This is a genomic window from Ruegeria sp. CDSC045 (assembly GCF_059610725.1).
The window spans coordinates 1-115343 of sequence record NZ_JBXWOE010000005.1; the positions used below are offsets into that span (position 1 = coordinate 1).

Sequence of the window (115343 nt, forward strand, 5' to 3'; positions counted from 1 at the left end):
CGTTCAACTCGAGAGCGCGGGCGAAGAACCTCGTCGCAGCGGCTTTGTTCCGGCGCTCGGACAACATGAAATCCAGGTCTTGCCGTGTTTGTCGATCGCTCGGTAAAGATAAACCCATTCGCCTTTTACTTTCACATAGGTTTCATCCATGCGCCACGAACGGTCTGCGGGACGCTTTCTATACCGCCCTGTTTCAGCAAGGGGACCTGCATATCGACTGACCCAACGGTTTAGCGTCGCATGATCCAGATCAACGCTACGTTCCGCCACGATTTCTTCCAGATCCCGGTATGAAACACCGTAGCGCAGGTAGAAGAAGACCGCGTGCAAGATGACGTCTTTCGGAAAATGCGCGCCCTTAAATGAGATCTTCACGGCCTGCTCCTGTCATGTTCCAGCACGCGCTACCAGAAATGCACTCGAACTGACAGGTGGGGGCGAAGTTTGCGGCAGAACCCACGTAAACGTTTGCCTCAGCGACATTAGCATTTACCCAAATTCCTCTAGCGAGCACCTCCAAAGGATCTTGAATCCATAATGATCATTTATTCCTCATTTTGATCATTACCTTGACAGTAGTAGAATTCGCCTCTGCGAACCAATCCAGTCAGCTCTTTGATTTTTTGACGACGAGACCGACCTATCCCGGTCTCGTCACAGGACTAACCCAGATGGTTGCCAATCTTGTCGATCAGTTTTTGAGCCTCATCAACTGAAATTTCCCGCCCGCGTATCCTGAGGCGGAGTTCCCCAGATGTCACTTCGGCCTGAATTGTGCCGCCTGTGGGAAGGACAACCGGTGTCAAGCGTTGCACCTGCTGCGGGCGCCCGCCGCGCGATTTAGCTTTTTCCGCGTCCGGCACGCCCTTGATCGCAGCTTCAAGCAGACCCCATTCGGACTTGGAATCCAACGGGCCGGCGCCAGCCAATGCCTGACGCAATCTGGTTTGTGCCCCGTCCCGCAATGCCGAAGCAAGCTTGAGCCCGGCCTTTTCTGACAACGACACGGGATGCTGCAGCAAATCCCCCAACGCTTCATGCACCATAGCAAAGCTACGGACCTTGGACCGTTTGGCTTTGGACGCAGCAGCAAAAAGCACATCGACAGCGGCCTCGGTTGAAGCAAAAACCCCCTGCCCTGCCGCCAGAACCGCGACGCGCCCGCGTTCATAAGGGCTGAGGTTCGAGCGCAGCTCATTCTCTTCCACCATCGAGACGTAAGCGCCCTGCCCTGTTCCAGCCTCACGGACAAATGCAGGAATCTCGATGAACCGAGCATCACTTTGGGACAGCCGCTTGAAGGCCTCCAGACGCCGATAGCCCGAGATCAGGCCAAAACTGTCACCGACCCGGCTCACCTCGATTGGCGTTCTCAAGCCGTGAACGCGCAGCGATTCCAACAGTTCCGCCATGGCTTCTTCGTCTTCAACCATCCGGTCACGGCGGATGAAATCCGGATCAATCTGATCCAGCGATATTTTTTCCGCAATCAAACCGGCAGTTTGTGCATCGCGCCATCGAGCTGCATCACCTTGGTCCTGGGCCAAAGCGACTCTGTCTGTCACGGACGCCATGCCACCCAAGGTAGCGGCCTCCGCTGCAACCTGAGCTATTGGAGGTGCGGACGAGCTTGCTTCAAACGGGCTGATCGACGGTTTCGCGGCGAAACCCGCTTCAAGCTGTTCGAGCTCTGTTGTGTCCGGTGCGGTCAGTCTTCTGCGTTTAGCCATCTGCCTCTCCTCCCATCTGAGCGTCGCGCCACCAGCAACCGATCAGAACCTCTTTGAATTCTGCGTAAGTCCGGTCAAACGTTTCCCGACCCCGAACATACGTATCCCGGTTAAAATCACGGTAGTCGGCTTCGTAGATCCCATTCACCTGCTCACCAGCCTGCCCGACCAAAGCAGTATAGTCCTGCCGGTAGGCATTCATGAAATCCCCGAAATAGGCCTGAATTACGTTCGCCATGTCTGTTTGCTGACTGGCATCAAACCGGGTGATGATTGCGCGTACAACATCCCATTCGAACTTGAGCTCAGGCAAGCCAGCTGCGCGTTGTGCCGTGTTTTCACCATCCTCGATACTGGCAAAGGTCGTATAGAGCATGTCAAAGAACCGACCCGTTGAATCAAACTCCAGAAACGAAGCTCCAAGCGGAACCAGAAGGATATCTGCTGCAGCCAGTGCATTGATCGTAAGGTACCCAAGTGCAGGAGGCGTATCGAGAAAGACGATGTCATAATCGTTGAGGATACCTTCATCCTCGAGGAAATTGGTCAGGCCGTCCCACAAAGGCCAACTTCTCAGCCCCATCCTCCACACTGGGATCTGGAACTCGGCCCAGTAAAGGTTCAACTGCGCACCTATCAGATCAATATTTGGCCAATGGGTGTTCTGAATTACATCGCCAGGGGTCGTTTTAAGCGCCTCTTGCAAGGTCTCATCCAATGGAATTTCAGGTTGACCTGCCGCATTGCGCACGCGGTTTTCCTCCTGCACCGCCCGAGCATAGTCCTTCGCGATCAAGGGGAACACAGTTTGCCATTCATCTGCGACGGACCCGCCAAGGATCGACGTCATGGATCCTTGGCTGTCGAGGTCGATGACCAGAACTTTGTATCCGTCCAAGGCGGCGGACATGGCCAGATGGGCGGCGGTCGAGGTTTTTCCAACACCGCCTTTGAAATTTGCAACGGAAACAACCTTAGCCGGAAGCCCTTCAGGCCGGTAGGGAAGATACTCCTTCGTGCTGACGCCTTCAGCCGCAAAATGCTGGCGCAAGGTCAGGACCTCTTCCAAAGTGAACCATTTTGAACCGGCTTCACCTTCGCCTTGAGGAAGATCAGGATGTGCTTTGAGGACACGGCGGAGATGCGCAGGTGCAACCGGAATTAGGTACTTAGTTATTTCCCAAATTGAAAACCTACGCAGCCGCTTTTCCCCATCAGGAGCATAACCTCGGCGAGCAAGATCCTCACGGCCTTTGGCGCAGAATGCCGCTGCTTTTGCGAATCGAGAGGTTCCTATAGGATCAGGTAACTTCCCGGCCGCTGTTGCGGGATCAAGATTCAAATATGGCGGTAGCGGAGGTTGGTTTGATTTGTTCACTGTCGTTGCCTCAGAAGATGTTCGCCTTAGCGGCGTATATTTAGGAATGTAGCGAACATTATCTTCTAAAGCTATCCTGCGATCGGAAGTTTTCCACAGTTTTTGCGCGCAAGGCTGGGTTTCGCCACGAAACTCTAGAAAAATGAGAGAGCACGCCAACAAAGAGTTTATTATTTATAGAGTCTTTAAGAGATTTAGATTAATAATATAGTAATTATAACAACAAGTTAGATCACCTTAAGGACCCATTTACAGTTCCTAGGGTATCCGATTCCGGGATCAAAGGTGCCCAGATACGGGACCAAGGGAACCATTCGACAGGAACAAGGGCACCGATTCGCAGGGACGTGGATCTTCGACGCTATTAGACACTTACAAAGCCGTTTCTAGTACGTTCGATCCTGTCTGAGTCGTTCCTATGACGGGTTCGCGATGATGGGTCTGGGGATAAGTTTCGGCATATCTGTTTAGGGTACCCGTTTTCGGGATGAGCCTGATCCTGTATTTGGGCACCTAATAGAAGTTGATTGATAGGTACCTTTCATGGCAGAAATGCAAAAAAGAGCAGTCAGGCAGAATCATGCCGGAAACACAAATAGACATGGATCACCTTTCCGGAGCCTTGCGAAGGGAAACGGTGAAAAAGAACGTCGCCGCGATTCACATCAGCGGTAAGTTGACATTGCTTCAGCGAAAGCTGTCGAATGTCCTGCTTCTCAATGCCTATGATGCGCTGACATCTGCACAGACCCATACCATCGATGCACGAACTCTGGCGATGATGGTCGGCTATAACTCGAACGATTTTGATACCTTGCGTGCAAGCCTGCGCGCCCTGGCCGAGACTGTCGCTGAATGGGACATGTTGGATGAGCAGGGGCGTCAGGAATGGGGTGTTTCCTCTCTGCTGAGTTTTGCCAAGCTCAAGAATGGTGTTTGTGAATATGCCTACTCACCGGCGCTGGCGCAGAAGCTGTATGATCCCAAAATCTATGCGCTGATCAACGTTCAGATTCAGCGCAACTTTAGTTCTGGGCACGGATTGGCACTCTATGAAAACTGCTATCGCTTTGTGCGCATCGGGTCGACAGGTTGGTGGGCCTTGGACGTTTTTCGAAAGCTCATGGGTGTAGATGGCAGCGACTATTATACCAGCTTTAAACATCTCAACGCTAAGATCATCAAGCCGGCGGTTGCCGAGGTGAACAAAAGCTCGGACATTCTGATCGAACCCGAGTTCCAAAAGAAAGGCCGGACGGTCACCGATATTCGCTTTCGGATTAAGGGAAACCCGCAAAAGGCGATGTTCGAAATTGATGACAGCGACGGTGCTCGGAATATGCAGGTGTACACGAAGCTACGTGATCAAGGGGTCTCGGACCGTTTGGCCCGACAGTGGATTTCCGAACATGGTGAAGACTACGTCGCGCAGAAACTTGATTACGTAAGGCAAAAGGGCGGAGTGAAATCCACATTGGGCTATCTGTCGGCCGCATTGCGCGATGACTATCAGCCACCTGAACCGGAACAGCCAGCGAAGCCCAGCCCCGAAGCACTGGAAGAAGCGCAGGCGAGGCAGGCCCAAGTGGCGGTTGAAGACAAAGCCTATGCCGAACGGGTAGCCGAGCGGGAGGAGCGAGCGCGGAAACTCTCGATCGTAGAAGAACTGGTTTCGCGGCGAAACCCGACACAGAGGGACGCAGATAAAAGACTGTTTCTTGCCGGTCTAGACAACGACCTGGACCGCGAGCATTTCCGAGCGCATGCGTGGCGCTCGGGGCTGAATGCAACCGCAATCTTCGAATTCTGGCAAGAGCTAGAGCCAGACGCTTTCGACTGATCGCGGTAAGGGCAGGGGGGGTGCACACCCTTTAGCAGATTATTGTTTTTTGAACGCAGATTTCAGTGCATCTGCAAGTGCTCCCTGCTGCGCATTATTGCCGTTTTTTGCGCGTTGTGATTCTTTTTGTTTTGTATGGCTTTGCCGCGTTTGGTCGCTGCTTTGAACGCGCTTTTGCCGGGTTTCAATGCCACCATCCTTGCGCATCGTCAGACCGATGCGTTTTCGCGGCGCATCCACCTCGACGACCTGTACCTTAACTACCTGGCCGGTTTTGACGACATCATGGGGATCTTTGACAAACCGATCTGCCAGTTGGCTGATATGCACCAACCCGTCCTGATGAACACCGATATCAACAAAAGCGCCGAATGCCGCGACATTGGTAACTGTGCCCTCCAGGGTCATTCCAGGTTTCAAATCGCTGATCTCTTCCACGCCATCAGTGAACGAGGCAGTTTTGAAATGTGGCCGGGGATCACGACCGGGTTTTTCAAGCTCGGAGAATATGTCCTGAACCGTGGGCAGGCCAAAACTGTCGTTAACAAACTGTTCGGCGCGCAGGCCTTTCAGGGCACCTTCATTCCCCAGGATTTGCCGAATATCCCGCCCACATGCGGCGACAACGCGTCGGGCCACGGAATAAGCCTCGGGGTGCACGGAAGACGCATCAAGGGGCTCGGCCCCATCGCGTATTCTCAAAAAGCCTGCGCATTGTTCGAACGCGCGGGGACCAAGGCGCGCCACCTTCAGCAACTCTGAACGAGATTGAAAGGCACCATTCATGTCGCGGTGCAACACGATGGATTCTGCCAGCCCCGGGCCCAACCCGGACACATGCGACAGCAATGGGGCAGAAGCAGTATTCAGATCAACGCCAACGGCGTTCACAACGTCTTCAATGACAGATGCCAATGATTGCGAAAGCTTATATTGATCCACATCGTGCTGATATTGCCCGACCCCGATGGATTTGGGTTCGATCTTGACCAGTTCCGCCAAGGGGTCCTGTAAACGACGGGCGATTGAAACTGCGCCCCTAAGGGAAACATCCAGGTCCGGGAATTCTCGGGCGGCCAGTTCGGATGCGGAATAGACCGATGCTCCGGCTTCCGAGACCACGACTTTGGTGGGAGGAGTGACGGTTTTGGGCAAATCTCCGAGCGTGTCGCCGACCAGCTTTTCGGTTTCGCGGCTGGCTGTTCCGTTGCCGATTGCAACAAGCTCAATGCCGTGCTGGGCGATCAGGCGCAGGATTGTGGCCTGCGCGCCTCGAAGGTCATTCTTGGGTTGGAATGGGTAAATAGTTTCAGTTGCAACCACTTTGCCAGTTGCATCGACAACCGCTGCTTTGACACCTGTTCGTATTCCAGGGTCCAGCCCCAAGGTTGGGCGGGCGCCAGCTGGCGCAGAGAAAAGTAAGTCTTTAAGATTGCGAGAGAAAACAGAAATCGCCTCGTCCTGGGCACGGCTGCGGAGGTCGGCCATCAGGTCAACCATCATCGTCAGCGAGAGCTTTACTCTCCAGGTCCAACCGGCCACCTTGCGTAACCAAGTATCGGCAGTTGAATCCGTGCGGGTTAGCAGATGTGATGCGACGATCGCTTCCGCCCGAGCAGCGCCGGTCTCGGGGTCCGGCGCGATGTCCAGTGTCACGATGCCCTCTTTTGAAGCGCGAAGCATCGCCAAAGCCCGATGAGACGGCGTTTTGGCCCACAGCTCGGAATGGTCGAAATAGTCACTGAATTTCGCGCCATCCTGTTGTTTGCCATCAATCACCTTCGAGGTCAGCAGCGCCTCGCGCTGCATGAAGCTGCGCAGTTCGCCTAACAGGGTGGCGTTTTCGGTTAGTCGTTCGGTGACAATGTCGCGGGCACCGTTCAGGGCATCCTTGCCGGTCGGAACGGCCTCGGACAGGTAGGATTGAGCAAGGGTATCGGGATCGACAGACCGGTCTGCAAGAATTGCGTCAGCCAGAGGTTCCAACCCGTTCTCGCGTGCGATCATTGCCTTGGTGCGCCGCTTGGGTTTGTAGGGCAGGTAGATGTCTTCCAGCTGTGCTTTGGTGTCAGCCAGCGCAATGGATTTTGCAAGTTCGTCTGTCAGCTTGCCTTGATCCTTGATCGAATTCAGGATGGTTGCGCGACGGGCGTCCAATTCGCGCAGATAGGTCAGGCGTTCTGACAGGGTGCGCAGTTGGGTATCGTCCAAACCGCCTGTCGCTTCTTTGCGGTAGCGCGCAACAAAGGGCACAGTCGCGCCTTCGTCCAACAATTTTACTGCGGCCCCTACCTGATCGGGTCGGGCGTTGATCTCGGTGGCGATGGTGCGGGCGATGCGGTCCAATGGGGCCTCCTGACAGTCGTTCGGAGAGACTTCTTAGCCAGCTGCTTTGCTGAGGGGAAGGGGGCTAAATCTGTTGGGCCAACTCTTGCAGATCGTCATAGAGGGTTTTGGCAATCTCAACATATCCGCGTTCCGTGTTACGGGCCCGGGCGGCAAACCGGCGTTGGGATGGCAGGCGCGCGCCCTGATCGGTGATGTCAGCGAACAGGCGTTCTGCCCTTGCATCGTTCGGGTCTATGCGGCCACCGCTGAAATGCCCCGGATCGAAGGCCAGAAGGATTTCACCATGATAGGGGGCGCCGCCTGAGTTGCCGGCAAACTCCATGCTCTCCAGACTGGTCAGGTCGTCGATCAACGGACCGGCCAAGAGTTCGATCATGATGGACAGGGCCGAACCCTTGTAGCTGCCGAAGGTCAACATCGCACCCTCCATCGCAGCCTGCGGATCGTTGGTTGGGTTGCCGTCCTTATCGATTGCTACGCCATCGGGTAGGGGCTTGCCTGCGCGGCGATAGAGTTCGATTTCGCCACGGGCAAAGGCGCTTGTTGCGAAGTCAAAGGTGAAGGGATCCTTGCCCTGTCGCGGCCAGCTGAATGCCAGCGGGTTGGTGCCCAACGAACCGCGGGTGCCGCCGGCAGGGGCAACCCAGGAATGGCTTGGTACCATCGCCATCGCCGCAAGGCCGGCAGCAGATAGCCGCTCCACTTCGGGCCAGAGGGCAGAGAAATGAAAACAGCGATTGATGGCCATGGCTGCAATACCATGGGTTCGGGTTTTCTCGATCAGAATTGGCAGTGCCTCATGAAATGCCAGCAGGGACATACCCCCGCGAGCATCGACCTGAACGATGGCGTTATCCGATTGGGTAATGGCTGGCGCGACATTTCCGTCAATCTTGCCTGCCTTCATGGTGTCATTGCACATGAACAGTCGGAACAGGCCGTGCGACTGGCAATCATCAATCTGACAGGTGACCAGCATATCCGCGATGGCCGCTGCATGGTCCGGCCCGTATCCGGATCCGGACAGGATGGTCAGGCTTAGGTTTCGTATCTCATCCAGTGTTAGCTTGACCGGTTCACTCATCTGCCATGTCTCCCATTGCGTTGGCAGAAGAAGGCATAGCTTGGTCTGGCTGGCAAGGAGAACCCTTGGCAATTTGCCATTCATTTATGGTTAATGCCGTATTGGATTGGTCTAATAATGCAATATGTGAATAAGTTAACAGAAGTTCCCAGACCTTTTGTACTCAATCAAAAGTTGTGGTGGCGGCTCAGCGACTCAAGTTGATTTTTCAGATCAGCAGAGGTCGCACTCTGCGTGGCGCCCTACAAAATTTTCAGAAGTTTTTTGGATGGGGAATTTTATGCATAGTCCTTATGATCGTGACCGAGTGATCTGCTTGGAGTTTACACCGCGCCTTTTGTCCGAATTTCGCAGCATAGTTGAAAGGTCTATGGGATACCGCGTGTCGAACGATGCAGAAAGCACAGGCATTTCTTACCATGAAAAAGCAATCGTTGTACGTCAGTGCCTGAAGCGTTTTGTGCCGGCCAATGCCCCAAAACCTGCCGGGTCGCATAAGCGCCAGCACAGTTTTGCACTGATCAACCTGGGTTTGTCGACGGCACGTGCCGAAGTATATTCGCAAGGATACAGCGACTATATTGCCTATCCATTTGTCACCAGCGAAATCCAGCACAGATTCAGTGCGGCGCAAGCATTGATGAAAGAGGATGTCTCTGCCGAGTACTTTTCAAAAGATACGTTGGTCAATGCTGCTTGTAATTTCCTTTCTACCGAGCCCGAATTTGCCGGCGGCATTGACGCCTTGGCGCAAGTGGTCGGGTCAAACCGGAACACCTTGTCCAAGCGGTTCAAGGAAGAGTTCGGTGTTGGCCCCATGGCTTGGTTTCGGCGCTACAGGTTGAACTATGCAGCGGCCCTGGTTCTTGAGGGGCAGCACAGCATTCAGGACATCGCCTTCAAGGTTGGCTACGAGGATGCGAATAACTTTTCGACCGCGTTCAAACGGGAATTCGACGTCTCGCCGTCGGAGTATCGGCGCTATCGCAATTCGATGAATTAAGCCTCACCCAAAACACGTCCTGGATGAGCATGCTCCTGCGCGCGCGAGGCTGGCCAAAATGTGCACCGGTTACCGCGGGCAGGGGTCTAACAGTGCAAAGATCAAAGGAAATGATGATTCCTGCAAAGATCGAATTACAGAGTTCTCAGCTAGCATTGATTCACGATTTCGTCGTTCTCGACAAGAACCGCTAATGGAAGGAATCTGAAATTGGTTACCGAAAATATTCAACTCAGATTGGTCAATCACTCGGATGATGCCAATAATTCATCGATCGTTATTTTCCAGCAAAACGTGGCCGAAGATTTCGGCGAACTCGCTATCGCGTGGAAAGTCATCAAAAACCTGGGGCGTCTGGATTATCACCCCTTCAAATACCCGCTGAAGTTTCAGGTTTCGGCCTCGGACAGCTATGGGAACTATACGCCGCAGATGACGGCCTATGACGGTCAGGCCTATGAAATGGTCAAAGACACCAGCGGGGATATCTTGCGCCTGGCCAAAACCCCGGCAACGTCGCCGAATGAGGTCGAGCTGCGCAACAATCTGACCATGGGATCGATCAACGCGAATATCTATCGCGAAGGCAAACTTCTGGCCGCCAAGACCAACCTTGCGCCGGGGCAGAAGGGCGTCTTTCAGTTCCACCCGACCATCTATATCGGCGTGGTGTCGCAGATCGAAGAGGGCCAGGTCATGGACTCGGCGATCATCAGTCAGATCAACACAGAGATCAATCTGTTCGGCATCCAAAGCGCTGATATCGTGATGTCGGGCGGCGGGCCTGGCAAAAACTCTACCCCCTTTGATTTCCAGCTGGCAAACATCAATGCGTAAACGCGCCCTGCGGCGGATTACTAGCCGCAGGATGCACACCGCTTGACGGAGCTATGGAAAGAGGAGGTGTGTCATGACCAAAACTGCCGACACAACAATCGCCCTAAAACGCAAACGGTCTAAGGGCGACGAAGACAGCGATCAGAAGGCTGCCGCTGATACCCCGACGCCGGTAAAGCCCGCGAATCCCAAAAAGCCGGATTCGAAACCCAAGGATGACGCGGACAAGAAAGACAGTTTGAAGCCCATCAAACAGGTTTGGCAATCTGGCGATTTCCATAAGACCGGGCGCAACAAGCCCCCCTATAACGGGCTTCAGATCTCGGTTCAGTACAAGGTGGACGATGCCGGGAAATTTGAGGACGTGGCCGTCACCTTCACGGATTTTACATATTCCAAGGACGGGGTCTCATCCGAAATTCAGGCTCTGGCGGTCAGTGATGGCTGGGTTGAGGTTCCCAAACCCGCCAAACCCAAGCCCAGCAAAGACGCCAAGGCGTCACCGTCCAAGGGCGATAAGGGTAAAACAGATTTCACAGTGGTCGGCCACGTCAAAATCAGTGGCGAGCCGGATGGAAAGTTCTTGAGGTTGCGTCTGAAATCCGGCCTGGAGCCGGGGTTTCAACAGCTTGGTTTTATCATGAGGCTGTCGCCGCCGCCGTCGAGTTCATAACACAGATTCGTCAGGGTGGCGCGATGACAACCCAACTCGTATTTGAGAACCGATCATTAAACCCCAATGTGCGCAGGGTTGGCCTGTTCTGGGACTGTTTGGATCACGACCAGCACATTAGGCCGTTAACCTGGCAGGTTGTTCTGCAATGCCCGTATCGCTGGTACCGAAGCTTTCAGATTGACCTGACCCTGTCGGTCAGGTTCGTCAACCGCGAGGGCAATATTTCACCCGATGTTCTGGTGGATCGCAAAGTTGTCTGTGGCGAGGCAACGATCGAACCCCGGCGCAAAGGCGACGGGATTGACCTGACCATCACGGTTCCAAAAGGGCATCGGTTGCACAAGGTGCAGGTCGTGCGCTGCGGCTTTCCCCTGACCGAAACCCGCCTGCCTTTGCAGGGAGAATGCGTGCTCCGGGCTCCGGACCGGCTGAACTTTGCGGCCGATATGACAACGCGGCAGGGTTTTCGGATCGACCGCCGGGAAATAGGTCCGGGTGTGGCCAGTTTTGATCTGCACCATGTCCAGGCGATGCGCGTCGCCATGTATGGCGGCACGCCGGGTCCGAAGTCCGATCCAATCAATTTTTTTGGTTACGACATTCAATATTCATGACGCCCCAAGCGGGCGAAACTTTGGAGGAGTGAATTGATGGCTTACAGACGTACATCCGGAATTCTGACCGACGGCGGTGCTGATCCCAAGCTTGAGGCGGACTATATTGTTGCCGCCGCCATCGTAGGTCATTCGATCGAACAGATACGCGCCAATGTCGATGTGCAGTTTTCAATGGAACCTTCTGACGAGATGCCCAGGCCCGACAAATGGTCCCGCGAATGGGATCAGCTTCAGCAAGCCGCCCAGAAAATCGGACAGCTGGCCGCTTTGGAAATCGACATGCAGGGCCATTCGGTCAGGGCAGGGACGGCCGTCGATCATAAAACCGGCGCTGTGATCGTTGGGGTTTATGGTTTGGCCGGGCATGAGCCTCCGACCGAGGGCGATATCCGCCACCCCGAACACCACCTCAGTGACAAGGGGCAGGTGCTATATGATGAGATCAAGCAAAGGGATCGCGATCCCGCTTATCAGTATATCGGGCTGGGGGCCTATACCGGGTTTGTCGATAACGGAAATGTCGAAGGCGACACCGATCCGGTCGGTCCGATGCCAAGCGCGCGGTTCCATATCCCTGATCTGGATGCGGGCGATCATGACGACAATATTTTCGAGGGATGGTATCCTCGGTGGTTGCCGCCCGAGGAATCTGCCCTGTGGAACCCGCGCGTTCGTCGCGATACCGATGACCATGACTGCGTTGGTTGGGGCATCATTGGCGGCGATCTGGCGCAGGATGCTCCGAAGGAAGAGGAACCCGATCACGGGGCGACAAACCGGTCGGACCAGATCACCAATATTATGCGCTTTGATCAGGGTATGAATTTCGTCGATGAAAGCGGGGACGAAGGCGTTAAGGGCTATACCCACGGTATGATCCAGGCGATCTACAAGGCCTATCATCTGGGCCCGCATTGCACGCCTTATGAAATTACGGTTGGTGACTGTACCACCAAGCTGGCCTCGTGTTTTGGCTGTACGATGTTCATGACCGCCAATGGCTATCCGCCCACCTCGACCCATCTGGGGCGCGCCGAAAGCTGGGTGCCACTTTACGAGCCCTACAAGCCGTCGATCTCACCTAAAACCGAGCGGATCGTGATCAACGACCTGAACGCCAGCTTTGCTGCCTATTGCGACAAGGTTCTGCGTACTGGGATGCGCGCGCTGAGCGTCGACAATATCGCGGGTGCCTATGACCACTGCCCGGCTGCGCTGGAGCATGTTCTGGGCGGGCATTATTCTGCGGATAACCGGGTTGCGGTCTCTCTGTTTCTGGATGCCCTGACTGTTCATGACCGCGAGCTGAGCCGCGTCCGTCGCGTATTGGGTTTGGACTAAGTCACCAACAGCCCGAATTAACATATCGGAGGAGAAGACACATGGCCTTTCAGGTTTATGCACTCGTACATACCCGCTCTGGTCGGTTTCTGATGTTTCGTCGACCTATCTTGACCTTTTTCCAGCGCGGAAATGGGGGTCAAATTTTCCCCGAAGGTCAGAAACTGCAGGGCGGCGGGCGCTATGCTCTGCCATATGCTCAGGTTGATCCTGAAATCGCGATTGAGCTTTGGGAGGATGATAATTTCATTGCCGAAGCCGGGCAGCAAATTCTGATTGATTGTTGCGGTGCGCTGATCGAGTTTCTTCCCCCAGAAGCGGCAGACAAGGGGCCTTTTTCAATCGAGGGTGAGCATGAGATATTGCTCGCCCCGGCGACCGAAGTCGTGACCCGTTTCGACGAAGATGGCACGCGATCCGCGGTTTATTTCGCCGAAGTGTCCGACGCGGATCTAGACCGCATTCGCGACTATATGGTTGAGGTGTTGGCCGAGGCTCGCGCGGCGATGTTGGCCGTGATTCAAGACAACCTGTATGAATACACCGAGATCGAGGCCTTCTTTCCGCATGCGCCTTTTGACAATATCCATACCGGTGTTGATGTCTGGCAACTCGACATCGAGCGTCTGGAAATCAGTGGCCTGAAATCCAGCAAGCTGACCAAGGGTTCACTGCAGGCGATCAGCGAGCTTGAGGTCGTGTTGGCGGTGGAAGACGCTTAACGGGCATGACCAGCCAGGACCCCAAACTCATTTGGATGGATGCGCCGTTCGAGGATCTGCGTAACCAGTTGGTGGCCAATTTCGAAACCCATCCCCATGGTGCCGATCCCCCGGAATTCGTGACCGTCCAGTTCTTTTTCACCAAGACACCGGGCAAGGCCGTGCGCGGCCCTGTTCTGAGGTACAAGGAGAGAACGCCGCTGAATGTGCTGTTCGAAACCGGTGAGCGGTTGACCGGTACCCTGACCTGGCAAAGCGGGTTGAGTACACCGTTGTCTCAGCAGGTCCTTGGGGCATTGGCTCTGCAAGAACCCGAGACCGGTCGTGTCTGGCGCTTTCAGGGTTTCATGTCTGAATTTGGCAAGCCAAGCCATATTCCATCGCCCGATTCCGGGGCAGGGGGTGGGGCCGATGATGGTGGGAACTCTGGCACCGGGCAAAACGGTTCAGGCGGACATGACGGGCATGACCCAGATCAGCCAAGCCACAATCACGCAGGAGATGGCAGTGATCCCTGCAGCGATGATCCAGATTCCGAAGGGCTGAGCCCGATCATCCAAGGGGCCAACCTGCACTGGGATGAGCTGTTCCCCTTCATCTATATGAAACACTGGCCGTCGATAGCGCCGGGCGCGCTGGATGCGGGTTTCATGGAGGTTCCGCAAAAGATCCTGGCGAACAGCGTGTTCCTGCAAAGCCTTGTTTCAAAATCCCGGGACAGGTCAGGGCAGGAGGCTTTGGCGGTTACTTACGTGGATCCAAGCTCGAACACCGACAAAACACCAGGTGGGGATAGTTCGCCCCATCCGGCATCGGATGCGGGGCAATCCGGCAAGGCTCAGCCTGCGGCTGAACCGAACAAACCCAAAGGGTACATCTCCTCGATTGAGACGCTTGGCCCGCCATTCAGTTCTTACCCTGAACTGTGGCCGGCTCTGCGAGAGCTGCCGGAATTTTCGCTGGCCCAGATCACAGATCTGATCAAGGCCCGTCTGGGCGGATGGGCCGCATTCAAGGTTCTGGCAAATGCACCGGATGCGCAAAAGGAACTGGCCCGCATCTGGGAAAGCATTATTGCGCTGAACCTTCTGGCTGGCTGGCAAAAAGACGAACTTGCAGTTCTGATTCAGGTGTTGACTACCCATCACGTTCTGACCCGCGCGCTGGCTGCAACCGAAGGAGGGCAGGCCAGTTTGATGACCGATCCAGTCACCGGGCAACAGATCAAAGCTTGGATGCATGCGACGCTGGTTTTGCCTGGCTCCATATTCGAGCCGAAAAAACCTGCGCCGGTTCCAGCAAAGGATACAGATCATCAGATCCCTTTGAAACTGACAAAGCCCGGCTGGGTGCGCGCCTATTCATACGGGCTTGCCCGTTCGATCCGGTATCAGCCGCTTGGGTATGAATTGGGCGACGTGCAGCGTATCGAAAATGTCCTGCGCGGTGAAATGCGCGAGACGCGAAACCGGAGGTTGCAGCGCCGCGAAAGCCATGAGGCACATTCCGATGTGACCACCAAAATTGCCCGGCGGGACGAGGATACCTCGGTTTCGGACCTGATCAATCAGGTGCAAAAGACGTTGGCCGACCATGTCTCGACCACGCATGTCAACTCTTACGACACCCAGTACGGAATGCCGACAGATGGCAATAAGATGAGTGTTACCGGGAATTGGTGGGTGCAAGAGCAGCCAGCCGGAGGCTTCGCGAAAAACGACCTGAAATTTGCTCGCGACATCGTCGAGAAAACGGTGCGAAACCTGTCACGCGAAATGCGCCATACGCGCGAGCTATCCGAAGTTGAAGAAACCGAATACTCGGATGTGACGCGCTTTGACAATCGGCGGAACGGCACGGATATCCGCGGCATCTATCGTTGGGTGAACAGAAGCTTTCGCTTGCGCACGAAAAGTCTGGGCGAGGTTTTGATTTTTGAGATCATGGTTCCCAGCCCGGGTGAGAATCTTGTCCGGCATATTCGCCGGTCCTGGCAGCTTGATCTGCGCCCACCGAAATCTCCAGGAGAGTTTGGGATAAGCGGGTTTCAGGATTTGACCGACGAGGCTGGCAAGACAGACGATGGCAAGGTCTTTTACCTTGATGCGTTTCAGGAATTCGGCGTGGAAGAGACCCGTATGGCCCCGCCATTCAAGCTTGTGGTCAGTCAAACGGTGCAAAGCCATACGCCAGTGGCCGAAGGCGCCGTTCTGATACCCAGAGGCTTTGAGCCCATCAACGCAACAGCAACGGTGATGAGTGTCGGAACCCCCGCAGAAACCTATGTCATCGTGGGGTCGGTCGCCCTGCAACCTCAGCAAGCGGGGGGCAAATCCGCCCCGCCCGGTTCAAACGGTCATGCGGACAAGTCACCGCAGCCACTGCGCCTGCCTGTCAGCCAAGCCTCGGGCGCGCAGGTGCTGAGCGCGCAGCTGGATAAAGGGTTCGGAACCGGAACCTCTCCGGCGGATGAAGGCCATCCGCTTGGGTTCACCATTCTGTGCAGCCTCAAGCAAACCGCGGCCACACAATCGTCCGAGCCCAACTCTCCGCCGGATATGCCGGTTCCGGATCCTGCACCAATGAATTTGCAATCCGAATTGACCGGTTTCTTTGCGGCAACTCTTGAAGTGACGTGCCAACGGTCGGCGCAGACTTATTCCGATTGGCAATTCGAAACCTATAGGCTGATCAAGGAAGCGTATGCGCGGCAGCTAGAGGGATACCGTCGCAAACTGGAACAACAGGTGGCTGCGATTGAGGCTCAGAACCCTGCGTTCCTGAACAAGGCGGTGACGACGGAAATCCTGTCCGCGGCTCAGGAGCAAATCTTGACCCTCAGCGGGTCCGAGAAGGATGCCGTGGCCCCGGATTATGCCAAGCCGCGTATCCGGCACTATCTGCAACAAACGGTCGGGTGGTCCGACATCGCCACATTTATGGATATCGAGGACGAAGTCAGCGATCTGACAGGCGACCCCGCGGATCTTGCCCTGCGCGAGACCGTACCCGACCTGCGGTTCCGGGATTTTCTGCGCGCTGACCGTGTGCGCATTCTGGCGCCGGTCGACAGAAAGCACGCGCGCAGTTTCCTGTATTTCCTGCGCACCGGTCGGATCTGGCCGGACGCTGACCATCTTGCCCCTTGCCTGCCCGAAGACGCCGAAATTGTGGCCCGGATTAAATCGGAGCATACACAAGACGATGAAGGCAATGCGCAATCCTGGACGGTTCAGGTGCCCACGCATATGTGCATGCTGAGTGCGGATAGTGATCTGCCAGGTCAGGCGGATTCAGAATGAGACCGCCAGGCTTTCCGACCCCGCCCCGACCAAATGCTCCTGGCGGACCGCTTGAGCCGCAACAAGGCTGGGGTCCGTCTCCGGGCCGGGTATTGGGGATGCCGGTTGGCGCGGTGATCGCTTTTTCCGGGGAGCTTCTGGGACAATCCAAAAAGCTGGCGGGCGGGACCACTGATCTGCAACATTATGGCTGGAAGGTTTGCGACGGCTCACCTCTGTTGATTTCCGCTTATCCGGAATTGTTTGCCGCCATCGGATATCTGTTTGGTAAAGGCAAGGACGGAGAGTTTCGACTGCCTGATTACCAGGGCTATTTTCTGCGCGGGGTCGACCCCGGCGGGAAAGTCGATAAGGATCAGGACCAGAGGTACCGAACCGACAAAAAGAACCAGAAATATACCGGGGTAGGGTCGCTGCAACTGTCTGCGCTCCAGCAACACCAACATGTGCTGGAACAAAGCGATAGCACGGTTTCAAACGGAGTGTTAGGCCCGGAACCGGTTATCGCCCCCACACCCCAATCCAATTCGGGCAACGTCGTTAAAGGGTCGGCCCTGACCAGCGAGACCGAGACCCGCGCAATCAACATCTCGGTCTATTGGCTGATCAAATGTCGGTTGGATGCGGTGTTATGACAGATAGAAAAGGCCGATCTGATGGCATGTAGGCTGGGCAAAATTGTAAGGTCGTTTCGCAAACCATCGGGTCAGATTCCCAAAGCGGCGCCAGATAAGGCGCAGGCAAAAGGGATAGATGTCAGTGATCATCAGCGGGATATCAACTGGCCGCAAGTCGCAGCCTCGGGTGTTTCTTTTGCGCTGATAAAGGCGACCGAAAGCGTCAGCATCAAGGATGCGTATTTTCAGCCAAATGTACTGGGCGCGAATGAGGTGGGTATCCTGTGCGGGGCCTACCACCTGCTTCACATCAGCCACCCGGCCAAGCCACAGGTCACGAATTTTGTCGATGCAGTGCAGGCTGTTCTTTCGAAAGGCCCGGTTGGAAAATCCGGCCTTCTGCACCTGCCATTTACACTCGATCTTGAAGGCGTCCCGACGGCACAGGGGGCCGCCTATCGAAGCCTCGCGCTGGAATGGCTTACCAGCGTTCAGAGAGCTTTCGGAACGGTTCCGATGGTATATGCCAATCTGAACACCTGGGAGACCGAGCTGACCTCGGGTTTCGGGAACTACCCGGTCTGGCTGGCAGAATACGCAGCCAGACCCGCACCCAATGCGCCGCAATGGGAGTTTTGGCAGCATTCTACGAACGAGCGAGTGTCCGGAATTGCCCCAGAGGTTGATTTGGACGTGTATCGCGGATCGGTTCAGCAACTGAAGGCGCAGTACGGGGTGCGAAGTCGAAACTTATAATTGTCACAGTTCGATTAACCAAAATGTTCAGTTGCTAGCTTGGGCAAACCCAAAAACGGTGGTGCAATTCCACAATGGATTTGTGTGATCCCGGTTGGTTAGGATTGTTTTTGACCTGTCGTATGCGTCGAACAAAATGGCCCATCTACCTTATGAATCACCAGTTCTGGCTCGGTTTGGGTGACGTTGCGTAAGTCCCGAAATCAACACAATTTGATCTTGGGCGTTCCACATTGCCACCTGAAAGAAGAGGTCACGTTCGAATGTGGTGGGTTAAATGTGAACAGGGGTAAGGTTAACTGCAATGAGAATGAATCGACGAGTCTTCGTTAACTGCGCATCAGTCGCGACAGTTGCGACATTATTGCCAGTGGGGGGAAATGCACTGGCAATGGCCGCAGGTCAGGTAGCACACCGTATACTGGCCGCGGATAAGCTGAGTTTCCTCACAGAGAAGGTCGCCAAAGCCGTTGTGCTTTTGAGCCTCGGTGCTGAGGTGGAAAAAGATCTTGCAGAGCTGCAACATGCTCATGATGAGTTCGACAACATCCTTTTGGGGTTCCGCGAAGGCAAAGGGTCTTCGGGTGTGGATCGCGAAAGGTTTGTATCCGTCAACAATGCTCTGAAAGAGGTAGAGACGCTTTGGGCGCCCTATCGTACAGCAGTTGAAGAAATCATCGCGGCCGGGTCGGTTGATGACGAACATCTTCATATGATTGTCGACAATGACGAGGTTCTGGAAAAGGCCTGTCACCATGTTGTTCGCAAGCTGGAAGAAGCTTACGGGGACGTGGACATTGATCTGGCGCTTGCGATTGCGCTGGACTTTGCGGGTCGCCAACGAATGCTGACGCAGAAAATCTGCAAAGAGATCGCTCTGGCTGCCACAGGCAAAGACACTGTTGAGCACCACGAGAAGTTCAAAAAGAACGCCAAGAAGTTTGGTAAGATCGTGGATGTGCTGATCGAAGGTGGTAGCAGTTCGATAACAATCGCCAAACCGCCAAGCAAAGCTGCGCGTGAAGCATTGACCGAAGTGCAGACGCATTGGGTCAAGTTGCAGCCCGTCGTCGAACAGCTGGACGGTGTTGATGTTCCGAATGTCGCAGATGTAACCCATTTCTGCGCCGAGATGGACGTTCTTGAAATCGAAGCCGAAAGGGCCGCGCTTCTGTACGAAGAGGCAATCAAGCTCGATTCCTGATCACCATCAGCGGCTTGGGCAACGCCTGGGCCTGAGTTCGGGGATATTTGCAATCCAAGGCATTGCAATCACCGAGAAACTGTAAATCGCGCGATTTGGCTCATTCACCTCTGCAACGCATATCCACAAACCGCAGTGCAGCCACATTCGCGTCTTTTGATGCACAAAAACATGCATCAAAAAAACACCAAATGAGTGCTAACTCGAGGAGTTAAGATGTTAAATTCGACATTCCAGCGGCTGTTCGCCGCCTCTGTAATCACAGGTTGTATCACCACAGGCTCACTCGCGCAAGAGGTGCGTCTGGTCGGAAAAGACAGCAATATCGATGTTATTGGCAATCTTTTGTCGTCGAAAGACGGGAAATATCTGGTCGAAACCGATATTGGCGAGTTTGTGATCAACCAGGATCTTGTGACCTGTGAGGGCGAAGCCTGTCCGACCGAACAGACATACGTCTATGATCTTGAGATTTCCGCACCGGACGAAATCGCCGAAGTTCTGGTTCCGATTATTGCCGAGGGCTATGCCGCGGTCGCGTTGGAAGCCGAAGCCCAGCTGTATGACGAAAACGGTGAACCGGTTGATACCGAGACTGTCGATGTGGGCGACCACAAGTTTGGCGAAGAACATGACTTTGCCTTGGTGCTGAACGATCTGGAAGGCGACGACGTTGCCACGTTCGGCATTCATACGGCGAATGGTGCGCGCTTGTTCGAGCGGATGGCCAAGAAAGACGCGTCGATCATCTTCTCGGAAACACCGGCCGGTAAAGCGGATCGTTCAATCGTATCCGAAGGCGGTGGTGGAAATCTGCGCGATTTCGATCAGGAACGCGTCATTGCCGTGGACGGATTTGCGATGATCGTGAACCCTTTGAACCAGATCCCTGATCTGAGCGTTAAGCAGGCGCGCGATATCATGTCCGGCGACATTACAAACTGGTCCGAGGTTGGCGGGTCCGATGCGCCCATTCACGTGTATTCCTTCGACCCTGACACCGAGGCTTATCACCACATTGAAAAGCTTCTGTTCAAAAAGTCGGACAAATCTCTGACAACTGAATCCAGTATCGTCCATGACAGAACCGAATTGACGACCGCGATCATGGAAGATGTCGCTGGCTTTGGTATCGTGAACTATGCGGCCAAGCGCTCGGCGCGCGCTGTTCCGCTGCGCACAACCTGCGGGATCATTCAGGACCCGAGCACCTTTAACCTCAAGACCGAAGAATACTATCTGCAGGAACGGGTTGTGGTCTACAACCGCGCGGATATCGACGGCTATGCGCGTGAATTGGTTGATTTTCTGGACACTGACGGGCTGGATGGACTGGTTGCAAAGGCTGGATATATCGACCTGTCGATCACAGCGGACAGTCAGGAGCGAGCTTCTGAACGGCTGGCGGCCGAGCTTGAAGAAGGTGAAAATGAATACGAGGCCGAACTGGTCGAGAGCCTTCTGAAAAACATGAATACCCATGATCGTCTTTCGACAACGTTCCGTTTTGCGCCCGGCTCTAAGCGTTTTGACAACAAGGCCGAGCGGGATTTGGCACGGATGATCAAATACCTGGGTGAGAGCAAACCAACCGAGGTCGTTATCGTTGGGTTTACAGATAACAAAGGCCCCTTTGACTCGAACCTGCTGATTTCGCAGGAGCGCGCCGAAGCCGCATTGGATCATCTGATCGAAGTGGCAACGGGTGGCGAGCTTGAAGGCATAACGCTGAAGGCATCCGGATACGGCGAGCTGGAACCCGTGGCCTGCAATGACAGCCCGCGTGGCCGCGCAATCAACCGCCGTGTTGAAGTGTGGATCAAAGAATAATCACATGATTGGAAGCCGCGGCCATTGTGCTGCGGCTTCCGCGTCACGCGTTAAAATTTATCCGGGGTTTTAGACGAGTATGATGAGTTTGTCCAAATACGCAGCTGCAGCAGGCTTTGTGGTCATTGCTTCTTTGGGGCACGCGCAGGATGTCACGCTGACCGCGAAAAACGGGTCCAGGTCGGTGACAGGTGAGCTGGTAGATATCCAGCCAGGGAAATTCATTGTCCGTTCCAATGTTGGTGTGCTTTCTCTGAACGCGTCTGAATTTCTTTGTCAGGGTTCAGGCTGCCCGAAAAGCCTGCCTTCGGATACCGACATGGTGGTTTCTGGCGCAGGAGGTTTGGCGGATATCCTCCTTCCTCTTGTCGTAGATGGGTTTGCCTCCGAGCGGGAACTGTTCTCGGACACCTTTGATCTGCAGGGTGTACCACTGGGAGAGCAGCACGGATTTGACACAGATGCCGGCAAGGTTTCGACGATCGAAGGACGAAAGGCCTTTGATATCCTGATCACCGATGACGCGGCTGAACCGGTTCACAATATCCTTGTCAAAGAAGCAACCGGGCAGGACTTGTTCGAGTCTCTCATTGCCGGTCAGAGCGATTTGATTATCAGCGAGGAGCCGGTTTCAGCTGAAATGTACCGAAAGGCCAGGAAGAGTGGTCTTGGCGATCTTACAGCTTTGCAGCAAGAGCATGTGCTGGCGGTTGATGGCTATACGGCTTCGGTCAATCCTGGAAATGGCACGAAGGCTCTGACGGTTGAGCAGATTTCGCAGATATTATCCGGTGAAATTACCAACTGGAAACAGCTCGGCGGCCCGGATCAAAATATCAACGTCTACTCGCTGCCCAAATCCTCTGGGGCGTTTCACCGAATTGAGGGTTTGATTCTGTCTCCATTTGGGCGTGAGTTGTCCCCCGGTGCCGAAATCGTAAATTCTGATCGCGCACTTTCCCGTGCAATCGAATCCGACCTGTATGGCTTTGGTGTCATGCGGTATTCTACGATCCGCGATGCGAGGGCGGTGCCTCTGCTCAGCGAATGTGGCATTGTCCATCTGCCAAACCAGTTTTCGATGAAAACCGAAGAATATGGGCTACAAAATCGGGTGACCGCCTATAACGGTCGCGATTCCGGAAGCTTTACCACAGCTTTGGTGTCCTTTTTGGATAGTCCTGAAATTGACGGGCTGGTTTCAAAGTCCGGGGTCACAAGCTTGTCTGTTGTCGAACAGGAAGAGGACGCAAAGTTCGAACAGCTGAAGGCGAGCATCGAAGCCATGGCGGTTTCGGCAAATTCGGCTGAGATACGGTCCTATGTTGCGGAAAAATTAGCGACCAGGCGCCTTTCAACGACGTTCCGTTTTGCGCCCAGCTCGTCCAGCCTGGACAACAAGGCGAAGCGGGATATCGCCCGAATTGCTGAATATATCCGGGATGTCGAACCCTATAAGATCGTTTTGGCCGGTTTTGCCGATGCCGGCGGCAGCTTTGGCAAAAACCGTCAGCTTTCGTTGGCGCGCGCCAAAAAGGTGCTCCAAGAGCTGAACAAAACCATCGAACCAAATGGCACTTTGGTCGAGGTGCGTGGTTACGGGGAAATGGCCCCGGTCGCGTGCAACACCAACTCGATTGGCCGTGCTAAAAACCGCCGTGTCGAAGTTTGGAGCGAACTAGAACGGCCCGATGCCGGAGTAACCGCATGGGGAGAGTAAAGCATCATCCCCAGGTTCCTGACACCACTTTTGTACAGATTTTGTGAGCAACAATAGGCCGGCACCGGAACCAGCTGACCAAGGTAGGGTAAATATTTCCAATGGTACAACCAGTCCACTCAAACGAACATTTCCCGGACGAACTCGCTCCGGGCACCCGGCTATTGGCCGGCCAATACACGATTATTCGATTTCTCAACAGCGGCGGTTTTGGCATCACCTACTTGGCCAAAGACAGCCTTGAGCGCACGGTCGTGATCAAAGAGTGCTTTCCCGAGGCAATCTGCAGACGGAGCCAAACGGCCGTTCGTCCCCGTTCACAGTCTCATACATCTTCCTATGAGGCACTTGTCAGGTCATTCGAAACAGAAGCGCGCAATCAGTCGAAGCTTGTGCATCCGAACATCGCGGGTGTGCACCAGGTGTTCCGGGACAACGAAACCGCCTATATGGCGATCGATTTCATCGAAGGCAAAGACCTTCTGGATACGATCGATGAGCGCGGCATCTTACCTCCGGAAGAAGTGAAAAACCTGCTGCGTACCACGCTCAAGGCGATTGGATTCATACACAGTAAGGGCATGCTTCACCGGGATATCTCGCCGGATAATATCTTAATCGACAAGGATGGCGAGCCCGTGGTGATCGACTTTGGTGCCGCGCGCGAAAGTGCAGCTAAATCCGACCGGGCCATGTCGATGTTGCGTGTCGTCAAAGAAGGGTATTCACCGCAGGAGTTCTATCTACAGGGCGGTGAGCAGGATCAATCCAGCGACCTTTATGCTTTGGCAGCTACGTTTTACCATGTCATCAAAGGGTCCGCTCCGCAGGATAGCCAAACCCGTCTTGCTGCCTTGGCCCAGAAGGGTACGGATTGTTACGATCCACTAGAAGGCGCCGTAGAAGGTTATCGCCCCGCTTTCCTCAGGGCGATAGACCGCGCTCTCAGCATCCCACCCGAAGACAGATTCAAGTCCGTGCAGGAATGGCAGGACGCGATGGAAGAAAAGATGCCGATCGAAGCAAAGCCCGTTTTGGAATCTGCTGTCGAATTCAACGATACGGTTTCAGTCAACAAGAAGCCATCGCGTGGTCGGTCAGGTCCCATTGCCCTGGTCGCGCTTATCGCCATCGGACTGGTCGGAGGCGCCGGATATTATTTCAGTCAGGGTGGAGAATCCGGGCAGGGTGAAACGATGGTCGCTGAAACCAATGCGCCAGTAGTCGCCGAACAGGCCAAAGAAACTGTGGTTGCGACGGCGGTCGAGGCCACGCCTGCCGCTGTCGAGCCCGTGGCGGAAGTTGAAACTCCGGCCCCGGCTTCGCCCGGCGTAAATTGGATCAGTTGGACCGGCCCCGCCGTTGATTTGCCTTTCACGACTGTCACAACAGCGCAGCCACAGGGCAGCTTTTCCATGGTCACCCTTGTGCGCTCTGATCTTGATCAAGCGGCAACGGAATGGCTGAAATCCGGAACAATCATTTATGTGGTAAATGGCAATCTGGTAGTGGATGACGCCTCAATTATTCGTGCGATCCAGTCCAGTCAGACCGCATCGGATAGCGGTCAAATATCTGTGGACTTGCGGATTAGAACCGACGCCGACAGTCCGGTTACCGAACAGACCTTAAACGTCCAGATCGGACATGTGGTCGAACTGGCCAATGGCACTCAGTTCATTACCGTCAGTCAGGGAAATGGGAAGTGGATCACCAAGGTTCTGCGCGCACCATCATCCGTCGTGCCTGTCCGCGTCGGCGACATTGTTGTGTCCGAAGCCACTTCGCAAATCGCGGTTGAAGGTGAAAACGACATAGCGCGCGTATTTGAGGAACTGACCAAAAATGGTGTGGAACTTGCGCAGCTGACAATTGCTCGAGATGGAGAATTGCAGGCTGTGGATCTGCCGCTCAATCCCTGATGCCTTCATGACCTGTGGTATCGGGTGGTGCCTGATCCGCCAGTAGCGGTCGCATTGGAGCTTTGATTGTCGCCTTTCATGTTTTGGTCCAGATCATTGAGAAGCCCCAGCACTGCAGGAAAGTACAGAATTTATTTGGAAGGGTTTTCTTCTTTCACTTTCGGAGAGATTTCTTATGCAGATTGGAAATGCCTTAAAACATCTGGCACGGGAACGTGCTGTCGAATTGTTTGACGTTGCGATAGCGATCAACCAGGGCGCACGTGACTATCAGGAAGATGCCATTCTGACCGAAATCCCGGCCGGATCCGATTTCGGAATTATTGTTCTGTCCGACGGTATGGGGGGGCACGCAGCAGGTGATGTTGCATCGAACCTCATCGTCCATGCGGTGATGAACTGCTGGAGATCCGCCGGCCTGAGCTGTGAGTCATCGAATGCTGAGGTCACAGATTTCCTTCAGCGCGCGACCCAAGAGGCAAATAGCCAAGTTCACCTTGCCAGCATCAAAGAGCACAAAACCAAAGGCATGGGGGCGACTTTGGTTGCGCTGGTCTGCATCCAAGATCGTGTGTTTTGGCTTTCGATTGGGGACTCGCCGCTCTATCTCTGGCGTGACCAAAAGCTGATGCAGCTGAATGAGGATCACTCGATGGCGCCTCAGATAGATATGATGGCGAAACTGGGAATGCTGGACCCCGAAGCCGCGCGCTGTCATCCCGACCGGAACACGCTTATATCTGTCGTTTATGGCGGGGATATTGCCAAATTGGATTGCCCCGCTGATCCGCTGATACTTTGTGCCGACGATATTCTGATCGTCGCCTCCGATGGCCTTCAATTTCTACGCAATGATGAAATTTTGGATGTTGTCACGCAAGATTGCGAAAAGCGCAGCGCTGCTATCGCGCAAAACCTGATGGGGGCTTTGACAAAGTTGAACCATCCTGATCAGGACAATGTGGTGTTTTCGGTGGTGAAGTTCGGCGCGCCGTAAGGCCCAGCAGCTTTGGCGATGAAGATGGGTCTGGGCAATTTTCGGGCGCTAAATCCGTGTTTGCGATGCACTTTGGCTGCCGACTATTCTCGGGACTATTTCATGTCCAGGCCTGAACCGAAACCACAACTCTGCCGCCGGGTTCATCGCTCACCTCAACGCCCAATGCCTCTCCGACGCTCACCAATCCAAGACCGGCTTCTGCTAGTGTGTTTGCGTGCAAAAAACAGTCCCTGCCGTCATTGAAAACATTGACGAACCCATAGTTCTTTTCCTGACTAAACCACTTGACCCTGGCCGGCAGAACCGAGGTCGAGGCTATCTGCCGGGAGGCATTGCCATTCTGCTTTGCCGCTGCGGGGGCGGCTTCTGACTGGATGCGCAGGATTTCGACAATTTGGAACCCCTTTGTCGCTTCGCGTGTCAGTGCCTCTACCGTGCATCCAGTGGCGATTGAGGTCTGGCCGAAATCGTGCAGCGCACTTTGATGCAGCAAAGCATCCTTGCCGGTCACAGAGCAGGTTAAAAAGCCATAGCCTTTTTTAGCCGAAAACCACTTCAATGTTCCTGTGATGTGCCCCAGTGAAACATCACCTAGTCTTGATCCGTCCATAACCGTTTACCATTAAGCGTCACAACCTTCGCCTGCAAACCTGATCAGTAAATGTGGTATTTATTAGTCATGTTTAAAAATATCTGCCTGACGCAAAGTCAAATTTGCAGTTGCTATTCCCGGGCGCCGAGCCGCGTGTGATCTGAGCGACCGGGTCAGAGCAAGCGTGCAGATATACCGCTCTAATTGGCTCAACCCGATTCCTCGCGGGTTTCGAATGAGTCTCTCGCTCCCGGGACACGCAAGGTCATAGAAACTTGCGGCGGTTTCTCTGAAAACCGCTGTGTATAGGTAATTGAGAACGACCCCATTGCTCGGGTTACAACGAAAGTCTCCGGCGTCGAGGTGGCGTGAGGGTCTGGATTTCTGAAGGTGTTGTGCAGAACTGGGCGTCACCTCGACGCAAGTAAGCCGATCACCTTCATAGTGGACATCACGGGTCTGAAAATGCGTAGCGGCGACGGTTGGCATGAAGAAAAGCACGGCATCAGGAAAGCCCGCAAAGCCTGGCGCAAGCTGCATATCGGGCTTGATCCGGAAACCGGCGATATCCCCGCAGCGGAGGTGGTCACGGAACATGTGGGCGAGAAACTGCGGCCAGATCTGCTCACCGATGTTGATGCCGATGTGAGCCGGTTTCTGGCGGGTTGTGCCTACGACGGCCATGGAGATCCGAGGACAGTAGCAACCCCTGCATCGAAATTCGCGAAGAAATTGAGCAACAGCAATGAAAACACACCGTAAAAAGCTGAAGACACCGCAAAACGGTTTGGTAGCAAAGCGTTGTGGCTACACGAAGAAGCATCGTAAGCTAAATTTTTTTTAAATATCGAGGAAAGCTGGTGTTTCTCAGTTTCCTGTTTGCAGCCGTACCAAGTTCTTTCACCGAACCGTTACGTGACAACTGATTTTTTCAGTACCAAAAATGTCATCATCCCCAGAGGTGGAAGGGTTCTTTGCTCCTCTACGGCAAGCGCATCCTCTTGCAGCACTGTTTCAATATCGAAATCAGAATGCCAGCCAATCGTATTTGCGACCGGAGCAATCGCGCGTTCCAAGGATGCGAGCAACCCCCGCTTTCGTTGGAAATGGTTGGTAATCACTACTTTTCCACCCGGTTTACAGACCCGCGCTATTTCCGCCATTACCCTTTCCGGTTCCGGTACGACGGATAGCACGTGCATTGCCGCGACCGTATCGAAATAGTTGTCGGGAAAATCAAGCGTGCGGGCATCCATTTGCCTCAGCTCGACAACATGGTCCAGCGATAGATCTTTTGCTTTGTCGCGCGCCTTTTGCAGCATGTCCTCACTGAAATCGATTCCGGTCACTTGCGTTTCGGGCCCGTAATGTTCCAGCGAAAGTCCGGTGCCGACGCCAACCTCCAGAACTTTGCCTGGACGTCTATTGATAAAATCAACCGCCTGCTGCCGCCCGACATTGGTAACTGCCCCAAACGTCTTGTCGTAGATGGGGGCCCAGCGAGCATAGGAAGTTTGAACGGCTTTGATGTCCATATCGAGTCCTTAACGGTTAGAAGGTATTCCCCTGTCGAGCCACGCCCAGGCGACCGTGCCCACATATCCGAAACAAAGCACAATCAACGTAGCCCAGGCGAAAGTCAGCAATGCGGCCCCCGCAACAGCGACACCGATGAGAAAAAACTTTGCGTTCTCGCGCGAGATTCGCGTCGTCTTGAATGACCAAGTCGGTATTTGGCTGATAAGCAGAAGACCTATGATCACCATATAAAGGCAAATCAATATACTGGGTAGCAAAGGGGCATCGGCGAAGGCGAAGGACAGATACATTGGCAACATGACAAGCAGCGCCCCTGCAGGGGCGGGTACTCCCTCGAAATAGGCCCCATCTTGATCGCAGGTTTCGGATTTGCCGCCCACATTGAACCGGGCAAGTCGCATGACGCAGCACACCGCAAAAAACAGAACCGCAATCCAAGCCGCACTGCGTATATCCTGCAAGGCCCAGAAATAAAGAACGAGCGGTGGGGCGACCCCGAAGTTCAAGAAATCTGCAAGTGAGTCTAGTTCGGCCCCCAGTTTGCTGTCACTGCTGAGAAGGCGCGCAATACGGCCATCCAGCCCATCCAGCACACAGGCGGCAATTATCAACTGGACAGCGAGCACGTAATTGCCCTGAACGCCAAATCTGATTGCTGACAGGCCCGCGCATATGGCCGTTATAGTCAACGCATTGGGCAACAAGTGGATCAGCGCAAACTCGGTCTCTTCCTGTTTGGATGGTTTTCCCACTGATCCAGTTACCTACTTTTCTTCAGGCGTGGGCAAACTGGCAAGGACGGTCTCGCCCGCAATCATCGTTTGCCCTACACGCACTTGTAGGACCACGCCGTCAGGAAGATAAACATCCAGCCGCGACCCGAAGCGGATCAATCCAAATCGTTCTCCAGTTTGCATAGCTGCGCCTGGCTTCACAAAGCAGACGATCCGTCTGGCCACTAGGCCGGCAATCTGGACAACAGCCAGATTCTGACCGTTTTTCATACGAATGCGCAGGCTGTTGCGCTCATTATCAGCACTGGCCTTGTCCAGGGATGCGTTGAAAAACTTGCCGGGGCGATATGCAACAGCGGTAATCTCACCTTCAATTGGCGTGCGGTTCACATGACAGTTGAAGACACTCATGAACACACTGACACGGGTGAGAGGCGTGTCAGGCATTCCAAGCTCGTTCGGCGGCACCGCCGCTTCGATCAGCGAAACCACCCCGTCCGCTGGGCTGACGATCAACCCTTCTCCTGTGGGTGGCACGCGTTCCGGGTCGCGAAAGAAATAGTAGCACCAGATCGTGAGGCCGACACCTATCCAGCCCAGAATGTTAGACAGGAGAAACAGACCGACCGTAACGGCGGCAAAGATCGCGACAAACCGAATACCTTCCGGGTGCATCGGTTTGATGAACGTATCGCGCATGCGCATTGCAATCTTTCCCCTAGGTCAACTGATTGAACTTCATAAGTGGATTGGTAGGGAAGGCAAGTGGGACTATTACGGTGGGCAACGATTGATGGCGGGGTGTTACAATTTGATGGGTTCTACTGACAGCTTTTTTGATGCCCAGGTATTGGGGGTTGGACCAGGCGCCAGATTTTCGCTGTGGCATTCCGCACCGTTATAGATCCCTGATCCATGCAAAAAGCTCCAAATGCTCCATATTGCGATCTCTTTAGCACTCCATTGCAGGCAGCTTTTGGTCAGAGCCACTGTCAACAACCTCAATACCTGATGGCAGGCGGCGCGCCGCCTGCCATCTATCTTCTGAAAGATTAAGTGTTCTTCTTGGCCATAGCGTTATAGATAACACCGCCAAGTATCGCACCGATGATCCAGGCATATCCTGACAGAATTTCCAGTGCTGGCACCCAAACAGTAGCGACCGAGAATACTGAAGCAAAACCAAAGGCAATTAGTGCCGAGTCATTCCAACCGTTACCATAATGGTAGGCACCGCCTTCCATGTTGTAGAGGTCGTCCACATTCAGCTCTTCCTTCCGAATCTTGTAGTAATCTGCGATCATGATCCCAAAGATCGGAGCCAGAGTCGCACCGAGCGTGTTCACGAACCCGGCAATGCCGATATTCGAGATAATGGCCGTCCAAAGACCGCCAATTACCAAGGCAAAGACTGAAGTGGCCAGACCTGCCTGACGGAAGCTGATCTTACCAGGGGCCAGGTTGGCTATGCCATTCACCGCCGGAATGAAGTTCGCGACCAGATTGATGCCAACGGTTGCAGCGAAGAAGGTAATCGCTGCGATGATGGCCAGCAGAACGCTGTCGGTCTTCTCGACGATCTCGGTCGGGTTGATGATTTCTTCACCAAAGACCACGGCGGCACCGCCAGTCGTCAAAAGCGCCAATGCCGAAAAAAGGATCATGTTCAGCGGCAAACCGGCAAGATTACCGGCCTTCATGGATGCCTTGTCGCGGGAATAGCGCGAAAAGTCCGAGAAGTTGATCATCACGGCTGAGAAATAGGCAACCATAGTTCCGAATATGGCGATGAAGCCTTTAACTTCAGATCCAAAGGTTCCTTCTGGGTTGGCGAAGATGGTCGCGGTTGCGCTCAGAAGCTGCCCGTCCGCGCGCTGCCATAGCACGATGACCAAGCCTATCATCACCGCATAGACGAATGGTCCGGCAAAGTTCAGGAATGTCTCGACCCAACCCATGCCGCGCCAGAAAATGACGATATGGAACACCCAAACGAGGAGAAAGGCAAGCCAGTCGATGCCCGTCAACCCTAACATCTCTGCACCACCGCTGATGCCTGTTATCGAACGGATCAACAATGAAAGGGCGGTCGAAGCGAAATAGACCTGAACGCCATACCAGAAGACAGCGACTGTGGCCCGCAATACTGCCGGTAGCTTGGATCCGGTTGTGCCCATACTGGCGCGCGCCAGAACCGGATAGGGGATACCGTATTTTTCTCCGGGCGCGCCGGATAGGTTCACCATCCACATAACGAACAGCCCCGCGAAGATGAGTGCCAGGAAAGCTGTCCAACCCCCAACGCCGTAGGATATAAAGAGTGACGCAACTAGCGAATAGCCAAACAGTGATTGAACATCGTTGGCCCAGATGTTGAAAATCGCAAACGCGCCCCAGGTTTTTTCATTGGGCGTGACCGGATTTAGCGTGTCACCTTCCGGATCTGTAGTACTTGCATTTTTTGCAGTTGTTTCTGCGGTTACCATAATGGTCCTCCCATTTTGCTTTCGGGGGGAAAGCCCCCAAGATTTGCGGCAATAGCCGCCCATCGATTCAAGGTTTGTGGCCTGAACCGTTTCCGTCGCATGGTTGCGACGTTCGTTCCCGTGTCGGCTTGTTGTCTGAGACAAATCAATCCAGTCCGATTGCATGTATTTGCAATCGGTTGCTCTGCCCGTAGGCATCAAACTGGTGGATGTCTCAGCCTATCAGCGCTTTGCAATTGCCCAGTAGAAAACACCTCCAAATCCTGCGCCAATCACCCATGCAAAGCCTGACAGCGTATTCAGCATGGGAACCCAGACTGTGAGTACCGAAAATGTAGCCGGAAGGATGAACGACACGATCGCGGCCATATTCCATCCGTTACTGTAGAAATAGGGGCCGTCGCGGGCCGCCGAAAAAAGCTGATCAACGTCCAGCTCACCGGATTTCACCAGATAAAAATCTGCGATGATGATCCCATAAACAGGTGCCAGAATGGCGCCTAATGTGTTCACAAACCCCAAGATACCGATCTGGCTGATCGTCGATACCCAAAGCCCGCCAATCACCAGCGCGTAGGCCGAGGTAATTATCCCGGCGACGCGGAAATTGATCCGACTGGGCATAAGATTCGCCAGATCGTATGCGGGTGGTATGAAGTTGGCGACGAGGTTGATGCCGACCGTGGCGGCCAGAAATGTCGCCGCCGCCAGGAGTGTTAGTGGCAAGGAATCGACCCTTGCAATTATAGCGGTCGGGTTGGTTAACGCCTCGCCCCAGATTGCGACAGTACCTGCCGTTACAATCAAAGCAATCAGGGAAAAGAAGGCGATATTGATCGGTAGACCGATCAGGTTACCCTTTCGCATTTCATCTTCTGACCGTACGAACCTGGAAAAATCGCCGAAATTGATCACCACGGCCGAAAAATAGGCGGTCATTGTGCCCACGACTGCAGTGAATGCGCCAAGTGAGTTGCCCTTGTAGTCGCCGGTTCCGCGGAAAATAGTGCCGACCTCCAGCCAGAGATCGTTGCCGACTTGGACCCAGATCATGATGGCCAGCGCCACCATCACCGCATACACAAATGGGCCAGCAAAATTGAGAAAACCGACAATCGGATCAATACCGTTCCAGAAAAGTGCAATCTGAAAGGCCCAGACAGCCAGAAAGGCACCCCACTCGATGACGCTGAGGCCCAGAAAGATTGCAGGGCCATTTTCCCCGATCAGTGCGACCATGGCCAAGGCAAGTGCAGTCGATGCAAAATATGTTTGTACACCGTACCAGAAGATAGCCACGACAGCCCGGATGAGGGCAGGGAAATTCGCCCCGCGAACGCCCATGCTGGCTCGTGCCATTACAGCAAATGGAATTCCATATTTGACACTGGGTTTGCCGATCAGGTTGACGAGCCCCATGACAATGAATCCCGCCAACACGATACCCGCAAACACCGCCCAGCCATTCAGCCCGTAAGTCAGGAACAGCGACGCCGCCAATGTATACCCAAACAGCGATTGAACATCGTTGGCCCAGACATTGAAGAGCTCAAACCAACCCCAATCGCGCTTCTCGATAGGAACGGGGGCCAGGTCCTCGTTGTAGAGGCTGGAATCCTTTGTAGCTTCTGTAAGAGAATGCTGCATTTCGTCCCGGTCATTCGCTGCGGCGATTGTCATTGCACAGATTCAGCGCTATTGTCGTGCAGAACTGCGTGCAATAAAACGGTCATAAATGCGTGCAAAAGTCAAGAACTACTGTGATCCAATCCTACGAGACTGATTTAAAATGGTAAAAATCGGATATGCGCGGGTATCATCGAAATGGTACCGAAGTGAGGTTCAACTCAGCGAGCTCAAGCGTCAGGGATGCGACCGCATATGGAGCGATACCGCGCAGGACGGGACCAACCGAGGCGAAACGCTGGAGGAATTTCTGGCGGATGTTTCGGCTGGTGACGTAATCGTCGTGTCTCGTCTGTCTGCGATTGCTGACTCGATCGCAGAGCTATTCAATCTGTTAGAACGGCTTCACGAAAAAGGAGCGGCATTTCGGTCAATGTCTGAACCCTGGATCAATACCGCAGACGGGCGCGCGAGTATGGTCTTGGAAGTACTAGGCGGAGTCATCGACTATGAGCTTGGGTTGGCTGACCTGGAAAGCCGTGCAGTGGAAGATCGGCCCAAATCCTTCGGCCTGAGTAAAGGACGACCGCAAAAACTGAGCGCAACGGAACGCGAAGAGGCGATTTCCCTGCTATCGATGGGCAAGACTGCGGCAGAGATCGGTCGTATGCTGGGTGTGAGCAGATCCACAATCTCTCGGCTCAAGACTGCGCAAGCCGAACCCGGGTAAGAGAAATTATGTGTAATTTGCGCCTCTGCGCTTTTTCAATGCGAATTCAAAGATACCTGACCCACAACCTTTGATCACGGTTACACCCAAGTTCTTCGACCATCTTTTTTGAACTCAAGTTGAACTCTCTCGCGAGGTCTGTGATTTGGGCGGACCGAAAACTATCAGTGTTTCGAGCGAGTCTGCCGTCGTCAAAGGCGATCAACTCATGGGACCTGCCGCCCCAACGGACGATCCCACCGCACAGCCGCTGACGTTCTGGATTGACTATTTCTGCCACGGGGTCGGCAAAGAAATCGCTCCATTTGAGGATACCGGTACTGACAGCTCGGGCAACCGCCTGTTCGATCGTCCGACTCTTGAGCTTGGTAGTGATGGAGGCAATCAGAACATTGATCGTTCTCGAAGCGTGCCGCGTTTTCCTGGCAATGACAGTCGGTTTCAAACCCGACGCGAACATCTTCAACACATCCAGTTCATCCGCAGACAGGGAATCCGATGGAAAGTTGAATACGGTTTCTAGGACATCGAGGGCAAGCAGATGCAGGACCTGCGCTTCCTGGCGTAGGGCAGGGAGCTTTTTCGCGATCAAGGCGCTCCACTCAGGGCGAGCCATATTGGACGTGACGGTAAACACGCCGCGCTCGCCAAAAGGGTTGATCACCGGAATGGAAAGACCGTTTTGTCCCACTCCAAACCTTCTGGCCGCTTGAAAAAGCGCTGCATAGTCGGCTTGGTCGTCGAACACTGCCCAGTCGATTGGTGCGATCATTTGGGCGCCGAAACGAATGAGGGGATCGGCCAGAACGAGATTGTTGTCGACGTAATACTTGACCCATTCCTCTGGAAATGTAGTGCATCCATGAACGACATTATGATGCTTGTCGATGTGGGCGTAGGAGGCGTTTTCAAATCCAAACTTTTGGCAAATTTCCTGAATAAGAGCTTCCCCAGATTCCCAGAGATCCAATTCAGAATTGCCAATATCTGCAATTTTCATAGATCGTCTTTCTGTCCTGCGTTGCCGTCGGGGCGGAGTAGCAACCTAAAATTGAACTAACTATTCGGGAATTCCCGTAGCCATCCGCACATTTGAATACGGGTCTGTTATGGGGACGGTAACAGAGCGGAAACCCGCTGATGAGACACATGAAATTGACTAGCTGGCAGCGCAAAACTCGTCACGGAAAAAACCGTTTTTGTGGTCTTGCGCGGTTCAGTTTCCATAGGTCGTGGGCATCTTGAGCGTGTGATCTAAGCCCATCCGGCGCCATGTATTTCATCTTGTCAGCACGCGGCCAGGAACGAAATTCAGCCTTCATTTCGTCGACATCTGCAGCAGGGCAGGGGAGCGCAAAAAGCGCCGCTAGGGCTATGTGTCAGATAGCGATAAAGCCGTGAGCGATCACCGCGCAGCAAAAAGGTTCCTGAGACGGAACGCAGATGGTGAGATCATGTCGATGGTGATCCGCGTGCGGCGCAAGATCGTAGATTGGCTTGAAATAGCTTCGCAACTTATCCGTGATCACGACACGGGGTTTGCCGAACTGCGAGATCAATCGCTCTAATAACGCCTGGCCGCCTTGGCGTTTCGCTGTGGTTGGACAAGAATATCAAGGGTATTCCCATTCGCATCCACTGCCCGCCAGAGTCGGCATTTCCAACCGTTGATCGGTAAACAACTTAGTGCAAATGCCATTTGTCGGTCGCCTTTGGCCGGTCCCGCTTGATGCAGTCGGCGAAATGACGGCCAAAGCGGTTAACCCTTTGCCGGGCTGACGATTACACTGCGCTCAGCAAGCAAATACTCGACAGTGGCCGTGCTGTGGGCGAAACGGTGATAAGCCCATACGGCTTAGGCGATGATCTCGCAGGGAAAGTGAAAGCCCTTCCGGCGCGGCATTGTCCGTGGCGTTTTCATGATGATCAGTTATCCCGGAGCAATCCCACGATCATCTTTGCAATGCCCTATGAAGCTGTAAACTATCAAATAATCTCTTGTGTTGCCCGATCTCGAGAGGCACGCGATACTGCAAAGCAAGACAGTTTCGAATGGTCGAAAATGTATAGACACCAGGCAGATAGATTGGTGAAACAGCATGCGACAAGATAAAGAGCTTACTTTTGCAACGGCCCTGGCTAGTCATTCCAGAGAACGGGGTTTCCAATCGGAAAAACATGCACATGAGTATTATCAGGCTTCGTTGCTGAGCGCAGTTATGCAGGGCGTTTACGACGGGACCGTTTCCATCGAACAGCTGCTGGAACATGGAAACTTCGGCCTGGGTACATTCAATGCGCTCGACGGAGAAATGATTGTGTTGGATGGCGTTGCCTATCGCCTCGACGGGGATGGCAATGCTTCGGTCGCAAGCGACAAGGCTCTGACACCTTATGCTGCCGTCATCAATTTCGAACCAGCGGTTTATCGATCTTTGGACAGAGAAACACAAAAGGATGCTCTTGAGGCCCAGCTTGATGCATTGGCGGAGGCAAAAAACCTGTTCTATGCCGTTCGATTTACCGGCGACATTAAACACATAAAGTACAGAAACGTTCTACGGCAGGAGAAACCATACAAACCTCTGCTGGAGGTCGTAAAAACGCAGGCTGAGTTTGAGCTGAACAACGTCGAGGGGACAATTCTGGGGTTTCGGTGCCCGGATTATGCCGTCGGGATCGGCGTCCCGGGTTACCACCTACACTTTATTTCCAGCGATCTGAGCAAAGGAGGACACGTCCTGGATTACACTCTGACCAACGGTCGAATAGAAATTGATCATACGTCTTCTCTGCATCTTGAACTTCCAGAAACCAGATCATTTTCAGACGCCAATCTGTCTGCAGGCGCTTCGGCAGACAACATCCTAAGTGCAGAGAGTAACAATACTTAAGTACTTCTATGCAAGATGGTTAAATGCAACCGTGCTCTAAGTTCGTTGCAATTGCCGTTTTATAATGCTGACTTTACTGGAGGTCGCGTGCAAACAGTGCGTGCCGATCCGAAAGGGTAACCTATGGTCGATTCCGGTCCTGTAAATTTACAGTATTTGACAAACCCACTCCTGAACAAAGGTACTGCCTTTTCTTTACACGAACGAGAAAAGCTTGGATTGCTAGGTCTTCTTCCGCCACACATCGAAACGCTCGAAGCCCAGGTAGATCGTGCCTATGCCGCCTTTGAGCGCGAAGAGACACCGCTGGACAAGCATGTCTATCTGCGTGGCCTGCAGGATGATAACGAGGTTCTGTTCTACGCTCTGTTGGTGCGGCATCTGACCGAGATGATGCCGATAATTTACACACCCGTTGTGGGTGACGCCTGCAAACAGTTCAGTGAAATCTATGATCACCCACGCGGATTTATCATTTCGTACCCAGAGCGTGACCGGATCGATGACATACTTGAGAACGCCATCCTGCCCTCTGTCGAAGCCATCGTCGTTACCGACGGAGAGCGGATTTTGGGTTTGGGTGATCAAGGCGCGGGCGGTATGGGAATTCCGATCGGAAAGCTCTCGCTTTATACCGCTGCAGGCGGGATAAGCCCGTCTGTAACGCTCCCGGTGGTATTGGACGTCGGCACCAACAATCAGGAACGGCTGGAAGATCCCCTTTATATCGGCTGGCGTCATGAGCGCATCACCGGGGATGACTATTTCGAGTTCGTCGATCTTTTTGTGCAGGCGGTAAGGCGCAAGTGGCCGGATGTGTTGCTGCAATTCGAGGATTTTGCACAGCAACATGCGGCACCCCTGCTTGCGCGGTATCGCGATCAGCTCTGTACATTCAATGATGATATCCAGGGCACGGCTGCGGTAACGGCAGGCACTTTGCTGGCTGCCTCAGATGTCACCGGCATTCCGCTAAAGGACGCTACCATCGCGTTTCTTGGAGCGGGATCAGCGGGAGTGGGTATCGCAGAACAATTAGTTCAACTCATGATCCGGCAAGGACTATCCGAAACCGAGGCGCGTGAGCGCGTCTACATGGTGGATCGGAATGGCCTGTTAACCGATGCGATGACAGATCTTCTGCCGTTCCAGAAGCAGGTTGTCCAACCCTTCAACAAAGTGAGGAACTGGTCCAATGGTGAAATTTCCCTGTTGGATGTGATTAATCAGGCTAGACCCAACATATTGGTTGGTGTCAGCGGTCAGGCAGGCTTGTTCTCTGAAGAAATCATTCGTGCAATGGCGGCTCAGACTGATCATCCTGTCGTGTTGCCGCTTTCGAACCCGACATCGCGAATTGAGGCCGCGCCCGCAGATATTATCGACTGGTCAGGTGGCCTTGCAATAGTCGCCACCGGAAGCCCGTTTGATCCCGTTGTCTACAACGGCAAGACGCACCATGTCGCGCAATGCAATAATTCCTACATTTTCCCGGGTATGGGCTTGGGTGTGCTGGCGGCAGGCGCGCGCCAAGTCACTGACGGAATGTTCATGGCCGCCGCCGAGGCCTTGGCTGCATTATCGCCTGCGAAGTCTGATCGCACCGCAAGCCTGCTGCCCGATGTGGAGGACATTCGCCAGGTCAGCAAGGCTATTGCATTTGCCGTTGGTCAACAGGCGCAATCGGACGGGGTTGCGCCTAAATCCTCAGAAAATGACCTGAAAGCGGCGATAGAGGCGAAGTTCTGGATCCCGCACTATGAGGCAATGGCCTGAAGCAGACCCGCGCTGGAGTGACCAGAGCGCTATTCTTCGCGCAGTCAGAACTCACCTAGTCTGTTGTAGTGAATGAGCGCAGTTCGGAACAGGACGGTTACGCCACCGCACGCCCGAGTGGTTTTTGCATCGCAGCACAAAGGGCACCCACCAGCAAAACGGCAGAGGCCACTACAAGGCTATCTCCAATTTCTCCGGTTATGTCTCCGATGACGCCGGCTCCGATCGGTCCAAGTGTTTGTGAGATAGCGAAAACAACTGTAAAAAAGCTTATGGTTGCACCCCAATCCTGCTGATCCAGATTCTGGCGGACAAAGCTGGTGACAGCAGTGGGCGGCATAAAGACCGACAGCCCAAACACGAGCGCCGACATGATCAATCCATATCCGTTTGGAACAAGGATCGGCAGGGCTGAACCACAAGCGACGCCGGCTAAGATCAACGCCAATGGCGTCCCAGAAGCGAAGCGGGCTAATATCCCACGCCAAACAAATGGCGACGCCATAATGCTGAATCCAAGGATCATCCACGTTGCCGTGGTCAACAGGACACTGGAATGCTGCTCCTTCATCCAGACAGCGATGAAAGTTACGTAGACTATGTAACCCAACCCAAACAGCGCGTATCCGCCGAGTTCGCCTAACATCCTGCGCACCGGAGGAATGGAAGGAAGCGCTGCGTCGTGCTCGGCTTTGTTTAGCTTTGTGGACGCCCAAACGGAAAATGGACAAATGATCAGAGCTGCAATCCCAACTCCGATCCACGCCCAGTCCCAGTATTGCGGCCCGAAAACGTCCAGCATAGCCGGAAGGGTTGCACCACATAAGGCGATACCAAACCCACCGCCGCCGCCAAAGTACAAGGCGATAGCCAGTGCATTCCTTCGTGCGCAGTTCTGGAACAGAGATGCCGCCAGAACGCCGCCTGATACAAAGGAAAGAGCGCCGAACAACCCGACCAATGTACGACAAGCGGTTTGAAATACGAGGTCCTCATTTAACCCGGTTATTAACAGACACAGTGCGGTCGCCACAGTGCCGCCAGCAAACAGCCGTGACGGCGAAATATGGCGGATCAGGAAAAGTGTTAGGATTGCACCCATTATGTAGCCAATCGAATTGGCGGTGTTTAGCCAACCAGATTGAGTGAGGTTCCAGCCGAGGCTACTTTTCATTGATGGTAGAATTAGGCCGTATGCAAAGCGGCCAAAGGCGTTGGATATGCTGACGCCAAGCGCAAGGCCCAGCAATATGAGCCAAGGGTTAGTAGTTTTTGCCGAAGTCATGAATTTTCTTCCAGGTTGAACAACACCGTGCCCCATTGTGGGTGGCTGTGCAATCTCAACAGATCCAAGTCAGCCCCGTGCGGCTTAACCTGAGAAACAGCAGATTGAATATTCTCAACAAGTTGCCGCGCTGCTTTCGTCTACGCTATGTGAGTTCAACTGAGCAGCGACCTGCCAGTTTGGATGTCCACGTGTTGAGCTTGCTTCAGAGGTCGCTCGACTGCGAGACGACATTCTGCTTCGTCGCAATCGTCTGTCGGCTTTTCAGTCGGCACCTCCGAGTCACCTGACTCCTGGTGAAACGCTGTACGTTTGTGGCATTTCGACGAGCATATGTGTGTCGTCGACGCCATTGCGGGCGAATATATCAACAATCTCTTACAAGAGCACGCCACCATGACCGGGAACCGCCCGAGAAACGCAAATCTTGCGAATGCTGCGATCGGTTGTCAACGTCCGCTTTTGGGAAGCTGCACTGCGGCGCTAACCAAGCTGACGAACGGCAGGTATGTGCCCGTCCGGGAATTCTGTTTGAGGTGGGGCGGGGGATAATGCTGCACCGGCTGTGACGGCCGCTCTGAGCCCAAAGTCACGAATGTTGCGCTCTGCGCGAGCGTCCGCTTTTCACAGGTTGTCCAAGAAGCATAACTACAGAAATACAAATCTTCCAACTGGCATCGCGATGTTGGATCGGCTACGGGACGGTTATGTGCGGATTCTCTTCCAAACTCTCTGTGGTGTATTGTGACTGCTTTGACAGTCGCACTCATAGCTGAGGGCTTTGCGCATCGGACAGCTCCCACGTCTACGACCCCGGAACTCACCGCCTATATCGCAGCAGGCGGGCAGTTGAGCGGCATCTGCGGAAATATAGATGGCGACAGCGCACCAGTGACCGTTGATTGCGAAGCTTGCCGCATCAGCAACACGTCCGTTCTGCTTCAAGACAGTTGTCCACGCTTCGTACAGACCACAGCAACGCGAACTTTCGAATTTATCGCCAAACGCGTTGCCGAGCGCAATGATCTCGATCCCGCGCGTTTGACCCGCGCCCTGCCTCACGCCTGATTTCATTACCTTTTATTGAAATCAAAGATGCCCGTATCCCGCTGGATGCGGCGCGATTGTGCTTGGAGGCCGCTAAATGACTATTACCGATACACCTGCGCAGTCCGGGGGCGGCGCAAACAAACTCTACTTCGCGGCATGGCGCTGGCATTTTTACGCTGGTCTTTATGTCATTCCAATCTGAGCAAATTGATTGTGACACATCCTACTGCTTGAGAATCAGGGTCTGATGGTTCCTGACCAACCCGCAGCCTTCATTGCACTGATCAGCTCTTGAACTGGCTGTGGGTCTACAAACACTCGAGCCTTCAGTGCTTCGAGAGGGAAGCTTGGCCAAGTGTCCGAAAATACTTTTGCAAGCCGCTGTGCCTCTGCTTGTTCTCCGTTCCTCCAGTGGGCTGCCATAAGGTAAGCTGCGGAAATTGGTCCGAACGGCCCTCCACGCGATATTGTTTCATCAAACGTCCTGATTGCGGCAGCATAGTCTCCCGTATGGAACTGAGCCGCACCCAATGCATTGTCAAATACAAGTCCCCCTCCTTGTGGGGCCAGGGCTCTATATCGCGCTGATTGAGACAAAACTCGTTCAAAATCAGATGTATAAAGGGAAATCAAGGCATCGAATTCAGCAACATGTGAATCATCGGGTGCCAAACCTACGGCCCGTTGGGATAATCGAACTGCGCTATCGTAATTGCCCACCCCAAATTCAAACCAGGCTCGCGCTGAAAGCGGCCATGCTGCATCCGGAGCCAATTCCAAAGCATAAGCACTATTCTTGTCGGCCGCGTGCAAAAACTCATCAGAACCTGGATCGCCAGATTTCATGATGGCGAACATGGTTTCGACCTGAGAAGCGCCAGCATACCCCCCGTAATAAAACGGATCTCGTTCAATTGCTGTTTGGAATATCAACAACGCAGGTTGAAGGCGTGCCAAATCTGTAACCGGAAAAATCAGATCCCGGCCAGCGTTGCTTAGGTTCATTGCTTCGACGCGGGCTGGCGACACGTCGTAGATCGCAGTTTTGCCAGTTATTGGAGCAACAGATTTCGAACCGCGGCCGATCAGAACACCGACTAGAATACCGGCTACTAGAAGTGAAAGCGAGATAACGACTGCGTAAGCCTGTCGCCTTCCGCGTAATGGTTGTCTGCTTCGATTGGAGCCCGGCAAAAACTCGGGTGCGTAACTTCCGACAGGCAATGAGATTACCAATTCGTCAGCGATCCCATTACTTTCATAATAAGCTTGGAGTTTTCGCCGAACACGTCCCGCATCCACGCGTACGACGCCTTCGCGTTTCAATAGCTCATCCGCGTCGTATCCATAAACATCCATCGCAATGGTTTTGGCGCGTATCTCGTTGGAACGACCTTCGAGCGATTCCATCACAACATAAGACAGAAAAGATCGCATGCGGGCGGACCCTTTGAATTCATCTGACTTCTGAACCCTATCCAACGCATCGCGCACCTGCTCGGCCGAGAACTGTTGAGTGTCATTCTGTTCCTGATCGTCCATGCTGACGGTCAAAGAACTATCCTTTCGCAATAAGGGTTTGTCGCCATGGTGCTACGGTAGCATGCGGCTTTATACGTTCAATACATATTCTGTTGGATGCATGCTTGGCAAACGAATGCCTGAAGGGCGCTGCCAATGACGGATGATGAGTTCTTTGAATCCCAATTTCCCGAAGCGGGTCGCCTGCTGCAGGACCTGCGGGCAAAAGACCAAGAGTTTGATCGAATTTGCCGCGACTACAAAGAGGTCTTCGCCGAACTGGCGGTGCCGCCAAGGTCGCAGTCTGTTCTTCAGATGCGCTATCTCGCCGATCTGGCAGAAAGCCTTTCGGACCTGCGCAGCAGTATTGACGGACGGTTGCAGGCGCATGGCCTTGATTCGGAATCGGTACGGAACAAAGATTTGGAGGTTTGACATGAGACTTAGATACATTTTGCCTGCGTTGTTGATTGGTGCCGGCTCCGCGCTTGCTCAGGAAACTCCGATTGTTCATGACGGCGAGTTCGAATTCCTTCGCGCGCAGTTTGGTGAGGCATGGGATGCGCAAGACGTTGAAGTCGACGCCAAGCTGACCGAAATTCGTGCGGCCAACGGCGGCAAGCCTCCTAATTTCCTCTACATCTTGATCGATGATGTAAGCTTTGGTCAGATGGGTGACCGCAAGATGAATTACGTCATGGGGATCGAGACACCCAGCATCAATCAGTTGGCTACCGAAGGCATGTCGCTGATGCGCATGTATACCGAACCCTCTTGTACTCCCACACGTACCGCCATGCTGACGGGGCGCCACCCAATACGCGCCGGTGTCGAAGAGGTCAAAGTGGCTTTGGTCGGTGAAGGTCTTCCGACCAGCGAAGTGACACTGCCGGAGATACTGAAACAAGTCGGCTACAATACGGCGCATGTTGGCAAATGGCACCAAGGTGACATTGAGCAATCGTACCCACACAATCAGGGATTCGACTGGGCCGCATTTCCACTACACCAGCAAGTGCAGCTGAGCCTCATGATCCCCGAGGCAATGAGGTCCAACGCCATGCTCGGCTACGTGCCCGAGGGGCAGAACAATCAGTTCCTGCTGGATGAGCGCTTCAAGCCATATGGTCTTGTCACCGGTGTCGAGGCCGAAGCCGGTGGGCCCGCCCTGGAAGTAGACATGTCAGCCGGTGAGGTTTGGACGCAGGCCAAATATGAAGAGATGAACGAACGATATCAACGGCAGGCGCTGGAGCAACTCGAACGTGTAGCCTCCGAGGATGCGCCATTCTTCTTGCAATACTGGCCGCTGTACCCGTTGAACTTCGTCTACCCGGATCAGGCAATTTCACGAAATGGCGGGTTTCATGCCGACAAGCTGCAACTGCTTGATGGATGGATTGGAGATCTCTTGGCCAAGCTTGAAGAAACCGGCACGGCAGACAACACAATTGTTGTTCTGATGGCAGATAATGGTCTGATGTATCACTATGAAGGCTCATCCGGCCTGAACCAACTAATCTATCGCGGAGGCAAAACTCAGCATCTTGAAGGCGGAGTAAGAACCGATGCGTTCATTCGCTGGCCCGGTGTGATCGAACCCAACACTGCAGCTGGCGACATCGTTCATGTTTCAGATATCTTCACCACAATGGCGCGAATTGCCGGAGCCACCGCCTTTATCCCAAGGGACCGTGTGATAGACGGCATTGACCAGACGGCGTTACTGTTGAACGGCGAGGGGAACGGTCGGCGTGACTATGTCTATGTCTACGAAGGCCCTGTCTTGCGCTCGGTCGTTAAACAAGAATTCAAGATGCACCTTCCTGCCCCTGGTCAACCCGGCGCGGCTGCTCCAACCTATAACATCTATCGGGACCCTCGTGAGGAACACCCGTTGGTTGGCTACTCGCTTTGGGCCGGTGCATCTTTTCAGGATATGATAAAGCGCCACCAGAAGATGATCGCCAAATATCCACATTCAGAGATCGGCAAAGGTACCCCCTATGAGGGCATCGAAAACCTGCGTCCGGAAACTGAACTGACCCGTGATGTATTCATGAGCTGGCAGTGACGTCGCAAATTTAAATAAATATCTGAATATAACGATGTTACAATTGGTTAACGCATCAAAGATCAAACACCGAAGCTCGGCTTCAAACCTGGGGGAGACGGAATGAAACTACAATGGCTTCTGGTTTTTTGTGCAGGCGTTACGGCACCACCTTTGCAAGCGCAGGAAGACCCAATTCAACACGATGCCGAATTCTATATTCTGCAGGCACAACATGCAGAACAATGGGCACAGGATGATACCGCTGTTGATGATGCTCTGGCCGCTTTTCGTGACGGTAACAATGGGCAGCCCCCAAACATAGTCAGCGTTCTGATCGACGATATGGGCTTCGGCGACATGGGCATCCCCGAGCTAAACGCTGTGCGAGGTTATGAAACGCCGAATATCAACGACTTTTCCGATCAGGCGATGCGAATGGTGCGCATGTATACTGAACCTTCGTGCACGCCGACCCGCGTGGCACAAATGACCGGGCGGTTGCCCGTACGCATGGGTATGGGCGACACAACGGTGGACATTGCCGGGTTTGGCTTACCGGAAAACGAGGTCACCTTGGCCGAAATTCTGAAACAGGCGGGTTATGCGACCAGCCATGTCGGCAAATGGCACATGGGCGATATCGCCGAAAGCTGGGCGATGAATCAGGGTTTTGACTATGCCCAGCACGCCATCCACCAACAGGGCCAGCTGACGATCTTCAATGATGATGCGATCAAAGAACAGGTCTCGGTCGCGATCCGTGACTATGACGACAAATATACGCTGGACGGCTGGTTCCGGCCGGACTCTGCCGCGATGATGACAGTCATCGAAGGGGAAACCGGCGGGCCCATCCGCGAAATTCGCATGGAAACCGGCGAACGCTGGAACGCTGCGAAGTACGATGAGATGAACCAGGGGTTTCAGGACAAGACGATGGAAGAATTGGATCGCCTAGCAAGTGGTGAAGACCCGTTTTTCTTACAATACTGGCCGATGATCCCGCTGGACAACACCCGTGCCGGGCGGTCGGGGCCAGAGAGCGTTAATGGTGGCCTGTATGTGGACAAAATGCAGTTGCTCGATCAGTGGTTGGGCGACTTGTTCGCGCGGCTGGAAGAGTTGGGCTTGACGGAAAACACTGTGGTTGTGGTCATGGGTGACAATGGCCATTTCACCAAATACGCGCCGCAATCCGGGTTCACCCCGCTGATCTATGCTGGCGGCAAAGGTGACACGACTGAAGGCGGTATACGAGTTGACGCCTTCATCCGCTGGCCCGGTATGATCGAGGCTGACGGGTTGCTTAACAGCATCATCCATGTCTCGGACCTCTATACCACTTTGTCGCGCTTTGCCGGAGCAGATCAGTATATTCCGCGGGATCGCCTTGTGGATGGGGTGGACCAGTCGGCCGCCTTGTTGTTCACCGATGAATCCAAATCTCGCCGCGATCACGTCATCGTCTATTCGGTGAACAAGCCCGAGGCGGTCGTGAAAGACCAGCTAAAGCTGAAACTGCCGGGACCAGGCGAAAGCGCCATTCTTGCAAAGTTCTTTGATCTCTATCGGGACACGCGCGAAGAATACTCGGTCTCGACCGAGGTTGGCGCCTGGGGAGGGCAGGAATTCGCTCGGATTCTGGGCCGCCACATGGCCCGCAAAGAGAAATTCCCCGATACCGCGCCCGCCTATGGCGTGCCCTATGAAGGGATCGAGAACATCCGCCCCGAAACCCAACAGGCAGTTGAGGCTTTCATGATCAAGCGCGCGTCACCACAGAAGTAAGCCTAATCCTTCGCAATAAACCTGTGAAGGACTGTGTTAATCAAGGTCGAGGGTCACAGCATGTTTGGTAGCATAATATTCGCACTGGGATTGATTGTGTCTCTCGGCATCGGGTTTGTCTATTTTCGCGATCTGGGCGACGTCTCTCAAATGCTGCTGAAGGTAAAGCGCGAGAATATGGTGCGCTTTATCCGCAATGAATATCGCCTGATCGGTATCGGACTTGGCGGGTTTGCAGCGGCAACACTTGCGCATTTCCTTTTGGGCGGTGGCCCTTTCTGGCTTTGGCTCATAGCGGCTGTGCTTACTCTTCTTCTTTATGGGTTTCCCTACGTTTGGGTGCATTTGGGTCTAAGGAACCAGCTCAATGACGCACAGTACTTTCCAATTGAAGAAGCCCGCAAATATGTCGGACCAACTGCGCCTGTCATAGTCATCGAAAACAACGGCCAAGCGCGCGCGCACCCGGATGCGCAGATTATGCGCCCTCATCTGGCCGGGAATGTAGATGGCTTGGGTGGCGAAGACGTGGTCATGACCTATTGCGCTATGGCCAATCTGGGTCAGGGTTACATTCCGCGAATAGAAGGACGACGGTTGAATCTCGAGGTTTTGGCCCAGCATGGCAATAACCTAATCCTGCGCGATAACGACACGGGCGAGCCGATCCAGCACATCTATGGTTTCCGCGAGGCGGACCGCGACCCTAACTCCGACGGTCCTGCCTGCCCCCTTCGACCCGAAGCGCAAATGGAGCCCTGGCCAACCTTTCGAATGACGTTCCGCGGGTTTCAGAAGGCCTATCCTGACGGTGAGGTATTTCTGAACAAGCCATCCCCGAACCCATTTTTGCGCCTGCTGGATATGATGACCGAGATCACGTTTGGCTGGGGCATCGGACGCCAGCATCAGGAAGACGCGCCCGTGATGGACAACATGGATCGTTCAGACGATCGGTTACCAAATAAAACCTACGTTTGGGGAATTACGATCGGTAAGGATGCGGTTTGCTGGACTGATGATTTCATCGTCGAGAACGAGTGGATCGTGAATGCCAATGTCGGCGGACGAGATGTCGTGGTCAGCTTGGATCCAAAGTATGAAAGCCTAGGCGTTTGGTACAACGACTTTGGTCAACCTGTGAGCCATTGCGATTTTTGGGGCCATTCAGATCAGGGTCAGCTAAAACGTGTCGAAACCCTGCGCGCAGGCGCATTCTGGCATGTCTGGTCCGAGTTTTTCCCGAACACAGATATTAATCGTGTCGGCAGCGGTTCGATGGCAACCGAAGGAGCTGTAGAATGAGGCCTAGGGCCAAACAACCACAAACCAAAGACCATTTATTCAAACTTGATTGTTTGACGGGAGGGACAGAATGATTTCGTCAATTTGGGTGAAAAGCTGCACTTGCGGAGTAGCTTTTTTTGCATCTGTGGCCACAGCGGCTTCGGCTCAACAATCCGATTGGTCATATGAGGCCACAATATACCTGTTCATGCCGGAAACAGAGACTACATTGGACACACCTTTGGGCACTCTGGACGGTACGCTCAGCTTTTCGGATGCGTTGGAAAACCTCGATTTTGCCTTTATGAGTGCGTTCTCGGCCACCAACGGACGTTGGCTGATACTTGCAGATTACAATTACACAGACTTATCGTTCAGCAACAGCGCTCCTGGACCTGTCGGCTCGGGTCTGGAGACATCATTTACCACACAATACCTGAGTGGCTATGTTGGCTACAGAGTGTATGAAGCGCCAACTATCACCGTTGACGTCGCCGGGGGTTTCCGGTGGTTCAGCACCGAAACGGAATTTACCCTTCTACCCGGCGCGGCACCGGGGCGCACAACAACGGCAGACGATAGCTGGACCGACCCTGTCATCGGCGCCAGAGCACGGGTACAGTTCTCGGACAAGTGGTCGGGCTCCGGTTTTGTCGACTACGGAGGCTTCCGCAGCGACAGTGAAACCTGGCAGATTCTGCTGACGGCAGATTACGCAATCAACGACAGGTGGCTGATCCGCGGTGGTTATCGCTATATCTCATTCGATCATGAAATCGACGGCAACGATTTTACATTTGATCAGTCGGGGCCTGTGCTAGGCGCGACTTATCGGTTCTAAAATTCTTTGTTGGCGAACCCGAGACAAGGTTGTGATGTTACGAACGTCGTTTGATTGGCGCGATTCAATTGTAAAAAGGTTTAGAGAATCAAATTCGCATGTGCCCTCAGATTTGTTTTCGTGCCTGGCCCCAGATCTTGACCCCCGGCATCGATAGCTGGCTGGAGTTTGTTGTAGCCATAGAAATCTAGCAATGAATGAGACAAGTCTGAGGTAGCGATTCCACTTTCGACTGCGGAGTGAGAATTCACCTAGGCTAGCTTTCGCAATCGCAGCGAATGCCTGAAATGCGGGTTGCTAACGCAATATTTCAAAGGGCTGATGGATGTCGGCTATGGGCCGTTCAAATCGATGGCTAGTGGTTCTTGAACCGAAATGCTGCGCTGCACCCAAGGTCTTGAAAGAGCCCAAAACGACCAATGCTGCAGAGCGCAGCAATGTCTGTTTTTGAACGTGCTCAAGTCCTAACGGACAAAAACCAGCGTCAGGACGAAGGGTTGCGCATTGGTTTATTGAACCAATCGCTTGGACAAAATCTGGACTGCCGCTTCAAACCTTTGCGGGTCCTGTGCCACTCGGGCTGCCAGTTGTGCGCCCTCGAGCAAAGGCAGTGTTGCGGCGGCTTCTGCTGCCGGATCGGCAACATGTAGGATCGTTCCATCGCCCTGACCCAGTGAAAATACCCTCGCAAGCCATTCGGTCATCATTGTGCGAAAACGGTTCATCTCGGCAATCGTGTCTGCTGATAGATTTTCTGTGCTGGTCGAAAAAGACACGCACAGGCACAAGCTTTGACCACCTTCAAGTGCGCCACGATACCGCTTGATCAAAGCGGCCAAGCGCGTCGCCCCTGTTGCATGGTCTTGATCAATCTCGCCACAGGCGGTTTCCAAATCTGAATAATACCGCTGCATCAGCGCGACGGCCAAAGCTGCCTTGCTGGCGAAATGATGGTGAATGCTGGCCTTTGTGATTCCGACGTCGGCGGCCAGGTCGGCATAGCTGAACCCATCAAAGCCACGCCTGCGCGCGGCCCGTTCAGCCGAATTGAGCAGAGTTGTCTTGGTGTCGGTCGCCATGTGTTATCCAAGATTTTGGGCGTTTAGGCTGTGTAGGACATTCTCTGCCGCTTCCAAAGCACCTTCGATATAGCCGCCGAAAACCGGGGCGACCTCTGTTCCTGCGAAATGCAGCTTTCCGTTCCACAGATTGCTCATCGCCTTCGGTAGACCGTATGTCGGATGGGCATATAGCGGTGCCTTATCCGCCTCAGTTGCAGTGTAGGGATCAATGGCCCAGTCTTTCAAGTAGAGCTTTTGGGGCTCGGCGGCTTCAGGCCCGAACAACCGTGTTAATTGAGCGTGCAGGTGCTGACGCAGCAGTTGTTCGTCCGCGCGACCTTGGAGCGGTACACCGATGAAGCCAAATAGCGCGTATGGTCCACCCTCAGGGGGGGATGCATCATGGATTTCGACCATCGGTCCTTTCCGGCTCATTGCATCACCGGACAGTCCTTGTTTGCGCCAGAATGGTTTGTCGTACACCGCAACAGCCTTGGCCTGACCTGCCATCCATGTCGCGATGCCTTTCATGGTTTGGGCGGCTTCGGCAGACAATGCGGGCGAAAATGCGATTTCGGCCGCAACACGTGGGGGCACAGCGAGGACAGCTTGATCCGCGTGGATCTGTTCGCCCTTTGCCGTTGTTGCAATGAATTGATCGCCGGACATGTCAAGTTTAACAACCGGCGCGTTTAGCTGTTTGCGATGATCCGGCAGGCAGTTGGCCAATGCGTCTGTCAGAGCAGCCAACCCTCCCCTTAGCCGCCATGTCACTTCTATTGATGAAAAACCCTGCCCGCGTTGCACGTTGCCATGTTCATCCTCAAAGGTCTGAGCGCCATCGGCGAATTGGTCGAACTTTGTCAGACCAAACCGATCAATCAGAGCTGCAATACGTGGCTGGCCCGGCCAGAACCAGGCAGGCCCCATGTCAAAGTAGCCTGCCTCCAGATGCTGCGTCATGATTCGCCCGCCAAACCGCGGGCGGGCCTCAATCAGCATATAGTCGCGCCCTTGCGCCTCAAGACGTTCGGCTAAGACAAGCCCTGACATCCCGCCGCCGACAATCAGCGTTTGCATGCGCTAGAACCCTTCGGATGCCGGGCGCAGATCTAGCTCGTGCGTCCATGTGGATTTGGGTTGGTGGGCGAGGCTACAGTAGGCCTCTGCGATGTCCTCGGGCTTCATCATCTTGCCCGGATCAAGGTTGTGCAGGTCCCGAGATCGCGCTGTATCAATGATACCGTCCAGAATCGCGTGGCAGACATGAACACCTGCTGGTTGATACTCCCGTGCAAGCGATTGCGTCAGGCCGCGCAAGGCGAATTTTGCGCTGGCAAAGGCCGAGAATCTTGTACCACCCCGCAAGGACGCTGTGGCGCCAGATACAATGAACGTACCACCGCCAGCGCGGACCATCGGTTGCAGTGTCGATTGGGCAAGCAAAATGGCAGACTGCACCATGGATCCCCACGTGCGTTGATAATCAGCAAGCCGGGTTTCTGCGAAAGGCGCGATGATCAGTTCGCTCGTGTTGTGGATCACAACCTTAGGCGGGCCATGTTCTGCAATAACCTGTGCCAGGATGCTGGGAACGGCACTCTCGTCCGTCAGGTCCATCTCAAAGAACTGGCCAATCACCGTTTCAGGTTGGGTGCGTCCCAAGCCAACGGCAGCAAAGCCATCTTTTGTGAAACGGGACAACAGGGACTGACCAAGGCCAGCCCCCGCGCCGGCCACAAGGACCAAAGGTTTTTCAACACTCATCAGACGGCAGGCGGTTTGGCGTGGGGCAAATGACCCGTCTTGATCCACAGCTTTGCCCCATCAGGGCCAGCCGTTGCAGACAGTTGATCGCCTTCCGGCAGTCGCAGCCATGCTCCTTTTTCAAGCGTACCGCTGCCTTCGGTGACGGAACCGGCAATCACCAGCATTTCGATCCCACCCACATCGGTATTTTCCAGTGTCGCGCCTGCATCAAGGTGGCTGTAGGTCACTGTTTCACGCGCATCACGGTGTAGTTCAGCCGTTGCGACACCATCCACAGGATCGGTCAGTTCTTCGGCCATGGTTTTGCGAAACTGATTGCGGTCGACCATGTCGAACTGCCACAGCTTTACAAAGATCGTGCAGCCCGGCTCTGACCCCGGCGTATGTGCAGTGGTGGGAGGATTGCGCACATATGTCCCTTCGGGGAAGTCGCCATGTTCGTCCTGAAATACACCATCAAGCACGATGAATTCTTCGCCACCTGTATGGGTGTGTTCCGAAAACTTGCTGCCCGGCGCATAGCGCACAATCGTCGTGGCACGGGCAACTTCGCCGCCGATGCGGTCCAGCATACGCCGATCCACACCGGGCATAGGCGAAGCGTTCCACTCAAGCTGTTCAGAGTGAACAACCACGCGTGTTTTAAAGTCTGCGTTCAGTTCCATGTTTTTCCTTTCGGCTTGAGTGGTATCGCGTCTTTAACCTGCGATGCTGGGCCGTGCCGAGACCTTTGCCCGCCATGCCGCCAGATTGGAGAGTGTTTCTGGAATGTCGACCTTGGCAAAGTCCGCAAAGGCAAGACCGGCAAACGCCGTGATATCAGCAACCGAAAACTCAGAACCTGCCAGATATTCATTGTCAGCCAGAACTTCATCCAAGTAAGCCATTGTCTGACCAGCAACTTGCTTTTGCTTGTTACCCCATTCAGCACATTGATAGGTCTCAAGGTCTGGACCAAGACCTGGTGTGGCATGGTGAAAGTAGGTTCCCACAGCATTCAGCAGACCATTTTCTGCACGCAGGTTCATCATCGAAATTTGCGCACGTTGTTTTGGTGTCTCTCCGGTCAGCGACGGGCCTTCGAAATGATTGTCGATATATTCTGTAATCGCATTGCACTGCGAAATATGTGTACCGTCCGCCAGCTCAAGGCAGGGCACAACGGCATCGGGGTTCTTGGCTTTGAAGGCCTCGGTGCGATGTTCGCCACCCATCACGTCAACCGGAACGAATTGGACCTGGTCTGTTGCGCCTTTTTCAGCAAGCGCAATGCGCACACGTGCGGGGTTTGGGAAACCCTCAGTATCATAGATTTTCATGTTGTCTCTCCTTGGGAACAAATACCAACCTACTAGTTGGTAGACATCTTGGACAAGATATACTTTGGTCGTTGCGATCACAAAGTTGTTACGATGATAAGTTCAGCAGCCTCTGGGTTTGATGCCAGCTTCCTTCGAGCGGTCATTTGTGTCGTCCTAAAGAATGACAATAAAGTCCCTCAATGTGTGAGTTCGAGCAGCGCCAAAGTTTGCACTTGCAGCGAATGACCGGAATGCGGGCTGCGACCGCAGAATGCCAGCAGGGTGCCGAATGTCTCTTATGGGCCGAACCAAGAGTTTTCTCGGTCTGCTAGAATGCCCCCTGAGACGCATACGAAAAACCTACGGTACCCGATATGCCACAGCTGATGAACCTGCATGAGCTCATTAAAGATCAGGACCTGGCACCCGACCTCATCGGGCATATTGATGGACTTTTGGTGTTAAAAAGCAAAACCAAGGAAATGGGCCGTGGACAACGCATAGCGATCCTTGACGATTTAATACACGATCAAATGGCGTGGGCAGCCGTGGTGAAAAAGAACGAAGATCGCCTCGACCTCATGGCCGAGGGTAATAACTTGCTGCGGTACATCGTTAGGGAAAATGCCACGGCCAGAATTGCCATTATCGAAGGCATGTGACAGCAGATCGGGCATTCAACGAGAGACCGGTGCATATAACACCCGAACCGCGATGTGCAGGAGCTTTCCGCTATTGCCTTGTTTCCAGGAAATCAAAACCGGACCCTAGTACAGCGTGCGGCGAAGGTTCCAAAGGAGCCCTTCCTACTTATTCGTTGGGGTTCGGAGATTGCTGAGTTCAACCTCACTTACCAGTGCTCTTTTGGCACCCAATCTTCGGTCTCGTTGTTCCAGAACCTGTTAGGATTGTCCTCGTCCATTCCCCGGATATGGAGCGTCCGCATGCACGGTTCTACGAAGATCACCGGCTCTTCGTAGGGGTGTGATGAATAGATGTTTCTTAGAACCTGCACGGTTTTGGCTTCGTTACTGTCCAGAAAGAATGACAGTTCCACACAGGGTACCTCGACAACCTTTGAGGTTGCCATATTGCGCCCACTCCCCAGGGATCTGAATTTTTGCATTCCCGGCGCGGTCTGATAGGTGACGCAATCGTAGTCGCCATATTTCAGAACGTCATCGACCAGAACCGCGTCAATGATCTTTTGCGCATGTGTATCTGGCACCTGGACAACGATCCGCAGACCGTTTTCGGGAACGAACCTGTCATTTTCGAGTTTGGGCAATGTCATGTTTATCTCCAGCAGCTTCTGCCGAAATAGCTCGTATTGGCGATGCTGTGGAAAATGAAGGTTCGTTATCGGCCGAACTGTCAATTGTCGTCCGAGCCGTCCAGAGTCTTTTTGCTCAGGCCAAACCAGCGTTCGAGCGCATCGAACCCGTCGTCGGAAATGGTAAGAGCGCGACTACCGGTCCTGCGCTCCAGCCAGTTCGCTGTCAGTGACTTCTGCATGATCGCTGTGGCCAGCGGGCCGGAAATGTGGTGCCGACGCTCTGTCCAGTCAAGGCAGAGTTTTGCCGGAGGTTTCCCCGATGAAACAGGTGGCGGCTCGATCCCGATATCATCGAGGAAATCCTGATAGTGAGGTCCGGATGTCAAAGCGTCATCTTTGAGATTCAGCACATTGAGGGCAACAAGGCGCTTCGTCATCAGGACGCCGAGCTTACCAGCGATATGATTGTAGCAACTGCGTGCGCGTTGTGTGTCTGTCGCGATCCGGCCGGGCCGAGACAGGTGGTCGGTCGGTGACAGGGTAGCCAATCCTTCCAGCACCTGGGCAACGTCAGCGCTTGCCACCCAGTGATAAACATGCCGACCGCTTCGCAAAGAAGCGGTCAGACCGGCAATTTCGAGTTGCTTCAAATGGGCACTCGCGGTCTGCGGGCTTATCTTGGCCGCACAAGCCAGCTCTTTGTTGGTGAATGCGCGCCCGTCCATCAGTTCGCACAGTATGCGGGATCGGCTGGGATCGGCGAGCGCGGCCCCGATTATATCCAGTCTCGGTTCGATTGCCATGCAAGACAGATTAAAGACAGAAAATGAATGCAGCCAGTAATAACTGTTCGATGGCGAACGAAATGAGCTTTAAAGCGGACGCTGATCATGTGTCTGTGTTTGTCCCGCTAGAGAGCCACTGGCATTAGTCCCACTGAATCGCCACTACTCAACCAGAGATCGCTTCACATAACACCGGTTCAGCGATGTTCGCAGTTTGTTAAAGCGCAGCGATTCAGCCGAAGATTGCGAAATCTGCCGCTCATGACGTGGGGCGTTGACAACCGCAATGCGAACAACGCTTACCTCAAGGCTAGGTTTCGGAAACTGAATGCCCAAAGCAACAACAATGTCTGGGCCTTGTACTTTACCAATCCGGAAAACGTGTGGTGAAATAATTTGGGATACGGACTGAAAACAGGCGCTTCAGCGCAGACCTAAAGGCAATGCCTGTGGTAACTTTTGCCGGGCTCCCATCTTTCGGAGAATAGCCGATCACTTTCTGCGTTTCGGTGATATCCCAACGCATGCCCGGGTTATTCGACATCAAGTTCAGTGCTGCAAAGGAAACGTCTTTTGCATCAATTGCGGCGCGCATGCCGCTTAGGAAATCCCGATCGCTCAACCACATTTCCTGGCCCCATCGGCCCATCGCCATATGCGTGCCGGGTTGGTTGTCGTGGGTCCATTGCGTCCAGCCAATACGCAGGCAAATGACAGACAGTCCGTGATGCTCGGCGAAGTAAGCCCCTGTCTGTTCACAGAACAGTTTTGACATTCCGTAGGCGTTCACCGGGCCAGGTGGTGTCTTACTGTTGAGCGCTTCATGCGTGAATCTTTTGTCGCCATGGATCCAATTGGAACTGGCAAGAACCACGCGACTGACACCCATGGCGACCGCATGGTGATAGAGTGTAAGGGTTGCATCCATATTGTGCTTGATCGCTGAGGGCCAAGTGGCGGCCGGCTCTCTGTCACCGGCAAGATGCACGACTACGTCCACGTCCTCGAGCAAGCTGATCCAACTGCTATCATCAGATAGATCCGCAGTGTGAATATTGGGATGATCGGCGGGTCGGATGTCGATGCCGGAAACCGTGTAGTCGAGATCACTTTCGAGCGTGTCGAACAGTTTGCGCCCAAGATGTCCACCAGCGCCTGTGATCAGGACATGCATAACAGGAATTCCTTGTTGCTTGTAAGACCCGCTGGCATTTGTGGCTGGTCCTCGTCCGTCAAGACGCGGAACATCTGCCTAAAACTCAGCGTTTCATTTGGGGCGAGGTTGTGCACGGGGGAGTGCCACTCTGCTTCACAGTAGGCGTAATCGCCTGAATTGAAGACCTCGAATGGATAGTGATGCGCAAATCGGTCACCTTGCCGAGGTTCCGGTACTGAGCACATCAACAAAGGTCCATCCGTTCCGCACTTTATCAGCGTCCGGCTGTTGGGGTTCGGAAGTCCGATCTTGAATTCCTGCAGTCTGCTACAATCCACGACAGTGCTTCTGCTGTGCGTTGCAACCATCTGTTCGGCAGAGCCGAAAACAGGATAAAACGCAGGATGATCCATTTCGGCGCCGATCTTGGTTGGGGTGTTAAGCATCATGACCGACCAAATGCCAGTCAAACGCGAGGAAGTTCCATGATTGGCAACGATATGTTCAATGTCCCAGCTGTTTTCAGAAGTCAGTGTGATGCGACGCGAAACAGATAAGTGAGATATGGGACAGACGGCGCTGGTCATGTCGATGCGAGTGCTGGTTCTAGAAGTGATCTGATAGGAGCCGCTGTCCAGCACGGGAAACGGAGCGCCGTTTTCCCAAGACGAGTCCGGGGCGATCCATGTCTTCTCGCCTCCCCAAAGTGGAAAGCCAAATTGTGGAGAGCGTGTAGGCAAATCGGCGAGCCGGGTGTCGTCGATCTCCACTCCGTCAAGATCTGGGTTTTGAAAGAGGAGTGAGCTCCCTTGAAAACTCACGTCCCACAGACGGCCGCCGATGCCTGGCAGGAGTGTCAGTCGCAGATCACACTGCTGTAGCTGAAGAACACTCCATCTGTCCGGCATGTTTGCTCCCTGACGGTGTTCCGGCGCGACATGGCCGCGCCGGGATGAAAATTTAGACGTGCTTAAACTGTGCGACATTCTCGGACGTGATCGGCATCACCCCGGTTTCGACGCGTTCAGGCAGCGGGTTGATCCCGGCGGCCTTCCAATCCGGCAAGACCTTCAACGCATCGGTATTTTGCCAATGCATCATGTGGAAGGCGAGGAATATCTCCAAATAGGACTTCTGAGCCACAGCACCGTGTATGGTGCCGTCTTCGATGTAGGGCAGCATGTCGTCATTACGATCCATCGCGACGATCTTGATGTCCTTGCGACCCGCCTCGTTGACCGCAATCGCAGCGCCTTTGCCGCTGTCGCCGTCTGTGCCGCCAATGCCAACAATATCGGGGTTTGCCTGAATGGCTTGAAGATAGGCTGTCGGAGCATAGGACGGGTCGGCCTTGTCGTTCACAACATCGACGACTTCGATATCCGGGTATTTCTCAGCGAAGATTTGTTTGTAACCCTCGACCCGCTCCAGCGTGGAAGGAGCGGGAAACGTGCCGAGGATGACCTTCCCCTGGCCGCCAATCGCTTGCGCCAGCATCTCGCCGCCGACACGTCCTGCCTGAACGCCGTTGATGCCAAGGAACGTGGATCGGGGGCTGTCGGGGATGTCACCTATACAGCACGTGATTGGAATCCCGGCCTCGACCGCGCGTTCAACGCCGGGTGCCAAAGTAGCCGGATCACCGGGGAATATGAGGATACCTGCGGGGCGTCTGGCGATCAATTCGTCCAGTTGGCGTGCTTGCGCTGCAGTGTCAAAATCTAGGGGGCCCGTGAACGTGGCCTTGATGCCCATCAACTCCTCAAGATCTTCCATCGCGTTGCGATAATCCACCCAGAACGGCACTTGTGTGACGATGGACAGAAAAACGTATTCCTTGCCAGCGGCTTGCGCCATGGCTTCCTTGGACAGCATGGGCAGTCCGAAAGCGGCGGCCAGTCCCGCAGTCGTGCCCGCTGTCAGCAGCTTGCGCCGATTTACTTTCAATTCGGTCATCGTAGTCTCCCTGTTTTGGATCTTTGGTTGTTGTTGAGTTTTGGAGAGCTTCGGGACTAACCCCGTTTGCTTCGGATCAGCATGTCCAAGGCGACAGCTGTAACGAGTACACCGCCGATGACGATCATCTGCCAGTAGATCGATACGGCCAGCATCGTCATGGTGTTGTTGATTAACGCGACGAAAACGACGCCAAGGAAAGCTCCAAGGATAGTGCCTTCTCCTCCTCGTAATGATGCGCCGCCGATGACGGCAGCCGCCAGAACTTGCAGTTCGATGCCATTGCCGGCCGTGGGCGTACCGCTCATCAGGCGGGAGGCCAGCAAGACACCCGCCAGAGCAGCCAGAATACCGGTCAGTGCGTACAGAATGATGCGCACGCGTGTGACGTGGATGCCCGATAGCATCGCGGCTTTTTCATTGGCACCAATGAAATAGACCTGACGGAAGAAACGCGTATGGCGGACGGCCAGGTCAAACAGGATCACCAGCAGAATGGTGAACAAGACAATCACCGGAAAGCCGCTGATGTCAGCTTTGCCGATCCAGGCGAAGGACGCCGGCAGGCTGGATACTGAAAACCCCTCGGTCAATACGAGGGCAATACCGCGTGCGATCGACATCGTTCCGAGCGTTGCTATCAACGGATTGATCCCGAGGCCGGTCACCAGCACTCCGTTCACCACGCCCACCATGCCACCTAGAATGAGCCCGCATGCTACGGCGAGCGGGATTGCCAAACCGGTCAAAAGCAGCATGGCGACGACGGTGGAAGACAGGGCCATCACCGAACCAACCGACAGATCGAAACCACCGGATGCAAGCAGGATTGCCATGCCTATCACAATGATCGCGGTCGGTGCCATGCCCACGGCCACCGCGCGAAAATTCGAGAAACTCAGGAAGTAGGGGTTGATGTTGGACATCACGATGATGATGGCGGCGATCAGGACGATCAGCGTTAACTCACGAATATCAACAAAGGCTTGCAGGACACGGCGCAACAGGGGTGGTTTCATGGTCAAATTGGCTTGAGCTGTCATGGTCACGTCGCGACTCCTGATTGATTGGTTTGGGTTGCATCCACCGATGGAACAGAGTTTCCGGCGGCCAATTGAAGGAGCGTGGTCTCGGTTGCGTCGACCGCCGCAACATCGCCCATGAGGCGACCGTCGTGAACCACAAGAATGCGCGTAGAGAGAGAGACAAGTTCAGGGAAATCGGATGACACCACGAGGATGGCCATACCTTCGGCGGCTCGACGTAAAAGCTCTGTGTGAATCTGAAATTTAGCCCCGACATCAACACCTTTTGTGGGTTCCTCGATGATCAGAAGAGCTGGAGAACGTTTGAGCCATTTGGCCAGCATGATCTTTTGCTGGTTGCCCCCTGACAGATCGCCAACAAGTTCGGTAATCCCGCTGGTTTTGACACTGAAGGCGTCAATGGCGGCCTGGCTCGCAGCTTTGATTGTGCTGGCACGTATGAAACCGACAGACGTGTGTTCGGAAAGACTGGCTGCAATCAGGTTGTCGCTGAGCGATTGTTCCAGAAATAGACCTTCGGTCTTGCGTTCCTCGGGGACAAACCCGACACCAGCGCGCATCGCTTGCCGCAAGGACGCAAAGTTGACTGGCTTGCCATGCAATCTGATTTCGCCTGTCGCGCCATGCATCAATCCGGCGATGGACCGGACAATCTCGCTGCGGCGGGCACCCATTAGACCGGCCATACCAACGATCTCTCCGGCTTTTATGGAAAACGAAATGTCTTCAAACTCGCCGGGGTGCGTCAGGTTCTTCACATTCAAAACCTCGTTGCCGCCGCCTTGATCCGAACGGGTGACATCACCGGGATGTGCGCCGCCGATCATCTCGGCAACGACCTTTTCCTGGGAGGTTTCTGACACGGGCAATGTGCTGATGCGGTGTCCGTCGCGCAGAACAGTGATGCGGTCTGAAATCTGGAAGATCTCGGCCATGTGGTGACTGACATACACGATGCCAATCCCCTTCTTTGTAAGGGACTTTAAGACGTCGAATAGTGCGTCCACTTCATCGGGTGCCAATGCTGAAGTTGGCTCATCCAAAAGCAGGACGCGGGAGTTCAGTGACAACGCCTTGGCAATTTCTACGATCTGGCGGGAGCTAATCGGAAGGCCGTCAACCGGCATGGAAACATCAATATCCAGACCGAACTCCGCCAACAACGCTTCCGCCCGACGACGCAATTCAGGCCAGTTGACGACACCCAACCGGGTGGGCACGCGGCCTGCGAAGATGTTTTCCGCTACGGAGAGGGCACCGGCGAGGCTGAGTTCCTGAAAGACACAGCCAATACCGAGTGATTGCGCATGTGATGGGCTTTCAATCAGCTGCTCGTTGCCATCGCACAGGATTCGCCCGGCTGTGGGCTGGTGAAGTCCATAAAGAAGACCGAGGCAGGTGGATTTCCCAGCACCGTTTTCACCACAAAGCGCGTGAACTTCACCGGGTCTCAACTCGAAGTCGACACCGTCCAAAACAATGTTCGTTCCGAAGCTTTTGCCAACCGCTTCCAGTTGAATCAGTGGCTGTGACCTCAGTGCGCCATGTTCCATTGCAGGTGTCATACAAAGCTCCTCCCGCTTTTTGATTGGCATCTGATATCTCAGATGTCAATCAAAAAGAGATAGCGGTGAAGCGGAACAAGAAAGGGGCGGTGCCGACATGGCCCGCCCCCCTTCAAAAACTCAGCTGTTCTATGCGTCAGGGCGCAACGGCTCCTTCGAGAACGATTGCAGCGCTCTTGTAGGCCTGCCGTGTGCGATCAATATGTGCCGTAAGAAGGGATTTAATCTTGGCCATGTCCGCTTCGCGCACTGCAATCGCAATCTTCGCATGTTCATCAAAAGAGAGTTCGGTGTGCTGCGGTAGCTTCGCCAGGTGGGTTCGCAATGCTGCAATCTTACCGATGTATCGGGTATAGCTAGCCGTCAAATAATCGTTCCCGGCATGTTCGAAGATCAACTGATGAAACGTGGTATCTAGTGAAAGGTAGCCTTTCTCGTTGCCTCGCCTGCGTTCTCGCTCCATTTCCGTCACGACACGTTGCATTTCACTGGCCAGTCCTTTCGGGTCACGCGACAATGCCAGTTCGAAGGCGGCTGTTTCAATCGCTTGTCTGAAGTCGCAGATCTGGGTGACTTCCGGTTCGGACAAGGAAAACACGCGTGCGCCTTTTTGCGGTTCGATACTGACCAACCCTTCGTCACGCAGTTGAGCGAGCGCCTCGCGGACCGGTGACTTAGACACGCCCAGTTCTTCGGAGATTTTTCGCTCCGACAAAACCTGACCCATCTTCAGGGAGCCATCGATAATGCTGTTCCGCAAATGCTCCAGTGCGAGTTCACGCAATGATTTGGGTCTCTCAAGGGCCATCTGGGGATATCTCCAAAAAAGGTGTTGCCAGATGCAAGATATCTGATACACCAGATTAGGCAAGCTGGTATATCAGATATCAGAAAGCGATAGTGGAGGTCAAAAAATTGCGCGCAGAGTTGGTGGTCGACTGCAAGAACCAGCACGGGGAAGGGATTTTCTGGAACCCAACCGATGGGCTTGTCTGGTGGACCGACATCGAAGGCAGCGCGCTTTTCTCATTTGATCCGGTAACTTCGAAATGCACGTCTCATCAGGTGCCAGAGCGCATATGTTGCTTTGCTCCGCGGATCTCTGGAGGGCTGATCGTTGCTTATGCAGATCGTGTCGTTTTGCTCGATCAGGCCATGAAAGAAGAATCCCTCGTCACCCGATTCGAGTCGAATAACCCGGAGACGCGGTTGAATGACGGGCGGACTGATCGTCAGGGGCGGTTGATTGTCGGGGGGATGAACGAAGTCTCGGGTAATGCCGATTCGTCGGTTATTTGCGTCGACACGGATCTGAACGTGCGCACAATTATCGAAGGGGTGTCTTGCGCCAATTCGACCTGCTTCACGGCGGATGGAACTACAATGTTCTTTGCCGATACCCCGGATCGGGAAATCGTGGCGTTCGACTACGACACTGATAGTGGATCTGTTTCGAACCGTCGGATGCATGTTTCTTTCGAGGACGAACCTGGCCTGCCCGATGGGTCCTGCGTGGATGCAGAAGGCGGTGTCTGGAATGCCGAATGGGAAGGTCATCGCGTTGTGCGCGTTGCACCCAACGGCACGATCAATCGCGTAATCGAGGTGCCGGTCTGGAAGCCCACCTGTTGCGCATTCGGCGGTCCAGACCTCGACACGCTTTTCATTACGACATCGCGGTTAATGAGTGACGAAGCCGCTTTAACAAAAGAACCGGATTCCGGCGGTCTCTTCGCCGTGAAACCCGGCATTCGCGGCGTGATCGACACGCCGTTCAACGGATAACCAACGAATTTCTGGAGGAGAAAACAATGTTGAAAACGCTTATGAGCACTACGCTTGCCGCGGGATTCGTCACGCTGGCAACAGTCGTAATGGCCGAGAACTATCCGACACCGGTGCCGTTGCAGGACGGGGCACAGGCTGCGATTGATGCGATTGAACCCAAGAATGACACGTTCCGGATCGCGTATATGCCACCGGCGACCGAGTTCAACTACTACATCGCCATTGGTGAGGGCATCAAAGCGGTCGCTGCGGAGGCCGGGGTCGAAGTCTTCATGCTCGCGCCTCAGTCTGGCGCGGATATCAACGGTCAGATGGGTATGATCCAGGATGTACTGACGCAGGATGTGGATGCGATTATCTTTGGAACGCATGATGAATTTGCTGCGGCGCCGCTACTTAAGCAGGCCGTTGACAAGGGCATGGCTGTTTTGATGATTAACTCGGACATCCCGAACTTTCCGACTCCGATCCACGGTGTGGTCGGGTATTCTCAGCGCAATGGGACTCAAGCCATCGCTGATTGGGCCGTCGAGACCTATGGCGATCAACCATTGAAGGTCGGCATCATCGAAGGGCAGCCAGGGTATCACTCAACCGAGCGGGTCGGTGGCTTTCTCGACGGAATTGAGGGCAACGACAACTTTGAAGTCGTTGTATCCATCGATGGCAAATGGAACGTCGAAGGCGGCAACACAGCTGGCATGGATATCCTGCAGTCGAACCCCGATCTCAACATGATCTTTGCTGCGAATGACTACATGATCATTGGAGCATCCTTTGCTGCGAAAGCACTCGGCCGTAATGACATCGTTCTATTGGGCAATGATGGCGACACGTCCGGCCTTGAAGAGATCGCGGCGGGCAACATCACGGCAACCGTCAACACTTCACCATTCCTGATGGGTAAAGCGGCAATGCACGCCACTATTGATGCGCTTAACGGGTCTTATCCCGGTGGCTGGATCGAAACGCCCACATCGATTGAGGACAAGGATGGCGCGATCAGTGTGCTGCAAGAGCCTGAAAAGCTCTTCCCACAACCGTCCAAAGAATACTGAGCCATCTCCCCGCATCCCGGTGGCGCGCGTGCGTGCTGCCGGGTTGCAAACCAGCCGAATTTCATTTTTGTCGAGGCAATCGCAATGACACCCGCAACGCCCCTTTGGGAGTTTGTCGATATTACCAAGGCCTATCCCGGCGTCTTGGCGAACGACAAGGTCTGCATCCGGCTTATGCCCGGTTCCATTCATGGGCTGCTGGGCGAAAACGGCTGTGGCAAGTCCACGATGATCAAAACCTTGTCCGGCGTACAGCAACCAGATAGCGGCCAAATCCTGTACAATGGAAAGTCTGTCACAATCAGCGACCCGCAGGCGGCGCGCGATTTGGGCATCGCGACAGTTTTTCAGGAATTCTCGATCGTGCCGACCTTATCGGTTGGCGAAAACATCTTCCTTGGCAATATGCCTCGGTCTCGCTTTGGTGTGATCGATTGGGCCAGGGTCTACGATGAAGCCGCCCGCGTGTTGGCGGAAATGGATGTCGATGTTTCACCCGAAACTATCACCGGTACGCTGTCGGTAGGCGAGCAACAGTTGGTCGAGATCGCGAAAGCCATCGCGATGGATGCCCGCATGATCATCCTTGATGAGCCAACTGCGGCATTGGGCGAAGATGAGATTGAGCGCCTGCACCAGCTTCTGCGAAATATGCGCGAACGCGGCACTGCCATCCTCTATGTTTCTCATAGGCTGGATGAGGTTGAGCGGATCGTCGATGAAGTGACGATCTTACGCAACGGATGCGTTGTGCGCGCAAGTGGTGAGACCAAGATCACTGTCTCTGAGATTGTCAGCGCCATGGTTGGTGAAGACATTGGTGAGCATTATCCCAAAGAGCAGAACGCCACCGATGATATTGTGCTGGAGGCGTCCGGTCTGGCCACAAAATCAGGTGTGAAAGATGTTTCGTTTTCACTGTGCCGAGGCGAGGTTTTAGGCTTGGGTGGCGTCTTGGGCAGTGGCCGCACAGAAATTGCGCGCGCGCTGTTCGGGACCGACGAATTGATTGCCGGGCAAGTAACGCTGAACGGCAAACCGGTTCACTTCCGCCGGGAAATCGATGCGATCCGTGCTGGATTGGCCCTCGTTCCGGAAAACCGCAAGTTTGACGGGTTGTTCTTCAACTTTCGCGCAAGCGGGAACGTCACTGCAGCGTCTTTAGGCGAGCTAAGCCGGTTCGGAATCTTGAACCTTAAGGTGGAAGATCAAGCCACCCATGATCTGATCCGCGATCTGGAAATCTCGACCCAGGCCGAAGGAAAAACGGTCAATTTACTGTCTGGTGGCAATCAGCAGAAGATCGTGATCGCGCGCTGGCTGTTCTCTGCCTCGGACATCCTGATCCTCGATGAGCCGACACAGGGGATCGATATTGGCGCCAAGATCGCCGTCTACAAGCTGATCAACAGGCTCACCCGTGCGGGAAAATCGATCATCTTGATCAGTTCGGACCATGACGAGTTGCTGGCGATGAGTGACCGGATTGCCGTTGTACAACATGGCACAATCGCGCGCACGGTCGGTGCATCTGAGCTTACTCATGACGATCTAGTGCGCGCTTCCGCCGACATTCCCCATTCCAAGCCTGAGGAGGCTTTCGCATGAAGCGGATCTTTGACACTCAATTGATTGGGCCATTTGCAGCCATGGTGATCGTCGCCCTGATTGTCGCCCTTACGACAGAGCGCTTTCTGAACCCAGGCAACCTGTCGAACCTGTCCTTGCAGGTGAGCATTGTGGCGTTGATTGCAATTGGATCTACCATCGTGATTTTCGCGGCGGGCATTGATCTGAGTTCAGGGTCGATGGTGGCCTTGCTAACCATGATCCTTGCGCAGTTGTTGAAATTCATCGGTATTCCGTTGGTTTTGGCGCTGCCACTCATTCTCTTTATTGGCGGGTTGCTCGGTCTTTTCATCGGATTGATAACCGCCTACGGGCGCATTCCGTCGTTCATCACCACACTGGCGGCATTGATTGCCTTTCGAGGCCTTGCGCTGATCTTCAACAATGGCTCGCCGATCTTTTCGCTGGATCCAGCGTTGGAGCCGATCTTTTACGGTAAGCTGTTCGGCGTTCCGTTGCCGTTCTTCTACCTCGTGTTCTTCTATGCCCTTGCCGCGTTCACGATGAACTTCACAAAACTCGGCCGAGAGATCTATGCCGTGGGTGGCAACCCAGCCGCTGCCGTTCTGACGGGCATCAACGTGCGTAAGGTGCAGACGACGACGTTTGTCATCGCAGGTTTCATGACGGCTGTCGGGGCCATCCTGATGTCGGCGCGCCTCAATTCTGGTTCGCCCAACTATGGCCAGACGCTGGAGCTGCAGGCAATTGCCGCCGCCGTGGTTGGCGGGGCCAGCCTTGCAGGCGGTCGTGGAAACATTCTCGCCACGCTGATGGGAGCGATGACAATCGTTATCGTCCAGAATGGTCTGAACCTGAACGCCGCACCATCTTCTGTTCAGAACATCGTGCTGGGCCTGATCATCTTGATGGCCGTTGGAATAGATATGTGGCGCGCGGAAATCTCTACGTTGATGGGGCGCATGTTCGGCCGCTTGTCATCGCAGCAATCATCAAACGTTAAGAAGGAGGCTTGAGATGGATCTAGGTCTCAAGGATAAGCTGGTCCTGGTGACCGGTTCAGGTTCCGGTATCGGCAAAGCCACTGCCCTGCTTTACCTGGAAGAAGGCGCCCGGGTCATCGTGCATGGCCTAACCGAGGCGGAAGTGTCCGCCTGCGTCGATGACCTGTCATCTCTGGGCGAGGTTGAAGGCATTGCGGCCGACCTAACAAAAACCGCTGATGCGGAAACTCTGGCGGATTTCGCGCAAGCGCGCGGTACAGTTGATGTGCTGGTGAACAATGTCGGCATCTTTTCGGTCAAACCGTTTGAGGATCTGACCGATGACGACTGGATGCATTACTTCAACATCAACGTCCTGTCCTCCGTTCGGATGAGCCGGATTTTCCTGCCCGAGATGCTACGCCGAGGGGAAGGGTCCATCATAAACATGGCCAGCGAAGCAGCGGTCAAACCTCTACCCCAGATGGTGCATTACTCCGTTACTAAAACTGCCATGTTAGGTCTCACACGTGGCATGGCAGAGTTGACAAAGGGGACGAAAGTCCGGGTTAACTCAATCCTGCCCGGTCCAACCTGGACCGAAGGTGTCGAGGCCTACTTTGACGGCCTCGCCGATCAAAAAGGTGACCCGCTCGACATGATCGTCGACAATTACTTCAAATCGGATGAGCCAACCTCCCTTATTCAACGCTTCGTCCAGCCAGACGAGGTCGCCCGCATGATCGTCACAATCTCGGCCAGCACTGCCTCCAATGGTTCTGCGCACCGGATCGAAGGCGGCATCGTACGTAACATTCTTTAACTGCTAACAGAAGGATCCTGCCATGGCCGCTCTTACATTCTCTCATATCGGCATCACGGTTCCAGACCTGGAAAAAGCCGTGGAGTTCTATTCCAAAGCATTTGGTCTCTACGTGTTGATGGAGCCAACCGAAGTACTACACGACGAAAGCGCCATCGGTCAGATGTGCGATGATGTGTTCGGAGAAGGCTGGGGAAGTTTTCGCATCGCCCATTTGTCGATGGGGGATGGTGTCGGTATCGAGTTGTTCGAATTCCCGAAAACTGTCGAAGAGGAGCGCCCGTTTGAATACTGGCGGCGAGGCTTGTTCCATTTCTGCGTGCAGGACGAGGATTTGGAAGGTCGCATCAAGGTCATCGAAGATCTGGGGGGCCGCCAGCGCATGCAACAGGTGCGTAAGTACTACCCCGGCGAAAAGCCCTATCGCATGGTCTATATGGAAGATCCGTTTGGGAATATCTTTGAGCTCTACAGTCACTCGTACGAATTGACCTATTCGGCGGGTGCCTATGACTGATCTCGCTGGCATTGCTCCTAAAACGGACAAACCCAAGGTCGTGATCACCGATTACGATTTTGGTGACGTCTCCGTTGAGAAGGAAATCCTGGAAGCCGCCGGTGCCGAAGTGATCGCGCTTCAGGCCAAGCGTCAGGAAGACCTGTTCGATGTCGCGCCGCATTGCGCTGCGATGATGAATCAATACGCTCGGATCGGGAAAGAAACAATCACGCGGATGCAAAAGTGCGAGGTCATCGCGCGATATGGTGTTGGCGTGGATATCGTAGATGTCGGCACGGCGACGGACAAAGGCATTCTGGTCACCAACGTGCAAAACTACTGTACCGAGGAAGTCGCCGATCACGCGATTGCCCTTTGGCTCACCTTGGCTCGCAAGCTGCCGGACTATGATCGGGCCACGCATGCGGGGGTTTGGAAATGGCAAAGTGGGCAGCCTGTTTACCGTCTGCGCGGACGCACGATGGGTGTTGTTTCGCTGGGTAAAATCGGGCAAGCCATCGTCGCGCGGGCGCAATCCTTCGGGGTTACCGTCATTGCATTTGATCCGTTTTTACCCCGAGAAGTAGCCGCGAAGTTTGGGGTCGAGTTGGTGAGCAAACCCGAGTTGCTGGCACGATCTGACTATGTCCTGATGCAGGCACCGATGACGCCGGATACGCATCACTTTCTGTCTGACGCCGAATTCTCCGCCATGAAACCGGGCGCGATACTTGTGAACACCGGGCGCGGGCCCACAGTTGACAACAAGGCGCTGTTCCGGGCGCTGACAGAGGGTCGTCTGGCCGCAGCGGGGCTCGACGACCCCGAAGAAGAACCCGCCAAGCGTGCAAATTGGACGCCCGATGACAACCCGCTGTTCACATTGCCCAACGTCCTCGTGACGCCGCATTCAGCCTACTATTCCGAGGAATCCATACACGCAGCGCGGGTCACCGCGGCCACGCAAGTGGCCAAGGTCCTGACAGGGCAAAAACCCGACTACACCGTCAATGCTGACGCATTGGCTGTATCTACCGCATAATAGGAGAATAGAATGCCAGAAGTCAGCACGGACCTTAGGGTTTTCAATGATTTTGAAAGAAGCCCGGAACTGCTCAAGAAATTCGACAAGGTGTTAGAGGCGTACTCTGCCGCAGCCATTTTCGCGGATGTGCAATACCGAACTGGTGTGATGGATAGCGCCATCAAGCCAGCTTTCCGCGCCAAGGTGACAGGCCAGGCCGTGACGGTTCAGCTTTCAAAAGGCGATCTGGTGGACCCTTTGAAAGCGCTTGAAATGGGACAACCCGGGGATGTGATCGTCGTGGACGCGGGTGGTGATCGTCAAACGTCAGTTTGCGGCGGTTTAATGGGCGGTCTCGCCAAGAACCGTGGCATCCGCGGCATGATCGTTGATGGCACCGGGCGCGACACAGACGAACTGGAAGACATCAACTGGCCAATCTGGACGCGTGCGATCACGCCGCGTGGGACGCACACGATGTTCTCAGAACGTAAAGAAGAGCTTTCGATCAATGTGCCAATTGCCTGCGGAGGCGTCGTCGTGAATCCTGGCGATTTCATCGTAGCTGATCTGATGGGTGTCGTCGTGATTCCACAGGAAATCGCCGAAGAAACCGTGCGCCTTGCTCAAGAGCAAGCTGACCGTGAGGAGGAAACCCGTAAATGGGTGGCCCAAGGCAAAACCGTCGAGGATCTGCTGAATGAATTCGGTCGCATCTGAGCCAGCGCTGATCGGCGTCGATTGGGGCACTTCATCGTTCCGTGCTTTTCTCATTGGAGCAGAGGGCGAGGTGATCGACGGGGTCTCGTCGCCTGAAGGCATAATGCAGGTTGCGGGTCAAACCTTTGAGTCGGTTCTTGATCGTCTTATCGGCCCTTGGGTTGCCAAGGCAAACCTGCCTATCCTGGCATCTGGCATGATTACCAGCCGCAATGGCTGGGTTGAAACGCGCTATGCCGAAATGCCGCTCGGCGCGGGCGGTCTTGCACGGGCTCTGGTCCCTCATGACGCAACCAGTGGAGCACGCATTCACTTTGTAACGGGTGCTTCGACCGAACATGCCGGATGTCCGGACGTCATGCGCGGCGAAGAAACCCAGATCATTGGGGCCTCTTCGCTGGGCTTAAGCGAAGGTACGTTTGTGATGCCGGGAACTCACAGCAAATGGGTTCAGGTTGCAGGCGGGAAAATCGTGGATTTTTCGACTTACATGACGGGTGAGATCTTCTCTGCGCTGAAAGGGCACACAATCCTCGGGACATTGATGAAGGACGATACCTTCAGTGAGGAGGCGTTCACAATGGGTGTAAAAGCCGGCCTCGATGGAACGTCGAACCTGCTGCACAGCCTTTTCCATGTCCGGACTCTTCCTCTCATGGGCAAAATTCCAAAGGTTGCAACGGCTGACTACATGTCAGGTTTGTTGATCGGTACCGAAGTAGCTGCTGCAACGGGTGAATTGACCGAAGTTGGGACAATCACTGTTGTAGGACGTAGCGATTTGTCGGACCGCTACGAAATTGCTCTTCGAATAGCCGGTTTCGAAAGTCGTCGCGCGCCAGATGATATAGTGGCAAAGGGGCATTTCCTGATCGCACGCGCGGCGGGGTTACTCGGATGATTGACCTTACTGCAGCCCTTGCGGCAAATCCGCTGATTGCGATTTTGCGGGGGCTGGCACCAGAAAATGCGCGCCCGGTGTCTGATGTGCTCTTCAATGCCGGGTTTCGGATTATTGAAGTGCCGCTCAACTCACCGGACCCGCTGGACTCGATATCGCAGATCGTTGCGAAACATGGCGCTCAAGCCATAGTCGGCGCTGGCACAGTGTTGACCACGGATCAGGTCGCGGCGGCCGCAGATGCGGGCGGGCGCATCATCGTATCACCCAATATGAATCCGGACGTCGGGCGCGCGGCTGTCGCACGGGGTCTGATTTGGTGTCCGGGCGTCATGACCCCGTCCGAGGCCTTTGCGGCATTGGAAATCGGAGCCTCGGTGCTCAAATTCTTTCCGGCGGAAATGGTGCCCCCCGCTGCCATAGCGGCTATGCGCGCCGTATTGCCTGCAGACGCAGTCGTCGCTGCGGTAGGTGGCATAACGCCGGATACGATGGCGTCGTATCATGCTGCGGGTGCAGATGGATATGGGCTGGGCTCCGCACTGTTCAAACCGAGCTATACATTGGATGATATCGATAGGCGCGCGCGCGCCTTCACCAGTGTATTGGAGGAACTTGGATGAAACAGGCCCTTGTTACGGGCGGTACACGAGGGATCGGTGCGGGTGTTGCGCGATCGCTGGCTGAGGCAGGCTGGTCCGTCATCGCTGCATCCGCGTCCCAATCCGAGTTGGATGCGTTCGTGCCCCAGGACGGGATCAAGGTACAGACCCTGGATGTGACTGATCAGGTCTCCGTCGATACAGTGTTTAGCGATCTTACGCGCCTTGATGCTTTGGTGAACAGCGCAGGTATTCTTATGCGTGAAGAAGAATACGACATCGACGTATTTGCCAAGGTGCTTGATGTGAACCTGACCGGTACGATGCGCTGCTGTCTCGCCGCACATCCTTTGCTGGCGGAAACCGGTGGGGCCATCGTCAATACCGCCTCCATGCTCAGCACCTTTGGTGGGCCTTTGGTTCCAGCCTATTCCTCTTCCAAGGGCGGCGTTGCACAATTAACCAAGGCGCTTGCAGGTCGCTGGGCCGAAGACGGCATCCGGGTCAATGCCATCGCGCCGGGGTGGATCGAAACAGAGATGACCCAAGGCCTGCGGGAAGATTCCGCGCGAACAGCCGGAATCATGGCGCGCACGCCGATGAAACGCTGGGGAAAACCCGAAGAGGTTGGCGCGCTTGTGCAATGGCTTTTAAGTGAAAATGCCAGCTTTGTGACCGGATCGATCTATCCGGTCGATGGCGGCTATCTCGCTATGTGAGGAATATCAATGAATGACGACGACACCGCCCGAATGCCTTATCAATTGCCGTTCCCCAAGGATGCGCAAGAAGAGATCGTGATCCCGAACGCTATGAGTGAGGACGACAGGCTATGGGTTCCGCAGGCCGAAAACGTCTGGTTCCGGCCGCTCTGTCTGAACCGCTCGCAAGGCTATTGGATGAACCTTCTCAAAGTGCGCAAAGCTGGTGTTCTTTCACGGCACCGCCATCCGCAACCTGTCCACGGCTTTGTCTTGAAAGGGCGTTGGCATTACCTGGAACACGATTGGGTGGCGGAAGAAGGGGGTTATGTCTTTGAGCCGCCGGGTGAGACGCATACTTTGGTCGTCCCGGACGATGTCGAAGAGATGGTCACATATTTTCAGGTCAATGGCGTGATGTGCTATGTTGATCCGTGGGGCAAGGTTACTGGCTACGAAGATGTCTTTACCAAGATTGATCTGTGCCGAAAACACTTTGCGGAAGTAGGACTTGGAGAAGACTACGTTGAACAATTCATCCGGTGATGCGCCGCGTTTCGCGCTAGTGGCTCATGATGCGCGAAAGGACGAAATCGTTGAATGGGTGGGTCTACAACAGTCTCGCCTGTCCGGCGTGCAAGTCTTTTCGACAGGAACAACCGGCAGCCGCATTAGGCAAGCCTATCCAGAACTGGATGTGACTTGCCTGAAAAGTGGACCACTCGGAGGTGACCAACAGATCGGCGCCATGATCTGTGAAGATAAACTGGATGCGCTGATTTTCTTTGTCGATCCTCTGTCGCCCATGCCTCACGACGTTGATGTTAAGGCTCTGACCCGTCTCGCAACAGTGTATGATCTGCCAATGGCATGTTCGCGCTCAACCGCGGATCTGATCGTCAAGGGGCTGATTGACGAGGGTGACAACGCGCCTGCGTGATACGCCACGCGCCGCAAGCGCCGATCAGCCAGTTCTCAGAAGGTGCTCTGCCAGACTGCCGAGGTTTTCGCTGCCAAGCTGGCTCATGTTGGCCTCAATGTCAGCCTTCAGGATGTGAACGAGATGGTCGACCCCTCGTGCTCCGAACGCTGCAACGGCATATTGAAAGGCGCGTCCGACCATGACGAAATCTGCACCTTTCGCCAGTGCGCGCATGATGTCCAATCCCCAGGCCACGCCAGAGTCGTAGATCAGTGGCACATTTGTTCCGACTGCTTCGCGGATGTTCGGGAGTTGGTCAATCACAGCGGGTCCGGCTTCGAATTGACGCCCGGAGTGGTTTGAGACCCAGATGCAATCCACGCCCTCGGCCACCATTTTTTGCGCGTCCTCCGGCCGCAGAACACCCTTGACGATCAGGTGACCCTCCCATTCCTGCCGTAGTTCGCGCAGGTAGTCCCAATCTGGAATCCCACGGATCAGAGCGCCTGCATGGGTAAAACTTTCTCGTCCGCGGGTCGGGACGTAATCGTCAAAGAACCGCATACGTGGCATGATGCCCTCGCGAAGATGTGCAAGGCACCAGGCGGGTCGTGACGCCATTTCTGTCAGCGTGCGCAGGTCAGCTTTTGGAGGCACCGTCAGATTGGCGCGGCGTTGTCGTTCGCGCCGACTCTCTTCTGGAACGTCCACCGTGATAATCAGCGTATGAAATCCCGCTGCCTTAATCCTCGGCAGCATGGCGCGACGCAGATCGCCGGAGTTCACCGGGTAATGCTGAAACCATCCGTTTTTTCCAATGTAAGGTGCCACATCTTCCGGTGAAGCAACCGCCACGCTGGACAACGAAAACGGAATATTGTGAGCAACCGCAGCCTTTGCAAGCATCCGCTCTGCTCCTGCCCACATCAGGCCGGACATACCTACCGGTGCTATCCCGAATGGCAGATCGTAAGTTCTACCCATCAATGTAGTATGTAGGTCGGCCTTTGTTCGGCCGCATAGTACACGCGGCATGAATCCGATGGCATCAAGTGCGTCCCGGTTGACCTTCAACCCCAGCTCCCGGCCGGTCGCGCTGTCGAGGTATTCGAAGGCAAACTTCGGAATGCGCTTTTGTGCGGTTTTCCGAAGGTCTTCTATCGACGGGTGGGAAAGGTCCAGATCCATCCGGGTCCTCTGGTTTTGTTGTCTAACGTTTGAAGCGCCGCAGCCGGTCACCAAAGGGATGGCAAGGCTAGGGAAATTGCCGGCACATAGGTGATGAACATCAACAGTATCAGCATGCCGGCAAAGAATGGCAGGATTGCCCGGCTGAGGCTTTCGATGGAAACCTTTGAAATGCTGCTGGCCACGAACAGGTTTACGCCCAAAGGTGGCGTGCAGAATCCGATGGCCAGATTGACCGTCAGAATGACGCCAAAGACGATCGGATCGACACCCAGCGCGGTTGCAACCGGCAACAGGATCGGCGTCATGATGATGATCGACGATATCGTCTCCATGAACATGCCGATCACCAGCAAAAGCAGATTGATCAACAACAGAATAATGATCGGATTGTCGGACAGGCTGGTGATCGTTGTGGCGAGTTCTGTCGGGATTCTTGCAAGCGTGATCAGTCTGCCAAAGGCGGTCGCCATGATCACCAATATCAGAATTGTGCCGCTCGTCTTTGCACTGCCCGCCAAAACCTCTGGCAGGTCCTTCAGGGTGATGTCGCCATAGACGACGATGCCGATGAAGGCGGCATAAACCACGGCCACCGCACCGGCTTCGGTCGGCGTGAAGATACCGCTGTAGATGCCGCCGAGGATGATTACAGGCACCAGAAGTGCCCAGATCGAAGACCGGAAGCTCTGCCAAACACCCGGGCCTGAGAACGTGGTTGTCGATTGCTGAACAACCTCATCCTTTCGCAGCAGGACACGGGCGACCAACATGAACATGAGGGCAAAGAGGATGCCGGGAACAACACCCGCAAGGAACAGCTTGCCGATCGAAACCTCAGCAGTAACGCCATAGATGATGAAGGGGATGCTTGGAGGGATCATCACGCCGATCATCCCCGAGGACGCCGTCAATGCGCCGCTGAATTTGCGCGTATAGCCGACCTTTTCCATCTCAGGGATCATGTTTGATCCGATGGCGGCGACGGTTGCAGGGGACGACCCGGATATGGCGGCAAAGAACACACAGGCGAGCACGTTCACATAAGCCAGCCCGCCCCGGATATGACCTATCAGTGCATTGGCGAACCCAACCAGACGGCGCGACATTCCACCGTGCTGCATCAGGTCGCCTGCCAGAATAAATAGAGGAACAGCTATCAGGGGAAACGAGTCCGCGCCTGTCACCACTGATCGTGCCAGCAAAACCATGGGTGGCGTGCCATCCACGAAGACCATTACGGTCATGGTCGCAAGACCTAGGCAGATGCCAATTGGTACGCTGAAGAGCAGAAGAGCGAAAAGCGTCAGGAAAAGCGTTGTTGCAAGCATGCCGGGTTCCTCACGCTTTGGTTCCTGCGATCAGACGCAGGGTTCGGATCAAATGTTGGGTGACGCGGATCGCGGATAAGCCTGCACCGACCGGCGCTGAGGCATACAGGATCGGGATTGGCAGCCCCAAAACAACTGAGGTTTGGCTGGCCACAAAGGGTTGCCGGATCAGCTTGATAGCTTCAATTGTCAGAGCGATCAGAAATCCAAGAACCAGAAGCGCGATCACAACATCCGCGTAAAGCCTTGCCCGCTCGCTCAGGACATCGCGCAGGACTGTAATGCGCACATGATCGCCGGTGTGAAAGGCATAGCTGACGCCAAGCCAGACGAACCAGACAAACAGCCAAAGCGTTAGCTCTTCTCCCCATGAAAGAGAGGCATTCATGATGTAGCGCATGAACACGTTGCCAAAAATCAACACGACAATCGCGGCTAGTAGCGCACTGGCTAGGACCTTTTCCGCGTTCATATCGATCCATTTGATCACCGACATCGTTCACCTCCCCTTGAACGAAAGGGGCGCCCGAACCTGCTCGGCACGGGTGCCCGGATTGGCTGAGTAAACCGTGGGTCAGCTTCCGCTTGCTGCGGACACCGCCGCGACCCAAGCGTCGTAGGCTTCGGCGCCAACTTCGTCGCGATATTGAAGACGAACGCTTTCTGTTTTGTCGGCAAAGGCTTGTCTCTGCTCTGCAGTCAGCTCCAGAATCTCGACACCAGCGGCACGGATCTGTTCCAACTGCTCCGCATCTTCGCTGGCGACCAGTTCAGCCTGATAGTCACGTGCGGCAGCCATCGAGTCCCGGATTAGTTGCTGATGCTCCGCAGGCAGCGAGTCAAAAAATGGCTTGGAGACGACCGGCATGTAGACCGCAAAGACATGGCCCGTGGTCGAAAGGTATTTCTGCACTTCGTAAAAACGCTGCGAAGTAATGATCGCCAGGGGGTTTTCCTGCCCGTCGATCACGCCTTGCTGGAGGGCAGAATAAACCTCGCCAAAGTTCATCGGCGTTGGGTTGGCGCCGAGAGTTTCGAAGGTTGCCACATGTGCTGGAACTTTCATCGTGCGCAGCTTGACACCCTCGAGATCTGCGGGGGTTGCAACTGGGCGGACATTGTTGGTCACATTGCGTACTCCCAATTCAAGCCAGCCAAGACCGACCAATCCCTGGTTTTCGACACGTGCAAGCATGCCTTCACCGGCCTCACCATCAAGAACATCAAAGGCGATGTCTTTGGAAGCATACATGTAGGGAAGTTCGATCACTGCAAAGGCCGGATCCCAACCTGCGAAGAACGAAGACGGTGGAATGGCCATTTCAAGAACACCGGTTTGAACACCTTCGATCATCTCGCGGTCCGGGCCCATCTGCGACGAGGGGAAAATCTGTACGTCGATCTCACCATTCGAGCCAGCTTCGACCAGTTCTTCAAATTTCAGTAGCGCGCGATGCATATGAAACGCTTCTGCTGCGCCGTGCCCAACCTTAATGACTGTTTCAGCGGATGCTGCAAAAGCAAGCCCGGCTGACATGACGACGCCAAGCGCCAATGTTGATTTCTTGAACAAGGTATCCTCCCACGGATTTGGTTATTTTATATCTATTATCTGAGATATCAGATATAATATAGAAATCAAGCGTACATGTGCTATTGTGTTAGAGAGACGAAATAGGACGAAGTGAAAATGACCGAGATTTTGCAGATTAAGCGACCGGATTCGTTGAGTAAAACTGCTGAAGAGCACATCCGAAAAGGCATTATCAATGGCACGTTTCAATTGGGTGAATCGTTGCCGGAAGTGAAGCTGTCAAATGCCATGGGCATCAGCAAAACTCCGATTCGCGAAGCGCTATCGGCTTTGAATCTTCAGGGGCTCGTTCAGATCTTTCCTCATCGAGGAGCTTTTGTATTCTCTCTTTCTCAAGAGGATGTGGTGCAGCTTTGCCAATACAGACTCATCCTCGAAGCTGCTGCTATGGAGCAGGCAGTCAAAGAAAATGGTAACGCTCTGCTTGATGAACTTGCAGATACTGTATCGAAGATGTCTGAAGCGCGGGAAGCAGATGAATTCGAGCAGTACTTGGAACTAGATGCAGAATTTCACCACGCCTTTTTCAGGTACTGCAAAAACAGCTATTTGAGTGATGGTTACCAAAAAGTCGGCGACATCGTCCAAACCATGCGGACTCATCTGTCCAAGCGTTCTGATCGAACGAAGAAGTCGTTCCAGGAGCATCAAGCGATCACGGCGCTTCTGAGCGAGGGTAAAGTAAAAGCTGCAAAGAACATCCTCAAACGACAAATCACTCGCGGCGAGCGTTCCTATTCCGATTTGGTGGGAGTCGATCAAAGATAGGTGCCTCACCTATAGAAGTCGCACTGAAGACTGGTGGAGGCACTCTGACTACTCTGATTTGATGGCAATACTTTGAGTCGTAAATGGTAAAACTTGTGCGTTTCAGAAAATCCAGTTGATTCAAAATCAATAGCTTAGCTGTCGCTGGTGGCAGAACCATGCAATTTTCGGCTCACTTCCTTCATCCAGCACTAAGACCGATTTCATTGATCCTGATTTCCCATTTGGGAAAATCAGGGCTGATTTGCAGATCAGACAACGAAGGCGGCTGTTCCTGCTGATCTGCCAAGTGGCGAACGCGGATGGAGGCGAGGCAATGCTATTCGACAATAGTGGTGCGGCCCGCAGGCGCAGCCGAGGACACGGTGTTGTCTAATAGGGTTGCCCGAGGGGAAAGGCAGCGTCTCACCCCAGATGGCCAGAGGCGTTTGGCTTGTCCAAATCCTGCTGGCCCTAAAACAAGTGCGGCGGTGCGGGCTGCGCTGTTACTTTTTGCGCCAGAACAGGTTGTTTTTTTGCGCAGTACAAAATGGTGGGAGTAGTACAAGCAGAGCCCGGATCTTGCCAGGCCAATCATGGTTCCTAGGATTACGCGCTTAGGGGCGCCATTGTGCGCAATAAGATATGGAATCAATCTGCAGTGGACTCATTGAGGCCTACTTGCCTGAATCAATTTGGCTGAAACACTATCTTTAAGGGTTTGATATGATATCTATTTTATTGCAGCTAGATGTCGTAATACCGGTCCATTGCAAGGCGTGGTCGAATGCTCCAGTGGCGCGTGGGCTGCAGCTGAAAATCTACACCAACGCGAGCAATGGTCCCTCGGCACGGATTGCTCGATGGTTCTGACGGCTTCCATCTCCAAATCTTATCAGATGAGAAATCAGGGGATGTCCATTCCATCAGATCCCTTCTGCACCTAGCCGCTATCTACCCCAGAGCGTCGGGTAAAGGACCAATCACTAAGCCGCCATTACCCAGCACGCTCCGGTCTTTCTGTTAGACCGTTGCCCCTTTGATACGGATCGCAGAACCCAGTGTTCCAGCACACAGACCCACAACAATGGCGATCAGAAGTTCGGTCGTTGCAACATTGGCAAAGTCCCAATGGGCAAACAGCAGCGTCCCAACAATGCCGATCAAACCGCCCATCATGGCCCCCAACCAGAGGCGGCGCGTCATCATGCCAAGCGCAATGCCCAGAATGCCTGGAAGGCCGATGATGTTGCCTCCGATTGTTCCCAGAAGTTCCAGCATAACTTACCCCTTTTCAGTCCGACTGTATGGTCAGGTATGACCGGATTTCTGTGCTGCCGTCAGCAACCTGTTGTTGCAAGTTACCTGCAGATTTATTAGCCAACGCATCGGTGATTTTCTGGTATTCTTCCTGATAACCCTGCGGCAGGCTGTGTGCGATGCCTTGGTGGCAGTCGATGCAGGTCATGTTGTTGTCAATTGCCCGCTGATGTTCCGATGCAGCGCGTGCTTCTTGAATGGTGAAATCCATATAGTCAAAGTTATGGCAGTTGCGGCACTCGCGGCTATCAGAGGCCTTCATCTTTTTCCAGACCGCCGAAGCCATACTTAGCCGATGCGCTTCGTATTTCTCAGGCGTGCTGATGGTTCCGGCAAGCTCGTGATAGACATCTTTAACAGCCATGATCTTGGCCTTGATCTTGTGGTTCCATTCATGTGGCACGTGGCAGTCAGAACAGATCGCGCGGACACCGGAATGGTTGTTATAGTGGATCGTCTCGCGGTATTCGCCCAGATTGGTTTCCATCGTGTGGCACGAGGTACAGAATTCCTCGGTATTGGTCAGTTCCAATGTCCAGTGGAACCCACCCCAGAACAGAATACCGGCCAGAAACCCGGCGAGGATCAGAAAGCCCGAGCTGAACATAACAGCCGGGGTCCAGATCGCGTTCCAGAGGCGGCGGATCCAACCGCGGTTTTCGGGGGAGTCTGCCATCTTGGTGCTCCTTTCAGACATGCGTTGGATTAATTGCCGGACGAGGGTTCAAACACGTTGTCGACCAACGCAGGCGCATCTGCCTGAGGCACGTGGCACTGGTTGCAGAAATAGCGGGTCCCGGCGATGTGATCCAACTCATTGCCGTCACGATCCAGATAATGGGTCATCGACAGGGTCGGCGCATTGCGTTCCCCGGCTTTGGTCCAGTCATGGCAGGACAGGCATTGATTGGTGCGCACGTCAATCTGGTATTGCTCGATCGAGTGGGGGACAAGCGGTGGTTGCTGGCGATAGTTGCGCTGCATCCGTCCTTCCACGTTCTTGTGAATCCGGTCCAACGGAATGGGTTCATCCACCTCGGCGCCACGCAGGGTTTGCACCGGCGCAGATTGCGCAAGGACGAACCCGCTCAGGAATATGACGGGGATCAGGGCGACGACACCTGTCAGGATTGGCTTGTTCATCTCGGCACTCCCTTAAATAGGTCTGGCTACGCGCGGTTCAGGCGCGGGAACTGGGTCGGAAGGTGCGGCGACTTGGTCGTCGAACCGGTGAGTAAATTTGAAGACATCAACTGCACAGACATCGATACAGCGACCGCAGTTTGAGCAGTCGGTTGATAGGATCAGCGGCGTGGCACCCGGCTTGCCCTTCAACGCGGGCGAAATGATGTGGTTTTCGGGGCAGACGGCATAGCAATCCATGCAATCGTCACAAGCCGAGCGGTTAACCGCGCTGACCCGTAACAGGCTTTTGGTGCCGATCAGGCCATAAAACGCACCGACCGGGCATATGTGGCCGCACCAGCCGTGACGGGCGACAAGCACATCAAAGACAAAGATCGCAACGACCATGGCCCAGACAAAACCGGTCCCAAAGATCAGTCCGCGATGCAGCATGGTGATTGGGTTGATAATCTCCCATGCGATCACGCCGGTGAGGCCCGAGACGATCAGCGCGGTGGCCAATATCCACAACCGCGTGCGCCGTTTAGGTTGCCAACCTTTCGGCAAATCCAACCGCCTGTGCAACCAGTTGGCGGCGTCGGTCACCGGGTTGATCGGACAGACCCACGAACAATAGACGCGGCCCCCGAACAGCGCATAGGCCACCACGACGATCAAGCCGCCAATAAAAGCGGTCATCGCCGGCCAATGCCCGGCGATGATGCTTTGCAACAGGATGAATGGGTCCGTCAGCGGCAGTACACCCAGGGTCTGCGATCCTGCCAAGGTACCTGTAACGACCCAGATGCCGAACCAGGGTCCCAACAGGAACAGGACCAGAAAGAACAGCTGACTGATACGGCGCAGTATCAGGTATTTATGCGCACCGACCCAGCCTTTGACCGCCACGGCTTCTTGGCCTATGGGCATATGTGTGCGGGTGGTCATTGTCCCACCCCTGGAAGATCATAGCCGGGTTCAAAACCACCTGGTGCGATCAGGTTGTCGACCCCCGGGCCGGGCAGGCGGTCGGGCAGGTCGATTATGCCTTCGACAACCGGCGCGCCCTTGGCATCTTTTTCTTCCCAACCTTTGCGGTAATGATCCGCGCTGCTGCCCCGCGCAAGACGTGCCGGCAATACCTTGATTGCGGCTTCTGGCAGAACACAGCTTTTTTCGCACATGCCACAGCCGGTGCAGCGGTCGGCATGTACGGTTGGGATAAACATCGCATGGTGGCCCGAGCGGGCGTTATGCGCTGTTTCCAGCGTGATCGCTTCGTCTATCACGGGGCAGACACGGTAACAAACGTCACACCGCAATCCCAGGAAGTTCAGGCAGTTTTCCTGATCGACCAAAACCGCGACGCCCATTTTGGCATCGTCAATGTTATCCAACTTGGGATCTAGCGCACCGGTCGGGCAGGCGGCAACACAAGGGATGTCGTCGCACATTTCACAAGGCACATCGCGAGCGGTAAAATATGGCGTGCCCGTCGCCCCGGCATCCGACCCAAGCTCGGCCAGTTTCAAGGTATCATAGGGGCAGTCTCGCACACACAACCCGCAGCGAATGCAGGCCGACAAGAACTCCTGTTCTGGCAGCGCGCCGGGGGGGCGCAAAGCTTCGGCCGACAATGCACGGGCGTCGCGGGCCAGCCAGGCCAGCAGTGACCCGGCGACCACACAGCCGCCTGCCGCACGCGCCGTATCCTGAAGGAAGCGGCGACGTTTCGGCGAAAGAGGTGTCTCGGCGAGTGGCATGGGGATTACCTTTGCGATCCGTGCCGATTACGCGCGCTCGACCTTACAGGCGCATTTCTTGTAGTCGGTTTCCTTCGACAGCGGACAGGTTGCATCCAGCGTCAGCTTGTTGGTCAACTGGTGTTCATCAAACCAGGGCATAAAGACCAAGCCGCGCGGCACCTTGTTACGCCCGCGTGTCTCAACCCGACTGGTGACCTCACCACGGCGGGTCGACAACACGATTTCCTGCCCGCGGCGCAGGCCGCGATCCTTGGCGTCTTGTGGATGCATATAGACAACTGCCGACGGGAAGGCCCGGTGCAGTTCCGGCACCCTGCGTGTCATCGAGCCTGAATGCCAATGTTCCAGCACGCGACCGGTCGACAGCCACAGATCATATTCTTCGTCCGGCTCTTCTGCGGCGGGTTCGTAGGGGGCAAAGATGATTTTTGCCTTGCCGTCCTTGTGACCGTAGAATTTAACATCCGCGCCTTCGGGCACATACGGATCGTACCCTTCGCGGAAGCGGTAAAGGGTTTCTTGCCCGTCTACGACCGGCCAGCGCAACCCGCGCGCCTGATGGTAGGTTTCGAACGGTGCAAGGTCATGTGCGTGGCCACGGCCAAATTCGGCATATTCCTCAAACAGGCCTTTCTGAACGTAGAACCCAAAATGCTCGGATTCGTCGTTGTCAAAGCCTTCCGCAGTTTCGGCTAGGGGGTACTTATCCACCGATCCGTTGGCGTAAAGTACATCATACATCGTCTTGCCGCGGTGTTCGGGCATCTTGGCCAGCAGCTCTTCATCCCAAACCTCTTCAACGGTGAAGCGCTTCGAAAACTCCATCAATTGCCACAGGTCCGATTTTGCTTCTCCTGGCGCTTTCACCTGCTGGCGCCAGAACTGCGTACGGCGTTCCGCATTGCCATAGGCGCCTTCCTTTTCGACCCACATGGCGGTGGGCAGGATCAAATCGGCAGAGACAGCCGTGACCGTTGGATAAGGGTCAGAGACTGCGATGAAGTTTTCCGGGTTGCGATAGCCCGGGTAACCTTCCTCGTTGATATTGGGTGCCGCTTGCATGTTGTTGTTGCACTGCACCCAATAGGCATTCAGTTCACCATCCTTCAGCTTCCGGTGCTGCAAGACCGCATGGAACCCGGGCTTAGGTGGAATAGTGCCTGCCGGGATGTTCCAGGCGGTTTCGCAAATCTGACGGTGTTCGTCATTTGCCACCACCATGTCAGCAGGCAGCCGGTGTGCGAACGTGCCCACCTCACGCGCGGTTCCACAGGCCGAGGGCTGACCGGTCAGCGAGAAAGGCGAGTTGCCGGGTTCAGAGATCTTACCAACCAGCAGGTGCACATTATACATCAGCGAATTCACCCACGATCCGCGGGTGTGCTGGTTGAAGCCCATGGTCCACAAGCTCATCACTTTGCGGTTCGGATCTGCATATTGTTGCGCCAGCTTCTCAAGTTTATCGGCGGGCACGCCAGACAGTTCGGCTGTGTATTCCAACGTATAAGGCGCGACCGCCTCGGCGTATTCTTCAAAGCTGATCGTCTCGAGCTTGCCCGAGTTTGGGTTCTCTGCCTCTTGCTGCAGCGTGTTTGTATCGCGCAGACCATAACCGATATCGGTGGCGGTCTTGGTGATGTTGACGTGTTTGTTGACAAACTCTTCGTTCACCGCGCCGTTCTGAATGATGTAATTGGCGATGTAATTCAGGATCGCCAGATCGGTCTGCGGGTTAAACACTAGGCCATTATCGGCAAGCTCGAACGAGCGATGTTCGAATGTCGATAGAACATGCACTTCGCATCCCGGCTTGGTCAGGCGCGTGTCGGTCAGGCGCGACCACAGGATCGGGTGCATTTCGGCCATGTTCGATCCCCACAGCACGAAAGTATCCGCGTGTTCCAGGTCGTCATAGCAACCCATCGGCTCGTCAATTCCGAAGGTACGCATAAAGCCCACGACCGCGGACGCCATACAGTGCCGCGCGTTGGGGTCGATATTGTTGGACCGGAACCCGGCTTTCATCAATTTCGAAGCAGCATAGCCTTCCCAAACCGTCCACTGGCCTGACCCGAACATGCCGACACTGGTCGGGCCCTTCTTGGCCAGCGCCTCTTTCCATTTGGCAGCCATGACGTCAAAGGCTTCGTCCCAACTGACCGGCTCAAACTCACCGTTCTTGTCATATTCGCCGTTGGTCTTGCGCAGCAATGGGGTGGTCAGGCGATCCTTGCCATACATGATCTTGGACAGGAAATAGCCCTTGATGCAGTTCAGCCCGCGATTGACCGGCGCGTCAGGGTCACCCTGAGTGGCGACAACACGCCCGTCCTTGGTACCTACCAGCACAGAACAGCCGGTGCCACAGAACCGGCAGGCGGCCTTGTCCCAGCGAATGTCAGGGGTGCCCACCTGCGCGGCGGCCTGACCAGTGGCCAAAGGAATACCTGCGGCAGAGGCCGTCGCTGCGGCCGCTGAGGCCTTGAGGAATGTCCGACGAGTTTCTGATATGGTCATAGCGTGGGCCTCCGGCTGGTGGTTTGGCTTGGGGCATCGGGATGCGGATGGCTGTCCGCAGTGTCCTCGAAATGGTGGTACGTTAACGTCAGAGAAATCACCCCGGGGATCTGGTGCAGGTCCATGATGATCTCGGACGCAAGGCGTGTCGGCGTGTCTTCGACAACAATTACGAAACGGCCGTCTTCGGCCTCGGCGTGAATTTCGACACCGACCGTGACTTTCATTGCCTCGGACGCCGCCAGTGCCTGCGCTGGTGCGATATGTAAAAGGCATCCGCAGATATTCATTGGCTGACTTCCGTTTGAGATATGGTTTTGCGTTTCAATGTGACGGCATCGACCGGGCATGACACCATACACGACCCACAGCCAGTGCAGGCGTCGAGGTCTAAAGATGGATCCGCGCGGCCACCCATTTGCAGCCTGAAGCTGATGGCGTTCTGATCGCAATTATCCTGACACACTCGGCAGCTGACACCGTTGACAGACAGGCAGGACGCAGCTTCGACCGACGCGCGCCACGGCCAATCTTGCAGGCGTTCTATGTCCAGGGCATCCGTGGGACAGGATTGAGCGCAACTCCCACAAAAAGTGCAGGGACCCTCGGTGGGTTGAAACACCGGATACCCATCCTGACCAATGGCAATCACACTTTCGGGGCAAGCTTCGACACAGTCGCCACATTTACTGCATTGATCTGCAAAACCAGGCACAACCGAACCCGGAGGTCGAACAAGATTACTGTCCTCCCGGAATGCGGTGACGCCCAAAAATGCGCGTCGGCTGGTCAGTTGACTCATATCGCTTTGACCTGGCTATCTCTGATTCCTTTTCTGAGTTTACTGCATAATCGTTCTGAGGCTGGTACATTTTGATCCAGATCATTATTTGAGCGCATCGTTCTTAAACGTTTTGAGCTATTTGACGTCTGGAATGCCACCATCCGTACTGCTTGAAACCAGATGAGCGATGACACAACAAAGCCAAACCGCCATCTGTCTCAAAACATCTGATGACGTATAGCCGTCCATTGCCAACCGTTGCCACGTCGACAGGTGATTGGGCCGTAGATCATGTCGTCGCGCAACTTCATTGACCTCAAACCCAGGACCAACGACTTGGCCACAACACGACCCTTGAACGGTTCTGAAGGTGTAGACGCCCCGGCTGGCCTCGGTGTGCCATTGTGGGTTTGCAAACATCCTGAATGGAGGCGTCACTGGAAGAGATTGGCCTGAATTTGGCGAAGAATGTGTTCCAGGTGCACGGAGCGGCTAGAACAGGTCACCCGGTTCTTCAGAAGAAACTGCGCAGGGGCCGGGTCCTCGAGTACTTTGCCAAATTGCCGTGTTGCGTGGTTGCAATGGCGGCCTGCGCCAGTGCGCATTATTGGGGGCGCGAGATCGGCCGTTTGGGTCACGAAGTCAGGCTGTTCCATCCGGCCCTTGTTTCAGGCTGGGCGAAGCGCGCGAATGGCGGGTAAGTTTGGTGTTTCCATGACTGATCCTCCGAACCGCCATTCCATCCCACTTCGACAGCCCGACGTTGACCGGTGCAGCATATCACTGGATGCTGCATCGCATCCGACGTCGAGTTTGAGCCCAAAATGATCCATGCCGCGATAGCCAAGAATGTCATCTAAGCGCAGCTATGCCGACTTTGCAAAAGTGCATACATGGCTCACGATGGACATTCGCCAATTCAATCCGCAATTTCTCCAAAGCTTCCGTTCTCAATGTTGAGCCCAACAATCGAGGCTATGACTTATCGAGGCATTTTCAGACCAACTTCGGCAGCCACACTCCTACTTGCATCATCGTGACAAAGCCGAGAGCTGAGTATTCCCACAAATGGAAATTTGATGTTATATAGAGAAATAGGAATATTAATTCTTGAGATGTAAGTCACCGGCACCACCGGGCGATCTTGAGTTGGGAGGTCAATATGCTTCGAGCTTTTGTTTATTCTATCTCACTGGGGCTGGCATCATCGACGGTCTTTGCCGACGCTGTTCCTAGCGAAGAAGCGGCGGAAGGCTTGTTCTCAAAGCAGCCTTATTCTCCATATGCGAACCGGACTTTCCCTGAGCGCCCGCTGTGGGGAGACTCGCATCTTCACACCGGACTTTCGCTGGATGCAGGTGCTTTCGGGAACACACTGTTACCTGATGAAGCTTGGCGCTTTGCAAAAGGTGAGCAGGTCATTTCATCCACGGGTCAACCAGTAAGACTGGCCCGGCCTCTCGACTGGATGGTTCTCACGGATCACACTGACCTGATGGGATTTGCCCCGGACCTTCAGGCTGGTAAGCCGGGCGTCCTTGCCGATCCAAAAGGTTTGGAATGGTACGAAGGTTACAAGGCAGGTGGCGAAGAGGCCGGCAAAGCGGCGTTCGACATCATCACCAACTTTTCGCAAATGACCCTGCCAGAAGTTCTTCTGGAATCTTACAGCCCGGGCGCTGACGCTTTTGCTTTTACATGGGAGCAAATCGTTCTGGCTGCGGAAGAACATAACGACCCCGGCAATTTCACAGCGTTCATCGGATTCGAATGGACCTCTGTACCCAAGGGTTTCAATCTGCATCGAAACGTCATGCTGCGTGATGGGCCGATCAGGGCGCTTCAGATGGTGCCGCCGGTCACGCAACCACCCTTTGGTGATACCGACCCAAAGGCGCTCTATGCATGGCTAGAGGACTATCAAGAAAAAACGGGTGGGCGAGCGGTTGCTTTCGCCCATAACGGCAACCTTTCGAACGGATGGATGTTCCCGACCGAAGACACCTATCACGGTGGCAAGGTAGACGAGGAATATGTGGCCGCCCGCGCGAAATGGGAACCCCACTATGAAGTCACGCAGATCAAGGGCGACGGCGAAGCGCACCCCTTCCTGAGCCCCGATGATGAATTCGCGGATTACGAAAACTGGGACGTCGGCAACCTCGACATAACCGAGCTGAAAACCGATGACATGCTGGCTGGAGAATACGCCCGAGAAGCTTTGAAGCGCGGTTTGTTGTTAGAAGAAAAGTTCGGCGTTAACCCATATAAGTTCGGCATGGGCGGCGCGACGGACAGCCATACGTCTCTGGCAACTGCCGAAGAAGACAACTTCTTTGGAAAATCCGTCAGTGTTGAACCTTCGGCCACGAGAATAAAGCATCCTTTCATCGCCAATGACCTTGGCGAAATTCCTGGCGACCTTCTTGTCGCATCGGGATACACGGCAGTCTGGGCGACCGATAATACTCGCGCTGCAATCTTCGATGCGTTCAAGCGACGCGAAACCTATGCAACCACCGGACCTCGGATCGGCCTGCGGTTCTTTGGCGGTTGGGGTTTCAGTGACGCGGATGTTGAAACACGCTTCCTTGCAGATGTGGGCTACACCAAAGGTGTTCCGATGGGCTCGGATCTGCGACCTCGCGAGGGTGAAGGTGCGCCCGCATTCCTGATCGCTGCACTACGCGACCCGGTTGGTGCCAATCTGGATCGCGTGCAGGTGGTAAAGGGTTGGCTGGATTCTGAAGGGGCCTTGCAGGAAAAGGTTTACGATGTGGCGTGGTCGGACAACCGTGTTGCTGACCAAAACGGCAAGATCCCTGCGGTTGGAAACACAGTCGATGTTGAAACCGCCAGTTGGACCAACACGATTGGAACTGCCGAACTTGTAACCGTTTGGTCTGATCCTGAATTCGATCCAAATGCACGCGCATTTTATTACGTACGTGCGATCGAAATTCCAACACCGCGTTGGATTCTTTACGATAAGCTGAGATTTGGCGCCGAATTGCCCGAAGACGCGGTGCTCACACATCAGGAACGCGCTTACTCTTCCCCGATTTGGTATACACCGGCAGAGTAACACTGCCGATCACGGCGTTGGCAACCGAGGTAGAAGCCTTTACCTCGGCCCATTCACCAGACGATTGATTTGTGCGTCGCGTTGATTTTCTTGCAATGCTCAATCGACTGATGTCAGCATCGATACGTAAAACCGGAGCGCGTTTCATGCAGGAGCCTTCATGCGAATATTGAAAGAACCCCTGTTCCATTTCTTCCTGATTGGAGCAGCTATTTTCATTTGGTTCCAAATGGTTGCGCCGGAAAACGAGACTGTCGAAGATTTTGGGACAATAACAATCGACGAAAACGATATCGCGCTTTTGTCTGATCAGTTTGAAGCACGGTGGAAACGGCGCCCAAGCGGTGCCGAGCTGCAAGCTTTGACCGATGCAACAATTCGCGAAGAGGTACTGGTCAGAGAAGCAAGAAAGCTTGGCCTTGATCGCGGAGACTCTGTGATCCGGTCTCGTCTCAGTCAAAAAATGGATTTCCTGACCGAAGCGATTGCCACGTCTGTTGTTCCGGAAGACGAAGATTTAGAGGCCTTTTTGCAAAACAACTCGGAACGCTATGCGACGCCCAGCAAGCTGGCCTTCATTCAGGTCTTTATTGGTGAGGAGCCAAACAAAGCTGAAGTCGAGAGGGTATTGGCCACCCTCCGCGAGGGAGATGAGGTTTCCGACCTGGGCGCCTCGACACTGCTGCCCGCATCTATGCCCTTGACTGCGACCAGAGTGATAGACTCGGTCTTTGGATCTGGCTTTTCCAAGGGTCTTACAACATTGGATAAAGGTCAGTGGGCTGGCCCGATCCAGTCGGGTTACGGAGTCCATCTGGTTCAGGTGCAAGACATCGAACCTAGTCAAATACCCCCATTGTCAGAAATTCACGATGCCGTGCTGCGGGATTGGCGTCGCGTGATGAGCGAAGATCTGGCGCAAGCGCAATATGAGATTCTTGCTGCCAACTATGAGATCATAGTGCCCGCTCTCTCAGGTCAAACCAAATGAAAGCTGTATTTGGCCTACTGATTGCGTTCCTGATTGCGTGGGTCGCAGGAAATGCCTCGGCGCATGCGCTTGATCCGGGGTACTTGGAAATTCGCCAAATCACATCGGACACCTGGAGCGTTCATTGGCGAAAACCCGATGTGAATGGTCAACCCATGGCGATTGATGTGATGGCGCCGGATGGTTGCACCCCGGCGCGCGGCCCTACCCCAATTTCCGATGGCAGAGCATGGGTTTCTTCCTGGGTTATCGAGTGCCGCGGGGATATTGCGGGCCAACCAATCCAGATAGAAGGTCTGGAGGTTCAAAAGAACGACGTATTGGTCCGTGTGCAGCCCCTGCAGGCTGAGCCCACGACGCTTCGGTTCACACCAGAGACGGCCGTTCAGAACATACCTTCTGAACAGACCACATGGTCTGTTTTCACCGCGTATTTCCAGTTGGGTTTTGAACACATACTGGAAGGTTGGGATCATCTGCTGTTTGTCTTCGCGTTGTTTATTCTGGTCCGTGATCCGTGGAAACTGGTGGGAGCAGTCACAGCATTCACACTGGCGCATTCAATAACACTTGCATTGGCAACGCTAGGTTTTCTGAATGTCCCCGGTCCGCCGGTCGAGGCCATCATAGCGCTTTCTATTGTTTTTCTGGCGATGGAAATTGTTAAGGGTGGCGACGGGCGTTTCCGACTTTCAAAGCAGAAGCCCTGGATCGTTTGTTTCGGGTTTGGGCTTTTGCATGGCCTTGGTTTTGCAGGCGCTTTGGCCGATATCGGACTACCCTCAAACGATATTCCTGCGGCCTTGCTTGCCTTCAACCTGGGCGTCGAGGCCGGCCAGTTGAGTTTTGTCGGGGCCTTGGCACTTCTTGTCGCGATCTGGCGGTTGATGGCACGTCCAGTTAGCCAAAGGGCGACTGTGATTACAGCCTATGGCATCGGGTCGGTATCGATGTACTGGCTCATAGAACGCATAAGTGGATTCTGAAGCACTTTCAGCATCAGCAACTCCAGCTGGAATCGAAACTGCGCACATGATCAGGAAAGGTCAACTCACGCAAGGAGTCTGTCCATTCAAACAATGCGCCGAACTAGCCGGTTAACACCGATGCGATCGCTCAATAAGCTCACCATGCTCAAAAGTTTGCAACAGAGCCCGACATAGTTCAGCTTGGAGCCGATTTCTGCGGCACCGCTCCGGGTGCCGCAGTGCTCTTTAGATCTAGAACGACCAGCGAAGTCCGGCGCGCAGGAATGGCCCCTGAGCGTCGCTGCCGATTTCCTGTTCCGCCGTCAGTTCAAGCCGCATGTCCTGAATGAGATCTTGCTCGTATCCGACCACGACACTGGCGCCGGTAAAGTCGGTTGACGCAAAGGCCAGAGACTCGGTCTGAGAGAAGACGGTTACGTCGCCCTCGGAACTGCCTAGGTCGCGCCGCAACACGCCGCCAAGCTGACCGCTGAGAACACCGCCGTTTTCAAGGTCCTTTGATGCCTCAACCCCCAAACGGGCCTCGACAACTTCGGTGGTGATATCGCCGACGGTGGCATTCGCAGATGACCCCGTCTCGGTATAGCCGTCATCCTTTTGGTTGGTGTAACGGGCGCTGGCAAAACCAAGCAAACCGAAATCCTCACTGACATCGAATGCACGCTCGACCCCGATATTCGCGGTCAATAGCCTGCTGTTGTAATCAGCCTTGGCGTCAGAACTGCCCGCGATCGACCGGCTACGATCGGTCGTGAGCCAACCAATGCCAAACCCGGCATCCAGCGTGTAGGCACCAAACTGACGACCCACTGCGGCATCAAGATAGAAGCCATTTGTGTCAAAGTCGGTGGTGCTGTTGTCACCATCCGAAGTGAACACGCCCATGGCAACAGCCAGAGACACTCCGTTGTCCATCTGCCCCGTATACCCGGCGCTTCCGCTGAACATCGTCACGTCCGTGTCATCGTTCGAGCCGCTCTCGAACTCTCGATACTGGGCGTCGATCATTGCGAAGGGCCGGAAACCAGCGAAAGTTGCGCCCTGCGCGACCTGCGGTCCCTGACCATAGCTGAGCGCATTGCCACTGCCGCCGACAATGCTGCCGAAGAAGGCCGCGACATCGCCCGATGGTGCAATGTCATTGCCGTCGACCACAGAATAGATCGGGGCCGCGCCGCCCTTGTCCTGCACGAACCAAGCGGATTGCCCGTCAGACACGGTGGTCTTGAAGGTACCCGTACCCGGCGCGGCATCTTCGAACGCAAACACGCCACTGCCGCCTTTGGCTTCTAGGTTCACGTCATGGTCCTGAACGCGGATCAGACCCTCAACGTCGTCCATTGTATCGACATTCAGCGTCCCCGTGCCGGTTCCAAGGTAGACGGCGTAGACCTCATCATTCCCCGACACCCTGATGGTCCCCAGATCATGAATCGTTCCGTCGAAATTGTCGAACTGAATACCGGCTGCACGGGTGCCGGAACTGCCGGTCGCGTGCACGGTAATCGGGCCCGTGTTCGAGAACGTTCCCTGCATGTCGCCGGCGTACACGCCGAATGCCTCGGATGCGTTTGGCGGTGGCCCACCATTCTGTTGCGCACCATTGGCGGTGACGGTGATGCTTCCGGTGTTCTTGATGTCACCGGTTACGATTTCATCAACATAAATCCCATAGGCCTCGGCAGAGGTGTCATGCGAAATCGCAGTCGCTGTAATCTCACCCGAGTTTGCCAGAGAGCCGCTTAGGTCATCGGTAAGATAAAACCCCGAGGCTTCTGCAGAATCTTCGGCAGCTTCTGCGAAAAGCGTCATAGTGCCCGAGTTACGAATTGCACCGGAAACGTCATCCCCGGCATAAATGCCCGTCGCGGTCGCCTCGTCCGCGGTGTTGAGAGACAAAGCAGTGGCCGTAATCGTGCCCGAGTTTACCACGATCCCGTCAACAAGGTCCTCAAGGTAAAGCCCGCCCGCATATGCTACGTCATCGGTATCCGCGCTGGCAAAGGCCTCAATTGTACCGCTGTTATGTACGGACGCGCCGGACAATACGTCATCATCGACGTAAATGCCGAAAGCAGAAGCGTCGGATTCAACACTGATTGCGGTGACCTCGATGGTACCGCTGTTATCGATCTGACCGGACAGGTCACGATCGACCAAAATTCCATAGGCAATCGCCTCATAGGTCGACGGGGCAGAGGCCAATACTTCCAATGTGCCGGTATTGCGGATCACACCGTGCGCATTGCCATTGACTTCGATCCCATAGGCAGACGCGGTACTGTCACTGGTCGATATGGCAACCGATTTGATTGTTCCCGAGTTCACGATCTGACCGGTTTCTTCCAGGTCACTTTGCACGTAAATGCCCCAGGCATAGGCATAATCATCGGCGAATGATCTGGCGCGGACATCAATCGTGCCGCTGTTTCTGATCACACCCGCGACGTCGCGGTCGACCGCAATACCGTAGATTGATGCGGTGCTTCCGTCGGTGATCAGCCCATCAACCTTGATCGTCCCGGTGTTGACGATCTTACCTGTTTCAGAAACGTCACCGTCAACGTAGATACCCCAGGCCTCGATATCGCCATCCGTGGACAACACGTCGACATCAATCGTTCCGGTGTTTTGGATTACCCCGTCGGCGTCACCGTTCACCAGCAAGCCATAGATATCCTGAGGATCAGACCCGGTGACATCTACAGAAATGGTGCCATTGTTCACCAAAGCACCGGATTGCTGCAAATTTCCGTCCAGCAAAAGTGCCGTCGCAGTATCGGTATCCGTTGCCGTGACCGAGATTGTCCCGTTATTCGTGAACGTGCTTGAGAAATCGGTCGTGATCGTCAAAGCTGCAGCGGTGGAAGAAGTTATCTCGATCGCGCCGCTTGCCGTTACTTTGTGATCCGCATCGGTCGAGAAAACCTGAGGTGTCGTCGCCACATTCGAGATCGTATCCGCATGTACGTCCCCGGCCATCAGGGCAACCATTGATACTTGCGCCAGCAACGCAGCTGGAGCCGCGCTGACAATTTGGCCTTTCCACTTGAAAATACGCCCCCCACGGAGCTTGGGGGCGTTCGCCCTCGACCCATTATTAGTCATTTACTATCCCGTTAGATTATCTTGTTTTTTCTCGAAACTCGTCGCGTTTTTGCAATCGGCTCCGCTTACGAACCGTTAATAAATCGTTAACATGTATGCAATCTACCAATTTTCCATTGCATAGGATGACCTATTGCTGTTGGAAATTCGTAGGAAAACTGCAACACAATGTGGCGACTTGACGGCGCTTGAGATCAGGCTGTTGTCATGCGCCAGCCCGGAGCTACTTGAATGCCTAAAAACCAGACATTATCCATCGGTGAGGCTTACAACCAAGGAGTTCAGGCCTACGATACAGGGCATTTGAATAAAGCTGTCAATGTTCTGAACCAAGTGCTCAAAGCTGCGCCCGAATACGCGCCAGCGCATCAACTGCTTGGCGTAATTGCGTTTCAAACCGGTCAAAGCGGGCCAGCTGAAAATGCTATGCGCGAAGCGATCCGATTGCAGCCGGACAATGCTGGGTTCCTGTCGAATTTCACCGAGGTGTTACGCACGAACGGAAAACCTGAAGAAGCAATCAGGGTTGGCAAACGTGCAGTCCAGCTTGCCCCGGGGGTTGCAAATGCGCATTCAAACCTTGGGCTTGCCTATTACGATATAGGTGATTTATCCGAAGCCGAGGCATCTCAGAAGAGAGCGCTGGCCCTTAATCCAGATCTGATTGCTGCGCTGAATAATCTTGGATCAATCGCGCGCGACAACGAGGACAGTGAAGGGGCAATCTCGTTCTATCGTAGGGTGCTAGATTTGCGCCCGGACTATCTCGAGAGTGTCAACAATCTCATTTCTGTAATGATAGAAGCTGAGGAGCTAGAAGAAGCTAGAGATTTTGCAGATGACTGTCTTGGCAAGGGGTATATTTCCGCAGAGTTGCACCGCAATCGGGGACGGTTACACGTTTTGCAGAGCGAATGGGACGAAGCCGAATGCTGTTTTCGAAATGCGATTTCGCTAGATGAAAAAAAGCCCGAAGCTTATGTCGGGCTTGCGCAGGTCCTGATCGAGAAAAACCTGCATGAACTTGCCCTTGTCGAGGCAGAAAAAGCGCAGCACTTAGACCCCGGCCACGCGCCTGCATATCACTATATAGCCGTTTGCAAATCGCACCTTGGCGACCTCGAGGCCGGTTTTGCCAACTACGAGAAGACCCTTGAGCTAAAACCGGATTTCTCGGCCACAATGATCGCATTGGGCCATCTGGAGATGGAGCAGGGCAATTTTGACGCTGCCCGCAGCTGGTTCAACAAGGCCGCAGAAAGGGACAAAGCGCGTTTGAATGCGCAGATCGCGTTGGTTAAGTTGGATAAAGTTACCGAAGACAACCTTGATTTTCAGGGTCTTGTGGCTGCGTTGCCTGAAGCCGACAAGATGCTTCCTGAACAATCGGTATCGTATCACTACGCATTGGGAAAATGCTATGAGGACCTCAAGCGCTACGACAGCGCTTTTGAGCATTTTGCAAAAGGGGCTGCAATAAAGCGCAGCATTATCGATTTTGATGCCGACCAAATCGAGGAAACGGCAGACGACCTGATCACGGCCTTTACACCGGAACTGCTCGAAAAACTTCACCAGAGCTCGGTGGACAGCAGCCAACCAATTTTTGTTGTTGGCATGCCGCGGTCTGGAACGACGTTGACGGAGTCGATCCTCGCCAGCCATCCAGACGTATTCGGAGCCGGAGAGCTTAACTATTTGCACAAACTTTTCACCGATCAACTGCGCGGTGGAAACAAGAAAACTGGAAGTCTGATTGCGGCTCTCTCGGATCAGGAGCTTTCAAAACGCGCCCAACGATATGTCCAGCGGCTCGATGCGCACGCTCCTGGTAAACCTTATATCGTTGATAAGATGCCTGCGAACTTTCTGATGGTTGGCCTGATTCATGCGATCATGCCCAATGCGCGGATCGTGCATGTCGCGCGCAATCCGCTAGATACGTGTCTGTCCTGCTTCACCCGAGTGTTTCAGCGCAGTCAGCTCCACAGCTACGACCAGATCGAATTGGGTCGATACTTTAATGCCTATGTGCGCGTTATGCAGCATTGGAAGGAAGTTCTCCCCGCCGGCAGCTTTCACACCATTCACTATGAGAGCCTTATCGATGATATCGAGTTCGAAGCGCGACGCTTGATAGCATATTGTGGCCTCGAGTGGGATAATCGTTGTCTCGAGTTTTACAAAGGGGCACGACGTGTCCGCACTGCAAGTGTTCAGCAAGTGCGCCAGCCATTATACAGCTCGTCAAAGGAGAAATGGCGAAACTACGAATCTCACTTAGCACCGCTTATCGAGACAATCGGAGAAGCAAGGATTCCGTTTCGATGATCTTTGGATGGATATTGGTTCTAAAAGGTGTCGGATCTACTAAGGCGTGCTGTTATTGAGGCAAATTCCTCTGAGCCGCACATGAAATTGAGTGCAAGCAATCGTACTTTGTTCATCCAGCCACAAGCGACGGAGAGCCAGCAAACCTAGCTTCTAACAACAAATTTCTGGGTGCATCTTTTCACTTGGTTAGAAAAAAGCAGTCATTCGAGTCAAAATCATCAAGGTCAGCAAAGTCCCGCAGACTGTGAGTTACCGTTCTACAGGATTTTGCACGCGCGACGAACGGCAGCTATGCGGGTTGCGAACGCAGAAATGTAGTGCCCTGTCGAGTGACTGGTTTGGGCCGTTCTCGTAGGCTCAATCGTTAGATATTGCACTTGCAACAGCGTTGGTACTGATCCCAATAAAGTGATTTCGCTACCGCGAACGAACGGCGGCTCCCGTTTGAGGTCAACCAATTGATCCGTTTCTTGCGCTTTCACCTCAAGTAGCTCAACACCCGCAAGAACCGGGTCGCGATTCACTCGCATCATTCCTTAGGTGATTGGCATGTAATTTCAAAAAGGCATGACCATGGAACTTAAAGACAAAACCATCATCATTATCGGCGCGAGCAGCGGAATCGGTGCTGCAGCAGCGCTTCTGTTTGCCTCGGAAGGGGCGAATGTTGTGTTAGGTGCCCGTCGGGAAGCTCAGCTAAACACACTCGTCGGGCAGATTACCCAAAGCAACGGGCGCGCCGTTTACCTTGCGGGCGACGTGACGGACGAAACATATTCCAGGGATCTTGTTGATCTGGCGAAACGGCAGTTTGGCGGCCTTGATGGCGCATTTAACAATGCGGGCATTATGGGCGAGATGGGTCCAATTCCCGAAATGGAGTCCGGCGACTGGCAGTCGGTTCTTGCTACAAACCTCAACAGTGCATTTTTTGCGGCCAAAGCGCAGATTCCGGCAATGGAGGAACGCGGTGGCGGGTCTATTGTATTCACCGGAACTTTTGTTGGTGTCAGCAATGGGGGAATGCCCGGCATGGGGGCCTATGCCGCATCAAAGGCAGGTCTGATTGGGCTCGTACAGTCTTTGGCATCTGATCACGCGGCTAATGGCGTCCGTATCAACACCATTTTGCCGGGTGGTACTAAAACTGACATGGCTGGCGATGATCCTGCGACGCACGACATTATTGCCAACTTGCATCCCCTGAAACGCATGGCGGAGCCAAAGGAGATTGCCCAATCTGCATTGTTCCTGCTGTCAGATCGGGCAAGCTTCGTGACGGGTTCTCCGGTCGCCGTTGACGGTGGTATGGCGACCCGCCTGCTTTAGATATCTGCCGTTGGTTGCTTCGTAACCAACGGCGGTCTCCATCCAGACAAGATAGCTCGCCCAAAAATCCATATCGTGGTGAACGCCATCTTCGACGACTTTCGCCAGGGTATCGTCACCGCAGACTGAATATTCGGATTGGACTTTCGCTGCTCGCCACCTTTTTGATCAGGTAGATGGGCTTTGTTGCGCAAATCGGAGTTTGAGCGCAGTTCCCCCTTCCCCGGACAGACTTATCCTATATCTGCGGCTCAACTGAGGATGATGCCGCGCTGCCTCCGAGGTCCGCTCTGAGCCCTTCCTGTGAGTTCACTGTTCTTTCTGCGAGCGCACGCAGCGCGGATTTTTCTGCTGTTGCTGAATTTAGACGGTCGCAACGCGGCGAGAAAACCGGCCGTTTAAACATATCGCAGCAAATCTGGAATCATCAATTCATAGGTCGCGGACAATGCAGAAGATCGGCATTCGCGACCCGAGGTCCACCTTAGTGAGCATCGCGAAAGCAGGGAAAGCGCCACAACGGGATCCAAAAATTTGATGCGGTTATTCTCTCAACCTAGTTCAATGTGGAAATTAGAAGCTAGTATCATGCGTGAAGTCGTGGCGCTTGCTCTTCCCTATCGTCCACCAAAGCTGACGGGAGTCCCTTTCAGGTAAGGTTGGTGTTGATACCATTTTCAGGGTGTTCTTTTGGGATAGAGTGAAAGCGGTAATTTGTAGAGAAAAGGGCACCAATGGATCGACGTGAGAGCGCATTAGACGCAGCCAAGAAGACAGTCTTGTCGCATCAGCGGCACATAGACACTGCACCGAAGTTTGCGCTTGCTGAAGGGCTTTCGGTCGAAACCAGCGCGAATTGCAGTTTTCAGTTCACTGCACCGTTCCGGGAATGCGTCGGCGCCGAAGATGCCGACAAGAATTTTTGGGGCCCATTGCGAAGTTCGTTTTCTCCCCTTCAACGCAGACCGGACATATTTTTTGCAGGCTACAATCACCTGAGCGATGAACCTGGCGTTTGGGTTGCTTCTATGGGGCACCTTCTTGGTCTGTTCGATCAGCCGTTTCTCGGAATGCGTCCGACCCGACAGTCAACAATGCTCAGATACGCAGAATTCAGCCTGGTCGTGGACGGCAAGATAACCGAAACAACGATGTTCCTGGATGTGCTGAATCTGATGGCGCAGGTGCGGGCCGAAGCACTTCCGCCGTCGACCGCCGCGACGATGGTGACGCCCGGGCCGCGCACGCATGACGGCCTGCTTTTCAACAGCCAACCTTCGAGCGAAGGCGAAAAGACTTTGAAGCTGTTTCTCAGGATGATCGACCGTTTGCTGGCGGAAGATGTTCACACAACAAACACGGATCTGTCGTTGGATTGGAAGGAAGACATGATCTGGTGGGGGCCAGGCGGCATCGGTGCACCCTACACCCAGGAACGCTATCTTGAGCAGCATTGCGTTCCCTTCGAAGAAGGCTTGAAGTGGGGCGACTTTTTCGGTCACCGAACGGAGTTCGCAGAAGGCCACTATGGTGGATTCTTCGGTTGGCCCACATTTGATGTGACCTCGCTTGGGGGATATATCGGGCTTGCCCCGAAGTCCGAGAAGAAGGCGACGATGCGCGTTGTCGACCTCTATCGGCGGGAGGGTGACAAAATCGCTGAAAATTGGAACTTCATTGATCATCTGCACTTTCTTGAACAATTAGGTGTCGATCTTATTGCGCGACAACGCCTGCTGACCGGATTGGATTGAGGTTTTGATATTTTAAGAGAATCGAGTATAGTCGACATCGCATACGTATGCGACGTCGAGCGACCAAACTGCTCGTATCTGCTTCTAAGCTGACCCAACGAGGTCGAACCCAGGGAGAAAAACATGTCTATCATCACTCGTCTGGCAGTTACTTCAACTGCGCTTGGAATGACGGTCGGGGCTGCGTTCGCTGATTGTCCGGTTACCAGCGGAAGCGTCAGAATCCTTGCCAACGACTTTCCAGCGCTGCATGCGGTTGTCGATAACGCCGAAGCGTGCGTCGGAGAGGGTGCGGAATTCTCGAAAAACCACTCAACCAAGCACAATGAAATACAGGTTGCAGCGCTCACGGCCAATCCGGCTGAGTATACGACTAAAATCGTAGCGAACTCGTCCATCGTTCCTTTGTTGAATGATGGGCTGATACGCCCGCTGGATGATCTCGTCGCCAAGCACGGTCAGAATTTGCAACCAAACCAGCTAATTCGTGTCGATGGTAAGATCATGGCGATTGCCTTCATGGCCAATGCACAGCATCTGATCCTGCGCCAGGACATTCTTGACCAGGTCGGCAAAGGGGTGCCGACATCCTACGAAGAGGTGCTTGATGTTGCCGAAGCCATCCGCGCGGCTGGCATCATGGAATACCCTTTCGCAATGCTGACCAAATCGGATTGGAACCTCGGCGAAGAGGTCGTGAACATGTATCTCGGTCACGGCGGCGAATTTTTCAAGCCCGGCACGGCTGAGGTGTCCATCAACAACGAAGCAGGCGTCGCGACGCTGAACATGCTGAAATCGCTGATGGAATATTCCAACCCTGACTTCCTGACCTACAATACTGGCGCAGTCGTGCCGCTTTGGGAATCGGGCGAGTTAGCAATGGCTGTCATCTGGGGATCGTCGGTGGGTGGTCTGCTCGACGACGAGGGTTCCACACCTGAAATCGTTGCGGCGACGATGCCTGCCGGTGCGATGACTGTTGCGGGCGGTTCGACGCCAGCGTCATCGCTCTGGTGGGACGGTTTCACCATCGCCGCGAATATCAGCGATGAAGATGCCGAAGCTACTTTCATTGCAATGGTCAATGGCATCTCTGATGACATGGTCATGGCTAATAACGACAAGGCCGTTTGGTTGATGGAAAGCTACAAACCAGGCGTCGCTGCTGAGGGCGTCGCGGCCGTCGCCGGTGCCGGTGCCGAGCCTTATCCGATGCTGCCCTACATGGGACTTCTGCATTCGGCATTCTTCCAAGAGGTGCCAGACTTCCTGCAGGGCAACGAAAGCGCTGAACAAACCCTAGCTGACATCGAGGCGGCTTATACCGCTGCTGCAAAGGAACAAGGGTTCCTCAAGTAAACACTCAAATGGTGCGCGGCGCTCTTTCTGCGCCGCGCACAACTTTGCCGGGTTTTCACTATGCCGCACGGAACTTTTGCACGATTTATCTGGCCATCATTCCTGGCAATGATCCTGTTCATTGCCCTGCCGATCGTGTCGGTAGCGATGCAGTCGTTCTTTGTTGAACATGAACAGGTCATGCGTGAGGTCGAGAATTGCGGGCCCTTCACATGTACCACGATTCTACAGGTCGATCTGGAAGCAACCGACGCGTTGAAGGTCGACGCACCTCTCGGGCGTTATAACGGCTTGGGAACCTACACAAACCGTGGGCATCTGGCCTTTGACGAAGTGAGTGAGATCTGGGCAGCATCTGAATCTTTCGGGGGATTCATCTCGGGGGTTTACAACCTGCCGTTCTACAAGGCGCTTTTCTTCACGCTTGCCTATACCTTCGTCGTCACACCGTTGGTGATCGTCTTTGGTCTATTGATAGCTCTGGGTGTGAACCGCCTTCCAAAAGTAACCAAGGGGCCGACAATCTTTGCCTCGCTCTTGCCGATGATCGTGACGCCTCTGATCGGGGGCTTGATCCTTTTTTGGATGGTAGACGCAGACGGCATCATCGGGGCTACGCTGCAGATCATCTTTGACGATCCTGATCTGAGCCTGAAAGCTTCGGCACCGCTCACCTGGATCATGCTGATGGTCTACGGCGTCTGGCATTCGACGCCCTTTGCCTTCGTTGTGTTCTACGCGGGGTTACAAACGGTTCCCACGGACACTCTCGAAGCTGCGAAGATCGACGGGGCAAGCAGGTTTCAACAGGTCCGCTATGTCATCGTTCCCTACATGATGCCGCTTCTGGTCTTCATCACCTTGATGCAACTGATGGACAATTTCCGCGTCCTTGAACCCATCGTGTCCTTCTCGGCCGAAGCCAAGGCCAGATCGCTCAGTTGGATCATCTACAACGACCTTTCGGGGCAGGATAAACTCTTCGGCTCGGCCGCAGCGACTTCGATGCTAACAATCCTCGGCGTTGCCATCCTGCTGACACCAGTGCTGATCAAGACCTGGCGGGACTTTAACCGGAGGGCGGTGTGATGGCGTCAGCGGCTAACAAATCACCGCGTCTGCTGACGTGGTTCGCGACCTCGATGATCATCTTCTGGCTGATGATCGCGATCGGGCCGTTTGTCTGGACGGTCTGGGGATCTTTCAAGGTACAGGGCGATTTCTTTTCCAAGGCCGATTGGCGGAACGCGATCTACGGCGTTTACACACTTGCAGAAACCGGCAGCAACTTCACTGGCAATGGCTATCACGGTGCCTGGATCCAAGAAGAATTCTGGCGAAATGTATTGAACACGACTGTTGTCGTTGTTTGCACCGTCATTATTTCACTGACCCTAGGAACTTTGGGCGGATATGCCTTGGCGCGTTCCGGATATCGTTACGCATTCTGGCTTTTGATCGCAGCACTCGTGTTTCGGGCCATGCCGCATATCACGCTGGTCTCAGGCTACCTACTGCCATTCTTCGAATGGAACCTGTGGGGACGACTCTCGACCACAATCGTCGTATTGGTCGCAATTAATCAGCCGTTTACGCTTTGGATGTTGCACTCGTTCTTCCTGAACATCCCGAAAGATATGGACGAAAGCGCTATGGTCGATGGCTGCACCCGGTTCCAGGCGTTCTGGCATGTGATAATTCCGGTCATGTGGCCGGGCGTCATTACCACCGGGCTATTTTCTTTCCTTCTGGCCTATAATGACTTTGCAATTACCTCGATGCTTCTGAGTTCGGAAAACCAGACGATGGTGCCCAAAATCGCAAGCTTCCTGACGCAGATCCGCGAACAGGGCAACGTGATGTTTGCCGTTTCGGCGGTGGTGAGCGCCATGGTGCCTCTGTTCTTCCTGGTTTTGTTCTTCCAACGTCAGATCGTTAGCGGGTTGACCGCCGGCGCGGTGAAAGGGTGAGGCGATGGACCGTCTGACACTCGCCTCCGCTCCGCTGATTTTCACATGGTATCTGGGAGATCGTCTTCAAACCTAGGGTGTGTCGCGCCGTTAACGCAACGCCGCAACCCAACCGTCACCTCTAGATCAAGGAAGATCCATGTCAGTAGACCTGCAATCCGCCAAGTCGCTTGTTCAAGCGTACTTCACCGCCCGTGACAAAGGCGCCCCCGGGGCCGAAACCGCTGCTGCTTGCGCAGAGTACCTGTCCCATGAGCACACCTACCGCGGTATGCGCCCGTTTTACGATGTCGAAGGGCCCGAAGCATTGGCCGACACCGTCTGGACACCGCTGAAGAATGCCATGTCCGCCATCCAGCGGCGTCCCGATATCTTTTTCGCCAGTCATGCCGATCTTGACCCGGGTGCCGGCACCTGGGTTGTTGAAATGGGCAATTTCCTGTGCGATTTCACGGACGACTGGCTGGGCATGTCCGCCACGGGAAAAACCACCTATCTGCCCTACGCGACGATGTCTCGGGTCCAGGACGGAGCCATTGTCGAAACGGTAGAGTTTCTGGATATTCTCGCCGTCTTGAGCCAGGCAGGCCGGAACCCACTGGCGAAACACCAGACCGGGGGCATGATGATGTCGCCGGGACCAATGACCCACGACGGGCTTCTGCATGACCCCCAGCCCGGGGACCTGACCCAGAACACCTATGATCTGACCCACGCCATGCTGACCGATCTGGCGCTGAGCTATACGTCGCCCGGCGATCATCTGGTCCGGTTCTGGAACACGGACATGAACTGGTTCGGCCCGGCCGGCATCGGAGCCAGCCTCTCCATTCCCGGCTACCAACGCGGACACACCCTGCCTTTCGAAGCAAAGCAAGACGTGGTGAAGATCCACGATTGGGAACTTGCACTGGCCGAAGGCAACATTGCCGCCTTCATGTGGTGGCCTTGCCTGACCCTTCGCAACACCGGCGATTACCTCGGCGCGCCTGCCAATGACGTGGCTGCCGAAATGCGCGTCGTGGACCTTTATCGCCGCGACGGCGACAAGCTCGCCGAGAACTGGATATTCATCGACATCCTGCATTTCCTTGCCGAACAGGGCGTTGATCTTTTGGCCAATACTGGAGAGACCGAATGACCCAATTCATGCCCGATCGCTCGAAATCGCATCATCCGGCCGCCGCCTTGTCGCGGGGTCACATGCCCACGTCGTTCGACATATCTCTCAAGAACTACACCAAGGGCGGGGCGCACCGTATCCCGCCCTATCTCGGGCCGTCGCAGTCGCTTGGCGGGTTCGATCCCGAGTACCGCAACATCGTCGACTATATCGTCCGCATCACATATCGCATCTGGGAAACCGAGGCCCGTGAAATCGAATATATCGAAGCGTGTTACTCCGACGATAGCCTTGTCTATGACGACTATGGTCTGCAGCACGGCAACGCGAAGATCGTCGGCGACACGCACCACACGACCGGCGCAATCCCCGACATTATCCTTAACGCGGAAGAGGTGATCTGGGCTGGCGATGACACTATCGGATTTCACACTTCACACCTGACGCGCATCAAGGGCAAGAACACCGGGCCGAGCAAATACGGCGACCCGACCGGAGCTGAGGTCGACGTCATGGTCATTGCCAACTGTGTGGCACTTGGCAACGACATTTTTCTTGAGCACGTGCTTTACAACACATCCGCCATGCTCAAGCAGTTGGGCCTTGATCTTTGGGAAGAGGCGGACAGGCTGGCCGTCGATCCTTTCCCCGGCTGGCCGCGTAGCGCCGAAACTTGGGCCGATCTGCGGTCCGGTGTGCGTCCTGAGCGCCCGTTGAGCGTTGGCGAACCTGTTGAGGGGTTCGACCCCGATGCTTTTGCCAGAGCCATCCATGACAGCCTTTGGAATGCCGATGGGGCGGCACTGGATGAATGCTATGCCGCCGATGTGTCATTCGAAGGGACAACCGATCGCAAGTTTTTCGGGCGGGACGCTTATCGCGCCTACATCGCCGAACTGCGTGAAGCCTTCCCTGACATGAAACACCATGTCGACGAGGTCTACTGGATGGGCAACGATGACGACGGTTATCTGATCTCGACCCGTTGGAGCGCCGCTGCCACCCATACCGGTGGCACTCTCTACCGAGACCCCACGGGGCAGAAATGCCAGATCTGGGGCATCACGCAACAGCGCGTCAGGAATGGCGTGGTTCAGCAGGAATGGCAGCTTTTCAACGAGTTGGACCTGATGATCCAGATCGCCATGGCCCGCCGCGATGGCTGATTATCAGGACGCCAAGGTGCTTGTCCGCTCCGCCAATGCGGCTATTGATGCGGCAGGCACGGAAAGTGTTTCCGAGGCGATGACACCTCATTTCGCCGCCAATCTTGCGTGGCGCGGCATGTACCCGTTTCATGAGCAGATCAGTCCGGAACGCGTTGCTGACGTCTTCTGGCGGCCGTTGAAACAGGCCATGGGGCCATTGCAACGGCGGCCGGACATTTTCTTTGCCGGACGGAACGAACTTGACGGGTTTTCCTCGGTCTGGGTTGTCGAAATGGGGCATCTGATGGGCACATGGGATCAGTCCTGGATCGGGCTCGCACCCTCCCGCAAGCTTTCGTTTCTGCGCTATTGCGAGTTTCACCGCATTGAGAAGGAAAAGATCGTCGAAACCGCCTGCTACGTCGATATCCTGAACCTTTTGGCGCAATCGGGACGTCATCCAAGCGCGGGCACAACCGGATCGGTCCTGTTGACGCCTGGACCTGCGACGCATGATGGCCTTTTGTACGATGCGCATTCGGAAACCGAAGGCCGGGCGAGTGTCGGTCTGATCTCTGACATGGTCACCGATTTGCGCGCGAACAAAGTTGGCTCGCCCGAAGAGCACATGACCCGTTTCTGGACGCCCAATATGTGCTGGTTCGGCCCCGGCGGCATCGGCGCCAGCGCATTCTTCGATGGTTATCGGCGCGGCCACTCAGGACCGTTCGAGGAGGGTCTGGAATACGTTCGCCACACCGAACATGTCGCGCGTTTGGGCGAGGGCAACTACGGCGGGTTCTTCGGCTATCCCAGCCTATCCTTACGGTCGAAGGGTGGGTTTCTTGGTCTACCGCCTGGCGAAGTCGAAGCCGACATGCGGATCGTTGATCTCTACCGCCGCGATGGCGAAAAACTGGCCGAGAACTGGATCTTCATCGACATCCCACATTTCATGGCCATGCAAGGAGTGGACATTCTGGCAGAGCTTGGGCGCGAAAGCTGATCAGGTTCTGTTTGCCACGGTGCCGCGCTCGACCAGTTCTGGCACGATGCTCACGTTACCTGCTGTGTCGTTTCCGGCTATCGCAGCTAGCATCAGCGAGACGGATTGGTCGATCATCCGGTTGATCGGCTGGCGCAATGTCGTCAGATCATACTCAGGCAATGCCGCCATTGGAATGTCGTCAAAGCCGACAATCGACACGTCTTGCGGCACCGTGAGTTTCAACTCGCTGCGAATTACGCCGAGTGCTTCGATCGCCATGTAGTCGTTGGCGATGAAGATCGCATCTGGCCGCTTTGGCGCTGGTCTGTCCAAAAGTTTGAGGGCAGCAGAGCGCGTCTCAGCCAGATCAAAATGCCCGGCAGCATGATCAAACAGGCTGTGTCCCTGATCCGACAGCTCTTGCTCAAATCCCAATTGGCGGTCGCGCCCGGTCGAAGATTCCGCCCAACCGGACAGCAACGCAATCTTTTGGTGTCCAGTTTCAATGAGATAGCGCGCTGCCAAGCGTCCGCCCAGGACATTGTCTGACGACACGCAAGACACACCTTCCTCAGCCTTTATCCGGTTGAACATAACGACTGAGATACCTTGATCCTGGCAATGCTTGCAAAGCGACGAAGACAGTTCGACCGATGCGGTGATAATCCCGTCAACCTTGTATTCCAGCAATTCGGATACCGTCTCTTCGACCCCGACTGCGGTTTCCGGCATCATGAAAACCATCGCGTGATAGCCGTTCTTCTGCAATTCGATACAGAGCTTTTCCAGTGCCAGCGCATAGAATTGATTGTCCAGATAGCTGAACAGCAAGGCGATGATCTTCGAGCGCCCAGTGATCATCGACCGGGCAAGAGCGTTTGGCCTATAGCCCAACTCCTTGGCCGCATCGAAGATTCTCTTCTTCGCTTCCGCCGATACGCCGGACTGAGTGGGTACACGAGAGAAGGCGCGGCTCACGGCGGATTGCGACACGCCCGCCCGTTTGGCGACGTCGACCGAAGTTACTGAATTCTTCCTGGCCATGTTCCAGATGCCCCGAATTTTTTGTTCCATTTGCCCCGTAATCAACGGAGAATCCGAGGATATTTTCTGCGTGGGCCGGAAGACTTTCCACGATCCTATCTCTACCGAATGACCCAGGTCAATTGACGGATAGGCAGTATGTTTTGAAGCCTTCACCCCGTCTCGACGTCCGCTCATTTCAGTCCTTCTAAGCGGCAGAGGTTTCGTTTCGTCTTGACGCTGCACATCCTCAAACCATTGGGTGTCCTGCAGACATGACATTCTGCCGCGACCGTATCCGCGACACACGCTGCTGCATTGCCTATCATCGCCATGGCGGCCAAGGCCCGTCTTCAACATCCACAATGTCGGCTTATGCGTTTCGAGGCCATCGGCGCAGTTCGCCCTTGGACCTCCAAGCCGCCGAAAGCGCTCGCAGAAGATGCCCATTTGAGTGGCTGCCCTAAACGGGCGTTCAGCCCTGCTTGCACAATCGCCCAGTCAGCACGGTGCTGATGACGGGCGTGGAGGGAGGATCGGAGGGCAAATCATGCCAAGAGTCCAACTTCCCGCAGTTACCCCCATGTGCAAAGCCTGGAACAAAGGGCGCATCATCGGACAGAAACGTCCACTGCTGCCAAAACAGGTTTGGGCGATCCGTGCTCGATTCGAGCTTGCAGGCAATCTGCGCGACCTGACTTTGTTCAACGTCGCCATCGACAGCAAGCTTCGAGGCTGTGATCTGGTCAAGCTAACCGTGCCTGATCTTATCAAAAACCATCGCGTCCGGGAACGTGTTTCGGTGATCCAGAGCAAAACCAAGCGACCCGTTCAATTTGAACTGTCGGAAAACACGCGAAAAACCGTTCTGGCCTAGGTCAGAACTCCAGAGATGCTTGCTTGCCTGTTCATGTTTCCAAGCCGGTTTCACGACCGACCACACATCTCGACGCGTCAGTACGCACGGCTTATTCGCGACTGGGTGAAGGCGATCGGCTGGAGCCGAGTGGATACGATTTACACTCGCTCCGCCGCACAAAGGCGGCCGAGATCTATCGTAAGACGGGCAACCTTCGCGCGGCGCAACTGCTCCTTGGCCACACCAAAGTCGACAGCACGATGCGTTAACTTGGTGTCGAATTGGAAGATGCTCTGAGCATAGCCGAGCGCATCGACATATGACCTACCTTGGCGAGCGGTTCTGCCGTTCGCCATCTCATAACGCGATAAACGGCGACTTCGGCGATATGAGTTGCAAAACAGCGATAGCCATGCCGCAGATGCGAGGTATTTCTGCGTCAGCAATAGCTGCGACTGCACAAGTCCGGTTTGTCCCGCCCAGCGTAAGTTCAGTCAACCTTTGATTTTGCGCTCGCAGCGAACGGCAGGTTCGACGGGCCGCGCCGCAGCATGGAGACTATGGGGTGAAGGTTCGCAACGGGCCGTCCCTTCGAACGGCCCTTTAGTCTAGATTTCAATGGCTTCGGCAATGGCCAATGCATCCTCAAGTTCGACACCAAGGTATCGGACTGTGCTGTCCATCTTCGTATGACCGAGTAGGAGCTGAACAGCTCGGAGGTTGCCTGTCTTCTTGTAGATCTGCGTGACTTTAGTTCTCCGCATTGAATGGGTGCCATACGCGCTCGCCTCAAGACCGATCGATGTGACCCAATCTCGGACGATCCGTACATATTGGCGGGTCGAAATGTGCAGGCGCTCATGAAAGCGCCCGGGCCAAAGGTACTCGGAACCGACCATCAGCTCGTCCTCCATCCACTTTTCGACAGACGCGCGCGTTCCTTCGGATATCTCGAAGCGCACAGGTTTTTGCGTCTTGCTTTGAAGGACCGAGGCTCGTTCTTTGATTTGGCCTGAAGCCATGACATCGACCACTGTCATCTTCACCAGATCACAGCCGCGGAGCTTGCTGTCGATCGCCATGTTGAACAGGGCGAGATCGCGGTGGTTCTCGGCCAATTCAAGTCGAACCCGTATCGCCCAGACGTGTTTTGGTTTCAGTGGTCGCTTCTGGCCGACGATACGCCCTTTGTTCCAGGCAGGGCGAAGTGCGCGAATGGCTGGTAGGTTTGGTGTTTCCATGACTGATCCTCCGATCCGCCATGCCCTCCCAAAACGACAACCCGACGTTGACCGGAGCATTTTATCACGACACGCTGCGCTGCCTCCGAGGTCCGCTCTGAGCCCAGAGTACCGAATGCTGTGCCGGGCACGAGCGGCAGGACTGCGCAGAAAGTAACCTTTGTAAAGCTTGAACGGATTCCCGCTGCGGGCATTTGCGCCGATAGCGGCGAGCGGCAGGCCGGATGCTCAGAATTGCAGTATTCTGCATTGCTGCCAAAGCCCTCGCTTTGCTGTCTTGCTCGCGACTGACATACTGGCTCAAGCATTTAACCGGTGGTTTCCGGCACCCCCAGTCTGCGCAAGTCATCCAGCCATCGGTTGAGGTAATCGTCGCTTTCGAACGGAGCTTTCCTTGCCTCTTCGATGCTGTAGTTGGGGTTGTCTGCCAAAAATTCGTCGGTCAACGTTTTTGCTTCTTCTTCTCGCCCCAACCGCAGGAGTATCGGCGCAAGCGTGCGTCTTAGGCGATCCGGGACCTCGTTCATCTTTTCAATCGAAGCAAGAGCGCCTGCGTAATCTTCTGCAAAATACTGTGCCCATCCCAGATTCCACAGATACCAGTCCGGATGATGCGGGTTGAGGCGGATCGCTGACCGCATCCGTTCAACGGCTTCATCGGCTCGTCCGCTATAGACCAGAGGGTCAGTTGAGTTCACGAGGGTACCTGCAGAATTCGGGTTTAGCGAGATTGCCTTGTCATACAGCGTTACCGCCCGTTCGAGATCGCCACTATACATCGTCACATAAGCCAGAACGGCGTAACCGGCAAAATCGAGGGGTTCCAGATCAATGGCCTTTCTGGCCATTTCAAAGGCAAGATCGAGCGATTCCTCGCGTGAAAGACCCTCGCTCCAGCCAAAGCGATAGCCGAAGGAATGCGCCCACGCGAGCTCGGCATATGCGCCCGCGAAGTTCGGATCGAGCGCAATCGCCTGCTCACTCAGTCGCTGGGCTTGAATATTGTCCGCCTCGTTAAATCTAAGCGAGTGTTCCTGAGCACGTGTGGAGAGTTCATAGGCTCCGAGGCTTTCTGTAGGCTGATGCTTTAACCGGTCATACTCAGCGAGATTGATACTCGTGCTTAACGTCGAAGCGACGGTACGGGTAATCTCATCCTGAACATCAAATATGTCCAGCAGATCACGGTCGTATTGTTCGGCCCAGAGATGCTTGCCGGTAGCGGCATCGATCAATTGCGCATTTGCGCGCAAGCGTTCACCTGCGATCTGAACACTGCCATCGACGATATATCTCACGCCGAGTTCCTGCGCGATCTGCTGCACTTCAACAGGCTTATCCTTGTACAAAAAGGTCGAATTGCGCGCGATGACAAAAAAGTCTGAGAACCTGGACAGCGCCGTCAGAATGTTCTCACTCAGGCCATCGCTTAGGTAATCTTGGCTCGGATCGTTGTTCAGATTGTCGAAAGCCATGACCGCGATGGACGGCTTGCCAGGCGCAGGCAGATATTGGTCGCCATTGGCGGAAGATATTGCGGCGGGGCTCCAGGGCTGCCACCATGCCGCTACGCCCAAAGCCAAGGCGAGCACGACACCGATGGCAACTGCCACCCGACGTTGTGCAGGCTTTGCTGCACTCCGCACAATGGGCGATACTAAAGCCGTGGCCTTTTCATCAAGCGCCAAACTGAATGCGTGCAACGGCTCCGCCATGTTCTTGACCTGATGCATTCCCGCATCTTCAATGTTGAGGTCGAGTTTGTCCTTAATCTGATCGAAGACGTTGACCGACATGCAGATGCCCGCAGGTTCGGCCAAGCTTTCCAGCCGGGCGGTGATGTTGACGCCATCACCCTGAATGTCGTCCTGATCAACCACGATGTCGCCGACATTGAGCCCTATGCGATATTGAACCTGAGCATCTTCCGGTAAATCCTTGTTCTCGATCCCGACGAAGTACTGCATTTCGACGGCACAACGAACGGCCTCAACAGCGCTGGCAAATTCAATCAGCAGCCCATCACCCATCAATTTTACAATGCGTCCGTTCCGTGCCGATACACATGGCTCGAAGAGACGTTCGCGATGCGCTTTGACTATCTCCAGAGTACCGGCTTCATCATTGCGGATGAGGCGGCTGTAACCAACGACGTCGGCGGCAAGTATCGCGGCGAGGCGGCGCTCCAAATTCATACCTCCAAGGTTTGAAAACAGGTTAGGCAGAACGCCGCAACGAATCCAGCAACTTTGAGACCGCTGATACGTTCCCCTGATACTCCCGTTGACTGAGCAACCGCTGACGGCAGCTATTCCGCTGTTTTCCAATTAACGACCGGAGCGGTGAGGGCCAGCTATCGCAGATCTGCACCACAAGTTGCGCTTCCGCTTTGGGCCGTCAACGTCGGCACGGGCGTCTTCCACCGAAGCGGTGATCTGCACTGCCGCATGATCGCAAAGAGCCCATTCTGACAAACGCTGCGCTCCCGACGCATATCGGCTCCTTGGCAAAATAACAAATCTCGCGTTCGGTCAACTTGTTGACGCTCTGCCTCTCTTGCGCGTTCTTCGAATCCATACTTCTGCAAGTAGGAGGTTGGGGACCCAACTCATCGCTACAGCGATGAAATATGCCGTGCCTGTTCCCTGACTGTCGCCTGCCAGGACCGGCACCCAGAAGCTGAATGTCACGAAGAAAAACGCAAGGAAATAACTTCGCAACATCCATTCACGGTGGAGAGAAATATTGCGTTTCCGGATCATCTTGTATGCGAAAATCGTGGACAGGAGCCAAAAGAATCCCAGCAGGAAAAACGACAATCTCGTGGCCCAGCTCACATCGAAGAATGCAGCATTGAGTACCGCCGCGATACTCGCCAGACATGCGCTGTAGACGTAGATGCGGCCACCCCAGCGATGCGCGCGAATGAAATGGGTTCGTATCGCAGGGTTGAACTGCATTATCCCGGCGATCAATGCGATTCCGCCAGCCAGAGCATGGATTTGAAATGGCAGCGGCAGCGCGCGCATCTTGTCAGTTTCAGCAAGGCCAATACCTGCTGCGATAGCGAAAACCCCATACGCCACGCCGGTAGCCGCAAGGAAGCACCATGCGCCCCACATTTTCCAACGCCATCGCATGAAATGATCTTTATTCATGGCCATCTCCGCGCGCGCCTATCATCGACTTGCCTGCACCGGCCGTGAGCATTGACCCAGCATCCAGTTCGAGGATTTCGCAGGACCCTGGCCCCCGCACGTGGTCGTCACCAGACACCAGACCAGCGGCAACCGACCCTGCGTAACCAAGCGACACACTTGCAACCGCCGCCCACACGCACTTTGACCGAAACTGCAGGCCGATCAATATGGCGAGAGTGAGCCCCAAGCCGATCTCGAGTACCATGAAAACCCGACCGTAGTATCGAGGTTCCCAATAGGAAACTGGTGAGCGGAAGATCCAGTCCGTGAAAGGCATCCATTGCGCGCGCGCATCGTCATGGTGCAGCAGAAAATCAATCCCCACATGCAGCAGTGCAGAGCTGGCGAACACGATCACGATCAGCGCGATCCTGCGTGGCCAAACGGCAGGCAGGATCAGACCGGTGAGGCCCAGGGCGATAAGGGCGAGATACAAGGGGATCGAGTTCAGCAGCATCTGAAGCGTTGTCCACGGCTGCTCCCAGTACCGATAATGAAACACTTCGCACCCGCTGGCCCCTTGCTGCCGCTCGACTATGAACATCGCCCAGACATCGGTATCAGGCACTAACGCGCCCATCAGACCAGCCAGAGCAACTGTAGTACGTCCCGGCCTCGCGAAGATTGCGGCTCCGATCAGTAGATGGGTTTGCGTGAACATGAGCAGCATCACCATATTGACAATTAAGTTGTCATAATTCATAGTGACACCTAAGTTGTCAAATAGAATCCCGGAGCCCCCGCGTGACGCAGCAAAACAAAGAACTCACCGCACTGATCAGAGAAATAAGGACAGCGTTCAACCGGCTCAAATCCGTTGCCGAAGCTCTGCACGCCGATCTGGATATCAATCCGTCGATGCGGGCGGTCCTGCAGGCATTGATCTTCAAGGCGCCACAAACGGTGCCCGATATCGCCAAAGCCAAAGGTGTCTCGCGTCAGCATGTGCAGAAAAACATGAATACCCTGTTGGAGAAGGGTCTTGCCCACGCGCAGGACAATCCCGATCACAAGAGATCAGTACTTTATTTGCCCACCCCAACCGGCATTGATCTTTTTGCCGAGATGCAGGACCGGGAAGACGCACCGATGGCCGCGTTGGCCGAGGCCACGGCAGCGCATGATGTCGCAGCTTCGGCGCAGCTGTTGGCCAGTCTCAACGACGCGCTTGAAATCATGATGGAGAAGGGGAGCTAACATGATTCAGCACTCGAAACGCCACAGCAAGACCCTCGGCATCGTCATTGTCGCACTATTTATATGGGGTGTCGCCGCCCTGTGGTCGTGGAATACCTTTGCGGTGGACCTTCTGGGGTTTCCCGAGATGGCGTATCGCCATGCGCTTGCCCTCGGCGTTCTCGTTCTTTCGACTGGCGGGTTGCTGGCGATGCCCCTGTGGATGTCTCGCGCGGGTAACGCGTAGTGTCGATGAAACCGAAGATCGTCGCACAGTTTCGGCATCCATCGGGCCTGTTGGGTGCGTTGGCGGGACGGATCATGGCAGCGCGGCAATCGAACCGTTTCCGAAATGACAGAACAGTCGATTTGATGGCTCTGTCGCCCGATAGCCGCGTGCTTGAGATCGGCTGCGGCCCCGGTCTGGCCCTCGCAAAATGTGCCTCTGTTGTAACGTCAGGGCGGGTAGTAGGTCTTGACCATTCCGAGGTGATGATCCGGCAGGCTCGCAATCGGCTAAGAGAACAGTGTGCCGCAGACAGAGTCACGTTGATCGAGGGCGGGATCGACCGCCTTGCTAACTGGCCGGGCGCATTTGACCGCATCTTCTCGCTGAACGTCATACAATTTCAGAGCGACAAACACGGGTTTTTTGGTGCAGTATATGAAGCATTGGCTACTGGCGGGCTTTGCCTGACCACCTATCAACCACGGCTGGACGCGGATGGCCCGGGTGCTGCGCGACGCATGATCGCCAGCATCGAGGAAGCGCTCCACGCTGTTGGTTTCGAGAACGTGACCGAAATCGAGATCTTTGGCGGGGCCACTCCGGCGATTTGTGTCATCGGCCAGAAGAACGATCCTTACCGAAACTAACCAAAGGAGATCTAACACTGCACAAATTTATGGAATTGGAGGATCTTTCTTCAGATCTGATGATCCGGCTAGACTAGCAGAATGGTATGGGACCCATCTATCAATCCCCTCAACTCCGGCTTCGCCCACCTTGCAATCCTGGATCAGCGAGCGCGGCGTGACAATCTTTTCGACGTTCCCGAAAGACAGCGACTACTATCCCGGAGACCGGGGCTTCATGCTGAACATTCTACGTCGCGGACTTTGATGCGATGTTCAAAGAGCTGAATGTTGCCAGAATCGAAAGCGGCGCCGAAGTCGAGATGGGGGATTGGAAGGATTGCTCGCATTCACGATCCGGAATTAGATCCAATCGATCTGTGGGAACCCATTCTGAGGTGTTGTCACATTAACCGTTGTTTGGTTACTCATGCTTGGAATTGGTCGTAGGTGGCATCGATGAATCCATCGTCCATCACCTACAAGCGTCGCCGATTCACCGATTTCCTTCTCGGATCATTCCCCTGGCTGTGTGGCTTTATGTTCGAGCTTGCGTGAAGTTGACGCGAGGCTTCTGCAGCGCGGGATCGATATTTCTTACGCGACCCTCCGCCGCTGGGTCATCAAGTTCAGACCGCTGACCGTAACACTGCGCGCAGAATTTTAACCTGAGCAGTACTGAGCGCAAAACGATGGTAAATCCAGGCGGCTTAGGCGATGATCTCTCGCGGAAAAACGATAGCCCTTCAGGCGTGGCATTTTGAACGGCATCTTCATGCGTGAGCGGTAACCAGTTCAGAACGCGCGAACAAGTTGGCACTAACCATTTGTTGCCTGGAATGTCGCCTCCCAAGCAGCTTGAAATCTGAGCATGGGCACTTCTTTGTGGACTGGATGTTAACGTGACAACACCCAGAATCCCCCTATCTCGCGCTGTGCTACATGTGTGGTCACGATAAGAGCGATCGCCCATCCTGTCACAACGGCAGCCGCGGTGCCAAACCAAACACCGGTTTCGTTAAAGCCCAGCAGCCAAACAAAAACCCAGACAAAAAAGGCTACCCCAAACCCTTGCCGATACAGGCTGATCCACACCGTCCAGATCGGTCTTTTCAAAGCCTGCAAAAGAGAGTTGATCGAAAAAAGCATCATATAGAAAGGCAGTATCAGGCTGTCGACGCGCAAGTAACTCACTCCAACGCGGATGACTTCGGGGTCATCAGTAAACTGCCGCAGCAAGGGTCTTCCAAATATCCATAGAGTAGGCGCTGCGATAGCTGTCATGATGAAGCCAACTTTCCAGCAATAAAATACTGCTTCCCTTACTCTCGCGTATTCATGGGCTCCAAAATTTTGGGACGCAATTGGTAGCAGCGCCCCGGTTACACCAAGCACCGGCAAAAGTAGAATCTGTTCAAGTCGAATTGCCACTCCATGGCCCGCGATTGCGTGTTCCCCAAAGATTTTCAGGGCGAACTGCATGACAAAACCTGACAGCAACATCACCATGAAGGATGTGGCTGTTGGTAGAACCTGGACAGATATTTCGGCAAACTTTTCCAAACGTGGGGCAAAGTTTCGGAATCGTATGCGCCTCATCCTTCGCCGTCCGAGTACTTGCCGGACCATGAAGACCATGACGCCGGTCTGACTGATGACGGTCGAGACAGCCAAACCATCGAAGCCTATGCCGGGAACCAGACCTGGAATGCCATAGATCAACAGCGGGTTTAGACCGATATTGACAAAAAATGCGACCACGAGTGCGCGCTGCATCGAAACCGCATCGCCGTGCGCCTGTAGGATACCGTTGCACCCAAACGCCAGCAAGAACCCAGGCAGAGCCAAAAGCAACCAATAGAAGTAACGCAGCCCCGCATCACGATATGCGCCCGGCTCAGACACCAGCCGGATCAGAGCTGGACCATACCAGTGCCCAGCCAATGCCAATAGGCCGGACGCTATGAGTCCATAGCTCATTCCTTGCGCTGCCAGCCGACGGGCTTTGCGATGATCGCCGGCTCCCAGAGCGTTTCCAACAAGAGCGCTCATCGCGGCCCCAAGCCCAACGCCGACCGATATGGCAATAAAAAACGCCTGAAACCCCAGTGCCAACCCGGCCTGTGCGCTGGTGGACAAAAGCCCAGCAAAGAACATGTCCACGACGTTGTAGAGGGTGTTGAACAGCATTCCGACTGCGGCAGGAATTGCCAGTGTTCGAAAATGCGCCGAGATCGGTCCGCGTGTCAGATCAAGTTCGGCTGGAATGGCCATATCAGCAGGTCATTACGGGCGCTCGGCCTGCACGGTCAAAAAGACAAATTCGGGTGTCAAAACTTCTTCAAACCCATGGTTCAGTTCGGCATCCACGCTGATACTGTCCCCCGCCGACAAAGTGAACCGGGCCTCACCATAACGATAAACCGCCTGCCCCTCGATCGCCTGAACAAAGACAACGCCGTGACCCACGTAGGTTGGTGGATGGCCCTCGTCACGCAGCAGGGTTACACGGCGTGCCTGAAACCTCAGATCTTTCCGGGAATGTAGCGCGAGATTGACATACTCATGGGAATGACCGCTCGCCAGCCGGGTGGATTTCAATCCCTGACCGTGACGGACGAGGGTATAGTCGGTGTGATCCGTTCTTGCTTCGCGAAACAACGAGACGATGGGCACTTCAAGCGCCTCGGCCAATGCGGCCAATGTGTCGATCGAGGGCGAAACCAATCCATTCTCTATGCGGCTGACCATCGCCGCAGATATGCCAGACTGTTCG

Annotated in this window: 104 protein-coding genes and 5 pseudogenes (1 of these 109 running past the window's edge); 60 read left to right on the forward strand and 49 right to left on the reverse strand. The window is 54.5% G+C overall.

Annotation, left to right across the window (positions count from 1 at the left end):
- The 3 genes and pseudogenes from AC2FH6_RS10595 to AC2FH6_RS10605 all read right to left on the reverse strand — a co-directional run.
- A pseudogene (locus AC2FH6_RS10595) lies at positions 1 to 375 on the reverse strand (IS6 family transposase); the annotation flags it as partial.
- Between the two features lie 287 nt (positions 376 to 662).
- Positions 663 to 1730 (reverse strand): ParB/RepB/Spo0J family partition protein, encoded by a 1068-nt coding sequence (locus AC2FH6_RS10600; RefSeq protein WP_496702419.1) that lies wholly within the window; start codon positions 1728 to 1730, stop codon positions 663 to 665.
- Positions 1723 to 3108: an AAA family ATPase gene (locus tag AC2FH6_RS10605; RefSeq protein ID WP_496691397.1), complete on the reverse strand. Its 1386-nt coding sequence runs from the start codon at positions 3106 to 3108 to the stop codon at positions 1723 to 1725. Before AC2FH6_RS10605 ends, AC2FH6_RS10600 begins: the two co-directional genes overlap by 8 nt.
- Before the next feature lie 580 nt (positions 3109 to 3688).
- Between AC2FH6_RS10605 and AC2FH6_RS10610 the strand changes: the two genes are divergently transcribed.
- Positions 3689 to 4948, forward strand: coding sequence for a replication initiation protein (locus AC2FH6_RS10610; protein ID WP_496691398.1), 1260 nt, complete (start codon positions 3689 to 3691; stop codon positions 4946 to 4948).
- Positions 4949 to 4987: 39 nt separating this feature from the next.
- Here the strand turns inward: AC2FH6_RS10610 and AC2FH6_RS10615 are convergent, their stop codons facing one another.
- Entirely contained in the window at positions 4988 to 7294 is a 2307-nt protein-coding gene (locus tag AC2FH6_RS10615; protein WP_496702468.1) for a Tex family protein, read from the reverse strand.
- 64 nt (positions 7295 to 7358) lie between these two features.
- Positions 7359 to 8381: an Ldh family oxidoreductase gene (locus tag AC2FH6_RS10620; protein ID WP_496702470.1), complete on the reverse strand. Its 1023-nt coding sequence runs from the start codon at positions 8379 to 8381 to the stop codon at positions 7359 to 7361.
- 382 nt (positions 8382 to 8763) lie between these two features.
- Here AC2FH6_RS10620 and AC2FH6_RS10625 point away from each other — a divergent pair, with 382 nt between their 5' ends.
- The 14 genes from AC2FH6_RS10625 to AC2FH6_RS10690 all read left to right on the forward strand — a co-directional run bounded on the left by AC2FH6_RS10625 (position 8764) and on the right by AC2FH6_RS10690 (position 25925).
- On the forward strand, positions 8764 to 9384 hold the full coding sequence (locus AC2FH6_RS10625) for a helix-turn-helix transcriptional regulator (protein WP_496702411.1): 621 nt from the start codon (positions 8764 to 8766) through the stop codon (positions 9382 to 9384).
- A 210-nt stretch (positions 9385 to 9594) separates the two neighbouring features.
- Complete coding sequence (locus AC2FH6_RS10630) at positions 9595 to 10221, forward strand: hypothetical protein (RefSeq protein ID WP_142640307.1); 627 nt, start codon at positions 9595 to 9597, stop codon at positions 10219 to 10221.
- 73 nt (positions 10222 to 10294) lie between these two features.
- Positions 10295 to 10894 carry a hypothetical protein gene (locus AC2FH6_RS10635; RefSeq protein WP_496702472.1) on the forward strand — a complete coding sequence of 200 codons (600 nt, stop codon included), beginning with the start codon at positions 10295 to 10297 and terminating at the stop codon, positions 10892 to 10894.
- 23 nt (positions 10895 to 10917) lie between these two features.
- Entirely contained in the window at positions 10918 to 11511 is a 594-nt protein-coding gene (locus tag AC2FH6_RS10640; RefSeq protein WP_142640305.1) for a hypothetical protein, read from the forward strand.
- Between the two features lie 36 nt (positions 11512 to 11547).
- Complete coding sequence (locus tag AC2FH6_RS10645; RefSeq protein ID WP_496702474.1) at positions 11548 to 12855, forward strand: hypothetical protein; 1308 nt, start codon at positions 11548 to 11550, stop codon at positions 12853 to 12855.
- 41 nt (positions 12856 to 12896) lie between these two features.
- Positions 12897 to 13577 carry a hypothetical protein gene (locus AC2FH6_RS10650; RefSeq protein WP_496702476.1) on the forward strand — a complete coding sequence of 227 codons (681 nt, stop codon included), beginning with the start codon at positions 12897 to 12899 and terminating at the stop codon, positions 13575 to 13577.
- 5 nt (positions 13578 to 13582) lie between these two features.
- Complete coding sequence (locus AC2FH6_RS10655; RefSeq protein WP_496702478.1) at positions 13583 to 16879, forward strand: hypothetical protein; 3297 nt, start codon at positions 13583 to 13585, stop codon at positions 16877 to 16879.
- Positions 16876 to 17514 (forward strand): tail fiber protein, encoded by a 639-nt coding sequence (locus tag AC2FH6_RS10660; RefSeq protein ID WP_496702479.1) that lies wholly within the window; start codon positions 16876 to 16878, stop codon positions 17512 to 17514. Before AC2FH6_RS10655 ends, AC2FH6_RS10660 begins: the two co-directional genes overlap by 4 nt.
- A 21-nt stretch (positions 17515 to 17535) precedes the next feature.
- The gene (locus AC2FH6_RS10665) at positions 17536 to 18252 is read left to right on the forward strand and encodes a glycoside hydrolase family 25 protein (protein WP_496702481.1); all 717 of its coding nucleotides are present in this window, start codon (positions 17536 to 17538) and stop codon (positions 18250 to 18252) included.
- A gap of 304 nt (positions 18253 to 18556) precedes the next feature.
- Entirely contained in the window at positions 18557 to 19456 is a 900-nt protein-coding gene (locus AC2FH6_RS10670; RefSeq protein ID WP_496697220.1) for a type IV pili methyl-accepting chemotaxis transducer N-terminal domain-containing protein, read from the forward strand.
- Between the two features lie 216 nt (positions 19457 to 19672).
- Positions 19673 to 21286 (forward strand): phosphate ABC transporter substrate-binding/OmpA family protein, encoded by a 1614-nt coding sequence (locus AC2FH6_RS10675; RefSeq protein ID WP_496697221.1) that lies wholly within the window; start codon positions 19673 to 19675, stop codon positions 21284 to 21286.
- A gap of 82 nt (positions 21287 to 21368) precedes the next feature.
- Positions 21369 to 23006: an OmpA family protein gene (locus AC2FH6_RS10680; RefSeq protein ID WP_496702484.1), complete on the forward strand. Its 1638-nt coding sequence runs from the start codon at positions 21369 to 21371 to the stop codon at positions 23004 to 23006.
- 101 nt (positions 23007 to 23107) lie between these two features.
- Positions 23108 to 24928, forward strand: coding sequence for a serine/threonine protein kinase (locus tag AC2FH6_RS10685; protein ID WP_496702486.1), 1821 nt, complete (start codon positions 23108 to 23110; stop codon positions 24926 to 24928).
- A gap of 175 nt (positions 24929 to 25103) precedes the next feature.
- Positions 25104 to 25925 (forward strand): PP2C family protein-serine/threonine phosphatase, encoded by an 822-nt coding sequence (locus AC2FH6_RS10690; RefSeq protein ID WP_496702488.1) that lies wholly within the window; start codon positions 25104 to 25106, stop codon positions 25923 to 25925.
- 100 nt (positions 25926 to 26025) lie between these two features.
- Here AC2FH6_RS10690 and AC2FH6_RS10695 read toward each other — a convergent pair whose 3' ends face one another.
- Positions 26026 to 26538, reverse strand: coding sequence for a cold shock domain-containing protein (locus AC2FH6_RS10695; protein ID WP_496702490.1), 513 nt, complete (start codon positions 26536 to 26538; stop codon positions 26026 to 26028).
- 447 nt (positions 26539 to 26985) lie between these two features.
- Here AC2FH6_RS10695 and AC2FH6_RS10700 point away from each other — a divergent pair, with 447 nt between their 5' ends.
- Positions 26986 to 27282 carry a hypothetical protein gene (locus AC2FH6_RS10700; protein WP_496702388.1) on the forward strand — a complete coding sequence of 99 codons (297 nt, stop codon included), beginning with the start codon at positions 26986 to 26988 and terminating at the stop codon, positions 27280 to 27282.
- 149 nt (positions 27283 to 27431) lie between these two features.
- On the opposite strand, the gene AC2FH6_RS10705 is transcribed toward AC2FH6_RS10700, so the two are convergent.
- The 5 genes from AC2FH6_RS10705 to AC2FH6_RS10725 form a co-directional block, all read right to left on the reverse strand.
- Positions 27432 to 28055, reverse strand: a complete 624-nt coding sequence (locus AC2FH6_RS10705) for a class I SAM-dependent methyltransferase (RefSeq protein ID WP_496702492.1) — start codon at positions 28053 to 28055, stop codon at positions 27432 to 27434.
- Between the two features lie 9 nt (positions 28056 to 28064).
- Positions 28065 to 28811: a CDP-diacylglycerol--serine O-phosphatidyltransferase gene (pssA, locus tag AC2FH6_RS10710; protein ID WP_496702493.1), complete on the reverse strand. Its 747-nt coding sequence runs from the start codon at positions 28809 to 28811 to the stop codon at positions 28065 to 28067.
- Between the two features lie 12 nt (positions 28812 to 28823).
- Entirely contained in the window at positions 28824 to 29498 is a 675-nt protein-coding gene (locus tag AC2FH6_RS10715; RefSeq protein WP_496702494.1) for a phosphatidylserine decarboxylase, read from the reverse strand.
- A 347-nt stretch (positions 29499 to 29845) separates the two neighbouring features.
- Positions 29846 to 31279 (reverse strand): NCS1 family nucleobase:cation symporter-1, encoded by a 1434-nt coding sequence (locus AC2FH6_RS10720; protein ID WP_496702496.1) that lies wholly within the window; start codon positions 31277 to 31279, stop codon positions 29846 to 29848.
- Positions 31280 to 31501: 222 nt separating this feature from the next.
- Positions 31502 to 32959 (reverse strand): NCS1 family nucleobase:cation symporter-1, encoded by a 1458-nt coding sequence (locus tag AC2FH6_RS10725; RefSeq protein WP_496702379.1) that lies wholly within the window; start codon positions 32957 to 32959, stop codon positions 31502 to 31504.
- Positions 32960 to 33068: 109 nt separating this feature from the next.
- Here AC2FH6_RS10725 and AC2FH6_RS10730 point away from each other — a divergent pair, with 109 nt between their 5' ends.
- Positions 33069 to 33635, forward strand: a complete 567-nt coding sequence (locus tag AC2FH6_RS10730; RefSeq protein ID WP_496691418.1) for a recombinase family protein — start codon at positions 33069 to 33071, stop codon at positions 33633 to 33635.
- Between the two features lie 46 nt (positions 33636 to 33681).
- On the opposite strand, the gene AC2FH6_RS10735 is transcribed toward AC2FH6_RS10730, so the two are convergent.
- The gene (locus tag AC2FH6_RS10735; protein ID WP_496702498.1) at positions 33682 to 34635 is read right to left on the reverse strand and encodes a helix-turn-helix transcriptional regulator; all 954 of its coding nucleotides are present in this window, start codon (positions 34633 to 34635) and stop codon (positions 33682 to 33684) included.
- Between the two features lie 454 nt (positions 34636 to 35089).
- Positions 35090 to 35556, reverse strand: a pseudogene (locus AC2FH6_RS10740) (IS6 family transposase); the annotation flags it as partial.
- A 178-nt stretch (positions 35557 to 35734) separates the two neighbouring features.
- On the opposite strand from AC2FH6_RS10740, the gene budA reads away from it, so the two are divergent.
- The gene (gene budA, locus AC2FH6_RS10745; protein ID WP_496702500.1) at positions 35735 to 36529 is read left to right on the forward strand and encodes an acetolactate decarboxylase; all 795 of its coding nucleotides are present in this window, start codon (positions 35735 to 35737) and stop codon (positions 36527 to 36529) included.
- A 123-nt stretch (positions 36530 to 36652) separates the two neighbouring features.
- Positions 36653 to 38305 (forward strand): NAD-dependent malic enzyme, encoded by a 1653-nt coding sequence (locus AC2FH6_RS10750; protein WP_496702502.1) that lies wholly within the window; start codon positions 36653 to 36655, stop codon positions 38303 to 38305.
- A gap of 97 nt (positions 38306 to 38402) precedes the next feature.
- Here the strand turns inward: AC2FH6_RS10750 and AC2FH6_RS10755 are convergent, their stop codons facing one another.
- On the reverse strand, positions 38403 to 39590 hold the full coding sequence (locus AC2FH6_RS10755) for a YbfB/YjiJ family MFS transporter (RefSeq protein ID WP_496702371.1): 1188 nt from the start codon (positions 39588 to 39590) through the stop codon (positions 38403 to 38405).
- Between the two features lie 181 nt (positions 39591 to 39771).
- Between AC2FH6_RS10755 and AC2FH6_RS10760 the strand changes: the two are divergent.
- Together AC2FH6_RS10760 and AC2FH6_RS10765 are read left to right on the forward strand one after the other, a co-directional pair.
- Positions 39772 to 39990 (forward strand): annotated as a pseudogene (locus AC2FH6_RS10760) (hypothetical protein); the annotation flags it as partial.
- A 344-nt stretch (positions 39991 to 40334) separates the two neighbouring features.
- Entirely contained in the window at positions 40335 to 40658 is a 324-nt protein-coding gene (locus tag AC2FH6_RS10765; RefSeq protein ID WP_496702504.1) for a hypothetical protein, read from the forward strand.
- Positions 40659 to 40877: 219 nt separating this feature from the next.
- Here AC2FH6_RS10765 and AC2FH6_RS10770 read toward each other — a convergent pair whose 3' ends face one another.
- Positions 40878 to 42194, reverse strand: coding sequence for a tetratricopeptide repeat protein (locus AC2FH6_RS10770; protein ID WP_496702506.1), 1317 nt, complete (start codon positions 42192 to 42194; stop codon positions 40878 to 40880).
- Between the two features lie 123 nt (positions 42195 to 42317).
- Between AC2FH6_RS10770 and AC2FH6_RS10775 the strand changes: the two genes are divergently transcribed.
- The 5 genes from AC2FH6_RS10775 (at position 42318) to AC2FH6_RS10795 (ending at position 48133) form a co-directional block, all read left to right on the forward strand.
- A complete protein-coding gene (locus AC2FH6_RS10775) occupies positions 42318 to 42596 on the forward strand; it encodes a hypothetical protein (protein WP_142639695.1) in 279 nt (92 codons plus the stop codon).
- Between the two features lies 1 nt (position 42597).
- Positions 42598 to 44235, forward strand: coding sequence for a sulfatase-like hydrolase/transferase (locus tag AC2FH6_RS10780; RefSeq protein WP_496702508.1), 1638 nt, complete (start codon positions 42598 to 42600; stop codon positions 44233 to 44235).
- Between the two features lie 102 nt (positions 44236 to 44337).
- Entirely contained in the window at positions 44338 to 46005 is a 1668-nt protein-coding gene (locus AC2FH6_RS10785) for a sulfatase-like hydrolase/transferase (RefSeq protein ID WP_142639690.1), read from the forward strand.
- 60 nt (positions 46006 to 46065) lie between these two features.
- A complete protein-coding gene (locus tag AC2FH6_RS10790) occupies positions 46066 to 47310 on the forward strand; it encodes a DUF3179 domain-containing (seleno)protein (protein ID WP_496702510.1) in 1245 nt (414 codons plus the stop codon).
- A 70-nt stretch (positions 47311 to 47380) separates the two neighbouring features.
- Positions 47381 to 48133: an outer membrane protein gene (locus tag AC2FH6_RS10795; RefSeq protein ID WP_496702362.1), complete on the forward strand. Its 753-nt coding sequence runs from the start codon at positions 47381 to 47383 to the stop codon at positions 48131 to 48133.
- A gap of 509 nt (positions 48134 to 48642) precedes the next feature.
- Here AC2FH6_RS10795 and AC2FH6_RS10800 read toward each other — a convergent pair.
- Genes AC2FH6_RS10800 through AC2FH6_RS10820 form a run of 5 tightly spaced genes read right to left on the reverse strand, consistent with a single transcriptional unit; the run spans position 48643 to position 52283 of the window.
- Positions 48643 to 49212 carry a TetR/AcrR family transcriptional regulator gene (locus AC2FH6_RS10800; protein ID WP_142640372.1) on the reverse strand — a complete coding sequence of 190 codons (570 nt, stop codon included), beginning with the start codon at positions 49210 to 49212 and terminating at the stop codon, positions 48643 to 48645.
- Between the two features lie 3 nt (positions 49213 to 49215).
- The gene (locus AC2FH6_RS10805; protein ID WP_496702512.1) at positions 49216 to 50274 is read right to left on the reverse strand and encodes a flavin monoamine oxidase family protein; all 1059 of its coding nucleotides are present in this window, start codon (positions 50272 to 50274) and stop codon (positions 49216 to 49218) included.
- Between the two features lie 3 nt (positions 50275 to 50277).
- Entirely contained in the window at positions 50278 to 50961 is a 684-nt protein-coding gene (locus tag AC2FH6_RS10810) for an SDR family NAD(P)-dependent oxidoreductase (protein ID WP_377192788.1), read from the reverse strand.
- The gene (locus tag AC2FH6_RS10815; RefSeq protein WP_496702514.1) at positions 50961 to 51629 is read right to left on the reverse strand and encodes a cupin domain-containing protein; all 669 of its coding nucleotides are present in this window, start codon (positions 51627 to 51629) and stop codon (positions 50961 to 50963) included. Before AC2FH6_RS10815 ends, AC2FH6_RS10810 begins: the two co-directional genes overlap by 1 nt.
- 33 nt (positions 51630 to 51662) lie before the next feature.
- On the reverse strand, positions 51663 to 52283 hold the full coding sequence (locus AC2FH6_RS10820) for a glutathione S-transferase family protein (protein WP_496702516.1): 621 nt from the start codon (positions 52281 to 52283) through the stop codon (positions 51663 to 51665).
- Positions 52284 to 52639: 356 nt separating this feature from the next.
- Here AC2FH6_RS10820 and AC2FH6_RS10825 point away from each other — a divergent pair, with 356 nt between their 5' ends.
- Positions 52640 to 52927, forward strand: a complete 288-nt coding sequence (locus AC2FH6_RS10825; RefSeq protein WP_496702353.1) for a hypothetical protein — start codon at positions 52640 to 52642, stop codon at positions 52925 to 52927.
- Positions 52928 to 53115: 188 nt separating this feature from the next.
- Here the strand turns inward: AC2FH6_RS10825 and AC2FH6_RS10830 are convergent, their stop codons facing one another.
- The 8 genes from AC2FH6_RS10830 to AC2FH6_RS10865 form a co-directional block, all read right to left on the reverse strand.
- The gene (locus tag AC2FH6_RS10830) at positions 53116 to 53559 is read right to left on the reverse strand and encodes a YqfO family protein (RefSeq protein WP_496702351.1); all 444 of its coding nucleotides are present in this window, start codon (positions 53557 to 53559) and stop codon (positions 53116 to 53118) included.
- Between the two features lie 80 nt (positions 53560 to 53639).
- Positions 53640 to 54344 carry an ArsR/SmtB family transcription factor gene (locus tag AC2FH6_RS10835; protein WP_496702519.1) on the reverse strand — a complete coding sequence of 235 codons (705 nt, stop codon included), beginning with the start codon at positions 54342 to 54344 and terminating at the stop codon, positions 53640 to 53642.
- Between the two features lie 346 nt (positions 54345 to 54690).
- Positions 54691 to 55500 (reverse strand): NAD-dependent epimerase/dehydratase family protein, encoded by an 810-nt coding sequence (locus AC2FH6_RS10840; RefSeq protein ID WP_496702521.1) that lies wholly within the window; start codon positions 55498 to 55500, stop codon positions 54691 to 54693.
- Positions 55488 to 56390 carry a hypothetical protein gene (locus AC2FH6_RS10845; protein WP_496691435.1) on the reverse strand — a complete coding sequence of 301 codons (903 nt, stop codon included), beginning with the start codon at positions 56388 to 56390 and terminating at the stop codon, positions 55488 to 55490. The genes AC2FH6_RS10840 and AC2FH6_RS10845 overlap by 13 nt, the downstream gene beginning before the upstream one ends.
- Before the next feature lie 52 nt (positions 56391 to 56442).
- Complete coding sequence (locus tag AC2FH6_RS10850; RefSeq protein ID WP_496702523.1) at positions 56443 to 57438, reverse strand: substrate-binding domain-containing protein; 996 nt, start codon at positions 57436 to 57438, stop codon at positions 56443 to 56445.
- Positions 57439 to 57494: 56 nt separating this feature from the next.
- A complete protein-coding gene (locus AC2FH6_RS10855) occupies positions 57495 to 58481 on the reverse strand; it encodes an ABC transporter permease (RefSeq protein ID WP_496702727.1) in 987 nt (328 codons plus the stop codon).
- A 2-nt stretch (positions 58482 to 58483) separates the two neighbouring features.
- Complete coding sequence (locus AC2FH6_RS10860; RefSeq protein ID WP_496702525.1) at positions 58484 to 60049, reverse strand: sugar ABC transporter ATP-binding protein; 1566 nt, start codon at positions 60047 to 60049, stop codon at positions 58484 to 58486.
- A 136-nt stretch (positions 60050 to 60185) separates the two neighbouring features.
- On the reverse strand, positions 60186 to 60857 hold the full coding sequence (locus tag AC2FH6_RS10865; protein ID WP_496702527.1) for a GntR family transcriptional regulator: 672 nt from the start codon (positions 60855 to 60857) through the stop codon (positions 60186 to 60188).
- Between the two features lie 92 nt (positions 60858 to 60949).
- On the opposite strand from AC2FH6_RS10865, the gene AC2FH6_RS10870 reads away from it, so the two are divergent.
- The 13 genes from AC2FH6_RS10870 (at position 60950) to AC2FH6_RS10930 (ending at position 71678) form a co-directional block, all read left to right on the forward strand.
- Entirely contained in the window at positions 60950 to 61834 is an 885-nt protein-coding gene (locus tag AC2FH6_RS10870; protein WP_496702528.1) for an SMP-30/gluconolactonase/LRE family protein, read from the forward strand.
- 26 nt (positions 61835 to 61860) lie between these two features.
- The gene (locus AC2FH6_RS10875) at positions 61861 to 62895 is read left to right on the forward strand and encodes a sugar ABC transporter substrate-binding protein (protein WP_496702530.1); all 1035 of its coding nucleotides are present in this window, start codon (positions 61861 to 61863) and stop codon (positions 62893 to 62895) included.
- 84 nt (positions 62896 to 62979) lie between these two features.
- Positions 62980 to 64503, forward strand: a complete 1524-nt coding sequence (locus AC2FH6_RS10880) for a sugar ABC transporter ATP-binding protein (protein ID WP_496702532.1) — start codon at positions 62980 to 62982, stop codon at positions 64501 to 64503.
- Entirely contained in the window at positions 64500 to 65501 is a 1002-nt protein-coding gene (locus tag AC2FH6_RS10885; protein ID WP_496702533.1) for an ABC transporter permease, read from the forward strand. Before AC2FH6_RS10880 ends, AC2FH6_RS10885 begins: the two co-directional genes overlap by 4 nt.
- A gap of 1 nt (position 65502) precedes the next feature.
- Positions 65503 to 66291: an SDR family NAD(P)-dependent oxidoreductase gene (locus tag AC2FH6_RS10890; protein ID WP_496702535.1), complete on the forward strand. Its 789-nt coding sequence runs from the start codon at positions 65503 to 65505 to the stop codon at positions 66289 to 66291.
- A gap of 22 nt (positions 66292 to 66313) precedes the next feature.
- Positions 66314 to 66808: a lactoylglutathione lyase family protein gene (locus AC2FH6_RS10895; RefSeq protein WP_496702537.1), complete on the forward strand. Its 495-nt coding sequence runs from the start codon at positions 66314 to 66316 to the stop codon at positions 66806 to 66808.
- Positions 66801 to 67832, forward strand: coding sequence for a C-terminal binding protein (locus AC2FH6_RS10900; protein WP_496702539.1), 1032 nt, complete (start codon positions 66801 to 66803; stop codon positions 67830 to 67832). Before AC2FH6_RS10895 ends, AC2FH6_RS10900 begins: the two co-directional genes overlap by 8 nt.
- Positions 67833 to 67844: 12 nt before the next feature.
- Positions 67845 to 68534 (forward strand): RraA family protein, encoded by a 690-nt coding sequence (locus AC2FH6_RS10905; protein WP_496691446.1) that lies wholly within the window; start codon positions 67845 to 67847, stop codon positions 68532 to 68534.
- Positions 68515 to 69435, forward strand: a complete 921-nt coding sequence (locus tag AC2FH6_RS10910; RefSeq protein ID WP_496702541.1) for a 2-dehydro-3-deoxygalactonokinase — start codon at positions 68515 to 68517, stop codon at positions 69433 to 69435. Before AC2FH6_RS10905 ends, AC2FH6_RS10910 begins: the two co-directional genes overlap by 20 nt.
- Positions 69432 to 70058: a 2-dehydro-3-deoxy-6-phosphogalactonate aldolase gene (locus AC2FH6_RS10915; protein WP_496691448.1), complete on the forward strand. Its 627-nt coding sequence runs from the start codon at positions 69432 to 69434 to the stop codon at positions 70056 to 70058. The genes AC2FH6_RS10910 and AC2FH6_RS10915 overlap by 4 nt, the downstream gene beginning before the upstream one ends.
- Complete coding sequence (locus AC2FH6_RS10920; protein WP_496702543.1) at positions 70055 to 70756, forward strand: SDR family NAD(P)-dependent oxidoreductase; 702 nt, start codon at positions 70055 to 70057, stop codon at positions 70754 to 70756. Before AC2FH6_RS10915 ends, AC2FH6_RS10920 begins: the two co-directional genes overlap by 4 nt.
- A 9-nt stretch (positions 70757 to 70765) precedes the next feature.
- On the forward strand, positions 70766 to 71284 hold the full coding sequence (locus AC2FH6_RS10925; RefSeq protein WP_050606110.1) for a 2,4'-dihydroxyacetophenone dioxygenase family protein: 519 nt from the start codon (positions 70766 to 70768) through the stop codon (positions 71282 to 71284).
- Complete coding sequence (locus AC2FH6_RS10930) at positions 71265 to 71678, forward strand: methylglyoxal synthase (RefSeq protein WP_496702545.1); 414 nt, start codon at positions 71265 to 71267, stop codon at positions 71676 to 71678. Before AC2FH6_RS10925 ends, AC2FH6_RS10930 begins: the two co-directional genes overlap by 20 nt.
- A 24-nt stretch (positions 71679 to 71702) precedes the next feature.
- Here the strand turns inward: AC2FH6_RS10930 and AC2FH6_RS10935 are convergent, their stop codons facing one another.
- The 4 genes from AC2FH6_RS10935 to AC2FH6_RS10950 all read right to left on the reverse strand — a co-directional run bounded on the left by AC2FH6_RS10935 (position 71703) and on the right by AC2FH6_RS10950 (position 75752).
- Complete coding sequence (locus AC2FH6_RS10935; protein WP_496702547.1) at positions 71703 to 72848, reverse strand: alpha-hydroxy acid oxidase; 1146 nt, start codon at positions 72846 to 72848, stop codon at positions 71703 to 71705.
- A 47-nt stretch (positions 72849 to 72895) separates the two neighbouring features.
- The gene (locus AC2FH6_RS10940; protein WP_496702296.1) at positions 72896 to 74179 is read right to left on the reverse strand and encodes a TRAP transporter large permease; all 1284 of its coding nucleotides are present in this window, start codon (positions 74177 to 74179) and stop codon (positions 72896 to 72898) included.
- 10 nt (positions 74180 to 74189) lie between these two features.
- Positions 74190 to 74675: a TRAP transporter small permease gene (locus AC2FH6_RS10945; RefSeq protein ID WP_496702549.1), complete on the reverse strand. Its 486-nt coding sequence runs from the start codon at positions 74673 to 74675 to the stop codon at positions 74190 to 74192.
- 78 nt (positions 74676 to 74753) lie between these two features.
- Positions 74754 to 75752 (reverse strand): TRAP transporter substrate-binding protein, encoded by a 999-nt coding sequence (locus tag AC2FH6_RS10950; RefSeq protein WP_496691455.1) that lies wholly within the window; start codon positions 75750 to 75752, stop codon positions 74754 to 74756.
- A gap of 117 nt (positions 75753 to 75869) precedes the next feature.
- Here AC2FH6_RS10950 and AC2FH6_RS10955 point away from each other — a divergent pair, with 117 nt between their 5' ends.
- Positions 75870 to 76541: a GntR family transcriptional regulator gene (locus AC2FH6_RS10955; RefSeq protein ID WP_496691456.1), complete on the forward strand. Its 672-nt coding sequence runs from the start codon at positions 75870 to 75872 to the stop codon at positions 76539 to 76541.
- Positions 76542 to 77543: 1002 nt separating this feature from the next.
- Here the strand turns inward: AC2FH6_RS10955 and AC2FH6_RS10960 are convergent.
- The 9 genes from AC2FH6_RS10960 to AC2FH6_RS11000 form a co-directional block, all read right to left on the reverse strand.
- A complete protein-coding gene (locus AC2FH6_RS10960; RefSeq protein ID WP_496691457.1) occupies positions 77544 to 77801 on the reverse strand; it encodes a hypothetical protein in 258 nt (85 codons plus the stop codon).
- A 13-nt stretch (positions 77802 to 77814) separates the two neighbouring features.
- A complete protein-coding gene (locus AC2FH6_RS10965) occupies positions 77815 to 78516 on the reverse strand; it encodes a NapC/NirT family cytochrome c (RefSeq protein ID WP_496702551.1) in 702 nt (233 codons plus the stop codon).
- 29 nt (positions 78517 to 78545) lie between these two features.
- The gene (locus tag AC2FH6_RS10970) at positions 78546 to 78983 is read right to left on the reverse strand and encodes a nitrate reductase cytochrome c-type subunit (RefSeq protein ID WP_496702553.1); all 438 of its coding nucleotides are present in this window, start codon (positions 78981 to 78983) and stop codon (positions 78546 to 78548) included.
- A gap of 12 nt (positions 78984 to 78995) precedes the next feature.
- On the reverse strand, positions 78996 to 79913 hold the full coding sequence (gene napH, locus AC2FH6_RS10975) for a quinol dehydrogenase ferredoxin subunit NapH (protein WP_496702555.1): 918 nt from the start codon (positions 79911 to 79913) through the stop codon (positions 78996 to 78998).
- The gene (napG, locus tag AC2FH6_RS10980; RefSeq protein ID WP_496702557.1) at positions 79910 to 80728 is read right to left on the reverse strand and encodes a ferredoxin-type protein NapG; all 819 of its coding nucleotides are present in this window, start codon (positions 80726 to 80728) and stop codon (positions 79910 to 79912) included. The genes napH and napG overlap by 4 nt, the downstream gene beginning before the upstream one ends.
- Positions 80729 to 80755: 27 nt before the next feature.
- Complete coding sequence (gene napA / locus AC2FH6_RS10985) at positions 80756 to 83248, reverse strand: nitrate reductase catalytic subunit NapA (protein WP_496702287.1); 2493 nt, start codon at positions 83246 to 83248, stop codon at positions 80756 to 80758.
- Positions 83245 to 83538 (reverse strand): chaperone NapD, encoded by a 294-nt coding sequence (locus tag AC2FH6_RS10990; RefSeq protein WP_496702285.1) that lies wholly within the window; start codon positions 83536 to 83538, stop codon positions 83245 to 83247. The genes napA and AC2FH6_RS10990 overlap by 4 nt, the downstream gene beginning before the upstream one ends.
- Positions 83535 to 84050 carry a ferredoxin-type protein NapF gene (gene napF, locus AC2FH6_RS10995; protein WP_496702283.1) on the reverse strand — a complete coding sequence of 172 codons (516 nt, stop codon included), beginning with the start codon at positions 84048 to 84050 and terminating at the stop codon, positions 83535 to 83537. The genes AC2FH6_RS10990 and napF overlap by 4 nt, the downstream gene beginning before the upstream one ends.
- A 117-nt stretch (positions 84051 to 84167) precedes the next feature.
- Complete coding sequence (locus AC2FH6_RS11000; RefSeq protein ID WP_425595932.1) at positions 84168 to 84452, reverse strand: transposase; 285 nt, start codon at positions 84450 to 84452, stop codon at positions 84168 to 84170.
- 5 nt (positions 84453 to 84457) lie between these two features.
- Between AC2FH6_RS11000 and AC2FH6_RS11005 the strand changes: the two are divergent.
- From AC2FH6_RS11005 to AC2FH6_RS11025, 5 genes and pseudogenes are all read left to right on the forward strand, one after another.
- Positions 84458 to 84718, forward strand: a pseudogene (locus tag AC2FH6_RS11005) (IS110 family transposase); the annotation flags it as partial.
- A gap of 476 nt (positions 84719 to 85194) precedes the next feature.
- Positions 85195 to 87117 carry a DUF3604 domain-containing protein gene (locus AC2FH6_RS11010; RefSeq protein WP_142640387.1) on the forward strand — a complete coding sequence of 641 codons (1923 nt, stop codon included), beginning with the start codon at positions 85195 to 85197 and terminating at the stop codon, positions 87115 to 87117.
- 160 nt (positions 87118 to 87277) lie between these two features.
- Complete coding sequence (locus AC2FH6_RS11015; RefSeq protein ID WP_496691463.1) at positions 87278 to 88108, forward strand: peptidyl-prolyl cis-trans isomerase; 831 nt, start codon at positions 87278 to 87280, stop codon at positions 88106 to 88108.
- The gene (locus tag AC2FH6_RS11020) at positions 88105 to 89094 is read left to right on the forward strand and encodes a HupE/UreJ family protein (protein WP_496702560.1); all 990 of its coding nucleotides are present in this window, start codon (positions 88105 to 88107) and stop codon (positions 89092 to 89094) included. Before AC2FH6_RS11015 ends, AC2FH6_RS11020 begins: the two co-directional genes overlap by 4 nt.
- Positions 89095 to 89101: 7 nt before the next feature.
- Positions 89102 to 89209: pseudogene (locus AC2FH6_RS11025) on the forward strand (IS6 family transposase); the annotation flags it as partial.
- 119 nt (positions 89210 to 89328) lie between these two features.
- Here AC2FH6_RS11025 and AC2FH6_RS11030 read toward each other — a convergent pair.
- Complete coding sequence (locus tag AC2FH6_RS11030; RefSeq protein WP_496702561.1) at positions 89329 to 92205, reverse strand: autotransporter family protein; 2877 nt, start codon at positions 92203 to 92205, stop codon at positions 89329 to 89331.
- Positions 92206 to 92436: 231 nt separating this feature from the next.
- Between AC2FH6_RS11030 and AC2FH6_RS11035 the strand changes: the two genes are divergently transcribed.
- The 9 genes from AC2FH6_RS11035 (at position 92437) to AC2FH6_RS11075 (ending at position 104231) form a co-directional block, all read left to right on the forward strand.
- Positions 92437 to 94536 carry a tetratricopeptide repeat-containing sulfotransferase family protein gene (locus tag AC2FH6_RS11035; RefSeq protein WP_496702563.1) on the forward strand — a complete coding sequence of 700 codons (2100 nt, stop codon included), beginning with the start codon at positions 92437 to 92439 and terminating at the stop codon, positions 94534 to 94536.
- Positions 94537 to 95112: 576 nt separating this feature from the next.
- A complete protein-coding gene (locus AC2FH6_RS11040; RefSeq protein ID WP_496702565.1) occupies positions 95113 to 95868 on the forward strand; it encodes an SDR family oxidoreductase in 756 nt (251 codons plus the stop codon).
- A 1094-nt stretch (positions 95869 to 96962) separates the two neighbouring features.
- Positions 96963 to 97622, forward strand: a complete 660-nt coding sequence (locus AC2FH6_RS11045; protein WP_496702271.1) for an ester cyclase — start codon at positions 96963 to 96965, stop codon at positions 97620 to 97622.
- Positions 97623 to 97745: 123 nt separating this feature from the next.
- Positions 97746 to 98984, forward strand: coding sequence for an ABC transporter substrate-binding protein (locus AC2FH6_RS11050; protein WP_496702269.1), 1239 nt, complete (start codon positions 97746 to 97748; stop codon positions 98982 to 98984).
- A 60-nt stretch (positions 98985 to 99044) separates the two neighbouring features.
- Entirely contained in the window at positions 99045 to 100073 is a 1029-nt protein-coding gene (locus AC2FH6_RS11055; protein WP_496702567.1) for a carbohydrate ABC transporter permease, read from the forward strand.
- Positions 100073 to 100954 (forward strand): carbohydrate ABC transporter permease, encoded by an 882-nt coding sequence (locus AC2FH6_RS11060; RefSeq protein ID WP_496697402.1) that lies wholly within the window; start codon positions 100073 to 100075, stop codon positions 100952 to 100954. Before AC2FH6_RS11055 ends, AC2FH6_RS11060 begins: the two co-directional genes overlap by 1 nt.
- A gap of 139 nt (positions 100955 to 101093) precedes the next feature.
- Positions 101094 to 102095, forward strand: a complete 1002-nt coding sequence (locus AC2FH6_RS11065) for a nuclear transport factor 2 family protein (protein WP_496702570.1) — start codon at positions 101094 to 101096, stop codon at positions 102093 to 102095.
- Positions 102092 to 103243 (forward strand): nuclear transport factor 2 family protein, encoded by a 1152-nt coding sequence (locus AC2FH6_RS11070; protein ID WP_496702572.1) that lies wholly within the window; start codon positions 102092 to 102094, stop codon positions 103241 to 103243. The genes AC2FH6_RS11065 and AC2FH6_RS11070 overlap by 4 nt, the downstream gene beginning before the upstream one ends.
- A complete protein-coding gene (locus tag AC2FH6_RS11075) occupies positions 103236 to 104231 on the forward strand; it encodes a nuclear transport factor 2 family protein (RefSeq protein WP_496702573.1) in 996 nt (331 codons plus the stop codon). The genes AC2FH6_RS11070 and AC2FH6_RS11075 overlap by 8 nt, the downstream gene beginning before the upstream one ends.
- Here AC2FH6_RS11075 and AC2FH6_RS11080 read toward each other — a convergent pair whose 3' ends face one another.
- Positions 104232 to 105257: a LacI family DNA-binding transcriptional regulator gene (locus AC2FH6_RS11080; RefSeq protein WP_496702574.1), complete on the reverse strand. Its 1026-nt coding sequence runs from the start codon at positions 105255 to 105257 to the stop codon at positions 104232 to 104234. It lies immediately after the preceding gene.
- A 529-nt stretch (positions 105258 to 105786) separates the two neighbouring features.
- Here AC2FH6_RS11080 and AC2FH6_RS11085 point away from each other — a divergent pair.
- Entirely contained in the window at positions 105787 to 106113 is a 327-nt protein-coding gene (locus tag AC2FH6_RS11085; RefSeq protein WP_496702576.1) for a site-specific integrase, read from the forward strand.
- 23 nt (positions 106114 to 106136) lie between these two features.
- Positions 106137 to 106364: a hypothetical protein gene (locus AC2FH6_RS11090; RefSeq protein ID WP_496702578.1), complete on the forward strand. Its 228-nt coding sequence runs from the start codon at positions 106137 to 106139 to the stop codon at positions 106362 to 106364.
- A gap of 339 nt (positions 106365 to 106703) precedes the next feature.
- On the opposite strand, the gene AC2FH6_RS11095 is transcribed toward AC2FH6_RS11090, so the two are convergent.
- From AC2FH6_RS11095 to AC2FH6_RS11110, 4 genes are all read right to left on the reverse strand, one after another.
- Positions 106704 to 107336 carry a tyrosine-type recombinase/integrase gene (locus tag AC2FH6_RS11095; protein WP_496702580.1) on the reverse strand — a complete coding sequence of 211 codons (633 nt, stop codon included), beginning with the start codon at positions 107334 to 107336 and terminating at the stop codon, positions 106704 to 106706.
- 308 nt (positions 107337 to 107644) lie between these two features.
- The gene (locus AC2FH6_RS11100) at positions 107645 to 109531 is read right to left on the reverse strand and encodes an adenylate/guanylate cyclase domain-containing protein (RefSeq protein ID WP_496702260.1); all 1887 of its coding nucleotides are present in this window, start codon (positions 109529 to 109531) and stop codon (positions 107645 to 107647) included.
- A 336-nt stretch (positions 109532 to 109867) separates the two neighbouring features.
- Entirely contained in the window at positions 109868 to 110494 is a 627-nt protein-coding gene (locus tag AC2FH6_RS11105) for a DUF2306 domain-containing protein (protein ID WP_496702582.1), read from the reverse strand.
- Positions 110487 to 111239, reverse strand: coding sequence for a hypothetical protein (locus tag AC2FH6_RS11110; RefSeq protein ID WP_496702584.1), 753 nt, complete (start codon positions 111237 to 111239; stop codon positions 110487 to 110489). Before AC2FH6_RS11110 ends, AC2FH6_RS11105 begins: the two co-directional genes overlap by 8 nt.
- Before the next feature lie 41 nt (positions 111240 to 111280).
- Between AC2FH6_RS11110 and AC2FH6_RS11115 the strand changes: the two genes are divergently transcribed.
- From AC2FH6_RS11115 to AC2FH6_RS11125, 3 genes are read left to right on the forward strand one after another with little or no spacing between them, the layout of a single operon-like run.
- Positions 111281 to 111733 carry a MarR family winged helix-turn-helix transcriptional regulator gene (locus tag AC2FH6_RS11115; RefSeq protein WP_496691472.1) on the forward strand — a complete coding sequence of 151 codons (453 nt, stop codon included), beginning with the start codon at positions 111281 to 111283 and terminating at the stop codon, positions 111731 to 111733.
- 1 nt (position 111734) lies between these two features.
- Positions 111735 to 111959 carry a hypothetical protein gene (locus AC2FH6_RS11120; RefSeq protein WP_496702585.1) on the forward strand — a complete coding sequence of 75 codons (225 nt, stop codon included), beginning with the start codon at positions 111735 to 111737 and terminating at the stop codon, positions 111957 to 111959.
- 5 nt (positions 111960 to 111964) lie between these two features.
- Positions 111965 to 112588, forward strand: a complete 624-nt coding sequence (locus AC2FH6_RS11125; protein ID WP_496691474.1) for an SAM-dependent methyltransferase — start codon at positions 111965 to 111967, stop codon at positions 112586 to 112588.
- Positions 112589 to 113464: 876 nt separating this feature from the next.
- On the opposite strand, the gene AC2FH6_RS11130 is transcribed toward AC2FH6_RS11125, so the two are convergent.
- Positions 113465 to 114841 (reverse strand): MATE family efflux transporter, encoded by a 1377-nt coding sequence (locus AC2FH6_RS11130; protein WP_496698212.1) that lies wholly within the window; start codon positions 114839 to 114841, stop codon positions 113465 to 113467.
- A gap of 12 nt (positions 114842 to 114853) precedes the next feature.
- On the reverse strand, positions 114854 to 115343 hold the 3' portion of the coding sequence (locus AC2FH6_RS11135; protein WP_496691476.1) for a helix-turn-helix domain-containing protein. Its footprint extends 98 nt past the window's final position; the window shows 490 of its 588 coding nt (coding positions 99-588); its start codon lies beyond the right edge, outside the window; its stop codon occupies positions 114854 to 114856.

What these genes read in the sequence shown, in the direction of transcription:
- AC2FH6_RS10600 (WP_496702419.1), bottom strand. Translation starts at nt 1,730, where the DNA reads ATGGCTAAACGCAGAAGACTGACCGCACCGGACACAACAGAGCTCGAA.
- AC2FH6_RS10610 (WP_496691398.1), top strand. Translation starts at nt 3,689, where the DNA reads ATGCCGGAAACACAAATAGACATGGATCACCTTTCCGGAGCCTTGCGA.
- AC2FH6_RS10620 (WP_496702470.1), bottom strand. Translation starts at nt 8,381, where the DNA reads ATGAGTGAACCGGTCAAGCTAACACTGGATGAGATACGAAACCTAAGC.
- AC2FH6_RS10635 (WP_496702472.1), top strand. Translation starts at nt 10,295, where the DNA reads ATGACCAAAACTGCCGACACAACAATCGCCCTAAAACGCAAACGGTCT.
- AC2FH6_RS10640 (WP_142640305.1), top strand. Translation starts at nt 10,918, where the DNA reads ATGACAACCCAACTCGTATTTGAGAACCGATCATTAAACCCCAATGTG.
- AC2FH6_RS10645 (WP_496702474.1), top strand. Translation starts at nt 11,548, where the DNA reads ATGGCTTACAGACGTACATCCGGAATTCTGACCGACGGCGGTGCTGAT.
- AC2FH6_RS10650 (WP_496702476.1), top strand. Translation starts at nt 12,897, where the DNA reads ATGGCCTTTCAGGTTTATGCACTCGTACATACCCGCTCTGGTCGGTTT.
- AC2FH6_RS10655 (WP_496702478.1), top strand. Translation starts at nt 13,583, where the DNA reads ATGACCAGCCAGGACCCCAAACTCATTTGGATGGATGCGCCGTTCGAG.
- AC2FH6_RS10660 (WP_496702479.1), top strand. Translation starts at nt 16,876, where the DNA reads ATGAGACCGCCAGGCTTTCCGACCCCGCCCCGACCAAATGCTCCTGGC.
- AC2FH6_RS10665 (WP_496702481.1), top strand. Translation starts at nt 17,536, where the DNA reads ATGGCATGTAGGCTGGGCAAAATTGTAAGGTCGTTTCGCAAACCATCG.
- AC2FH6_RS10670 (WP_496697220.1), top strand. Translation starts at nt 18,557, where the DNA reads ATGAGAATGAATCGACGAGTCTTCGTTAACTGCGCATCAGTCGCGACA.
- AC2FH6_RS10675 (WP_496697221.1), top strand. Translation starts at nt 19,673, where the DNA reads ATGTTAAATTCGACATTCCAGCGGCTGTTCGCCGCCTCTGTAATCACA.
- AC2FH6_RS10680 (WP_496702484.1), top strand. Translation starts at nt 21,369, where the DNA reads ATGAGTTTGTCCAAATACGCAGCTGCAGCAGGCTTTGTGGTCATTGCT.
- AC2FH6_RS10685 (WP_496702486.1), top strand. Translation starts at nt 23,108, where the DNA reads ATGGTACAACCAGTCCACTCAAACGAACATTTCCCGGACGAACTCGCT.
- AC2FH6_RS10690 (WP_496702488.1), top strand. Translation starts at nt 25,104, where the DNA reads ATGCAGATTGGAAATGCCTTAAAACATCTGGCACGGGAACGTGCTGTC.
- AC2FH6_RS10695 (WP_496702490.1), bottom strand. Translation starts at nt 26,538, where the DNA reads ATGGACGGATCAAGACTAGGTGATGTTTCACTGGGGCACATCACAGGA.
- AC2FH6_RS10700 (WP_496702388.1), top strand. Translation starts at nt 26,986, where the DNA reads ATGCGTAGCGGCGACGGTTGGCATGAAGAAAAGCACGGCATCAGGAAA.
- AC2FH6_RS10705 (WP_496702492.1), bottom strand. Translation starts at nt 28,055, where the DNA reads ATGGACATCAAAGCCGTTCAAACTTCCTATGCTCGCTGGGCCCCCATC.
- AC2FH6_RS10715 (WP_496702494.1), bottom strand. Translation starts at nt 29,498, where the DNA reads ATGCGCATGCGCGATACGTTCATCAAACCGATGCACCCGGAAGGTATT.
- AC2FH6_RS10720 (WP_496702496.1), bottom strand. Translation starts at nt 31,279, where the DNA reads ATGGTAACCGCAGAAACAACTGCAAAAAATGCAAGTACTACAGATCCG.
- AC2FH6_RS10725 (WP_496702379.1), bottom strand. Translation starts at nt 32,959, where the DNA reads ATGACAATCGCCGCAGCGAATGACCGGGACGAAATGCAGCATTCTCTT.
- AC2FH6_RS10730 (WP_496691418.1), top strand. Translation starts at nt 33,069, where the DNA reads ATGGTAAAAATCGGATATGCGCGGGTATCATCGAAATGGTACCGAAGT.
- AC2FH6_RS10735 (WP_496702498.1), bottom strand. Translation starts at nt 34,635, where the DNA reads ATGAAAATTGCAGATATTGGCAATTCTGAATTGGATCTCTGGGAATCT.
- budA (WP_496702500.1), top strand. Translation starts at nt 35,735, where the DNA reads ATGCGACAAGATAAAGAGCTTACTTTTGCAACGGCCCTGGCTAGTCAT.
- AC2FH6_RS10750 (WP_496702502.1), top strand. Translation starts at nt 36,653, where the DNA reads ATGGTCGATTCCGGTCCTGTAAATTTACAGTATTTGACAAACCCACTC.
- AC2FH6_RS10755 (WP_496702371.1), bottom strand. Translation starts at nt 39,590, where the DNA reads ATGACTTCGGCAAAAACTACTAACCCTTGGCTCATATTGCTGGGCCTT.
- AC2FH6_RS10775 (WP_142639695.1), top strand. Translation starts at nt 42,318, where the DNA reads ATGACGGATGATGAGTTCTTTGAATCCCAATTTCCCGAAGCGGGTCGC.
- AC2FH6_RS10780 (WP_496702508.1), top strand. Translation starts at nt 42,598, where the DNA reads ATGAGACTTAGATACATTTTGCCTGCGTTGTTGATTGGTGCCGGCTCC.
- AC2FH6_RS10785 (WP_142639690.1), top strand. Translation starts at nt 44,338, where the DNA reads ATGAAACTACAATGGCTTCTGGTTTTTTGTGCAGGCGTTACGGCACCA.
- AC2FH6_RS10790 (WP_496702510.1), top strand. Translation starts at nt 46,066, where the DNA reads ATGTTTGGTAGCATAATATTCGCACTGGGATTGATTGTGTCTCTCGGC.
- AC2FH6_RS10795 (WP_496702362.1), top strand. Translation starts at nt 47,381, where the DNA reads ATGATTTCGTCAATTTGGGTGAAAAGCTGCACTTGCGGAGTAGCTTTT.
- AC2FH6_RS10800 (WP_142640372.1), bottom strand. Translation starts at nt 49,212, where the DNA reads ATGGCGACCGACACCAAGACAACTCTGCTCAATTCGGCTGAACGGGCC.
- AC2FH6_RS10805 (WP_496702512.1), bottom strand. Translation starts at nt 50,274, where the DNA reads ATGCAAACGCTGATTGTCGGCGGCGGGATGTCAGGGCTTGTCTTAGCC.
- AC2FH6_RS10810 (WP_377192788.1), bottom strand. Translation starts at nt 50,961, where the DNA reads ATGAGTGTTGAAAAACCTTTGGTCCTTGTGGCCGGCGCGGGGGCTGGC.
- AC2FH6_RS10815 (WP_496702514.1), bottom strand. Translation starts at nt 51,629, where the DNA reads ATGGAACTGAACGCAGACTTTAAAACACGCGTGGTTGTTCACTCTGAA.
- AC2FH6_RS10820 (WP_496702516.1), bottom strand. Translation starts at nt 52,283, where the DNA reads ATGAAAATCTATGATACTGAGGGTTTCCCAAACCCCGCACGTGTGCGC.
- AC2FH6_RS10825 (WP_496702353.1), top strand. Translation starts at nt 52,640, where the DNA reads ATGCCACAGCTGATGAACCTGCATGAGCTCATTAAAGATCAGGACCTG.
- AC2FH6_RS10830 (WP_496702351.1), bottom strand. Translation starts at nt 53,559, where the DNA reads ATGACATTGCCCAAACTCGAAAATGACAGGTTCGTTCCCGAAAACGGT.
- AC2FH6_RS10835 (WP_496702519.1), bottom strand. Translation starts at nt 54,344, where the DNA reads ATGGCAATCGAACCGAGACTGGATATAATCGGGGCCGCGCTCGCCGAT.
- AC2FH6_RS10840 (WP_496702521.1), bottom strand. Translation starts at nt 55,500, where the DNA reads ATGCATGTCCTGATCACAGGCGCTGGTGGACATCTTGGGCGCAAACTG.
- AC2FH6_RS10845 (WP_496691435.1), bottom strand. Translation starts at nt 56,390, where the DNA reads ATGCCGGACAGATGGAGTGTTCTTCAGCTACAGCAGTGTGATCTGCGA.
- AC2FH6_RS10850 (WP_496702523.1), bottom strand. Translation starts at nt 57,438, where the DNA reads ATGACCGAATTGAAAGTAAATCGGCGCAAGCTGCTGACAGCGGGCACG.
- AC2FH6_RS10855 (WP_496702727.1), bottom strand. Translation starts at nt 58,481, where the DNA reads ATGACAGCTCAAGCCAATTTGACCATGAAACCACCCCTGTTGCGCCGT.
- AC2FH6_RS10860 (WP_496702525.1), bottom strand. Translation starts at nt 60,049, where the DNA reads ATGACACCTGCAATGGAACATGGCGCACTGAGGTCACAGCCACTGATT.
- AC2FH6_RS10865 (WP_496702527.1), bottom strand. Translation starts at nt 60,857, where the DNA reads ATGGCCCTTGAGAGACCCAAATCATTGCGTGAACTCGCACTGGAGCAT.
- AC2FH6_RS10875 (WP_496702530.1), top strand. Translation starts at nt 61,861, where the DNA reads ATGTTGAAAACGCTTATGAGCACTACGCTTGCCGCGGGATTCGTCACG.
- AC2FH6_RS10880 (WP_496702532.1), top strand. Translation starts at nt 62,980, where the DNA reads ATGACACCCGCAACGCCCCTTTGGGAGTTTGTCGATATTACCAAGGCC.
- AC2FH6_RS10885 (WP_496702533.1), top strand. Translation starts at nt 64,500, where the DNA reads ATGAAGCGGATCTTTGACACTCAATTGATTGGGCCATTTGCAGCCATG.
- AC2FH6_RS10890 (WP_496702535.1), top strand. Translation starts at nt 65,503, where the DNA reads ATGGATCTAGGTCTCAAGGATAAGCTGGTCCTGGTGACCGGTTCAGGT.
- AC2FH6_RS10895 (WP_496702537.1), top strand. Translation starts at nt 66,314, where the DNA reads ATGGCCGCTCTTACATTCTCTCATATCGGCATCACGGTTCCAGACCTG.
- AC2FH6_RS10900 (WP_496702539.1), top strand. Translation starts at nt 66,801, where the DNA reads ATGACTGATCTCGCTGGCATTGCTCCTAAAACGGACAAACCCAAGGTC.
- AC2FH6_RS10905 (WP_496691446.1), top strand. Translation starts at nt 67,845, where the DNA reads ATGCCAGAAGTCAGCACGGACCTTAGGGTTTTCAATGATTTTGAAAGA.
- AC2FH6_RS10910 (WP_496702541.1), top strand. Translation starts at nt 68,515, where the DNA reads ATGAATTCGGTCGCATCTGAGCCAGCGCTGATCGGCGTCGATTGGGGC.
- AC2FH6_RS10915 (WP_496691448.1), top strand. Translation starts at nt 69,432, where the DNA reads ATGATTGACCTTACTGCAGCCCTTGCGGCAAATCCGCTGATTGCGATT.
- AC2FH6_RS10920 (WP_496702543.1), top strand. Translation starts at nt 70,055, where the DNA reads ATGAAACAGGCCCTTGTTACGGGCGGTACACGAGGGATCGGTGCGGGT.
- AC2FH6_RS10925 (WP_050606110.1), top strand. Translation starts at nt 70,766, where the DNA reads ATGAATGACGACGACACCGCCCGAATGCCTTATCAATTGCCGTTCCCC.
- AC2FH6_RS10935 (WP_496702547.1), bottom strand. Translation starts at nt 72,848, where the DNA reads ATGGATCTGGACCTTTCCCACCCGTCGATAGAAGACCTTCGGAAAACC.
- AC2FH6_RS10940 (WP_496702296.1), bottom strand. Translation starts at nt 74,179, where the DNA reads ATGCTTGCAACAACGCTTTTCCTGACGCTTTTCGCTCTTCTGCTCTTC.
- AC2FH6_RS10945 (WP_496702549.1), bottom strand. Translation starts at nt 74,675, where the DNA reads ATGTCGGTGATCAAATGGATCGATATGAACGCGGAAAAGGTCCTAGCC.
- AC2FH6_RS10955 (WP_496691456.1), top strand. Translation starts at nt 75,870, where the DNA reads ATGACCGAGATTTTGCAGATTAAGCGACCGGATTCGTTGAGTAAAACT.
- AC2FH6_RS10960 (WP_496691457.1), bottom strand. Translation starts at nt 77,801, where the DNA reads ATGCTGGAACTTCTGGGAACAATCGGAGGCAACATCATCGGCCTTCCA.
- AC2FH6_RS10965 (WP_496702551.1), bottom strand. Translation starts at nt 78,516, where the DNA reads ATGGCAGACTCCCCCGAAAACCGCGGTTGGATCCGCCGCCTCTGGAAC.
- AC2FH6_RS10970 (WP_496702553.1), bottom strand. Translation starts at nt 78,983, where the DNA reads ATGAACAAGCCAATCCTGACAGGTGTCGTCGCCCTGATCCCCGTCATA.
- napH (WP_496702555.1), bottom strand. Translation starts at nt 79,913, where the DNA reads ATGACCACCCGCACACATATGCCCATAGGCCAAGAAGCCGTGGCGGTC.
- napG (WP_496702557.1), bottom strand. Translation starts at nt 80,728, where the DNA reads ATGCCACTCGCCGAGACACCTCTTTCGCCGAAACGTCGCCGCTTCCTT.
- napA (WP_496702287.1), bottom strand. Translation starts at nt 83,248, where the DNA reads ATGACCATATCAGAAACTCGTCGGACATTCCTCAAGGCCTCAGCGGCC.
- AC2FH6_RS10990 (WP_496702285.1), bottom strand. Translation starts at nt 83,538, where the DNA reads ATGAATATCTGCGGATGCCTTTTACATATCGCACCAGCGCAGGCACTG.
- napF (WP_496702283.1), bottom strand. Translation starts at nt 84,050, where the DNA reads ATGAGTCAACTGACCAGCCGACGCGCATTTTTGGGCGTCACCGCATTC.
- AC2FH6_RS11000 (WP_425595932.1), bottom strand. Translation starts at nt 84,452, where the DNA reads ATGTTTGCAAACCCACAATGGCACACCGAGGCCAGCCGGGGCGTCTAC.
- AC2FH6_RS11010 (WP_142640387.1), top strand. Translation starts at nt 85,195, where the DNA reads ATGCTTCGAGCTTTTGTTTATTCTATCTCACTGGGGCTGGCATCATCG.
- AC2FH6_RS11015 (WP_496691463.1), top strand. Translation starts at nt 87,278, where the DNA reads ATGCGAATATTGAAAGAACCCCTGTTCCATTTCTTCCTGATTGGAGCA.
- AC2FH6_RS11020 (WP_496702560.1), top strand. Translation starts at nt 88,105, where the DNA reads ATGAAAGCTGTATTTGGCCTACTGATTGCGTTCCTGATTGCGTGGGTC.
- AC2FH6_RS11030 (WP_496702561.1), bottom strand. Translation starts at nt 92,205, where the DNA reads ATGACTAATAATGGGTCGAGGGCGAACGCCCCCAAGCTCCGTGGGGGG.
- AC2FH6_RS11035 (WP_496702563.1), top strand. Translation starts at nt 92,437, where the DNA reads ATGCCTAAAAACCAGACATTATCCATCGGTGAGGCTTACAACCAAGGA.
- AC2FH6_RS11040 (WP_496702565.1), top strand. Translation starts at nt 95,113, where the DNA reads ATGGAACTTAAAGACAAAACCATCATCATTATCGGCGCGAGCAGCGGA.
- AC2FH6_RS11045 (WP_496702271.1), top strand. Translation starts at nt 96,963, where the DNA reads ATGCTCAGATACGCAGAATTCAGCCTGGTCGTGGACGGCAAGATAACC.
- AC2FH6_RS11050 (WP_496702269.1), top strand. Translation starts at nt 97,746, where the DNA reads ATGTCTATCATCACTCGTCTGGCAGTTACTTCAACTGCGCTTGGAATG.
- AC2FH6_RS11055 (WP_496702567.1), top strand. Translation starts at nt 99,045, where the DNA reads ATGCCGCACGGAACTTTTGCACGATTTATCTGGCCATCATTCCTGGCA.
- AC2FH6_RS11060 (WP_496697402.1), top strand. Translation starts at nt 100,073, where the DNA reads ATGGCGTCAGCGGCTAACAAATCACCGCGTCTGCTGACGTGGTTCGCG.
- AC2FH6_RS11065 (WP_496702570.1), top strand. Translation starts at nt 101,094, where the DNA reads ATGTCAGTAGACCTGCAATCCGCCAAGTCGCTTGTTCAAGCGTACTTC.
- AC2FH6_RS11070 (WP_496702572.1), top strand. Translation starts at nt 102,092, where the DNA reads ATGACCCAATTCATGCCCGATCGCTCGAAATCGCATCATCCGGCCGCC.
- AC2FH6_RS11075 (WP_496702573.1), top strand. Translation starts at nt 103,236, where the DNA reads ATGGCTGATTATCAGGACGCCAAGGTGCTTGTCCGCTCCGCCAATGCG.
- AC2FH6_RS11080 (WP_496702574.1), bottom strand. Translation starts at nt 105,257, where the DNA reads ATGGCCAGGAAGAATTCAGTAACTTCGGTCGACGTCGCCAAACGGGCG.
- AC2FH6_RS11085 (WP_496702576.1), top strand. Translation starts at nt 105,787, where the DNA reads ATGCCAAGAGTCCAACTTCCCGCAGTTACCCCCATGTGCAAAGCCTGG.
- AC2FH6_RS11095 (WP_496702580.1), bottom strand. Translation starts at nt 107,336, where the DNA reads ATGGAAACACCAAACCTACCAGCCATTCGCGCACTTCGCCCTGCCTGG.
- AC2FH6_RS11100 (WP_496702260.1), bottom strand. Translation starts at nt 109,531, where the DNA reads ATGAATTTGGAGCGCCGCCTCGCCGCGATACTTGCCGCCGACGTCGTT.
- AC2FH6_RS11105 (WP_496702582.1), bottom strand. Translation starts at nt 110,494, where the DNA reads ATGAATAAAGATCATTTCATGCGATGGCGTTGGAAAATGTGGGGCGCA.
- AC2FH6_RS11110 (WP_496702584.1), bottom strand. Translation starts at nt 111,239, where the DNA reads ATGAATTATGACAACTTAATTGTCAATATGGTGATGCTGCTCATGTTC.
- AC2FH6_RS11120 (WP_496702585.1), top strand. Translation starts at nt 111,735, where the DNA reads ATGATTCAGCACTCGAAACGCCACAGCAAGACCCTCGGCATCGTCATT.
- AC2FH6_RS11125 (WP_496691474.1), top strand. Translation starts at nt 111,965, where the DNA reads ATGAAACCGAAGATCGTCGCACAGTTTCGGCATCCATCGGGCCTGTTG.
- AC2FH6_RS11130 (WP_496698212.1), bottom strand. Translation starts at nt 114,841, where the DNA reads ATGGCCATTCCAGCCGAACTTGATCTGACACGCGGACCGATCTCGGCG.